We start from the raw sequence: 115,343 nt of genomic DNA on the forward strand, positions 1-115,343 counted from the left end.
ATGGATCAAGCCATGGCGCGGTGTGCCCGTTTCGCGGCCCCTGCGAGCCTGCGGGATCCCGTACCGCGGCATGAATGTGTTCTGGCTGTGGATGGTCGCCGACATGTGCGGCTATGCCTCGCCGTTCTGGATGACCTACAACCAGGCCAAATCGCTGGGCGCCCAGGTCCGCAAGGGCGAAAAGTCGACCATAGCGATCTTCTACAAGAGCTACACCAAGGAGGTGGAAGCTCCCGATACCGGCGAAAAGACCGACGAAGCCCGCCGGGTGCTGAAAGCCTATCCGGTCTTCAATGCTGATCAGGTCGAAGGCCTGCCCGAGCGCTTCCATCCGGCTGCTACGCTGGAACTGGTCGAGCCTGAAGGGCGTGAGGCCGAACTCGACGCCTTCTTCGCTGCCATCCCTGTCAATCTGCGCCATCAGGGCTGCGAGGCGTACTATGAGCCGACGGCTGACCGCGTCACCATGCCGCCGACGAGCCTGTTCGACGGCTTCGATCATTACTACGCCACGCTCGCCCACGAGCTGTCGCACTGGACCGGACATGCCAGCCGTTTGGGCCGTGATCTCAAGAACCGCTTCGGCACAGCGGCCTATGCTGCAGAGGAACTGGTCGCCGAGCTCTCAAGCGCCATGCTGGGCGCAGAGCTAGGGCTGCCGGTCACGCATCTCGACAACCATGCGAGCTACATCGAGCACTGGCTACGGCTCCTGAAGGTTGACGACCGCGCCATTCTGACCGCTGCCGCCAAGGCCGAAGAAGCCTCGAGCCTGCTGCTGAAGCTCGGCGGAAGGGTCACGCCCGAACAGTCTGACGATGCGTCGGACGACGCTGCGCTCGCGGCCTGAGGGAGGATGCCATGGGCCGATCAGTCAGCTATCCCAGCGGCGCAATCGTCGCCTTTACGGTGCTCGAGGTCGAAACCGAGGGCGACTGTGAGTTCGAATACGAGTGGCTGCGCGAAGACCTGTGCGAGCGGGCCAGCCGAGCCTTCCCGTCGCTGATCCCGCATGACGGGTGGCGTGGCAGAGAGGACCGGATCCTCATGCGCAATGCCTATGCGGATTTCGGTATATCGGTCTACGGCGCCCTGGTGGCCGTCTGGATCGTCGAGCGTGATGACGGCGCCTATTGGGACGCCGATTGGCGCACGGCCCGTTCACCGCGGGCACGGCGCTGGCTGTCCCAGATCGCATCCCGCTTCGATGCCATGTTCGGCGACTACGATTGCCTCGGGCACATGTCGAACGGGGAGGGCGTTTACACCAAGCGCGCGGCTTGAGCCGAGCTGGGGCGTAGTACTGTATGAGGCATCGGCCTTGCCCCTGCCAGTGGTCAGTTCCGACCGCTCATGAACTGTCGCCATGCGAGAGAGGCCCTGGGCCAGCCGCCAGTCTTGCGCAACCCGGCTTGGTCGGGCCCGTGTTGGCCTTCGCCCTTTTGGGCTCAAGGCCTGCCCGCGCCAGCCCGCCAAGCCGGGTTCCCCCTGACCGGTGCGCAATCCTGCCTGAATGCTGGCCCTGACGGGCTCTCGCTGGCGCAGCCATGAGCGGATGCGTCGGCCTCACGTCAGTCAGGAGGATAATTCCATGCATACGTCATTCGCCGATCAACTCGCCGGGCTCGATCTTGCCGGCTTTTCCATCGGTCCTGCGCCCGTATCTACCAGCGATTTCCCGGTCCGCGATGCGGTCGTCCAAACCCTCGAAGCGGTGTGGTCCGATCTTTTCGCCATGGTCTCCGGCACCGCGCTCGAAGCCGATGCCGAAGATCTCGGCTGGGCCTTCGTCAACATCTTCCACCGCTCTGCGACCCGCAAGTCCACCGCGCTCGACCGGGCGACCGACGAGGTCCGCGCGCTGGTTGCGACCGCAGATGGATCCGAAGTCCATACCCATGACCTCGAGACCCAGGTCGAGCGGGCACAATGCGCCGAGGGCGCAATGCTGGCGCTCGAAGAGATGCGTGAAATTGCCGCAGCCCTGTACCTCAACGAGTTCGGTTCCTCCTGGAAACCGGTCTCGAGCTCGCGCTTCAACCACAGCGCCATGCTGACGTCCGCGCTCGTCGAAGGTCGCGATTTCCTGCGTGCCCGAGCAGAGGCCAAGCGCCGTGCCGCCATGCCTGAAGGAACGCCTGTGGTGTTCGCTGGCGGCCGCACCCGCCATGCGACCGAAGCCGATGCACTGACCTTCGGCAACAATGTCTGGGCCACCCTCGACAAGGTCCGCAACCGCGTGCCGGACATGGTGCTCATCCACGGCGGCGACACCAAGGGCGTCGACCGTCTGGCATCGAGCTGGGCTGAACGTCGCGGGATCCCGCAGGTCACGTTCTCGCTTGATATGCGCCTCGGCGCCCGTGCCGGTTTCAAGCGCAATGAGCGGATGCTCTCCCTCGACCCGCGCTACGTCATCGCTTTTCCCGGCAATGGTGTCCTTGAACGTTTGGTGATCGAAGCCAAGGCGCGGCGGATCACTGTCGTCGATCGCCGCGGACCGCTCGGCACATCCCCGAAAGCTCAGCCCGGGTGAGGGGGGTGGAATCCAGCTGGCCTGCAACTCCTCCGCAAGACCACAGCGGCTGCGATATGTTGCGTTTATTTCGAATAACCCCTAGCTGGCATATCGGCAAGCCGGAGAGACCCATGACATTGCCAGCAAGCGCCTTGCCGTTCGGCAACTGGCTGCCATCTGCCGATGATCGGCAGATCGCCAACCAGCTTCGCCAGATTCTGGCGGCGCACAAGGCTGGCGAAGCGCATCTGCAGGTGTCCGATCCTGCGACCAAGACATCAGTCGATATCACCCTGACGCCGGCTATTTCGGACCTGTTTCTTGAACTGCTGCGCTACATCGGCAGCGGCGACGCCGTCACCCTGCTGCCGATCCAGCAGATGCTCACGACGCAGCAGGCGGCAGATCTGCTCAATTTCTCGCGCCCATTTCTCATCAAGCTGATCGAGAAGGGCGATATTCCTCACGCGATGGTGGGACGACATCGTCGGCTCAAGGCCGAGGACGTGTTTGCCTACAAGTCCGCGCGGGACATAGCCCGGGCAGAAGCGCTGGATGAGCTCATCGCAGATAGCGCAGACCTTTATTGATCGACTTTTCGCTGAATTTGCAACAGCCCGATACTGCGTTGCGCCTCCCCGAAGGCGCGGGAGACCTGCCGCTTGCCGGTGACCATGCTGAAACTCGGCGATCACGCAGGCTCGATGTGATCCGCCGCATGCGATGGCGGCGCGTGGGGCAAGTCTAAGTAAGGCGATCAATAGGCTCAGCCGCGCTTGGATTGCAGTCGGGTCCCGATGATCGTGTCGTTACTCCGGTCCATCATTTTCACCAAGTGACAGCTCTGGCTCGGGCGCACGGCCCATAAAGTCTCAGGATGAGCATAGCACCAGACGTGCTACCATCAGCCTCGAAGACGCCTTTCCAGGCAGGCCGGATACAAGAACAGCCAAGAAAAGTCGTCCACGCCGGGAGGTGGGTGGGGCACATCGGCCAACGGGAACGGACTGGATGGCAAGCCTGCTCAAGGCATCCTGATCCACCCGGCTTCAATGCAAACCTGTCCCTGAATCACCCCACGTCGAGACGCGCAACCCCGATCCGGTCCAGCCGAGTTGCCGGTCACGTCATACTGCGTGCCCGGCTGCCCGCACCACCCGAACCGGATCGGGGTTTCCCTACGGTGCGCTTCGCCGCGGGGCGCTTCTGCTCGGGTTTTGCAGCCGGGATGGACCCGGAATGCTCGATCAGGAGAATACCCATGACCAATCTCGTTATCCTCGTTGGCCGCATCGCTCGCGACCCCGAAACCCGCACCACCCAGGGTGGAACCAGCATCACCTCGGTCTCGGTCGTGACCGACCGTCCCGCCCGCAAGGAAGGCAAGACCTACAAGGACGAGAACGGCTACACCGCCAAGGACAGCGAATTCCACCGCATCACCTGCTTCAACGGTCTCGGCGAGAACGTCGCCAAGTACTGCACCAAGGGCCAGATGGTCTCGGTCGAAGGGCGCATCCACTACACCCAGTGGGAAGACGAAAGCGGCACCAAGCGCTACGGCTGCGAGATCATCGCCGACAAGGTCGACTTCCTCACCAAGGGCCGCTCGGGCAACAACGAAGACGCGCCCGACATCGACGAGGACTGAAGGGCCGACCTTCGCGAAAAGGCCCCGGTGGCAGATGCCATCGGGGCCTTCACTTTTGCTCTGCGGCTATGCGGCGGCGCGGGGCATCGAACCCCTTGCTGCGCTTACGTGGGAGCAATGCGCTTCAGCGTTTCCTCGATGCCGAGCGTCATTGCGGCGCGGACGACCTGCCGCAATTGCGCTGGTTCGATTCTCTCGGCGCCGCACTCGATCAGCAACTTGCCGAGCTCGGTTGCAGCCTCTTGTCGAAGCCGTGCTTCCTCGATGTCGAGCTTCGCACGCTGTTCGCGCAGTTTCCTCAACGCGTCGAGCGCCGAGGGTTTGGACCTGGCCATAGGGACTTCCTTTGTGTTGGCCGTTGGTCCCCTCCGCCCATAGTCATACGACCCGGCAAGCGTTTAGGAAAATGGTTTCTGTGGTGCGGGCGGTGCGCTTTTCGCCAAGCGTTGGAGGGGTCTCTCTCGCAGGACAATCAAGTCTGATGCGGGCTTTGGGTCTGCGTCAAGGACGACAGGGCCCCACCATTTTCGTCGGGCAAGCCCGACAAAAATCGTTGCCCCCATCGCCGCTTCGCGGCCGCTGCCGCGGTCCCTGACCCAGCCCGTCACCCACATCCTCGCAGCTCCTGATGCGACGCATCAAACATCAGGAGGAACGATCATGTACGCTTCACACAATACCGCCGATACCGGTTACCAGGCAGATCAGGCAGCCTTCGTTGCCGCACTCGATCAGGCCCATGCCCGATCCTATCACAGCTACTTCACGCAGTACGTCCTGACCGATGATGAGGCAGGGTACATCGCGGTCGATGAAGGCGATTACGGGGCATTGCCGAAGGCCTTGCAGGACCGTGTCATCGACACGGTGCCGGGCAAGCTCAGCGATGAATTCTGACCCGGAGGTTCAAGGGAGGAAGTCCCTCGGGGCTTCCTCCCTTGGATTTTTGCTCGGATCCCGCAGATTCGCGTCAAGGTAGAATCCGCCACTGATTGAAGGCTGAGCCGGCGTGCCCGACATTGGGTTGCACGATCTGCGGTATGGCCTTGCCGCCCGATCGGAAACTCTGCCCGTGATCGGCAAGCTTTAGGGCCATGCCAAGCTGCAATCGACTTCGCGCTCCGCCAACCTCGATGACGCCCCGCTGCTCGATGCTCCCGATTGGATCCGCAAGCTTATTGATGAGGCTATGGGCGATAAAAGCGTTGGATGGTAGAATGGAGTATGGTTCAGATTATCCGCTCTGCAGCTGTCCTGCACTGCCCAATGGCACGCTTCACAAGCAAGTTTTCGGAACGGCCAGAAACCAAAAAAGGCCGCCCCGCAGGACGACCCTTATCTGGTGCAGTCTGACTACTTGCTAGCGATCAGGCCGCGATCTCATGAATGAAGGTTGGTTAGTCCAAAACCCTTTTCCGTGCAAGCACGGTCTCGAAACCGCTGAAATTCAGAGCTAGCGGCTTGAGGCTTGAGGCTTGAGGCTTGTTCTAGAGCCCCATATCGCCAAGGGAAGACGGCATGGCCTACAGACTCGGGATTGACCTCGGGACCAACTCGCTAGGGTGGTGCGCGTTAGATTTGGGGGCGGACGGCGCGCCTGAAGGACTGCGCGATGGCGGGGTTCGGATCTATTCCGACGGACGCGAGGCCAAGACCGGAGCCTCGCTTGCGGTGGATCGTCGCAATGCTCGTGCAATGCGCCGCCGCCGCGATCGCTATCTGAGACGCCGGGCGGTGCTGCTGGCGGAACTCATCCGCTTCGGCTTGATGCCTGCGGACGAAGCCCACCGTAAGGCGCTCGAAAGGCTTGACCCATACCACATTCGCGCGGTGGCGCTCGACCAGGCGGTGCCGGTGCATTTCTTGGGTCGCGCGGTCTTTCATCTCAATCAGCGGCGTGGTTTCAAATCCAACCGCAAGGCAAATCCCGCCGCCGATGATGCCGAGCTTGGTGTGGTAGCCACCGGTAGCGAAAACCTAGATGCCGCAATGCAGGCTGCAGGCGCGCGCACCTATGGCGAGTACCTCATGCGTCGCCATGCTCTGGACCCAGGCGATTACTCGGCCAGCGCCCGCCGTACCCGGATCCGCCGCCGCGATGGGGACGAGGATTACGCCTTCTTCCCCGCGCGTCGCCATCTGGAGGAGGAATTCGCCGCGCTCTGGCAGGCACAGGAGCCGCACCACCCGGATATCCTGACACCGGAAGCTCGTGCCCGGCTGCATGCCATCATCTTCTACCAGCGTCCGCTCAAAAGCCCCCCGGTAGGCCGCTGCGCCTACACCGATGAGCCGCGCATGGCAAAGGCGCACCCGCTGTTCCAGCGCCTGCGATTGGTCAAGGCGATCAACGAGCTTACGATCGAAGAAGTGGGCGAGGCTCCGCGACCGCTGACACATGCGCAGCGCGAACAGATTCTCCGCGCTTGGCGCTCACCCACCGAGACCAAGCGCAGCATGACTTGGGGGGCACTGCGCAAAGCGGCAGGGTTGCCGCGCAGCAGCCGGTTCAGGGGTGAGGATCGGCGTGGCAAGGGGCTGTCAGGCGACGAGGTCGAGGCCGAGCTGGTCAGGCTCTATGGCCCTGGATGGCGCGATCTTTCGCCGGACGAACAATGGCGCATCATTGAGCGGCTGAACGAAGAAGAGGATGAAGCCGCGCTAATCGATTTCCTGCAAGCTGAGATCGGCCTCGATGAAACCAGCGCCCACGCCGTCACCCGCGCGCGCCTGCCTGAGGGCCATGCTCGCATCGGGCGCAACGCCGCTGCTCGCATCCTGACTGAGCTGGAAGCCGATGTAATTCCCGAAACCGAAGCCGTCGCTCGCTGCGGTTGGCGCCACAGCGATGACCGTACCGGGGAAGTATGGGCCTCACTGCCCTACTATGGTCAGATCCTCGATCGTCAGATCCCGCCGGGGTCTCAAGATCCGGAAGACAGGCCGGAGGAATGCTATGGCCGAATCGCCAATCCCACCGTCCACATCGGTTTCGGCCAGCTGCGCCGGGTCATCAATGCGGTCATTGCCCGTCATGGCCTACCGCACGACATCGTCATAAGACTCTCTCGTGATTTGAAGCTGTCAGAAGACCAGCAAGCCGAGATCAAGCGCGCGACACGACGGAACACCGATGCAGCAATCCGGCGCGGCGCGATGCTTGAGCAGCTCGGCATCGCCAACACAGGCCGCAACCGGGTGATCCTGCAATTATGGGAGGAGCTGCACCCCGATCCCCAGGCGCGGGTATGCATCTACACCGGGCAACCGATCAGTATCGAGATGCTGTTTTCGGGCGATACCTGCATCGATCACATCCTGCCCATCCGGGTTACGCTCGACGACAGCAATGGCAATAAGCTGGTGTGTATGGCTGCCGCCAATCGCTGCAAGGGCAATCGAGCGCCTTTTGAGGCGTTCGGCACCAGTGCGGATTGGGATGCGATCCTTGCCCGCGCGCAGAACCTGCCCCCGAACAAGCGCTGGCGCTTCGCCCCTGACGCGCTGACCCGCTTTGGTGAAGAGAGCGACTTCATTGCCCGCCAGCTCACAGACACGCAGTATCTCTCACGCTTGGCAAAGGAATATCTTTGCGCGCTCTACCCCGCCGACCGCGGCGAAGGCAGCCAGAAGGTACGCGTGATCCCGGGGCGACATTCCGAAATGCTGCGCCGCACCTGGGGGCTCAATTCCCTGCTTCACGATCACAATTACGCCCAGACCGCCAAGCCCAAGAACCGGCTGGATCACCGCCACCACCTAATCGACGCCTTAGTCACCGCGCTCACCGATCAGCGGCTGATGCAGAAGATTGCCACCGTCGCTGGGCGGAATGATGAGCTGGGCATGGCGCATATCTTCAAGGATATGCCCGAACCTTGGCCAGGCTTTCGCGAGGAGCTGAAGGCACTGCTCGATCGCACCGTGGTAAGCCACAAGCCCGATCACGGGAGCATCGCCAGCCCAGCCGACCGCGCCAAGGGTCAGGATCGTACCGCCGGGCGGCTGCACAACGATACCGCCTATGGCCTGACCGGCGAGACCGACGACAAGGGCAATGACATCGTGGTGCACCGCGTGCCTTTGCTCTCGCTCGACAATGATCAGAAGATCGCCGCTGTGCGCGACGATCATCTGCGCGGAGAACTGCTGCAGGCGCTTGCCAGGAAGAGCGGCAAAGACCGTGAGGCGGCTCTCCGCCGGTTCGCGACGGAACACCCGGTTTATCGTGACATCCACCATGTGCGTGTGACCGAGCCGCTTAACGCGTTGAAAATTCACGACAAGCAGGGACGAGTCTACAAAGGCTACAAGGGCGACGCTAACTATCGGTACGATGTCTGGCGGATGCCGAATGGCAAGTGGACCGGCAACGTCGTGACCATGTTCGAGGCGCATCAAGCAGCGGCGGGCGAGGGGCAGGAATGGCGTCCACACCCGGCTGCAAAGCGGGTCATCCGCCTGCACCGGAACGATATGGTGGCTCTCGAGCATCCTGATGACGGGTATGGAATTTACCGTGTCGTCAAGATGCGGGTGGACGGTCAGCTTACACTCGCGAAGCATAATGAGGCAGGCGATCTGAAAAGGCGACATGGTGCCAGTAACGATGAAGACCCCTTCAAATACCTCGCGAAGGCAGCGGGCACCCTTCAAAAAATGAAGATGCGCCAGATCCGCATCGACGAGACAGGCCGCGTTTGGGACCCCGGCCCACGCCAATAACACCCTATTGATCATAGCGAGTTAAACCAGCGCGCTCAGATGCTGACCCATCAAGCTCTGGAAATGCTCAAGCACCGCACGGGCTTAGCCAATGCCCGATAAGTCGGGCTCATGGGGCATTGGTATTACACTGCATTCCCGACCCAGACCCTGCTGGAGGGGGGCGCAAAAGACACGCGAGGGCATCGTCGATATCACAAGCGAGGGCAGGCACCGCTCTTTCGTCCGATGATATCTCGTCGTCTCGTGTGGTCACGAGGAACTGGGCCGCGTCCGGCCAGAAGATATCGACGCGGTGATGGTCAAGGGTCTTGGCACGACGCTCAACGCTCATCCGCTTGCCGCGCTGGCGCCGCCGCGCTCGAACTCCCGACGCCGCAACTTCCGGTGCAGCTTGCGAGCCGTTACCGTGCCTTAGGTTGATTGCGGCAGCGCGCACCCCTTTCGCCTTTCGGGATATCGGTTGATGTGGACTGTCTGAGTGTTTGACCCGCCGGTTCATACCAAACCTGACCGGGAAGCCGTGACAGCCTTTCCCGAGGACCTTTTCGACTAAGTTTTCGGGATGAGCGAGTTCTCGGCTTATGGCCGGTCATATGCTGGCAAGGGCTCTGATAAGGCCGCTTACCATAGCATTCATGAGATCGCAGCCCAACCGCAGCGCGAACTGCCCTTCTGCGAAAAGCGCTGCACTCATAGCACGCATGATCCCCTGCGCCAAGCGGGGCTGCAGTCAGCCGTCAGCGCAGGCTAGAGCAGTCATCGCACTCATGAGATCGCTGCCCAACCGCAGCTGTCGGCCCTGCGACTCTCTAACGCGACAAGCATAGCACGCTTGCAATCGCGGCCCAACCCCAGCCAGGCCGCCAACACGCGATAGAGCGAAACCGCCAGGGTCATCCAGTCGCATTGCGAGCGCGCCAGTCAACCGACACCGCCGGATGAGCCATGGCTCACTCTGCCATACGAAAATGGCTATCTGCTGCCAGCGCAACACAGCTCGATACATATACCTGCTCATTGCGGTAAAGGACGACGGGAGTGGTGAAAAGCCAGACCAACCAACCGGGCTCAGATGATGGCAAGTCGAGCGGGTATCGCTCGATCCTGATTTTCCGCTTGGGCGAGCGGGCCATGTTCATGTTTGCTTTCACCAAGAGCAAGAAGGGGAACCGGAATGCGACAGAATTGAAAGTCTATCGGAAGGCGGCCAGCATCATGCTGGAACTGGGCGATGGTGAGATTCAAACGGAAGTTAAAGCAGGCCAATTGGTCGAGGTGAAAGACGATGAGCAAGGCTCAGGCAAAGACCTACAAGAGCGAGGCGATGGCTGCCGTCCATGAGATGATGGAAGGCCTCCACGACGCGCGCAGTATCGACAAGTGCACCATCCGCATGTTCCATGAAGCGTGCCTTGCGCCTGCGTCCGTTCTGTCGCCGCACGCGATAAGGCCATCCGCGCCCCGTTCTGCAGGCTGACGGCTCCCGCAGGCTGTGGAAAGCGTATAATCAACACATAGAGAGGTGCTGCTGACTGGAAAATCCAATCCACCCCTTAGGATGGGCAAGTGCGGTGCAAAAATGGCGATTGCAGCGTCCATAAGGGCTCTGACCACGCCTGTCCTTCAAGCGCCGGATAGGCTTTCAAATCCTTGTGAAACCAGGGCCTTTGCCATCAGAAATCAGGCGGGAAAGTGGTCGATCACAGCGGTCGAAATAGGGGACAACTTCGCGCACACCCTACGCGACGGGTCGCAGCACCTATTGGTTTAAAAAGTCAATACAAAACAGAGGTGTAATGAGCGCGCGCTGAGAATGGCAGCTTCCCAATCAGATTTGGACAGGCCTGAAACTGCCAATCAATTCTGATTGAACGCGGGGCGGAATGGCGGAATTCCGCCGTTCTCGATGTTCTTGACATGTTCTCATTTCTGAATTAGACCTCCGTCTGCCTTTCGCAGTGCGTTCCGGGCTCCTCATCACAAGGAGTCCGTGCATGACACGGCCAAAATCTCTCCAAGTCCATGTCTCGTTTGCGCTTGCCGAGCGGGTTCGCAGTGCGGCCGAGCGCCGCGATATCAGCGTGAGCGAATGGATCCGCTCGTTGTTGCAGCAAGCCTGCGACGAGGACGATCTGAACGTCGGCCTCAGCACCTGGTTGAAGCGTCTGAACCACCATGCGGTCTTCACGATGGTGGGCGTGGACGCCCTGCTTTCCGGTCACGTCGATCACGGTCTGCGTGGCCGCGTACATGAGGCCTATGTCCGCAGATGCAAGCAACTTGGTCTCGCGCAAAGCACCGACGCGGGAGGTTTCGATGAAGCGTAACCTCGCCAATTTCACGCGCGGAAGCCAGCTCCTCGGGCATTTCGGTTTCATGTTCGCAGCAGGCCTCAAGGGCCCGCTGACCATATCCGCCGTGGTGATCTCCTGGACCTCATGGTGGACGCTTTCATCGGCGCTCACCGACTATGAAATCTACCTCATCTGGATGCGCCTCTATGCTGCGGCCTACGGCTTCATGGAGTTCAATCCCGACAAGCTGGTGACCGTCAAAACAGTCTTTGGCGGCACGATGGAATTGCCGATCGGCATGCTCGGTTCCTTCCCGCCGGTTGTCCGGGCGTGGGACCACATGACCGACCTCGTCGCCAGCGCCGCGTGGCGTTCGGCCCTGTTTCTCGTCCCCGCGTTCTTGCTGTTCTACGGCTTCGCCGCCCGCTTTGGCGGCAAGGCCAAGGCACGCATATTCGTTCGCGGCGCGCAGCTTGTTGAGCTTCGTGAACTGAGCCGGCGCCTTCGCAGGCATAACCGCAAAAAGCGCAATTGCGAACGCATGGCCGCGATGGGTTGGAAGTGGCGGCTATGCTTCCCCTGGGAGCTCGCCAAGGCCTTTCCCTATCGCCCCTCCCACATCGCCGGGGTGGTCTATCCATGGCGGCTTGAACAGAGCCACACCATGCTGGTCGGCACCACCGGTACCGGCAAGTCGGTCGCCATTTCGGCCATGATCGAAGAGGCCCGCGCCAAGGGCCAGAACTGCGTCGTGTTCGATCTGACCGGGGCCTTCATCGAGCAGTTCTACGATCCCAAGCGGGACATCATTCTGAACCCGCTCGATGCCCGCTGCCCGCAGTGGAGCCTGTTCGACGAGTGCCGCACCGAAGCTGATTTCTGGACCGCCGCCGATGCGCTTGTCCCGCATGACGGGGGCGGGGACGCGCAGTTCTGGGTGCTCGGTGCGCGCGCGCTGTTCGTGAAGTTCTGCGTCGAACTCGTGGCCCAGGGCAGGGGATCGAATGCCGCGCTCGCGCAGGAACTGATGTCTGCAGACCTCTCCAATGTCCACGAACTGGTCAAGGATACGATGGCCGGTCCGCTCACCGCACCCGAAGCTGCGCGAATGGCAGAATCGGTGCGCGCGGTGTTCAATGTCAACGCCAAGGCGCTTGAACTCCTGCCGACCGAAGGTCCGCGGTTCTCGGTGCGCGAATGGATCGAGGAGTCAGCCGCGCACCCTGCGGGACGAGGCTCGATCCTGTTCATCTCCTCCCGCTATGTCGACATGAGCGTGACCTCGCAGCTCCTCACCTTGTGGCTCGATACGGCCATGAACACGCTCATGACTTCCGCGCGCACCAACGAGGTCACGTGCTGGTTCTTCATCGACGAGCTTGGCGCGCTGCATCGTCTTCCCGCGCTCGAAAACGGACTGCAGACCGCCCGCAATTTCGGCGGGGCGATCGTTCTGGGCCTCCATGCCTTTGCCAAGCTCAAGGAGGTCTATGGCGAGAACATGGCCGCGACCCTCGCGTCGCTTGCCCGCACCAAGCTCATCCTCTCGGTTGCCGACCGCGAGACCGCAACCTGGTGCAGCGACGTCATCGGTCACGAGGAGGTCATCGATACTGATGAGGGATACTCGATGGGCTACAACAATGCCCGCGACGCGGTCAGCCTAACCCGCCGCACGACGATCAAGCCGCTGCGAATGCCCGATGAGCTGATGAACATGAAGAGCCTTGAGGGCTATATCAAGTTCCCGGAAGGCTTCCCCGCAGCGCCCATCAGGCTTCGTCCGGTGAACCGCCCGAAGGTGGCCGATGCCTTTATCGTGCGGGGGCCCAATCGGCTTCCTCCGCCTGCGCAGCTCGACGCTTCCGAGCCCCCGGGGCCGAAGCCGGGAGGGCAATCCGGGGAGAGGGCCAGCACGCAGGCTTCGACCGGCGATGATGGTGGCGGGAAGTCGACCTTGCGCCATCATTCGGCTCCCAGGCAGGGCGAACTGGCCCTCGATCAGGCACCTGGCGAGGCGGCAAAGTCCGATCGTGCAAAGGCGCCGGAGACAGCGCGTCTGCTGGGTTCAGATGCGGCGGGCAGACTTGATGCTGGCGGCTCCGGGCCCGTCGGCGCGGAAGGCGCCAGGGGTGACCATGGACCTTTAGCGACGGATCGGCATGGGCATCCTGCTGCCCCATCCGAGGGCCTGGGCAACCTTCGCGGCAGTGACCACCCGGCGCGCAGATCGGGGTCGAAGTCGGGCGCCAGGTCGAGCGATCCTGCGGGCAGGCAGAACCCGTCAGCAGGTCGGCAGAAGACGATGGACAGTGCCGAGAAAGGCGGCGAGTCCAAAGCCAACTCTGGCGGCGCAAAGGTCACTGAGCCACCCTCCCGGAAAGGCGGTGCGCCGGCGAGCCCGCCGGGATCTTCGGATGCCCGGAGGCTGCTGAACGAGGGCGGGGTCCCTGAGCGAAACGAGCCTCCGAGGGACGAGCGCGACCTCGGCGATCTGGAGATCTGACGATGGCAGTTCGTGACGCCACCCGAAGGGCAGATGCGTGCTGTCGGTAGCCAATGTCCGAACCGCGGGCGGTGCTGCCAGCTACTTTGCCGCCGACAATTACTACACCCGGACCGATGCCGATCGGTCCGGAGCGTGGTTCGGCAAGGGCGCCGAAGAATTGGGCCTCACGGGCGCGGTCGATGCCAAGACCTTCGAAGCTGTCCTCAAGGGGTTTTTGCCAGACGGAAGCCGCGTTGGCAGCGACCACCGGGCCCATCGCGCAGGCACCGATCTCACCTTCTCCATGCCCAAGAGCTGGTCGGTGCTTGCGCTCGTCGGCGGCGACAAGCGGATCCTCGATGCCTATGGCGCAGCGGTCCGCGAGACGCTGACCTGGGCCGAGAAGAACCTTGCCGAAACCCGCATGGAGGTGCGCGGGAGTGAGCGGGTGGTTCGGACCGGGAACCTCGTAGCCGCGGTCTTCCAGCACGACACCAACCGCAACCAGGAGCCCAATGCGCATTTCCATGCCGTCATCGCCAACGTCACCCAGGGGCCGGATGGCAAGTGGCGGGCGCTGCGCAACGACAATCTCTGGAAGCACAATACGCTCCTCAACGCCATGACCATGGCGAACTTCCGGCTCAGTGTGGAGAAGCTCGGCTACGAGGTCGGCGAGTTCGGCAAGCACGGCAATTTCGAGGCGGTGGGCGTTCCCAAGGAGGTGCGCGATGCGTTCAGCTCGCGGCGCGCCGAGGTTCTCGCAGCCGCCGCACAGATGAACTCCCAGGGACCGAAGGCACTCGACGCCGCGACGCTGATGACCCGGGCGAAAAAGGAAGCCATCGAGGACCGCGCTGCGCTGGCCCAGCAGTGGAAGGACACCGCAGAAAAGCTCGGGTTCGATCCGGCGATGGTCATCGCGCGGGCGAACGCACGCAGCGCCAAGGACCTCGGCAAGGTTCCCGGCTTGGGATCATCGGTCCGCAAGGTCGCCCTGCAAGGAAAACAGATCGTCCACGATTTCGCCGAGCGTCTTGGCATCGCGAAAGGCGACCCCCTCATTCCCTCGCGGCTCGGCAATCGCAGCCCGGAGGAAGTTGCAGCGATCCATGGTGTCGCTTCGGCCATCCGCCATCTTGGCGAGCGCGAGGCGGCCTTCACCAAAACCGACATCTATGGCACCGCGCTCGGCTTCGGCCTGCCAACAGCATTTGCCGATATCGAGCGCCGGGTCGACCAGCTCATCCGTCAGGGTTACCTTCAGGCAGGGAAGGGCGCCGACCGCGACATGCTCACCACCCGTGATGCGATCAGCCTCGAACAGCGGATCCTTGCAGGCGTCGAGGCTGGGCGCGGCGCTGCGCCCGCCATCGTTCCTGCCTTCGATGCCGGAAGGCGGCTGCAAGCCGTCTCGCAGAACAGATATGGCTTCCGCCTGAACAAGGGGCAGGAGGGGGCGGGCCGCCTGCTCTTGAGCTCGCACAATCGCATTGTCGCGATCCAGGGTGTGGCTGGCGCAGGCAAAAGCACGGTTCTGAAGCCCGTCGCCGACATCCTGCGCAAGGAAGGCAAGACCGTGCTGGGTCTCGCGGTGCAGAATACGCTGGTGCAGATGCTGGAGCGCGACACGGGCATCCCGTCGATGACCGTGGCCCGCTTCCTGGGGCAGCATCAGGACATTCTTATGGGCGAGGGCGGTGCGCGCCTCGAGGCCGCGCGCACGGCGATGAGTGGGACAGTCGTGGTGCTCGATGAGGCATCCATGGTCGGCAATGCCGACATGGAAAAGCTGGTGCGTCTCGCCAATCTCCTGCAGCTCGATCGCTTCGCCAGCATCGGTGACACCAAGCAGCTCGGTGCCGTCGATGCCGGCAAGCCCTTCGATGTCATGCAGCAGGCCGGTATCGAAGCCGCGCTGATGGACACCAATCTTCGCGCCCGCGATGAAGCGCTGCGCAGCGCGCAGCACGCGGCCCAAGGCGGCCACATCGGCGAAGCGCTGACCCATCTTGGTGAGAATGTCATTGCCGCGGGCGAGAACGCCGCCGTCGATGCCGCCGCCGCCTGGCTTTCGCTCGCCCCCGCTGAGCGCGAGGTGACCGCAATCTATGCGTCGGGCCGGGCCTTGCGCGGTGAAGTCAACGAGGCGGTCCAGACAGGTCTTAAGGCCAATGGCGAGCTGGGCCCGGGCGCGATGAAGATCGAAGTGCTTTCGCGCATCAATCTGACGCGCGAGGAACTGCGCTATGCGCGCAGCTATACTCCCGGCACCGTGCTCGAGGTTGACCGCCGGCAAAGGGGGCAGGGGCTCCAGAAGGGGAGCTATACGGTGGTGGCAACCGATCTCTCCCGCGAGCGTGTGACCCTGCAGAACGAGCGCGGGCGGCAATTCGAGTTTCGTCCCGGCCAGCTCCGTCCGCAGGGCGAGCAGGATCCGTTAAAGCTCTACGAACGCCGCGAGATCGAGATCCATGATGGCGACCGGGTCCGCTGGACCGCCACCGATCACAGGCGCGGCCTGCTCAATGCCGACCAGGCGCGGATCACTGCGATCGACGCCAAGGGTGTGGCGCTGGTAACCTCAGTCGGTGTGCCGCACCGCCTTGCGCCCGACGATCCGATGCTGAAGCGCCTCGATTTGGCCTATGCGCTCAATGCGCACATGGCGCAGGGTCTGACGTCCGATCGCGGCATCGCTGTCATGGACAGCCGCGAGAAGAACCTTGCCAACCAGCAGACCTTCCTCGTGACCATCACCCGGCTGCGCGACGGCCTTAAGCTCCTTGTCGACAGCCCCGGCAAGCTCGAGGCTGCGGTCGAGAACAATCCCGGCATGAAGCGCTCTGCGCTTGAGACCGTGAACCTCTTGCGCGAGGCGGCTGCTATCGGTGAGGCGAAGGGCAGGGCGCCCGCGCCCGAGATCAAGCCGCCCGAACTCGAGCGTTCGGTGAGCAAGCGGCTCGATTTTGGTCTGTAGGGTTCGCCTGCATTGTCCCACCCGGATTCAGCGGCAGGCCGGACCCTTCCAGTAGCGGTCCCAGCGCAGCACCGTGCGGGTGCGGATCATTGCGCAGGAGAGGTCCGCACCGCTTGGCAGGCGGCACCAGGCCGCCGTGCGATTGCCTCCCGCCGACCCTTCAGAGCGACATGAGAGCTTCGGGCCATTCACCAGAACATGGCCTGTGGGCGCTGTTCCGCGTGCGCCGCCAAGAAGCTGTACCAAGGCATCACGTGCTTCGATAGCAGAGCTGCGTGGGCAGGGCTGATTGGTTCGGCAAGTGCCATCAATCTCGCGCGCGGCAATACCTGCGATCCTAAGGCGAGGACCTTCTTCGCACCAAACAGGTCCATCGCCGTCCCAGACATGGGTCGGCGTGCAAGTGAACGGTTGCCCGGCAGCAACCACTGAGGCGGCAAAAAGAGTAAGCATTTCAATCCAGTCTTAGTGCACTACGCGGCAAAATCAAAGCATGAGGGCGACAATTCTGAGCGCTCGCCTATCGAAACAGGGGAAACTTGAAGACAGGACTGTCACTGATCCCTCATGCGCGTTTCCACTGCGGCTCGGTCGCGCCCTGTTTGACGCTCACCATGTTATCCATTTTCAGGGCAGAGATGATTTGGCGTAACTCTGCAGAGCAAGGATTGGTGGCAATTTCAGTTGTGGCAAGACCATGTGGCCGACGGTCGATCAGGGCCTGCTTCGCCCTTACGAGCGCGGCAGGCTAAGATCGACGATCGCGACCGAAAACAAGTGCGCGCTGCTCAATGCCCGTCCCTGTCCGAAGCGCTCAGTCCTCGGGACGGTTAACCTTCTCCGCCAGACAGCCGCCAAAGGTTCGGGGAGTCGCAGGGCATAAGCTGCTGAAGGCAAGGCACCCGAACCTGAGGACGCGATGTCAGACGGTTCGACATGGGTCTGTGATCATGATCGCTCAAGCATTGCAGGGCGCCATTGAGGCCACAGCAATGAGGACAACACTACAATCAAGAGCGGCAGATCAGTCAAATAAAATTGACATGCAAGGACTTCCTTTCGGTTCTCCTCGTAGATGTCAAATTGTCGTACCCGACGAAAGCGTGAGCGCTTCAATCACGGTAGTCTGGACTGATACCGAGGGTAACGCATCATGTTCAGCGATCACCAGGCTCAATGACCAATAGTCCAAAGCCCTCATAGATCACTGGGTTGCGCGACGCGAGCGTCATTCCATGACCCGACGCAATTGCCGCAAGGTATGCATCTGTCACTGGCGGTGCTTTGCCCTTGCGTTTTGCTGCAATTGCGATTTCCGCATAGGCAAAAGCAGCGACTGTATCGAAGGTCAGCATGCGGCCCGAAAACGCGTCAAGTATCCGCTCCAACGCTTTGGCGAGCTGGTCTTTTGCCTTGCCGTCGGGAAGCGATCCAATTCCATAAAGGATCTCTCCCACAGTGACGCTGGCAATATACAGGCTCTCAGCCCGCTGCGAATCAAGCCAGTTGAGCACGCGAGCATCAGGTGCCGGCTTCATCGCCTCTGCAACGATGCTCGTGTCGAGCAGGATCATCCGAACCACACCGGCGGCGCAGGATCTGCCAATCGCGCCGCTTCGAGCGCATCAACATCCGCATTTGAAAGACCACTCTGCCGACTGAGCTCGGAAAGAGCACTCCCCACAAGCAGGCGCCCTGGCGGGCACAAGATCTCTTCGAGAATAGCGCACGCCTCTTCATTCGGCTTTCGGCCGTTTGACAGTGCGCGGTGCGCGAGCGCCCGGCGCGCTGCAGGAGACAGCTGGCTTATCGTGATTGAGTTCATCGGCACCTTCACAAAGGGATCCCTGCTTTGCGCTGCTAGCCTGATGACCCGGCCCTCGCAACCCGCTTCCTGTCAGTCTGTTTGTCCGTACGAGTCAGTGCCCTCGATCACGGCAAAAATATTCGGTTCACCGCACTGCCTATGTCCCCGCGCGGTATATGCTGTTGCCTATTGCATCGCTCATCTTCAGGCTGCTCATCGCGGCAGACAAGGCCGCATTCGCACGCCACTCCTTCTGTTCACGCAATGTTGCCGTCTTATGCCATTTGATCTTGGATACCCGCCGGCTCCCTCACATTTCCCGCGACCGGGCTGGGACGGGACCAGTCTTCAAGACGTGGCACGGCGCTTCCCCACGGACGATGCCTGTTTTGATCATGTCTTGAAAGCGCGGTTCGGGCACGAGTTCGTGTGCGACAAATGCGGCAGGATAAGCGCCTGGCATCGTCGCACTGGCGCGAAATATGTCCAGCATTCGTGCGGAGCTGCCATTTCTCCGCTTTCAGGTACCTTGTTTCATGGCACGAAATTGCCCCTACGTCTGTGGTTTTATGCCATGCTGCATTTTGCGAACTCTCAGGAGGGGGTGAATGCCGGGTTTCTCGGGCGCCATCTCGGTATCAGCTATCTTGCTGCCTTCCGCATGACCCAGCGGATCCGCTGGCATATGGCCGAGCTGGAGCGCATGGCGCCGTTGGCCTCGCCGCGACAGAAAATCGAGGTAAGAATCGAGAACCTTCGGCGTGTTCGCTCCGGCACGACCGGTCTCAATCGTGTCAATGTTCTATTCGCGGCACGCGATAGGAAAGTGGATTGCGAGGTGATCGGTGCCGGACTGCGGCATATCGTGCGCCAAGCCACCGCAAGAATGGTGCCCGGCCATGGCGAGTTGTGGACGACATGTTACCGCACCGACCGAGTGTTTTCAGCATATGGATGTCGGTTATCGCGTGCGGTCTATTTGCCTTGCTACTACATGGACCATCCCGATGAAGTCGATGCGATCAAGGGCTTCCTGTCCTACTTTCTCTGGCCGTTCCAGACCCACTACAAACATGCCTCGCGGCAACATCTGTGGCTTTATCTCAAGGAATTCCAGTTCCGTTATAATCGTCGTTACAAGTCGGCGCAGACCTACTGGGACATGGTTGGCGCGTTTCCGTCGCTAGATGCCCGGCAAAACGCTTTGGCCAGCCCCGATCCTTACGAGGAGGACTGAGGTCTTGGCGTCGTCCAAGGGGTCCGGGGTGATGCAGTTCTTCGAACGATTTCCCGACGAAGACGCGTGCCTTCAGCATATCTTCGAAACCAAGTGGGGGACGCATTCTCCCTGCCCGAGCTGCGGCCAAGTGGGGGGCTGGACGAAGATCAAGGGGACCAAGAAATGGCGCCATAGGTGCAGAAAGCACCTCTCACCGCTCAAAGATACAGTGCTGTATCGCTCCAATCTCTCCCTCACGGCATGGTTTTACGCGCTCCTGCTTTTCGCCAACACGTCTATTGGGGTGCGGTCTGGCTTCATTCGCAGGCAACTGGGGATCGGGCACATGGGCGCTTACCGGATGTGCCGAATGATCAGGGTTCATATGGCCTCCATGGCGCGACCCGAGATGCTGGGGGGCGAGGGTAAGACGGTCCACATCGACGAGGTACACCTTCGACACATTATGCATCCTAAGAGAGGCAAATGCGAAAGTGCCATTGTGCTAGGGATGTCTTGCGATGGGCAGGTCCTGTCAGGCGTTGTGCCTGACCGAACAACAGCGACATTGATTCCTTTGATTCTCGAGCGGGTCAGACCAGGCTCAAAAATCATAACCGACATGCTGCCAGGCTACCAAAAACTTACAGACTATGGCTTCGAGCATGTCCGGATAAATCATTCTGCCGCATTTCACGACTTTGCCGGTCATACCAACAACGAGATTGAAGCCTATTGGTCAACACTTCGTCGGATGTTCCGTGCGTCTAGGCAGGTTCAGCGCCAAAATCTTTGGACATTTCTTGCCGAGGTCGAATTCAAATACAATCGGCGTCACGCGAAGCATCTGATTTTTGACGAATTGATCTCGAACTTTCCACCCCATAATACATCAGACACCCGGGCACTGCGAGAGCGGTTCGAATGGTCCACGCATCCGTCCATGCCTTGCCCACGCGACTGACCTCGGCAACGACCGGTCGCCCGTTAGCCTTACCAGACCTCTGCGGCGCTGCTGCCTCGGCTGGAAGTGCAAAGTGCAGGTCAAGACACGGCAGGCTCTCCGATCGCTCACCCAACCTTGCCGATGATCGCTGCTATGCGTGAGCTTGCCCTGCCATCGCCATAGGGATTATGCGCTTGGGCCATCTTGGCATGGGCTCTCTCATCATCGAGAAGCCGCATTGCCTCGGACACAATGCGCGGCCCATCTGCACCGACAAGGCGAGCCGTTCCGGCCGCGACGCCCTCGGGTCGCTCGGTCGTGTCACGCATCACCAGCACCGGCTTGCCGAGACTGGGAGCCTCTTCCTGGATGCCACCTGAATCGGTCAGCATGAAATCGCACGCTTCCATCATCGCCACGAAATCCAGATAATCCAGAGGGTTGATCAGTGCGATGTTATCATGCCCCGCCAGCGCCGGACGCATCACTTCAGCAACATTCGGATTGGGGTGGAGAGGGTAGATGATGGCGACATCGTCCCGGCGCGCGAGCTGCTTAAGCGCCAAAGCGATCTGTTTCATTCCGTCTCCGAAGTTTTCACGCCGGTGGGCGGTGACGGCGATGATCCGTTTGCCGGCAAACCTTTCCCGCAAGGGCGCGATGGCTGGCGCGAGGCCGGGATCGGCAGCGATTTTTCCTTGCGCGAAAAGTAGGGCATCAATCACCGTGTTGCCTGTCACGTGTATGGAGCTTTCATCCACGTTTTCAGCGCGCAAGGCGTCCGCAGCGGTCACTGTGGGGGCGAAATGCAGGTCAGCGACCACCCCTGTGACCTTGCGGTTCACCTCCTCCGGCCAGGGCGAATAGATGTCCCCGCTGCGCAGCCCCGCCTCGACGTGACCCACGGGTATCCTTCGGAAATAGCACGCCAGCGACGCCATCATCGTGGTCAGCGTATCGCCATGCACCAGCACCCGGTCAGGACGCAGGGTATCCAAAGCCTCACCAAAGCGGGTCAAAATCCGGCTCGCAAGACCATCCAGGGACTGGTCGGGTTGCATGAGATCGAGATCGATATCGGGCACAAGCCCGGCGAGTACGAGAACGGAATCGAGCAATTCGCGGTGTTGCGCCGTAACCACCACTTTCACGTCGAACAGCCCGGTTTCGCGCAGCGCGAAGACCACCGGGAACATCTTTATCGCTTCGGGGCGGGTGCCGAAGGTGACCAGAATGCGCGGTTTTGCGCCGCCTTGGGTCATCGCCGCAACATACCCCGCGTGTCGAACACGAGCTTGCCCGCGAGATCGGCGGGGGAGAGATGCTTGAACGCGGTGTGATCGACCAGCACCACCACAATCTCCGCTTCGCGCAGGGCTACGTCAAGCGTCACCAGCGTGGCCCCCGTCCCGGCGAAGGCTTTGGGCAGTTCATCGGTGAAGGGCTCGACCACCACTACCCGGTCGCCATGTGTGTGGGAAAGGCCTTCCGCGATCTCGAGCGCGGGGCTTTCGCGGAAGTCGTCGATATCGGGCTTGAAGGCGAGGCCCAGCAGCGCGACCTTGCCGCCGGGCGCAGCCTCCAGCAGCGCGCGGATCTTGCCTTCGGTGTGGACCGCCTTGTGATCATTGACCTCGCGCGCCGTGCGCACCAACCGCGCGGCAGAGGGCGCGCCTGCGACCAGAAACCAGGGATCGACCGCGATGCAATGCCCGCCCACGCCTGGGCCGGGCTGGAGGATGTTGACGCGCGGGTGGCGGTTGGCCAGCCGGATCACTTCCCACACATCCACCCCGATCACATCGGCGATCATCGAGAGTTCGTTGGCAAAGGCGATGTTGACGTCGCGAAACGAATTCTCGACCAGCTTCACCGTTTCTGCGACGCGGGCGGTTGTGAACAGGCAATCACCTTTGACGAAGCTGCCATAGATTACCGCTGCGCGCTCGGCACAGGCCGGCGTCATCCCGCCGATCACGCGGTCGTTCTGAACCAGTTCCTTGACGATCCGGCCCGGCAGCACGCGTTCGGGGCAATAGGCGAGCGCAATGTCGGCATCGACATCGCAGCCGTCCTTCGGCACGACGATATCGGGGCGCAGTTCGGCGATGATTTCGGCGACGCGTTCAGTTGTGCCAACCGGCGAGGTGCTCTCGACGATCACACAGGCCCCCGGCAGGATCTTGGGCGCGATCGCGCGCGCGGCGGCTTCGACATAGGCGATGTCGGGCATCTTGCCTTCGCCCAGCGGGGTCGGCACGGCGATCATGTAGAAGCTGGCGGTCGGCACTTCGGTTGAAGCGACCAGCGTCTGCGCGGTGATCGCATCATGTACCAATTTGTCGAGATCGCGTTCCTCGATGTGAACGCCGCCCGCGTTCACGGTTTCGACCACCTTGCGCGAGACATCGACGCCGCACACGCGCCATCCATAAGAAGCGAGCAGGGCGGCGGTAGGCAGGCCGATATAGCCAAGGCCGATCACTGCTACCTGATGATCGGGAGCAGGATGGGCAAGCGCCTTGCGAGCGAGAGCCGCGGCGGCATCAAATGGAGCGTTCATGCGATCAAAGTCCCGGTTTTCAGGGACTGTCTTGGTCGCAAAGCCCTTAAAATCGCGTTAGGCTTGCTCCGATTTTTACCAAGGCATGTCCTGCTCTGCCAGCCAACAACGCGTTGTGGCGATGCGGACGATCATGGCGCGAAGGCCCGCGCCTTGGCTTTCTCATCGCTCCGGGCGATTGCCAGAATCTCAAAGCAGCAAGACCGGCCATCCTCACGCAATACCCCGCGCGAACCACACTGGCCCGCGGCCATCCCAGACATGGCTCGGATGACGGGCAGGCAATCATCCGCAAGTCATCACAGGAACAGTCGGAACTATGCGCACCCCTCGAGCGGCTTGCGATCTGGCTGCGCCACATCAACCGTTACAGTTTATTGTTTTATAACAGGTTTCAAATCGTCAGGTGATCCCGCCTCGCTGGGAAGCGGTCTGAGCTGACTAGCGCAGCGCACGACCAAACCAAAGTACGCGGCCGACAATATTAAGGGCCCGCTTCTCGAGACCATTCCAACTCGGGTAAGTGGGATTGTCGCTGACAACTGACACGCGCTTGCCTTGCGGTTCGATCGCAATGCGCTTGACGCTCAGCATGTCGTCCATCCGCAGCACATAAATGCCGTCGCGCAGCCGCGCCTGACCATCTGCGAGATCGACCATCACCTCATCGCCATCATGCAAGGTGGGCTCCATCGAGTCTCCGTAGACCCCGATGATGGACAAGTTCGAAGACTTGCTCGAGGTCAGCCGGCGCAACCATCGTTCATCGAACCCGAACTGGGCAGACTTGGATTCCATCGCGGCAAGCGCGCCATGCCCCGCAGAGGCTTCCACGTCGAGGATCGGCACCAGAGCCAGTTCGACAACCGGGCCAGTCCTATGGATTGGGGCACCGAGCATCTTTTCATCGACGCCGAAAAAGCGGGCAAGAACAGAGCGGTCCTGCTCATCCAGATGCCTTGGGCTGCCACGGCGAATAAATTGCTGGATATAGGCTGCATTGCGCCCGAGCAGACGCGAGATCTCAGAATAGCTGCAACCGCGCTGCTGGATCAACTCATCAAGGGCTCTGCGTGCATCATCCATGCTGCCAATCCTAATGCATCGATCTAGGAAATTTGATCCTAGACTCTAGGATTCCCTCCTAGTAAGAACATATGAGGAACGCAAGCGAAATGGGAGTCGCAGGCAATGGAGCTTCTCGAGCAAATTGAGGCCTACCTCGCTCGGAGCGGTGTGGCGCCAAGCACCTTCGGCCGACAAGCTGCCGGAGATCCGCGGCTTGTTGCTGATCTCAAGGCAGGCCGTCGCCCTCGGCACAGGACACAGGATCGGGTGATGAGCTTCCTTGCCACCGCCGAAAGCACGAGGGAGGCTGACTGTTGGGCGACGCATTCCCACGATTGATCATCCTTCACCAACCCTGATCGTCCCGATCCCGAAATGCGCCGGAATCGCGAGGATCGGGCGGTCACCGCAAGTGCTGCTCAAGCAGCCGTCCGAGGCGCGTTATCCAGCAAGAGTTTAATCTCCCGCGTCAAGGCGGCCTGGGCCAAAGCCACTGGCAGCGTGGCTGTGTCTTCGCTGCTTCTTTGGGCAACAGCACCGATGGCATCATCGCGCTTCATGGCGATCGTCGCACCCCTGCCGACCGGTTGGGACCTGGCGCCGTTGTGCTGGCGATGGCCGGATCGTTGCCCAGCCTTCGATCAATCGATGATATAGCGCGCCCTGAGTTCAACTGACCGTCCTGCTTCCAGTGCGCCGCCGGGCTGCAATCTGAAGTCGGTAATGGCCCCGTCGCAACCGTCAGCGTCGGCATTGGGTGTGTAATTCCAGCTTGCACCCCCGTCATTTGAGAACTCTAGATCATCCGACCCGGATCCGATCCCGGTAAAGGCGTAGGTCAGACCCGATGACCCGCCTGGATCGGCCCAATTCACGGGCCCTCCAGGCTGTGACACGCGGCACAGTCGGGCGTCAGCAGGTCCCTGATCCCAGATCACGACGCTATTCGTATCGGTCGCAGATGTGCCGGCGTTCGAAATAGTGATGATGTATTCGATCAGTGCGCCGGGAATGGCCTTCGGGCTGTTGGTCCCGTTGACGGGGTCAGAGATCAGTGTGCTCACCTTCGTGACAGACAGGCTGGCGAAGGGATTGCAGGCAATAATGTCATGTATGGCAATGGCCTGTTGTCCCGGGTCTGTTGGTGCGGTGGAATCGTTACCATAGCGGATCACGATTTGCTCGACAGGCGCGGTAAAGGTCACGACCACGTTACCGAACGGTTCTGTATCTGCCGAGAGTCCATCCCCCACCACGACGTTTCCCGTCACCATGTTCACGTTGCCATTGGTCAGCACAGGCATCACGGTTGTGCCGCCATTAATGCCGATGACCTCGACCCGGTCAGCAAATTGACCGGAGAAGAAATCGACATCGAAGATGGAGAACTGCACGCCGGTCAAGACCCGTGGCAAGGTGATGACAAGCTCAACCTCGCCGTTACGATCGGCTTGATCGCTCAGCATGGTCAAGCTGTTCTGAGGCTGGATCAGGCCGCCAGTCAGTGTGGGGACGACGGTTGGTGACTGCCCCCCGAAAGTGGCGTTGTTGAGAAAGGCACCATCATTTGTCAGTTGGAAGCGCATTCCGCCAAAGGTCGCAAAGGCATATGTATTGTCGGTCGAGCCTGCGGCCCAGCCAGGGATTGTGTCCCAGTCGAAGATCGCAGTGCCTGCAGGACAGATAAGGTTGGGAACGATGCCAGGGGGGCGGCCGCTCTGCACCGTGAACGTCGATATGGCATAGTCGTCTTCACTGGTGATGCCGTTGGCCGGTGTGGAGTCGAGATCAGCTGCGCTGCTCGAGATGATTTCGGCAACGTTGGAGATGACGCTTCCTGCAGGTGCAGAAACAGAGCCTGTCAGGTTGATTGCAGCGCTTTGGCCCGGCGCGAGATTGCCGACGGTCCAAATGCCTGTCGCCGGATCAAAAGTGCCGGTGCCATTGGCAGATGCAAAAGTGAAACCCGCAGGGAGGGTATCCTGCACAAGGATCCCACTGGCCGTGGTGTTCGAGGCAGTGGCATTGATGACAGTGAGGCGCCAGGTCGCTGTCCCGCCGGAAACCGGCGGTGCCCCCACAAGCTGCTTGGTAAGCGAAAGATCGGCAAAGTTGGTCGGTTGCGCTGTCAGATAGAGCTCGGCATGACGAAAATTGCCGTTGTCGGCTGACGGAAACAGGTCGCACATTTCAAGCTGCCAGACGCCCTGTGCGCTCTGGCCGTTGAAGGCCGAAAGCGCATTGTTCGGACGAAAACGGTTTTGGAACGGCGGTGCTGTCGTCAGATGATTGCCGGTTGGGTTATCCGTATTGACGAGCTGACTTGCGCTATCGTCGAGACGCACATTGAAATTGTCCCCGCTGGTAAACTGGGTGTCGCCATTGACGAGCTGAACTCTGGTGCCATTAGGCGATACCAGCGTGATCTGCAGGTCACCTCGCCACGTATGGGTTATGAGGACACCAAGATCGACATCGGCGACAGTGAAACTGTCGGTGACGTTGAAGGTGCGGATCAGAGGGCTTGTGCAGATGCGAGAACTGTTGATCGCCCCATCGTTTGTGACCACGTAGGTACTGACCGCCTGCGCGAGGAGTGGCTGGCTAAAGGCAAGGCCAAGCGACACGCAAAAGAAGCGCAGCACGAGGGTTACAACATCGGAGTGGATTGGAAACATGCGAGCGACCATGCTGCGGGCATAGGAAATCGTGGTAAACAGGCGGTTAGCAAACCGGCTGGCGGAGGCGTTGCGCATCGCTTACCTCCCCAGTCCGAGGAAGCTGAAGCTGTCCGCATCAAACGCCATCCGCACCGCCGCGAACACCCCCTTGTCGCTGTTGCGCGCCGCGCCGAAATCGCCATCACGGAAGCCTTCGATATTGTAGCCCACCGTTACCAGCATCCCCTTGACCGGGGTCACGCCGATGGTCGGGCCATAGGCAAAGCTGGTGGCCTTGTCGGTGACGTTGGAACGAACCGTGGCGCTCGCGCCGAGTTCGAATTTCTCGCCGATCCCGATGCGCGCGTCAGCCCCGACCAGCACCGACGTGCCGGAAAACTCGGTGCCTTCGAAGCGGTCGAGATTGTGCCGCGCGCCGAGGAAGAGGCCGAATTCGTGACGGCGGACTTCGGCACCTTCGACCTGGCCGCGCGGTGAGAAATTGGCTGACAGGCTGGCCACCAGACGGCGGGCGGTGGCATCGCCGTCGACCACCAGGGCGGTGCGCCCAGCGCCTCCAGCTCCGCCGATTTCGCCTGCGACGCCGCCGGTTATCCGGTCTGACCGAAACTCCACCCGGCCCAGCATGGCGAGCGGGGAAGCGTCGGGGCGGTGGGCAAAGGCGATGCTGGCATCAAGGATTTCGGCCTTGGCGCCGCCTGCGGCTTCCGACAATGTCCAGGTGATCCCGGAACCGACCAAGCTGCCTTCGCCAAGCTGACGGATTGCGCCAAACTGGGCGCCCTTGCGGTCGGCCATCTCGCCATCGCGCACTTCGCCGCGCGCCGTGATGCTCCAGCGATCCTTGCGCCACGCCGCGCCGAAGGTCACAGCGGTGAAATCCTCGAACAACAACCCACCGGTCAGCTGGCCGCCGCTGGCAGGCGGCTGGGCCGGGTTGATGACGCCTGCTGTTCCCGGATTGCCGCCAATGGTGCGGTTGCTATCCACTGTGGCATCGACCGTCAGCGTCTGGCTGATCTGAAGGGTCTGCGACAGGCCGAAGGCGGCAAAGCTGCGGTTGCCGTTCTCGCCAATGGTCTCCTGCCCGAGGGTCGTGACGATCTGCCCGCCCTGCCAGGGGGCAACCTCGATCCCGCCGCGCAGCTGCCGCGCCTTCAGATTTTCGCCATCGGCCAGCTCGTAGGTGCCGACAAGGCGCACGTCCTGCGTGATCGCATAGCGCAGTCCCAGACGGTGGCGTGCGGGAAGATCCAGGCTTTCGCTCTTGCCCAGCGCGATCGCGGTGCCAGCCGACAGTTCCAGCTTGTTGCCCATCAGCCGCTGGGTCGCGCCTGCTTCCAGCACGGTCGAGGTTGCGTTGCTGCCATCGGCGAGGCGATCGTTGAAATGGGTGAGGCCCAGCCTGAGATCGGTGTTCTGGCGGGTCAGCACGAACTGGCCTTGGGCGGCGCGGCGGCGGGTCTGGTCGACAAGGCCCTCATCCTGCCACAGGCTGCCAGTGAAATTGAGCTGCTGGCTGAGCAGCACCCTGCCATCGACCCCGATCTTGCGACGGCCACGTTCTGCCGCGTTCTGCTGACCGATTCCATAATCACCGTCGATCTGACGGGCATAGGCGAGCAGGTCGAGGATGGCGGTCTGGTGCTGGGCTTCGACCAGCCAGCCAGTCGCAGCCTCGCCCTCGCGGCGGCTGACACCCAGTTCGGCGCGAATCTCGGTGCTGTCACCGATACGGGCGAGCAGATCGACGGCTCCGATATCGGTGCGCTGCGTCTGGCCGCTTGCCCCTTCGATTCCGGCATCGGTGATTGCGCTGGCACCGATGCGAAGCTTGCCATTCGCACTGGTCCAGTCGGCGCGCACCCCGGCGTTGAGCTCCGCCTCGCCCGCGCCGTCAGTTTCGAACTCGATGACGATGAATTGCGGGTTGAGGTTTTCATCCCGGCTCAGCACGGGCGCAGCGAAGCGGATCGTGCCTGACAGCAGATCAATGTCGTAATCGGCAAAGCGGGTCAGCGCGCGGGTCGAGATGATCAGCTCGGGGCGGAACCGGTCGCGCACTTCGATCGTCACACGTTCCGAATTGGGCAGGATGCGGCGGCTGGCGAGGCTGTAGGGGCCGGAGATGCCCTGACCCTGGATTTCCTGACGCTGGAACCGGCTGGCAATCTCTGCGGCAAAGCCCTGCGCCTTGATCTGTCCGACGCGTGCCTCGGCCTTCACACCGGTTGCGGTGCGGTTGTAATTGGCAAGCCGCGTCTGGTTGAAGGCGGTCTGGAAATCTCCATAGAGCGCGTAGAAGGTCGAGGTTTCGATGCGGACATACAGCTTTTCGCGAGTGGCGGCGTCGAACTGGCGGGCGGAAGCATCGCCGAACACGGTGTAATAGGCGGTCGGATCAAGCGCGCCGAGCACGCGCTGGTCTTCGCGCTGGCGGGCGCTGTCATAGGCGAGTGTGAGCAGATATTTGCCCAGCACCCGGCCCTTGGCATAAAGCGCAACGCGCGCATCATCGCCCAGATCGCTGTCGAACTGCCCGGCGCGCTCCATATTGTCCGCCACCGAACGCGCGCCCAGCGTGCCTTCGACAAGGCCGATGATCGTCCATTCGATATCACCCGGCTCGATCCACGCCTCAAGCTCTTGACGGCGGGTGATCTCGCCATCGTTGAACGCGAAATCGAGCCGCAGCGAGCCACTGACCATGGTGGGGGCGAGTTCGATCCGGGCGATGCCGTCCTCGCCCTCGACCACCCAGCGCGCGGCCATCGGGGTCATTCCGGTAAGCTGGTTGAGCTGCTGGCGGTCGATCTGCTCGGCGCTCTGATAGGGAGCGTTGAGAGTGAAATTGCCCGATATACCTTCGCGCAGGGGACGGCCGTTGCGGTCGAGTACGCGGATCGTCACCACCGGGCGCGTGCGGCCATCGGCGACAAGGTTCGATTGCGCAGGCAGGAATTCGACCTTGGCCGGTGTGCGGGTGAAGAACACCTCACGCGTGAAGGTCTTCGAGACTTCGCCATAGCTGTTGATGATACGCGCTTCGAGCATGGTGCGTTCGTTGATCAGCGGCACGCCGCGCCACTGGCTGATTGCGTATTTGCCTTTTTCCGGGGTCTGTGTGCCATCGAAGGCGAGCGGATCGACCGGCTTGCCATCAACCAGCAGCTCAACGCTCTGGCCGCGGCGGTGGCGGATCACCACGCGGACCGCAGGCGCGCGCGGGTTGGCATCGGGGGCGGGGGCAAGGAAGCCGTCCTCGCCATCGCCCAGCATCAGAAAATCGGTCGGCGCCGCGGCGGGTTCGACGGGAGTGGCCGGGGCTTTCTCTGTGGGACTGGCAGGTGCCACAGGCGCGGGCGCAGCCGTCGTACCGGCGGGCAGCACAGCGTGGAAATCGGCGACCACCAGGCTTCCGCCCTGACCGATCGCGAGCCGCGAGAAGGCGCTTCCGGCATTGCGGGTCGAGCGCGAGCAATCGATCATCCGCGCCCCATCGGGCAGGGTCATGCGCGAAACCTGCACGACGTGGGTGCCGGGGACGACGCCTTCGAAGTGATAACGCCCGTCGGCATCGGTGACGGCGAAGCTGCCGTCTTCCAGCATGATCCGCACGCCCGCGATCCCGCTGCGTTCGCGTTCGGGCAGGGTGCAGTCGCCGGCCGTGATGCGCCCGATGATGGTCATGCGGTCGGCGATGCCATCGCGCCGCAGATCCACTGCGGCGCTGGCGCGTGACAGGCGACCGAGCGAATCGGTCACCTGCGCATCGTTGAGCACCCGGCCCGGAGGCGCATCGGGGCGTACGGTCATGGCATAGGTCACGCGGGCCGAGGCGCCGGCGGCAAGATCGCCCAGTGCGATGGTCAGCACCCGGCCATCGGGCGAGATCGTGACAGCCTGCGGAGCAGGTGCGCCGTTGATGCGGATCGTGTCGCGCCGCAGCCGCAGCCAGCGCGAAGGCGTGTCGGTCAGCGTCACGGCGCGCTTGACCCGTGCCGGATCGGGATTGCGGACAGTAACGGCATAGAACACCACGTCGCCGGGAGCGGCGGTGGTGCGCGAAGCGGTCTTGGCGAGGCCGAGATCAAGGCTCGGCCGGTCGACCGGGATATCGACTTCGAAAGGCGCGGGATCGTCGAGCACGAAGATATCGCCGAAAGATCCGTCGCGAATGACATAGGGTCGGCCATCGGGCCGAGTGATGCGGGCGAGCACGTCGCGCGGGGCGGCAGATGGCGCGGTGTAGGGATCGGGCGGTGTCACGACGAGCCGGAAGCGACCCTGTGTGGTGAGCGGGAACCAGAACTCGCCCGGCCCCATCATGACGCTGCGTCCGCTACCGTCGGTCACGGCCTGACCGGAAATCATGCTGGAAGGCCATGCGGTGACGCCATCCTCGGCAAAGACGGTTGCAGGGGCGCCGGTGTCGGCATTGACGAGTGCCACGCGCGCACCATCGACCGGCTCGCCGGTTTCGCTGTCGAACACGACGCCGAAAGGATCGACCAGCACGGCGACTTCGGTCTGGACGAGTATACCGCTTTCGTCGGGGCGCATGGCGGCGATGGTGATGCGCGTTTCGCTGCCCACGCTGATGCGGCAATCTTCCTGCACCAACGGCGGGGGGATGCGCATTGTGTCGATCGATCCGGCAAATACGCCGCTATTGGCCGCGGTTTCGAAAACGGTGATCGTCTCGTGGTCGCCTTCGAGCGTGGTCAGCACTACGGTCATGCTGTCAACTGCGCCTGGATCACGGTTGGCACCGGCGGCGGTGATTTCGAAGAACATCGGCTCGCCCCCGCGCAGCTGGCTGGTCGGGACGACGCGGGCCGTAGCGGTGGTGGAAATCGGGCCACCCGCCGGCGCTAGGCTGGCGGTGACAAGGTCGCTGCGCAGCTGCGCCTGATTGGGCACAGTGCTGCAGCGCGGTTCGATATAGACCAGCTCCGCGCCGGTGCCGGGCGAACGGCGGAATACCTGGATCACTGGCGGGGCTGCAGGGAGGGTGCTGACGTCGAACCGCACCGGATTGCTCGAAATCCGGCGGCGCGAGCCGTCAGCATCCCATGTGGCTTCGGCGATGTTGGTGATGCTGCGCACCGCCGCGCCGTCATTGTTCGTCTGTGCGGATGCCCCCTCCTGCGGCACGCCGAGAGGCAGCAGCACCGCAAGGAGTGCTGCCGCGACGCGCCGCAAGGAGGGGGAAACACGCAAGACCTGGATCCGGATCGGGTTAGTCGATCACGACCCGGAAATAGAGCGAGCGGGTCTCGCCGCCAGCAACGTCGCTGAGGTCGCCCGTCACCCGGTCAGCGCCGCCAGCGCCCGCGCCCGCGACAAAGTTGCCGCCCGCCGTGCCGTTGGCACAGTTGGCATCGCCATCGACGAAGATGCCGAATGCGCTGTCATAGATCACCTCGAAGGGCAGATCGTCGGTCACGTTGACATCGGTCGCGGTTGAAGCACTGGCAGCGTTGGCCACGGTGATGCAATATTCGATCGTCGCGCCCGGAATTGCCTTGGGGTTGTTCGTCCCGTTGACCGGGTCGCTCACCACGCGGCTCGACTTGGCGACATCCACGACCGCACCGGCCACGGTGTAGGTGCCGATGGCCGAGAAGGCACCGTCGCGCACGCTGTCGGTGGCACCCTGACCATCAAACAGCACGGTGTCGATACCGCTGGTGTTGGTGGCGGATTCGACCAGCTCGGCACCCAGCGAGCCCGCGCCGCCAGCGGCATGGGCATTGGCAGTCAGTGCAATGTCGAACTGATCGTCGTTGATTGCATTGAGGCCAAAGTCGGCGATGACGATCACGGCGGTGGTGACGCCGGTTGCAGACGAGCCGACTTCATCAAGGAAGGTGATCGGCCCTGCGGCCAGTTCTGCCGCATCCAGCACCCGGTCGCCATTGGTGTCGAGGAAGATGCGGATATTGCTGATGTTTGCAGCTGTCCCTGCATTTAGAGCGGTCGTCAGTTCAAGATCGACGCTGCTGTTTGACAGGTTCGTGACGTCAAACGCGATCGCCTGTTCGGTCGAACCCGGCGTGACACTGGTGGCCGCGCCGACATTGGTAACGGTCACGTTGACGCGCTGGTCAACGGTGAATTCGTCGGTCGCGGTCTCGGCGTTCTGAGTGATGCCGTTGACGTTGTAGGTGACGTTCACGGTGTTGCTGATGGTGGTGCCTGCGGTGGTCCCTTGGGCCAGGGCAGGGGCGCTCGTCATCGCGATGAGCGCGCACGCGCTCACCGCACCGAGCAACTGCTTGGTGGTCTTCATTGGTCTGGTCCTGTGCGTGTGTCCCGCGTGATCAAATCCGCCCGCAGGACGTGGCGGTTATCTCCCGCTGGTCAGCGGATGATGGCTGGATAGGTGAGCCGCCCCGATGCGCCGGGGGCTATGCTCGCCAGCACCCAGCGGACATGAGTCACGTCCGCATGGGCGGCGGGACGTGTGGTCCCGTCGGAATTGGTGAAGGTCAGCGCGGCCAGCGCGCCCCAGGTCTTGCCTCCGTCGACCGACACATCGAGCGCCGGATCGGCATCGGGCGCAAGGCGAACGGCAGCGGGCAGGGGATTGGTGACGACAAAGTTGGTCACCGCATCCGCGCCGTTATTGGCATAGTCGGTACCGAACACCAGGCGGTCGCCCGGCACGATCGAGGTCGGCTCGACCAGTTCGATGCGTTCCGCGCCATCGGCGTCGGTGACGATCTTTTCGGCCTTGACGTCGCCCTTAAGCGCAACCGGGTTGGCATTGTCCTGCGCTGCGAGCCCAAATGCGGGCATGGTCAGTGCTGCGACTGCGATCATGAGTTTTGCGATAATGTTCATTGTCCTTACCCCGATCTGAATTGTGATGGCGTAAACAGTTGATTATTCGTCATCTCTACTGATCGACGACGACGTTGAAGGTGATCGCGTGACGCGCGCCTGCGGCCACATTCCCGAGATTGACACTGATGCCGTCCGGATTTGAAGCAACGCCTGCGTCGCTATCGGCGACATCGGTGAGAGGGGTCGCATCCAGGGTAAGCGAACCTGGCACGTAGGTTGTCCCGTCCGGGATCGCGTCGGTAACCACAAGATTGGCAACCGAACCGGAGCCGCTGACATTTGCTTCGATGGTGAAGGTGGCGATCGTGCCGGGCACAGCGCTGGTGCCGCCGAACGGATCGCGCAGCACCACCGACTTGACCAGCGCGACGCTGGCGACGGTGTTGATCAGCGAACCTCTCGCCACCGCCTGTGCGCCTGTGGCACCGACGATCGCATCGCCGCCATCAACGCCGGCGCCTGCGAAAACAGTGCCTGGCGTGCCGATGCCGGTCACCGCTTCGGCCGTAAGGTCTACAGTGCTGGTCTGGCCATCGCTTACACCTTCGGGAACGGTTACAAGCACAAACAAGGTGAGCGCAGCATCAGGCACCAGAATGGCGGTGGTCTGCGGCTCGGCGAGGATCTCGTCGATCCCCTCGTCATAGATCCCATTGCCGTTGCTATCGATTGCGATCGCACGAAATGACGTATCGAAATCATTGCCCGCGACGGCAGTGTTGGCGAACAGGCGGAAAGCCTCCGGCCCGTTGCCCTGATTGGTGAGTTCGAAGGTCAGTACCGCTTCGCCGGGACGCCCTGCGACCGGGCCGGGATCGAGCGAGGTCAGCGTCACGTCGAGCAGCTCGTCCACGCGAACGGTGACGGTGTTCGAATTGACGCTGCGCGCGACCCCGCCTTCGTCATAGCTGGCGACGGCAGTGTTGCGGATCAGGGTTCCGGCTGAAACTCCTTCTGCTTGGGCAGCATGAAGGGACCCAAGCGACAGCATCGCAAATGCTGCGGCGTATAGCGCAGGCCGGCGATCTAAGATGAATTGCGTATCCATAGACCAATCAAATACCCCAGTGTGGTTAACAAAAATTATCCATCCTAGGGATTTTCCTGATCCGGCTGTTCAGAGATGTCGTCGCCAGAGGTCCTGCAATGGGAGCGAGGCTGAACAGGGCGGATTTGGCTTCGGTCCCGAAAGGAGGGGCCTTGCCGCATTACCGAAAATGCCAGAGGCGCCGGGCACACAAGCCATGGGCGTCATCTCTGGTTGATGCGATCAATCGGTCGGCAAGGTCAGCCTTCGGTCGGCAAGGTCAGCCCTTTTGAACGCCTCGCCCATAGGCTGTCCGCAGACTTGTCCACATGCACGGTTACATGCCAGGCCGAGATCGCTTTCGTGATGGCTGGCCTGCGGTATCGAAGATGGCGCGAATGAAGCTCAGTACCAGCGCGCCAAGATTCTGACGTATCACGCCCTCGAAATGCGCGAACGCCGCACGGGCTTCACCAATGCGCGATGAGTCGTGCTCATCGCGCATTGAGATGAGGCAACTTGCCGTGGTTTCCATGTCGATCTGCCCGTCATAGGCCCACCACATCAATCATAGCCTGCCGGGAAAGCTTTTGCTGCCGGTTAACCTACCTTACGCTTATGTGCTTGAACATGCTTGATGTGGCATGTGCCATAGATGCGTATTCATACGAGGTTCGCGTGCTGGGGGACCTGCTTCAAGCGGACCTCGCTGGCATGCCTCGACCCCATGTGATCCTGCCGCGTGCAGGGCTGCTCATCGTCGCGCCGGCAAAGATCTTTTTGAGCGCCCTATCGGTCGCAGGAGGCGAGCCACAGGTCATCAACCAAACAGCAGTCATCCGACTTTGAAGGCGCCAGACGACAATCTGTCTGAACTGGTCGTGCTTGTCGCAACCCGCAGCGACCGCGTCTAAAGCGTTAGCTTACGGAAAATTGATATCTCGGTGTTCTGCGGGCAAATGGCCGAGGGGGCATGCGCCCAAGGGCCCAATCCCCGTGTTAGTCAGCGCACCACGCGGTTACCCAATTTTAAGCCTCTTTTCCATTGATCCGTTAATCAGATCATGACGGTTTTTGGCTACCGCTTCGCTTCATATGTGGCTCATGCGCTTTCTGACCTTTACCGGATCTCACGCTGCACAGCGTGCAGTCATTTTGCAGACCCTCAAAGGTCTTCGCCTTGGCGTGCCGCTCCTTTACGCAAGCGTCCTCATCAATATCGTCGGCCTCGGCCTCGCCGTGGCGCCCGACGCGATCACGGCTCTCTGGCCGATGGGTTGGCTCTGTTCAGCCGCAGCCCTGCGCACAATCTACCTATTGTGGGTTCAGGAGCCTCAGCAAGATGTGCCGCATCCAGAGCGCGAATTGCTGCTGGTCACAGCCTTCACGTTGTGCGCCTCGATCGGGTTGTCGGTTCTCGCGCTCTCCACAATCGAGCAGTACCCGGAGCATTTGTCTCTGATCGCTTTCCTTGCAACCCTTACGGCCCTGGGTGCAGCCTACGCACTCAGCGCCTTTCCGCATGGGGCGCTTATCCCGATCGCGATCATCGGGTTTCCTCTTGCCGGGTGCCTTGCCTTGTCCGCTGACAATTTGTCAAAGGTCATGGGCATCAGCATGGTGCCATGCCTTGGTCTGATCATGCGTTCGATGCATGCGCATGGGCGCGCAGTGTCGGGCATGATCAGCAGTCAGATTGACCTTGCAACAGAACGGGACAGAGCAAAGGCGGCAGAAGCTGTCGCACAGAAGCGAGCGGATAATGATCCATTGACCGGCCTTGCCTCTCGCGGTCGCTTGCTTCGTGTCTTGGATACTGAGACCGAGTTTCGCACCCTGGTGGGTCCCGGCAGCGTCCTGGCAATCTGCGATCTCGACAATTTCAAGCCGGCCAATGATGTCTTTGGCCACGCGGCGGGTGACGCGATCCTGCAAGCCTTTGGCCAGCGTCTCCTTTACGCTTTTGGCGATAGCGCGCTTGTCGCCAGAATGGGAGGAGATGAGTTCGCCATCTTTTGGCGCGGCGGCCTGTCGAAAGAGGCAATGACAAGAGCTGGCCGGGAAATCTGCGATTTGGCCTGTGAACCGATCTTGTGGGAAAACAAGAAGCTGATTGTCGGCGCGTCATGCGGCCTGTCCGAGGCCGGCGTCTATTCCCATTCGATAGCCGAATTCATGAGGGAGGCTGATTCCGCGCTTTATCGTGCCAAGGCGAAGGGGAAGGGGCAGTTTTACGCCTATGATGAGTTAACCTTTGCCGAAGATCTGCGTCGGCATGAGCTTGAACGCCTGCTCTCGAGGCAAGAGACCTTCAGCGAGCTTTCCTTGCAGTATCAGCCGATCTTCTCACTGTCGGACGGATCGGTCGCTTTCGTCGAGGCCTTTGCCCGTTGGCAAAGCTCGGTTGCGGGGAATGTCGCTGCCCATGACTTTGTTCGCATTGCCGAGCAAATCGGCATGAGCGAGGCGATAACGGACCACCTTCTCGCGCAGGCCATCGCCAGCGCGAGGCACTGGCCGCTCAGCGTGCGCCTCTCGTTCAATCTCGGCGCTTCGCTGGTCAGCCGCAGGGGGACGGCAGAGCGCATGCTCAGCTTGCTTGAAAGGCAAGAGTTTGCCCCAGCGCGGATGATCTTCGAAATTTCCGAAACGGCTGTCCTTGCCGATTTCGACATTGCAAGGCAGGAAATTGAAGCCTTGCGCAAAGCGGGCTGCCTTGTTGCCGTCGACGACTTTGGCATTGGAAAAGCTTCCATCACCTATCTGCGCGACCTGACCTTCGACATCGTCAAGCTCGATGGAAGCCTGACGCGCAACATCCAGGATTGTGTCCGTGCGAGGCAAATCCTGTTGGGGCTGTTGAACCTCTGTCAAGCGGCAGGTGCGGCCTGTGTTGCCGAGCACGTCGAGAGTAAGGGCCAGCTGGACTTGATCAGAGCCATGGGGAGCGAATACGCCCAAGGCTATCTGCTGGGCGCTCCGCTTAATGCTGCGCCTTTGCGGGAATTCCTCGCAAACGGGCGTTTGCAAAACACGGTGTGAATGGCGAAAGGCGGATCAGTTTGCGCTCTGCTGCGCCCCTGAACCAATCAGGCCGATATGGTCTCAAGGTAACGCAGCATACCCTCGTATCCAGCAGGCGTGAGCCTGATCAGATAACGCTTGCTATCCGACGGATCGGCTTCACAGCGCACAAGATCATTCATTTCCAGTACGTTAAGCCAGCGCAAGACTGTCGATGATTTTGCGCCGGGGCTCATGCAAGCAGCCTTTATGCTCACATTTTCATCTTGCGCCTGACGAATGAACAGATCGAGCATGATATCCCATGCCGGCTCACCGAACATTTCGGCATTCCCGACAAAATCGGTTCGGACCTGCCGGTCCCGCAGAGCCTTCTGGGCTGCTTCCACAGCGCGTTCAACGCGCGCTGCATTCATCGGAAGCGGCGGGCCAAATGCTTCACATCCGCTTGTGATCCGGATCTCATCAAGAATCTTTTGCGCAGCATCAAGCTGATCTGCAAGCTTCCTGACGTCGATATCGGCCATGGGAGGACCTCCGTGAAAGTTTCTAGCCTGATCGCAGTGACATGTTAACAAATGTAAATGGGCTGAGATGAAGATTCCGTCAATAGCACGGAAACGCGCTCAGGTGTCGGATTTTCAGTAAAGTCCTGAAAAAATTTTTGCTGAAAAATAAAAAGCAATAATAATGAAAATTTGTTTGAATGAAAACTGCCGGTTAATTTAAAAAATTTAGGGAATAATGGTTGAAAAATCCTTTGGATAAAATATTTTTCCTCCATTTTTCATTGCAAAGGATTTTTCATAAATCAAAGTGTTCTTTATGGGTCTGCTGTTCATGAGGGGCGGGTGTCATTCTGGTAAAGATAGAAAGCGAATGTCCCGCTTGCTGGCTCACGTGGTATTTGCGTTAGCTTTCGCGCGCTTTCCGCGTGTTGATGCTCTGCGAAATGTGCTGCACCAAGTCAGCGCCTGCTCGACCAACGCCCTGCCAAGCTTCCTGTGCGGCGATTCACCCGGTTTTTCAGCGTGCTCGACCGCGCGTTCCGAACAGCTGGCGTAATCGAAGCGCTCTCTACGAGCATCTCGATCGGCCAGAGCAAGCCATTGATGCGTTCTCATATCTCGTTGCTTGGGTTAGCTTCGGATGCCTTGTCTTTTGGGTTGTGCGGCAATGAGAAAGTGGTTAGGAAAATCTTCGACAGGGGGTGACGCGCCTTCCATTTGCTAACGTGCGACCTCATTTTAGCAATTATACCCCCAAGGTTGGAAAAGCTTCCTCGCTCCCTGTCACCTCTTGCTTCTCCCGCTTGGAGAATGCCTGGCGCTCACCGAGCGATTAGCCGTCCTTAGCGTTTTGACATGCCGGCTTGCGACGGCTGCATTGGCGGCCTTTTGCGCGGGTCGGGACACATGGCGGTTTGAAGTCTTGGCGAGGCCGATTTTGCCCTTAGAGCGTTTTTCGATCAGTCTGGATCATATCCGCAAGAGCTGAAGTAATTGGCGCACTCGTCGGGCTGGAAGATGTCGACAAGCCTTCCGATCAGGTCCCAGAGGCCGCGAACGGTGCGCTCTCCCGCCTTCCGCAGCATGGCCTTGAGCCGGGAGAAGGCCTTCTCGATCGGGTTGAAGTCCGGGCTGTAGGGCGGAAGGAAGCGCAGGGTTGCGCCGACCGCTTCGATCCTCTCCTTCACCGCGGCCCGTTTGTGGCTCGACAGGTTGTCCATGATGACCACGTCGCCGGGACGCAGCTCGGGCACCAGGACCTGCGCAACATAGGCTTCGAACCAGTCACCGTTGATCGGGCCGTCGAGCACCATCGGCGCAACCATGCCGGTCATGCGCAGACCGGCGACCAGCGTCGTGGTTTTGCGGTGCCCGTGCGGGAAGCCCATGCGCAGCCGCTCGCCCTTCGGGCAGCGGCCGTGGCTGCGGGTCATGTTGGTAGCGGTCCACGTCTCGTCGATGAACACGAGGCGCTCGGGATCGAGATCGAGCTGGCCCTCGAACCAGCGCTGGCGCTGCCTCAGGATGTCGGGCCGGTCCTGCTCGATAGCATGGCCAGTCTTTTTTTGCGCGTCATGCCCCGGCGCGCAAAGAAGCGGTGAAGCCCGGCGACGGAGACGGCCAGGCCTATTTCAGCCAGCGCCGACCGCAGCTCTGCAAGCGTGATGTCCTTTTGCGCTTCCCAAACGGCCAGGATGTCCGACGCCCGCTCCTCAACCCGATGCGACCGCATATCGCCACCCTGGGGCTTGGCAGCAAAGTCACCCGCATCACGCCGCAGGGCGTGCCAACGGATCGCCGTCGAAGGTGCAACGCCAAAACGGGCTGCCGCAGCTCGGCAACTCATCCCACCATCAACCGCTGCCAGCAGACGGACACGCAAATCCAAAGAGAGAGGCTGACCCATCCATGCTGGCCTCCTTCACCAGCACAGATCGTGAATCAGAATTCACGACAAAGCGGAATCCCTCGTCGATTCAAAACGGTCGAAAACCGCTCTAGTGCAGCAGAACCCTCTTCCCCAAGTTGACCCCCGTTTTTCGGTCCGGGCGCTCACGGCGCCGCGGCGAACACGCAGTGCTTGAAGGGCTGGGATCATTTGGGCAGCCATCATCTTGGTCGTCAGGTAGGTGCACTGGTGTCCCTTGCCCGACCCACAGGCATCGGCTTTGACTGCTGCGCGCCGATGCGAGGCCTAGAGTTCATCCTCGAGCGCCTTCAGTTCATCCTCGAATGCCTCATCAAATGAGGGCCTTTTCGCAGTCGAACTTGGCGCCTCGACATCTTCAGTCGAAGACAATGCCTGATCGAAAGCGTCTGAGATCGCGATCTTGCGCCCACGCACAAGAACCGCTTGCGTTGGATATCGCGCGTGCAAGCCTTGTTGGTAAGGGATTGCAAGCCCGACAGCTTCGCTCAGATATGCCGTCAACTCTGCCCCCCGCTCAAGCTCGCCGTCGTCACCGCTGATGAACGGAGCAAATGGACCGGCAGCAGCAATGCTTCCAATCGTTTTGAGCTCGCCTCTGCCTTCTGCCCGGTGCAGGCCCTTGAGGCCGATCCTGCGCCCCCCCAAGACCAGATAATCAACCTCGAGTTCAATCTTCCCCGACTTGCCAAAGGCACCCGGACCGCTTGCCAAAGTCAGGTGACCGAATGCCGGCGTGCCTTTCTGGATCGCGATATAGTTCCCGATCATGACCGGCTCGGCAACCGTCAGCCTGACCGGATCACCCTTCCTTGCATCATTGCTCCGGGTCGTGACTGTTTCAGCCAGCTCGAGCTCAATCGCGGTGCCTCGGGCAAGCGGTACCCTGACAAGGATCTCAGCATCAGGCGATTGTGAGCTTGCCTGGTTCCTTGGATCCGCCAGGGCCGGCGAGATTGCGGAGATCACAAGGCAAAACGCCAGAGGCAGTTTCATGGTGAGGTCCTCACGAAATCCCTGGAATGCGCCTATACGCGGGTTAGCAAGTCCGCCTATACGTAAGTTAACAGAATAGTGTCAGATGGGCCAAGATTTTCCTACAGGCTTACGCAGCCTGTCCCCAGATTTGCGCAGCCCGCAGGAGGTGAGGGCGCCTTTTCGTGCAGTAGGGCCTTGGCAGGAACCATGAAAGGTTGGCGACAGGTGCATTCGACAGCCATTCCTGCCCTGCTGAATGGCGCTATTCCAACGATCGATTGTTCACCTCAACTGGAAAAATAGGCCAATTAAAGCAGAGGCATGCGAGTGATTTTCTGGTTTGCGTATGGAGATTTGTCATTGTGAAAAATCAAGTCGACTTCGAACTGATAAAAAGCCGAACGAGCCTGCGGCAAATCGAAGTATTATACATGGTATATGAAACAAAATCCATATCCGAGGCGGCTGCAAAATTGAACATGACGACTGCTAATGTAAGCAGAATGTGTACCCGCTTTGAAGAAAATTGCAATTTTGCTGTTTTCATCAGCAGAAGGAAGGGGGTCCGGTTCACTGAGATGGGAATGGATGTTATTTCAAAGATCGCTCCTTTGGCAAACTGTATTGGTAATCTCGGGAAAAATGAGGGGGTGTAACGGTCGAGCCCACAGGTGTCCGCAGGCATTTTGCAATACCGCAATAGTGGCGAGGGCGCCCATGGGATCGTGAGTGCTGCATCGGCGCCAACAGGCAGCTGGGTGCAACAGGCTGCCAGCAAGCATGAATGCGGCAGGCAGTCTTCGGTCCTGAAGAGTCCTCGCCCCTGAGCCTGCGGTCTCAAGGCCAGCAAGGTACACGGGTGGAGACCATATTGGGCTCCGTGCGGCAATAGTCGCGGCGGCGCCTAAGCCGCGAAGCTCTTGGTGGTGCTCGCAGGCAAACCGCAGGTGCTTACCCTCAGCGGGCATTCATCCTCATCCACTGCCCATCATTTTTGAGCATGCATTCGCGCAACCGACAAGCAGCTTACCTGAGCCCGGCTTCCTCATGCAGCATCTGACGAAGGGCCTCGCGCCAGTGAATTGGCTCCTCGCCGAGCAAAGCGCGCGTGGCGTGACAATCAAGGGGCGGCTGGACCCGCGGCAAAGCAAGGGCGGGGGGCTCATGATCCGGGCGCATACGGATCGCAGGGATCCTCCTGATAAGGCCAAGCGCATGGGCATCTTCTGCAATCGCCGCAGCGATTTGCTCCCAGCTGGCGACCCCCTCATCACAATGGTGATAAATGCCGTTCGCGCCCTGTGCGATCAGGCTCCAAACGGTGCGCGCCAGCCCGCTCGCCGAGGTCAACGCGCCAATCGTACCTGCAGGCACGTCGATTTCTTCGCGTTCATTCATCAGCGTGATCATGCTCCGAACGAAGTTATGGTGGCCCGTGCTGTAAATCAGCCCGGTCCGGATCAGCAGGTCTTGCTTGCGAAGGTGATCTTCGCTTTCCGTCTTTGACTGCCCGAATGCACAAATGGGAACGCGTACATCATAGGGCCGATAGGGCCGCGAAGATGAGCCATCGAAAACCAGATTGGTCGAAATCTGCACGAGCTTCCCGCCCGTCTGGTCAACGGCCTCGACCATCGCTGCAACCGCGTCCGCATTGACAGCACGAAGATAGCCCATGTCCGTCTCGGCTGGATCATCTGCGCGACAGGCGGCGGTGTTGATGATCACGTCCGGTGCCTCAACCACCAGTCTGGCCCGCAGCATAGGGATGTCAGCAAGATCGCAATCCTCCACGTCGATCGCGTTCACCTCTGCCCATGAGGGGGCATGCTGTTGGAGCGCCTGGCCCAGTTGGCCGTTGCCACCTGTGATAATGATCATGGGAATATGAGAACCTTTCCTGAAGCGGGTCGGGATTGCGACGCGGCGCGGCGTTCCTGGCCGCGATTTTCACTATCCTAAGGCCCACCTGGCCTATCCCAAAGTGCTATGTAGGCGCCCCGAGCATCAGTAGCAGGCTCGCCGCACCCTTGTGTACAATTTGGAGCTGTTTGCATCGCTCAGGACATGCGCACGGACTTGCCGGGGTCGGAACCGGCAGGGCAGGGCATTCGGCGCCCGCGCCGCGACCCACTCCCGGGCCGCGATCCGATCACGCTGAGCCTTGCCATTGGCCTGCTTGAGAGGGGTGTGCCTTGGCCCCTCGCAAGGTTGACCATCGGTATGAGCCAAAGCCAATGGCACCGTCCTTGAGCGGGCCTGTGTGGCGCGCACAAGGGCTGTGCCTGGCTCTCACGGTCAGGGTTCTCAGTCTTGCGCCCGAGCGCTCGCGCTCCACTTGCCGGCAAGACAGCATTGGCGCGGCGCCCATCAGTGGCACTTCGTACCGTTTGGGCCGGTGCGACCGCCCATCGCAGCCATCAATTGCGCAGGCGAGCAGCGCGCAGCCCGGTGCTGCTGAAAGTCCCCCGTACCGCAGGTGCATGCTGCCGTGCCCCTCGAAATCCTCCGGAAGGATGTGCCTCTGCCGAAATTTCAGATGCCGAGATGGTTTCTTCACAACCGCCGAGGGCGGCGAGCCTCACCGGGCATGATCCAAGCCCGTTCTGGAATCCTATGGGAATGGAGGCAGGAGCCGCAACGCGCGCCCGGCGGTACCGCCGGGCCAATTCTCAAGCCATCCGGGTGCGGCCTTGTTACCAGGCATCAAAGAACGGATCGAAATACCGCGTCGGTGATGCCGGACTTTGGGCAGTGCGCAGGTAAGCATCCTTGTCGTCGGCCTCAGGGGTTTGACTGAAAAGGCCAGCCAGATCCTCCAAACCCAGATCAAACCGCCGAACAAGGACCGCGATCTTCTTCAGCGCCTCCTCACGGGCGATCTCTTCTGCTTCCAAGATTTCCTTATACCCAATCCTGCTCTTCACCACTTTCCCCCGATGAACATCAAGAGCGGAGATAAATATCCGCAAAAACAAAAGGTTTGATGATTTATTGTCTGCCCAAACGGTGCCGTCAGGCAGCGATTGCACTCCTTACTGACTTCTTTCCCGGCCCCAGGCTCCTCATGTGAGGAGCGCCTCACCGGAACGCAAAAAGTGATGACATCCCTTTGCGCTGGATTGAAGCGGAATGCGCCACAATCGCATTTGCATGCCCTCGTGCGATTATCCGATAGTTTCAGGCCGAAGACCGTGACCTTCAGTCAGGATCGAATATCCTTCTCTCCATAACCCCATTCAAGGACCAAAGCGCGACAGCCTCGCTGCGTCACGAACCTTTAGTGTATCACCACTTCGGAGGTTTCCGCGCAGTCGCCTGCGATCAGCGCGCCGTGCTCTTGCGCAAAATGGTCGATCAGCGCCTGCAGATGTCCGACGGCGACCCAGTCTCGCTTGATGGCGAGATCGCCCTGTAGCGCATTGAGCAACAGCAGCTCGCGTTTGATTGTCATTGCGGCACCCTCCAACCAGCGTAAATATTGCTCCATAATGGGGATTTTGTCGAATCCTATTTGCGATCGACAAGGACAGGTCTGAAAGATCCCTACGGCTGGGATCGTCGATCGGATGCGCCCGAGGAGCTGTCGTTGGTCCCAAATTCGCAGCCTTGCCAGGCGCTCGCAGGGGATTGGCACCTAAGGATTTCTACGGATTCGTAAATTCGGCATTTACCATCTTTTTTTCCGCAGATTCATGAGCATCAAAGGGGAACCGTGATGCAACATGAAACTGAAATCGCCGCAAAACCGGTGCTGCACTTTATCGAAAGGGATACCCAGGCCCGTGTCGCATGCGTACAGGCGGGGCTTGCGATCGGATGCCACAGCGAGCTCTATTCAGACCTTTCGGAGCTTATGGCTTATCCACCCCGCGACGGCCTAATCATTGCGCGTGATGACGCGATGCATGGCGGCATTTCGCTGATCCTGGATCGGCTGGTCGAGGTCGGAATCTGGCTGCCGGTCCTTGCGATGGACGTCAATCCGCGCCCCGCGCAAATTGTCTCTGCGATCAAGCTGGGCGCGCTTGACTTCCTTGTGATGCCGTTGAAGCCGGAGCGCCTTGAAGCATCGATTTCGCGTCTTGCCGATGAAGTGCAGGAAGCATCGGCCTCGCGTCGCAGGCTCGTTGAGGCACGTGAACGCCTGTCACGCCTCTCCGCGCGCGAAAAGGAAGTGCTCGAGCAGCTGTCTGACGGCCTGTCGAACAAGGAAATGGCACGGGTCCTCGACATCAGCCCCAGGACAGTCGAAATCCACCGTTCCAACATGATGTTGAAGATCGGCGCCCGCCATCCTGCCGAAGCAGTCCGCCTGAAGCTCGAGGCGCGTATTTGATGGCGGGCCGGGAGACGGCCTGAATTGCTGCCGCGGTTGGCTCTGGGGTTACGTATTCCCCCGGTTGCAATTTCTTAACAAGTGCCGTAGAGAAAGAGCTCAACGCGTGGTGGAGAACTTTGATGGTCATGAAAAAAGTTGTGCTTGGGCTCGGAGCACTTGCTCTGATTGCGGCGCCAGCGGTTGCGCAGGTCGCTGCGGGGCCTGCTGTCGCTCCGCTTAGCGGGGATGAAAGCGAGCTTTCGAAGTCTTCGTCGATCATTCTCGGTGTTCTCGGAACCATTGCTGTTGTCGGTGCCGTGATCGCACTCACCGACGACGACGATCCGCAGGTACCCGTCAGCGGTTGACTTTCTAGCTGGCCGATCTCCTGGTCTGGCTCGGTCTTGCTGTCCCGAAAGAAGTCCCTGGAGCGATCCAGGGGCTTCTTTTTTCGTTGGTCGGTTGCCGGAGATCTTTTGTGAGTTGGCTCGGAATTGTGTGGCTGGAGGATTGCCGGAGGTCCGCACACATGAGCTCCGGGGGTTGCGATGAGCAAGGCGGCAAACATGCTCTATGCTGAGGTGTGAAAACCTCCGGTGCCCAAGGGGCTGTCCCTTAAACCCTGTTAGTCGGAGCTCGGTGAAGGGACTTTTGTCCCAACGTTATCAGGGCGAACAAAGGGTTTGGGCGTCGGAACCCGAATGTGGCCTGAAGACTTCATCGTCGGCTAACGGACGCCTAGGATGAGGTTCCCGACGTTCGAGCGCTCGACGGTCTTTGTCGTCCGTGATCCCTGACGTCGCCGATCGGTGGCCTCGTGCCGAGGTTGGGGGGCAGCGTCCGTCCTTAGGCGGTCCGACACAACCATTTGGCCCATCATGCTTATAAAGCCGCCAAGCCTTACGTTGCTGCGCTGACTTCCGGTATCAGAAGGCAGAAAGGCAAGCGTGTGCCTTGCTACCTCTCCGGCGGCTCCGTCCATGCCACCTGGGCGACGCATGGGAGGGATATCTCGCTGGCAAAAGATACGAAGAGTGTGTAGTTATGGAACGAATCGATGATTTTGATCGGAGTGCCTCCCATGAAGAAAACCATTTTGTTTGCGTCCGCCGCTCTTCTTGCTGCCGCTCCTGTAATGGCGCAGTCGGTTCCGATCATCGCCCCTGCCGAGGGTGAGGGCCTGTCGGATACTGGCGCGGGCATCGTTGCTGCTGCCTTTATTGCCGGCATCGTCGCAATCGCGGTTGTTGGGGCTTCGTCGGACGACAATCTCCCTGTCAGCGCCTGATTTCCAGATCGAATGACCTGACGCCTAGGGGGCCTGATTAAGGCTCAGCCTCATTCTCGCTTGTCGTTCCTGGGTTTCGGCAAGTCATCGAGCAGCGGCACCGCAAGGTGCCGCTGCTTTTCCTTTGTTGTAGTCTGAGAAACGGCGGGCGATCTGAAAAGATTGGTACCGGCGAACCATTGGCGACGCCGGATAGGTTCTCTCCATGACGTGCCGAAAGAAAATTCTCCGGCTTCCTATGAGCGCCGCTCCTGTCCGGCGTTAACCTTGGAGCGAATGGAAAGCGCCCCGAACGGATCGCCCCAGTCTCTTCCAGATGTTTGGGGACGTGGCTGGTGATCAGACTTGAGGCGCCTGACCATGTCGATGGCTTGAAACGGCCAGGACCGTTGGTGCCGGCGGTTGCGCGGGAGGCACTTCTTGATTGAAAGACTGTGCGCGAGCACCTTCCTGCGATTTGAAGGCGCCGAACCACAAGCCCTGGCCAGTCCGTCCGCGCAAGCAGCACCTCGGCGAACCATGCCTTCGTGATCGCATCGCGCCAAGCCCAGTGTGTCTAGCGAGCGCCTTTTCCGCAAGACCGCTGCAATGGGGACAAAGGCGACTATACGACTGTCACGGGCTTCCTGTGCCAGTGCTGGTTCAGGTGAGTGTTCTGGTCTGAGTGGCGCTCCTTGACACCAGCAGGGCGGCGGGCGCGGATAGATACCGCTCAGTTCCAAGTCGCGTTCAGCGAGAGGTCGCCTGAAGCCATGACTCGGAGGTGATCTGGTTGTTCTGGATGGAGCTCGGCCATAGCCCTGGTTGTGGAGCAAGGTTTGTTCGGCGAACGCTTCATCAAGGCCATGGCGGCGTAATGTTCAACCGCCCGCCCACACACGAAAATCCTTACAGTCCAGACCGTAAGGTACTGCCACATCGATTTCTTCGGTGCGATTGGCTGTGCTCCGTCCGATGGTGTTTGCCACCCCATGAAATCAGGGCATTCATGAAAGTGTCGAGGGGGCAACTTCGACAATCGGTCACTGGTCCGCCTTGCAGGGCTATGTCGGCGCTTCGCCACGTGTTTCCAGGCCCTTTGCAAGCGAAGACCAAGGGCACTATCGAACGGCTCTATGGCAATATGAGGTAAGGACCCCTTGCTCGGCTGCAGGTTCCGCAAGGCTTACAAACAGAACGGGACGTTGCGCGAATCGAAGGGCGCGCTGGTGAATCTTCGTGTGCATGCCACGATCCGCCGGCACCTGAGCGAGCATTGTGCCGGGACGGATCCGCGCTGATGGTCTTGCCTGTGGCCATGTGCAGTGCGCTGCTCGCAATCGAGCTGAATTGCCCAGCGCGGCTGCAGCCATAAGAATTCTGGCGCTTGCTATCGTGCGCCGTGGAATACCAGGCCATTCACGGAATTTTAGGGTTGCAATGTCTAAGGCTGGCCAGTATCCGGATCCAAAGGTTTCTGCGGAGAATAATCATGATTAAGAAGATTTCCTTCGGTATTGCAGCCCTCGGCCTCGCTGCCGCGCCGGCGCTCGCGCAGGTCGCGATGGGCCCGTCTGGCGCTCCGCTGAGCGGCGATGAGAGCGAGCTTTCGGAAGGTGGTACGATCATCCTCGGCGTATTGGGCGCGGCTGTCATCATCGGCGGCATCATGGTCGCCAGCGACGACAACAATCCGCAAATTCCGGTCAGCGGCTGATTTCAACAAACGCGGTACTCGTCCTTTTCGAGTGGCCCTCAAGAGGTTCCCGGGCACCCGGGAGCCTCTTTTTTTGACCTCCTCGGCCAAGGCAACCTTGCCGCATAAGCGACTGTCACCGGATCGTCAGGGCTGAAGCATGGCTTGAAAAGCCGCCTGTAGCGCGGTTTGTATGCGCTTCTTCAAGGTGTGAAGGATCCACGATGCTCGAGCGCCGACTGCCTCTTCTTGTGGCTGCGGGTGCGATCGCCATCATAGCCAATCTTGCGCCAGGAACCCTGCAGCTGGGCACTCCCAGCGACAAGCTTAACCATATGCTTGCCTTTGCGGCGCTGGTGCCCCTTGCGCTCTTTGCCTTCCCACGGGCAGGTGTGGCTGCGATCTTCCTCGGCCTTGCGTTCTTCAACGCCGGAATCGAGCTCAGTCAGGCTGCCCTTTCCCTCGGACGCAAGCCCGACCCACTCGACTGGGCTGCAGGCGTAATCGCCACCATCCCCTTCCTTGCCGCAGTCGGGCTTTACCGGCTCTATCGGGTAACCTGATCCAGGGCAGGGTGCACCCGATGATTTCTTCGCCGTAAGGACACATTATCCTTGGCTGAGGGGCTTTTGCCCAAGCCAACAGGGGGCGATTAATGTCCAGAGCCGGCTTGAGTTTTCACCCGATGCCTGAGCAAGCGCGATCCGGCGCTCCGCCTTACCCTTGCAGAAGTGTTGATATCAGAGGAGAGATATCTTTGGCGGTTTTGGCAGCATTATCTCGACGTGGAGGCTGGTCACTTCGCGCCGATGCCGCCTGCAATCACCCGAAGAGTTTTGAGCGCGATCAGCACATCGAGCCATAGCGAGATGTTCTTGATGTAGTAGAAATCGTAGCGCAGCTTGCCAAACGCGTCACTGACATCGGTGACATGACCCTGATTCACCTGTGCCCATCCCGTGATGCCGGGGCGCACAATGTGGCGATAGGAATAGAAAGGTAGCTCGGCTTCATACCATTGCGATAGCGACTTTACCTCCGGCCGCGGGCCAATGAAGCTCATCTCACCGCGCAGGACATTGAAGATCTGCGGTAGTTCGTCGATCCGGGTCTTGCGCAGGAACCGGCCAATCCTCGTGATACGATCATCGTCGCTGCGGGTCATCGCATCCTTGCGCATGGCGTCAATGTGGCCAGAGCGGTGGCGCTCGCGCATCGTGCGAAATTTGATCATCCGGAAGGTTTTGCCGCGAAAGCCCATGCGTTCCTGAATGAAAATCGGATTGCCCGCCGAATCCATCCTGATCAGCAGCGCGAGGACCGCGAAGAGTGGAATGCAAAGCGGGATCAGGATCAGGGCACCAAGAATATCGATCAGCCGCTTTGCCGTGGTGTAAGGTGCATTGGGGATCAGCGACCCCAGATCGTTCTCACTGAGATGAGTGATCTTGACCTGCCCGGACTGCATCTCGGCAATCTGCCGGAAATGATGAACCGGCACGCCCGAAAGCGCAGCCTTTGCGAACAGACGCTCGGCCCGCTCGGAATGCGGATAATGGAGATCAGCCACGATCGCCCAGTCCCTGCGCCCTGAGGACAGAAGTCCCTCCAGGTCGGCGAAAGATGGCGCGGGGAGAAACTGCCCGCAAAGAGCGATCTCGCTGGCACGCCCGCCTGCGACGACGACATGAGGCTTTACGATCCGTCTGCCGTAGACTGCAAAAACAAAGCTGGTCGCCACCGCAGCGGCGGCCCCGCTGGCAAACAGCGAGCCTGAGTAGGGAATGCGCAGCAAGGCGATGACCGCAAGCGCCCCTGTGAATACTAGGGCATTGATTGGCAGGACGTAGGAAAGATGCCGGGCATTGGCGTGGTCCTTCAATCGCGAAAGGATGTACCACGTCAAGGTGACCGATGCTGCAAGCCCGATCATTGTTTCATAGAAGGGTCCCGTGAACAGGGCGTGGTCGAAGACCGCCCAAACCGCTACGCCGGTGCCGAGGCCACCTGCAAGCAGCAGTGGAAGCTCGAATCGAGGGATCAGCCGCGTCCGACCAAACTCGGGTACCGCGACGCGCTCGGCCAGGCTGCTATGGTCGGCGGTACGGCGATCCTGGTGGATGATTTCGAGGCTAGGCTCAGTTTCAGCATCGCTGACATTGGTCAACTCGAACACGCCAGCATCGCACACACTATCGATTGCGGCGTCATCAGGCATGCGGATGGCCGCAGCTGACTTGATCATGTTCATCATCAATAAGACCTCGATAGCTTCGTACGACCCGAAGCAACGCGAAGTTGTGTCAAGGGCAGGGTGACCTTGGTATGTTTACCAATGATGTCGAGCAAGACCATTGCCCGCTGCTCTGGTGTGAGCCGTTCTACATAGCCCACCAAATTTGTAAACGCTCCGCTGGTGACCTCGACCAAAGCGCCGACAGAAACCTGTGGTGCTGTCGCAATGATGCCGGCATCGTCACAGGCAGCTCGAAGCTCGTTGATGACCGAATCGGGAACCGGGGCAGGGCGGTCGCCAAACTTCACCAGTCGCGATACACCATAGGTGGAGTTCACCAATGACCAGGGCGCGACTTGCGCAGGATGGCTCACGAACATGTAGCCGGAAAAGAACGGGCGAAGCTGGTCGGCGAAGCGACCACGGCGAACGATGGTGCGCTTCTCGAGCGGCTGGAACGTCTGGAAGCCCTGGCGTTCCAGATTGCGCCTTGCAATATGATCGGCGCTCGGCTTCACCTGCGCGAGAAACCAGTCGGTCATGTCTGCCCCCCTTCGATGCGATTCCACCTCGGTTTCGGCTACGAACTTCACTGGTCGTTTACCATTACTAGTTGGCCCACATTCGCTGAGTCGAGCCAGTTGTGCGATGCAGCGAATTTCACGTTTCACTATGGGGCAGGCGCTCGCTGATCGGGCAAGGGTCCGCTGAAGGGGCAAGAGAAGCTTGCTCAGGCCGTTTGCCAAATCAGGTTGCCAAAATCATCGCCCACGTTATGTGTTCATTCGTGAACGCCATGCTGCGATCATGCGAATCCACTGCCACGAGCCAATTTCGGTACCCCTGCTGGGTGATGCCGTGCGGTAGCCGTGGGGGTGCTCTCGCTCCGTGAGCAGACTGGCTGAGCAGCTTCGTGAAGAGGCAAGGTTCAAGGCACTGCGGCTCATCGACGCCAATCCGAGAATCACGCAGCGTGAGCTTGCTGACAATCTCGGCATCAGCCTTGGGGCGACCCATTACATGCTTCGCGCGCTAGCCGAGCGTGGCCTTTTGAAACTCGGCCGTTTTTCGTCATCCGAGGACAAGCGTGGCTATGCCTATGCTTTGACGCCGAAAGGATTGTCGGAAAAGGCAGCAATCACTGTTCGTTTTCTGGCGCGCAAACGCGCGGAGTATGATGTACTTAAGGCTGAAATCGAGGAGCTCAGCGCGGAGCTCGCGCCCGAAGATGGCGGGCATCATGAGCAACGGCGCAATCGTGGGGCGATGTGATTGCAGCTGATCGGCTGTTGGAAACATGCTGCAAAACAGACGGGGCGGCGGATGATCCAAATGGGTTGCAAGCTCGAATGGATAAGGTGTTTGTGAACATCACAATCTGGAATATCAGAAAACTGTTAACGATATGAACGATAAGGAAATTATGGAAGCAGAGGCAATTCATAAGGAGGATGCACTTCGACGAATTGCTGCGATGGTAAACCGCTACCAGATCACCAAAGCTGATCTCGCTGCGATTTTGCCAGATGTCATGACCTGCGCACCAGGTGATAATCAGGCGCCAAAGTCGAAGCTGTTTGTTCCGTTCTTTGATGTCCGCTGAGCTGCTTCCTCAGGGGTAAGTTTGTTATGTGCGGAATAATCGGGATCGTAGGCACGGCCAGCGTTGCCGAGCGGTTGGTGGATGGTCTGCGGCGCATGGAGTATCGCGGCTATGACAGCGCCGGGATCTGCACCTTGCATGATGGCGCGCTGGTGCGGCGCCGGGCGGAAGGCCGACTGGCTAATCTTGTCACGGTGCTAGCTGGCGATCCTGCGCCGGGCGATGTCGGCATCGCTCATACGCGCTGGGCGACCCATGGCGCACCGACAGCGGCCAATGCCCACCCCCATGCGACCGGGGAAGTCGCGATTGTCCACAATGGCATTATCGAGAATTTCAAGGAGCTGCGCGCAGAGCTCGCGCGCAAGGGCCGGGTGTTCGAGAGCGAAACCGACAGCGAGGTGGTGGCGCACCTGATTTCCGCCGAGGTCGAGACCGGCACCGATCCGGTTGAAGCCGTGCGCAGCGTATTGCCGCGTCTGCGCGGTGCCTTTGCCCTCGCGATTGCGTTCCGCCAGTATCCCGACATGCTGATTGGTGCGCGTCTGGGATCGCCGCTGGTGCTGGGTTACGGTCCCGACGGCGAGGAGGCCGAGATGTATCTTGGCTCTGACGCATTGGCTCTGGCCCCGCTGACCCAGCGTATCACCTACCTCGAAGAGGGTGACTGGGTGGTGCTGCGGCGGGATTCGGCGCAGATTTTCGATGTCGACGGCCAAGCGGTAACCCGTGAAATCCGCGCTTCGGGCGCTTCGGCGGCAGCGGTGGAGAAGGGCAATTATCGCCACTTCATGCAAAAGGAGATCTACGAGCAGCCCACCGTGGTGGCCCAGACGCTCGCCTCCTATCTGCGCCGCTCGGACAATTCCGTGGCCTTGCCGCAGATCGATTTCGATCTTTCGCAGGTGCGGCGTCTCACCATCGTCGCCTGCGGCACCAGCTTCTATGCAGGGATGGTGGCGAAATACTGGTTCGAACAATTCGCCCGCGTGCCGGTGGACATCGATGTGGCCAGCGAGTTCCGCTACCGCAATCCGGTGCTGGAAGAGGGCGGACTTGCACTGTTCATCTCGCAGAGTGGCGAGACCGCTGACACGCTGGCGGCGCTCAGGCATTGCAAGGCCAACGGGCAGACCATCGGCGTCGTGGTCAATGTGCCGACCAGCACAATGGCCCGCGAGGCCGATCTGCTGCTGCCGACCCATGCCGGGCCGGAAATCGGCGTCGCTTCGACCAAGGCCTTTACCTGCCAGCTTGCCGTTCTTGCCGCGCTCGCCGCGCACATGGCGGTGAAGAAGGGGCGCCTTACCCGCGATCAGGAGGCCGAGATCGTGCGTCATCTGCTCGAAGCCCCGGCGGCTCTCAACGCCGCGCTCGCCTATGATGACGAGATCGCCGCGATGGCCCATCTCATCGCGCCAGCGCGCGATGTGCTCTATCTTGGGCGGGGGCAGGATTATCCGCTGGCGCTGGAAGGGGCACTCAAACTCAAGGAAATCAGCTATATTCATGCCGAGGGTTATGCCGCCGGCGAGATGAAGCATGGGCCGATCGCCCTGATCGACGAGGCGGTGCCAGTGGTCGTGATTGCACCGTCAGGCCCACTGTTCGAGAAGACCGTCTCCAACATGGAGGAAGTGCGCGCGCGCGGCGGACAGGTGGTGCTGATTTCGGATGCCGAAGGGATCGCCGCAGCGGGCGAGGGTTGCATCGCCACAATCGAGATGCCTGTAGTCCACCCGCTGATCGCGCCGCTGGTCTATGCCGTTCCGGTGCAATTGCTGGCCTATCATGTGGCGGTGGTGAAAGGCACCGACGTCGATCAACCGCGCAATCTCGCCAAGTCCGTCACGGTCGAGTAACGTGTAGCTCGTCTCCGGCCAATAAAAATAACTCAAAAGACAAAAAATATGACAGCCAAGAATGCGATATCTCAAAAAAGCGACAAATTTCGATCAATAATAGTGTCGACCTTTGTGATGGTGTTCACAAGGGGAGGGATATTCTCGTGCATACTCATCACAAGCCACATCGCAAATGCATCGGACTTTGCAGTCTTTTCGTCAATATATTGGTTTTCAACTTCACTAGGCCAAGTTATTGGATATTATCTTATTACGGCCAGTATTGCAATGCAAGCATCCGGCCGCCCTGGTGGTACCTATAATTATACCTACCTTAAACAAATTATATCGCATATCCAGAAATCAATTTGCGCATTTATTTTTATATTCCTTACTTTATATTACATGAATCCAATCATATTACTACAAAATGAATATAATGAATTCCAAGCGTCATTAATAATATTCTGGTCTATATCAATCTCATTGGAACTTCTTGCGATTTATCTAGCTAATTCTTTAAATCTATTAAAGACTATATTATATACATCACTTGCCCAGTCATTAATGCTTTCGGCATCGCCATTTTTCTATCTTATATCCAGTGACTACTGGATGGCTGCGGTGGTGGCCCTTTCCTTTGTTTCAGGTCTTGCGTTTTTCATCGCCGCGCTCAGGCGCGCGCCGAAGGTAGAGTGCCTGACAGGAATGCCTCCAGAATCCTCTCGTAGCCCAACCTATGGAGCGATGAATATTCTCACCGTGCTAATGGGGAGCTGCCTCACCATAATTTTTACCCAGCGCCTCGTTGCTGATGGGACGGAGGGACTTTTGTCGGTTGCCGAGTTTACTGTGGCCCTGCAAATTGTATCTGCCCTCAGTTTCTTACCACAAATTCTCAATAATGAAATGGTGCGACGTATCTATCTATCAAATAAAGATACAGAAAAATTTAAAATTCTGATATATAGCTGCATTGCTGCCGCAATCTTTGTTTCATTCATCAGCATTCCGTTTATCAATTTTTCGAAATACATTTTCAATGTTTACGGAGTTGAAGTTAAAAATAGTAACTATCTTGCAATTCTTGTAATCTTCACAATCCTTTTTCAAGCACTTTCTCTTACGGTATCAACTTATCTACAAATAAATATGAATGCATTTGCAATTTTCTTATCAACAGCATTTGCGTTTTTTTGTAGCATTGCATTCTTTTTTTTCGAGTTTCGTACATCGGCTTCGCATATATTGATCAGTTTGGTTTTGTTTCATTGCATTCGGTCTGCAGGATTGGCGGCGCACCTGATTCATAAATCCGTCAAGACCTTTGAATTTTCTTCCAAGGAACGCTGAAATGTCGGTTTACAACGATGGATTTTATCAATCTCAATTTGAGAGATCTTATTTGAGCGCGCGACGGGTTGTATCGATTCTTCATGAGGTGTATTCTCCCAACTCGGTTGTTGACTTCGGCTGTGGTCGTGGTGCCTGGCTAGAGGCGTTCTACCAGAGTGGTTCGGTCACCCTATTAGGGTATGATGGAGACTGGAATGCAAATGAACTTGCTTCACAGAACACCTTTCAGTTTATCCCTCGTAACCTTGAAGAGCGCATTCTTCCGCCGATCGAAAAGTTTGATATCGCAATCTCGGTTGAGGTGGCTGAGCATCTGCCTGAGTCGGCCGCTGATATATTCGTGGAAAATTTGATTGGTCACTCTGATGTGATTCTATTCGGTGCATCGGTGGAACACCAGGGTGGTACTCATCATGTGAACGAACAGCGCCAGTCTTATTGGGGTGAAAAGTTCAGATCGCGAAATTTCCTTATATTTGATTTTTTCCGACCCCGAATTTGGGGGCTCGGTGAAGTTGATTTTTGGTATAGGCAGAACATGTTTTTATACGTGCGCGAAGGTTCATCATTGCACCAAAGATTAGATCAGCTCGGTGTTGAGCAAGTAAGTAACCTAACTTGGATGGATGTCGTTCACCCGGACCTCCTTGAAATTTGGGTAAAAAGGGCGAACAGTCCGCTGCGACATTCTTTGCGCCGTGTTTATCACCGAACGCGAGATCGGAGTTGAGACTGGACGATGAAGGATAGGTATGTTCACTCGCACCCTAGGCCCGATAATTGCAAGGCCCTTGACCTGTCCCTTTCTGAGAGTCTGATTCGAAACTATCGCGATAGATTTCATGCTCTTGCGATGCGGCGGGCGAAGAGCTGGATCGAGGCAATGAACAGCCACGCGGTTGCCGACGCGATGGTCTGCTCGAAGTCCTTGGCCAGGCGGCGGTTGCGGCCGAGCCATGCAAAGGTCCGTTCGACCACCCATCGTCTGGGCAAGACCTCGAAGCCCTTGGCGTGGTCGGACCGCTTGATGATTTCGACCGTCCATTTCCCGATCTTGCGCAGCGCCTGGCGCAGCTTGTCGCCGGCGTAGCCACCATCGGCGAAGACGTGCCGCAGCCAAGGGTGACGGCGGATGATCTCAGCCAACACGAGCGGAGCACCATCGCGGTCCTGCACGTCAGCAGGGTGAACCACGGCATGGACCAGATTGCCCTCGGTGTCGGTCACGATGTGACGCTTTCTGCCCTTGATCTTCTTGCCGGCATCGTAGCCCCGCGGTCCGCCGCTCTCAGTGGTCTTGACGCTCTGGCTGTCGATGACCCCAGCGCTCGGTGAGGCTTCGCGCCCGATGGCTTCCCGACCGATCAGCAGAAGGGCGTGATTGAGCGAGAGCCACAGACCATTGTCGCGCCACAGGTAGAACCAGCGTCTCACCGTCGAGACTGGAGGAAAGCACGGCGGCAACATCCGCCAGGGCAGCCCGCCCCTCAGCAGATACAGGATCGCCTCGACAATCCGGCGCAGCGACCATTTGCGCGGCCGTCCCACACGGCAAGGCAATGGAAAGAATGGCTCGAGCAGCGCCCATTCGGCGTCGGTCAAATCGCTTGGCAAAGCCAGGTCGGCACGGGCATACTGCGCTCGGGTGGTGTCAGTCCACATCGCTGATCTCCGGAAGTTTGTTGCAAAACCTCAGAATCAGCGACTTGGGCTGGCGTCAAGCTAACCCGCTGGCACCACTCAACTTAATTTCGGATCAGGCTCTGAGTGACCGATGTTCTATATTAGGATTGGTCATGAAGGAGGAATGGAATGGCGACGAAGCACAAGCCTGAAGAGATTGTCGGCAGGTTGCGTGGAGCGGAGATCGCGCTGGCGCAGGGCGGAACGGTGGCGGATGCGTGGCGCCGGATCGACGTCACCGAACAGATCTACTACCGCTGGCGCAAGGAACATGGCGGTCTAAAGATGGATCAGGCCCTGCGGATGAAAGGGCTTGAGAAGGAGAACCCCCGGTTACGCAGGGCGGTATCGGACCTGACGCTCGACAAACTAATCCTGCAGGAAGCTGCTCGTGGGAGCCGCAAGGCGTGCAAAGCACAAACTTCTGAGCCCCGCGCATCGCAGGCGATGCATCGATCATATCCGGGGCGTGATGCCGGTGTCCGAGCGGCGAGTCTTCCGCGTGCTGGGGCAACATCGATCGACACAGCGAAAGATGCCGCGCGGGGCAGATGACTAACCCGCACTCACTGTAGACATTATCGCCCTAGCCCGACAATATGGTCACTAGGGCTATCGCCGGGTGACGGCCTTACTGGAGGATGCCGTCTGGCATGTGAACCGCAAACGGGTGGAACGCATCTGGCGCTGTGAGGGGCTCAAGGTGCCGCAGAAGCAATCGAAGCGGGGAAGGCTCTGGCTCAACGACGGATCATGTATCCGCCTGCGGCCAGAGTATCCGGGGCACGTGTGGTCCTACGACTTCGTCGAGGGACGCACGCACGAGGGCCTCAAGTTCCGCATCCTGACGATCATCGACGGGCCAACCGGGAGTGCCTAGCCCTGCAGGTAGCGCGACGGTTACGTAGCGAGGACGTTCTGGCAACACTGGCTGAGTTGTTCATCACGCACGGCCCGCCGGCACATATACGCTCAGGCAACGGCCCAGAGTTTATCGCAAACGCCGTGCAGCAATGGCTGTCGAGTATCGGTGGGACGACGCCCATCATCACACCTGGTAGTTCTTGGGAGAACGGCTACTGCGAGAGCTTCAACGGCTCGATGCGTGACGAACTCTTGACCGGAGAAATCTTCTACACTCTAGCGGAGGCTCGGATCCTGATCGAAGCTTGGCGGCGGCATTACAACAACATCAGGCCGCATGGGGTGCTTGGCTATCGACTTCCGGCTCCGGAAACGGCCACGTCGGCATGGCCTCCCTCCTGTTCCGCTTGACTCCACCTTCGGACAGCCATGGTGCCAGAGGCGGTTCTGCACAAGCAGTTAACATAGCCAACTCAGTGCGAGCTGATCAACGATCTAAAATCGACGCTCAACCACCAAATAGAAAACTAACAATTCGAAAGAGATTACGATGCCGAAAATTTCTGTGACGATAGCAACGTTCAATAGGCAAAATCTTCTTCAGAAAGTATTAGACGCCCTTTCTTTCCAATCAGTTCCCGCGAATACGTTTGACGTAATCGTCTGTGATAGCGAAAGTACCGACGGCACGGCTGAAATGATGAAAAATTATAAAAGCCTTATGCCCTATAGACTCGAATATCACCACACTAGCAACATCTTAGCAGCGAAACGGAACCTTGGGATATCAAAGTCGACCTCAGACTTCGTAGTGTTCCTAGATGACGATTGTATTCCAAGTCATAATTTTGTCGAGACTCATTTAGATTCATGCCTGCGGACGATGGGCGAACGAGTTATATATTGTGGTGAAGTCCGGTATCCAGCTGAATGGATAAATAAAAGCAATTACTATCGATTTCGAGACTCGCGGCATTTTGGCTTCAAGGCCGGAGTCAAGCGCCTAGAATATCTCGACTATCGAACCATCGTCGTTATGAACATGTGTTTTGAGAGGGGTTTGTTTCTAAAACATATTGGGTCCGTAAACGAGTCATTTATTGGTTATGGCGCGGAAGACCAGGACTTAGGTTGGCGTCTTCAAGAAGCAGGATATCGCCTCAGGCCGAATAGTGCGAAAATCATCCACTTCGAAACAACATCATCAATAAGACAGTATGGCGAGAAGATCAAACGTTCATCAAGGGACGGAATGACTACACTCTTGCGGGTGAATCGACCGGCCGCCCTTGGCATTATGGCACTGAAAAAATTGGATGCGGAGTTCCCAAACCGCTCCGTTTTGGACCGAATGACACGCATATTGATTCTAATTGGCCTTCGGTTCAGACTTAATCGCCCACTGGAGCTATTGCTAGAGCAGACCGATGGTTGTCCTTTGCTTTACAGCTCAAAACTTTATCGAATTTTAATGGGTATTTATTATGTTCAAGGATCAATCGATCGCGATAATAGGCTCACAGTTGAAGAATCTACGGCTGGATGGTATCGATGATTGAGCATCATGCGAATAAAGGTAAGCTCAAAAAAGCAAACTATTTTATTCTTGCACTCTTCATTCTTGCGATGCTCCACATGCTTCGCAATCTCACGCCTGTTTATCTAGTCCTTTATGCAATTACTTCTGCTGCTGTTGTGTTCGATCTAATAGTGCGGAGTGGCCTCTTTGTCAGATCGCTCTCCAATTTTGCTTGGCCAGCCTTTCTTTCGGGATATGTTGTTTCGGTATCTCTGCTGCAGGCCCCGAACTATGGGGATCCAACAATTGGTCTAGCGCGCTTCTTTTTTATCGCACCCCTGGTTTTTGCAATCATAGCATCAATTGAACACCGATCCGCGGCTCTTTTTTTTAGCGCTTGGCTGGCATTTGTCGTAATATCGGCTTTAAGCCTGCCGTTCCAATTCGTTTTTGGACCGATTGGCTGGTTCTCGGAATCATTTGAACGAGCGGGGCTCGAGCGCTTCGGTTCATTGGCGGGAAGTTTAACAACCTTCGGTAACATTGCAGGTGCTGGTGCGTTTTTGTCCCTTGTTATTCCGAGGCGGACATCTGTTTCGGCGTTGTTGCTCGTCATCATCATTGCAGGCGCTGTTGCTTCGCTTCAAAAGGCGGCAATTTTATCTTTGGCTATCGGATTTATCACGGGTATCTGGGTCCGAGGTGTGATGCGATCCACAGCACTCGTTGTTGTGATCATGGTCGTCGTTTCTATGATGATCACATTCATTTTTCTCGATCGATACCTTCAAAATATTTTGATAACTCTATTTGAGACATTTATTGGTACTGCGGACGCTAGAATCGCGAGCGACGTCTCATTTTTACAAAGCATGGTTGATCGCATGACGGAGCTTCCGAGTATTGCGCTCACCTTTCACGGGAGTGATCGCCTTCTCTTTGGTGTAGGCGTTTTTGGAGGAAGTGGCGGTCTTGGTTACAGCGACATACCACACCCTCACAACCTCGTCGTGGAAAACTTCATTGTTTTTGGATTATTTGGCGGTTCAATATGTTTGATTTTTCTTATGCGGTTGTATTTTAAATCCTTGAAAGTCCTACTTCAGACATCCTTTGAGACACGTGGAACGGTGAGGATCGCCGCTGGGTCTCTTGTTAATTTGATAATCCCCTCATTATTCGCTGGTGGGCTATTTTTTCACCCCGCTTCCGCGAGTTTATTTTGGCTTTCCGCTTTGATATTATTATCCCCGAATGGAGATAGGGCATGAAGAGTGTGCTGTTTTGAGGTCTTTCGTCGGAGTTTTGGTTTCGGCTCGTAAGTCGGTTAGGTTTGGAGGTTGGCCGGTCCAGTTCTATTGTGCTGCTGATTGATCGGCTTCTACGATCGATCCGTACCCAACAGGCGGGCCAGTTTTTTTCATGAGCGATCGGCGCCTTGTCTCAAGGAAAGGGCGGCATGAATTGTAACGGGTTTACTGATCAGCAGAGCAAATTGTGCAGAGCTAGCCAGCATTGTCTTTTGGCATGGCGTGGCGAAATTGACGTCGAGCGGGATTGCATCGCGGCAGGCAAGCAAATGCCGAACTCTTTGAGTCTGATCCGAAATTAAGTTGAGTGGTGTCAGTGGATTAGCTTGACGCGAGCCCAAGTCGCTGTTTCACGTGGTTTTGCAACAAACTTCCGGAGTTCAACGATGTGGACTGACACCACCCGGGCGTAGTATGCCCGCATTGACCCTGCTTTGCTTAGCGATTTGACCGATGCCGAATGGGCATTGCTTGAGCCATTGCTTCCGGTGCCTTGCCGCGTGGAGCGATTGCTCAAATGGCCGTTGCTCCGGATCTTCGAGGCAATCCTGTATCTATTGCGCGGAGGGTTGCCTTGGCGGATGCTGCTGCCCTGTTTTCCTCCGGCTTCAACGGTGCGGCGTTGGTTCTACCTGTGGCGCGATAATGGGCTGTGGCTCTCGCTCATTCACGCCCTGATACTGATCGGCCGGGAATTCGTGGGGCGCGAAGCTTCTCCAAGTGCCGGGGTGATCGACAGCGAGAGCGTCAAGACGACCGATAGCGGCGGGCGGCGGGGCTTCGATGCAGGCAAGAAGATCAAGGGGCGCAAGCGGCACATCGTGACCGACATTGATGGCAATCTTGCTCATGCAGTGATCCATCCCGCCGACATGCAGGACCGCGATGGCGCGCCGCTTGTTCTGGCCGAGATCATCCGCCGCCACCCCTGGCTCCGGCACGTCTTCGCCGATGGCGGCTATGCCGGGGACAAGCTTCGCCAAGCCCTGCGCAAAATCGAAAATTGGAAAGTCGAAATCATCAAGCGGTCAGACTACACCAAAGGCTTCAAGGTCTTGCCCAGACGCTGGGTGGTCGAGCGCGCCTTCGCGTGGCTCGGTCGCAACCGACGCCTCGCCAAGGGCTTCGAGCAGACCATCGCCTCGGCAACTGCTTGGCTGTTCATCGCCTCGATCCAGCTCTTCGCACGTCGTATCGCAAGAGTATGAAATCTATCATGATAGTTTTCAATCAGAATCTAACAGGATAGGCAATGGCCTGTTTCTCTCGATAGGCTTCGTTACGTAGACCATTGGCTCAACTGTGTTGAACCACAAAATGACTGCCCAGATGCAATGCTATTTGGATGAAAGCCGAGAATCGGATCACCTTGTCAAAAGCAAGCTTTCGTTTCAGTCAATGTCTTCACTTTCGGCTCGCCCCTGATCGCCATGTCCCATTTGCGAGTCTTTCGCTTTCGTTGTTGACAAAGTGAATGCAGCGATTTGTTGAAAAAGTCACTCATAATGACACTTTTAATTTGATTTTTGGTCAGAGAGTTTTGAAAAAATCGACTTTCTATTGTATCGAGAAGGCGTGAATCATGGAAGTTGTAAACGAACCTGTCCTAATAACGGGCGGCACCGGATCTTTCGGCAAGACGATGCTTTTGGATCTCCTGGAGAAGGGTTATCAGGAGGTCCGCATCCTCAGTCGAGACGAAGAAAAGCAGGATATGCTGCGTAATACGCTCCGAAACCCAAACGTACGCTTTTTCATCGGAGATATCCGCAACGAGGATAGTGTGATGCGTGCCATGGCGGGCGTCCAATCCGTCTTTCATGCTGCGGCACTCAAGCAAGTTCCGTCCTGTGAGTTCTTTCCAATCGAGGCGGTGCGCACAAACATACTCGGATCCGAAAACGTGATCCGCGCTGCTCTTGCTAACAACGTCAAATCTTTGGTTCTCCTTTCGACCGACAAGGCGGTACAGCCAGTTAACGCCATGGGCGTATCTAAGGCGATGATGGAAAAGCTTGGGCAAGCTGCCGCTCGCTCACTTGGTGCTCGTGCAACGACCACGATTTCAATGGTCCGATACGGCAACGTGATGTGTTCGCGCGGTTCCGTCATCCCGCTTTTCATCCAACAGATCAAATCTGGACAGCCGATTAGCATTACTGAGCCGTCCATGACGCGCTTCCTGATGCCTCTGCGGGATTCAGTGGCCTTGGTGCATCATGCCTTCAACCACGCGCGCCAGGGCGATCTGTTTATCCGAAAGGCAGCCGCTTCGAACATTGCTGACCTTGTAAAGGCTCTTGTGGACTTGTTTGGCGTGCCGGAGCATCCGATCAAGGTGATCGGCTGGCGACATGCCGAAAAACTTTATGAAACGCTCGCAACCGCTCAGGAACTCGCCGAGTCGGAGGATATGGGCGATTATTACCGGATTTATATGGATGGCCGAGATCTTAATTACCAAGCATATTTCAGCAAAGGGAATCATCAAACCGCGCAAAGCCAAGATTACCACTCACACAACACCGAGCAACTTGACGTGGAGAAGGTGAAGGCCCTTCTACTTTCTTTACCCGAAGTTTGCAGCGAGTTGGAAGCATGGAAAAACGCCAAATGAAAATCGTCATCACGGGCGCGGGTGGCCTGCTCGGTTGGCATACCGCTGCGGCTGTTCATGCGAGAAACTGCGCTGCGCGCTTCAGGGGAGAAGAGGCACCGTGGGAACTCGTTCAAATTAATCACGCAGACTTCGATAATGATGAAACCCTTGGTGGTGCTATTACTGACGCGGACGTGGTTTTGCATTTCGCGGGCGTCAATCGGGCGCGTCAGGATATCGTCGAAACTGCGAACCCCGCAATCGCTGACCGGTTGGTGAAGATCTGCGCGGAGGTCGATTCCCGGCCGCATGTCGTCTATGCAAATACCATCCACGCGAATGCAGACACCCCTTATGGCCGATCAAAGCGCCGTGCAGGGGAAATTCTGAGGGGTGCGATGGACCGGTACACCAACCTAATCCTGCCTCATATCTTTGGCGAAGGCGCGCGCCCTAATTACAATAATGTGACCGCCACATTTGTCAACGCAGTCATAAAAGGCGAAAAACCGAACATCAATTCAGATGGACGTGTATCGCTTCTTCACGCTGGGGTTGTAGCCAATGTCGCGCTAGAAGCAGTTGAAAATCGCATAATGTTTGATGTGCGTCCGCAATCGTATGACATAGCTGTCAGTGAATTATATCAAATCCTGAAATGTTTTCACTCCGATTACATGGCTAACATTTTTCCCGACCTTAGCAGTGACTTCACCCTTGCATTATTCAACACATATCGCGCAGCGCTCTACCCTACCGGTTTTCCGCGCCCTCTCAAGTTGATATCTGATGCCCGCGGGACGCTCTTTGAGGCGATCAAGGGCGGTGGCGGTGGGCAGGTGTTCCTGTCAACCACCAGGCCGGGTGTAACTCGTGGCGACCATTTCCACATGAGCAAAGTTGAGCGCTTCCTTGTCGTACAAGGAGAGGCCATCATTCGTATCCGTAAGGTTCTGTCAGACGAAGTTTGGGAGTACCGCGTATCTGGAGCTGCTCCCGCCCCTGTCGATATGCCTACTCTGCATACCCATTCAATTGAGAATGTCGGCGAGGGGCCACTTTTGACTCTTTTTTGGACTCATGATTTGTTCGATTCCTTAAATCCTGACACTTATGCTGACAAGGTCCTGCGATGAACCGCTTGAAAGTAATGACCATCCTCGGCACCCGCCCGGAGATCATCCGTCTGTCGCGGACGATGGCGCGGCTGGACCGGTTCACCGACCATGTACTCGTCCACACCGGGCAGAATTATGATTCGGCCTTAAACCAGGTGTTTTTTGATGATCTCGGTATCAGGGCCCCCGATCATTATCTGGGTTGCGGCGGTGGGACGCTGGGGGAAACGCTCGGTAAGATCCTAATCGAGAGCGAGCGGGTTATTGCGTCCGAACGACCCGATGCTGTGCTGGTGCTCGGGGACACCAACAGCGCGATTGCCGCCATCATCGCGCGCCGGATGAAGATCCCGGTCTATCATATGGAGGCGGGTAACCGTTCTTTTGACCGCAACGTGCCGGAGGAGACCAACCGGAAGTTGGTCGATCATATCGCTGACTTCAGCCTCGTTTATACCGAGCATGCTCGCCGGCATCTGTTGGCCGAAGGTTTGCCACATCGTCGGATTTATCTGACTGGCTCACCGATGCGCGAAGTGTTGGATCATTATCGCGCTCAGATCGATGCTTCGGATATTCTGGCGCGCCTCGATTTGGCTGCGCGCGGCTATTTCATTGTTTCGCTGCACCGCGAGGAGAATGTCGATAACTCAGCGCGCCTGACGTCTTTGGTGGAAACGCTGAACACACTCGCGGAGCATTATGACAAGCCGGTCATCGTATCGACTCACCCTCGCACCCGGCTGCGTCTGGAACGGCTGGACCGCGTGACTATGGATGCGCGCGTACGCTATTTGCCGCCATTTGGCTTCCATGATTATAATCATCTGCAAATGCACGCATATTGTGCGATTTCGGACAGCGGAACCATCGCGGAGGAATCGTCGATGCTGGGGTTCCCCGCAATCACGCCGCGTGATGCCGTTGAGCGGCCCGAGGCCATGGATGTCGGCTGCATCATTGTGACAGGCCTGATCCCCGCCGCCATCCTCGATGGCGTGGCTGCCGCAACCGCGGGCTTTGCTGAACGTGCTGCCGCCGGCCTGCCGCAGCCGGTGCCGTTGGACTATACCATCACAAATACGTCGGAACGCGTCGTCAACCTGATGCTCGGAACGGCGCGGCTTTCGAATGGCTGGGATGGAATCAGGGAGAATGATCTGACATGACCATGGCCGCTGCTGCCGCCGACGGCTGGCGTCAGGCCCCCCGGCTTATCCTCCTGACGCAATGGTTCGATCCTGAGCCGACTTTCAAGGGTCTGGTGTTTGCTCGAGCGCTTTTGGCGCGCGGCTATGACGTCGAAGTCGTGACAGGCTTTCCCAATTATCCGGGCGGCAAGGTCTTTCCCGGTTACAAGATCCGCCCGATGCAGCGCACGACTGTCGGTGGCATCGCCGTAACTAGGTTAGCGCTCTATCCAAGTCATGACGCAGGCGCGGTTGGCCGTGTGCTCAACTATGTCACCTTTTTTCTGACCGCCTGGCTGTATCTCACTTTCGTTGCGCGGCGGGCGGATATTGTATATGTCTATCACCCGCCGCTCACAGTGGGTCTCGCGGCTGTGGGAGCAAAATTCTTCCGCCGGACGCCGACCGTTATCGATATCCAGGATATGTGGCCCGACACGCTTGCGGCGACCGGCATGATCGCCAACGCCCGGGCTTTGCGTGTGATTGGTGCGCTATGCCGCTGGCTTTATCGGCGCGTCAACCACATTGTCGTGCTATCTCCGGGTTTCCGGCGTCTGCTGATTGAGCGCGGCGTCCCGAAAGCCAAGATCAGCGTCATCCCCAACTGGGCGGACGAGGCGGCCATCGGCAGCGCCGCCGCAAGTGGCCCGGTGCCTGATTTGCCGGGGCGGTTCCGCCTGTTGTTTGCTGGCAATATGGGGCGTGCGCAAAAGCTGGATACCGTGCTCGATGCGGCGACGCTGTTGCGGAACGTCAGGCCTGATATCGCGGTCATCTTGCTCGGCGGCGGGCTGGAAGTGCCACGATTGCAGGCCCGAACGAGCGCTGAGGGGCTCAGCAACGTTCATTTTCTGCCAGCCGTGCCTATGGCCGAAGTCGGCGCCTATCTCGCGGCGGCTGACGCTTTGCTCGTGCATTTGCGGGATGATCCATTATTCGCCATCACTATCCCGTCCAAAATGCAGGCTTATCTGGCGGCCGGCCGGCCCATGATCATGGGTGTCGCTGGCGACGCGGCTGAAATCACGACGGCTGCGGCGGCCGGATTGGTTGTCCCGTCCGAAGCTGCCGAAGCATTGGCGAGCGCGATCGAGACGCTCGCGGATATGCCAGCAGAACGGAGGGCTGCGATGGGAGAGGCGGGCCGGCGATATTATGATACCCATCTGAGCCTCGATCACGGGGTGGCAGCCTTTGATAACGTGTTCAGGTCAGTAATGCGCGTTCCCCGAACCAGTGCTACATGAAACGGCTGATCGACATCGTCGGTGCTCTGATCGGGCTCATACTGCTGTCACCCGTGATGCTGGTAGCAGCGGTGCTGATTGCCCGCAACATGGGCCGCCCGGTGCTGTTCCGGCAGGTACGTCCGGGGTTAAGCGGACGCCCTTTCACGATGGTGAAATTCCGAACCATGCGCGATGCGCACGACGCAAACGGCACACCGCTCGCCGATGCGGACCGGCTCACGCGTCTGGGCGTCACGCTGCGGGCGACCAGCATTGATGAGCTGCCCGCGCTGTGGAACGTCCTGCGCGGGGACATGAGTTTGGTCGGACCGCGCCCGCTATTGATGGATTACCTTCCGCTTTACACACCCGAGCAGGCGCGGCGGAATGACGTTCGGCCAGGGATTACAGGCTGGGCGCAGGTCAATGGCCGCAACGCGATCAGCTGGCCCGAGAGGTTCGCGCTGGACACATGGTATGTCGACAACAGAAGCCTTTGGCTCGACATCCGCATCCTCGTGCTGACGGTGCTGAAAGTCGTCCGGCGCGATGGCATCAGCGCCGCCGGAGAAGCAACCATGCCGCGATTTACAGGGGGAGAGACATGACAAAGCTGATCGGGATCTATGGCGCAAGCGGCTTTGGCCGCGAAGTCATGGCGGTTGCCCGCCTTCAATGCGCGGAGCAAGGCGCAGAATTAGTGTTTATCGACGACAGTCTGGCTGCTGCCATGTCGAACGGTCATCAGGTAGTCACCTTTACCGACTTTTGCAGCCTGCCCGCCGATGAACGCTTGGTGACGATTGCCATTGCGGACGCCAAGGTGCGTGAAAAGCTGGCAGGGCGTTGCCGTGAAGCGGGTGTTTCGCAATTTGATATCTGCGCGGCAAATGTGTTTGTCGGTGACGAGGTGAAGGCGGGCGAAGGCGCCATATTGCAGCCTTTTGTCTGCTTGACCGGCAACATCAGCATTGGCCGTTGTTTTCATGCCAACATTTATAGCTATGTCGCGCATGATTGCGAGATCGGTGATTTCGTGACTTTTGCGCCTGGTGTGAAATGCAACGGCAATGTCCACATTCACGATCATGCCTATATCGGTACCGGCGCGATCTTGCGGCAGGGCACGCCCGAGAAGCCGCTGACAATTGGTGCGGGTGCGGTTATCGGCATGGGCGCAGTCGTGACGAAGGATGTGGCGCCGGGCGTAACCGTCGTTGGCAATCCTGCCCGCCCGCTGGTAAAGGAATGACATGCTCAATACCGCACTACCCGTCTGGCCAAGTTTTACCGAGGAAGAGGTGGCCGCCGTTACCGCAGTGCTGCGTTCCAATCGGGTTAATTACTGGACCGGTCAGGAATGCCGTGCTTTCGAGCGCGAATTTGCCGCCTGGGCTGGAACAGAGCACGCCATCGCGCTGGCCAACGGAACAGTCGCGCTCGATCTCGCCTTGCAGGGGCTCGGCATCGGCGCCGCATATGGCGGGAGCGCTGAGGACGAAGTGATCGTGACACCGCGCACGTTCTTGGCGTCAGTCAGCTGCGTGGTGAATGCCGGCGCCATACCGGTGTTCTCGGATGTCGATGCCGACAGTGGCAATATTTCGGCTGCGACCATCGCGCCGGTCCTGACGGCACGGACTAAGGCGATTATTCCGGTGCATCTTGCAGGATGGCCGGTCGACATGGATCCGATCATGGATCTCGCCCGTCCATTGGGCATTAAGGTCATCGAAGATTGTGCGCAGGCTCACGGCGCCCGATACAAGGGGCGTAGCGTTGGCAGTATCGGTGACGTTGGCGCCTGGTCCTTTTGTCAGGACAAGATCATGACCACCGGTGGGGAAGGTGGGATGGTTACGCTTAATGACCGAGATCTCTGGTCGCGTATGTGGTCGTTTAAGGACCACGGCAAGAGCTGGGACGCCGTGTATGAACGCGCGCATCCGCCGGGGTTTCGTTGGGTGCATGAAAGCATCGGCACCAATTGGCGAATGATGGAAATGCAGGCGGCGATTGGCCGCATCCAATTGAGAAGGATGGCGGAATGGACGGCGGCGCGGGAAGCGAATGCGGCGATGCTTACCGCCGGTTTGGCGCCATTTGCTGGCCCGAACGGATTTTTGCGGTTGCCGACGCTTCGGTGCAGCGGCTGTCCGAGATGCGATGCGGCTAAGGGGTGTCGCCACGCAAATTACAAGTTATATGCCTATCTTCGGCCCGAGCGGCTACCCGCAGGATGGGATCGCGATGCCATTGTCAGGGCGATTGAGGCGGCAGGGTTTCCTGCCTATCAGGGTAGCTGCTCCGAAGTCTATCTTGAGAAAGCCTTTGATGGGTCCGGCTGGCGTCCCGCTGAGCGACTGCCGGTCGCAAGGCTGCTCGGGAAAACCAGCATCATGTTCCTGATCCATCCGACCATAGATGCAGGGACAATGGCACGCTATACTGCAGCAGTGGCGGGTGTGATGGCACAGGTGCTGGCCAACGCTCCATTTGCCGCAACGGCCCATGAAGGCCGCGGTCTGATCCCGACCGGAGCGTAGGCCGGGTTTATGCTGCGAGCGCTGCGGCGTCCGGCCCCCAGTTCCACGGCAGGAGCTGGTCGAGCTGGCTTGCCGGGTGATCGGCAATGCGGGCAAGGATATCGACGAGCTCCTGCCGCACGTGCACTGTGACCTGCCCCCCGCTGATCCCGCGGTCATAACGAGAGTCTGCCGGTTTGATATTCGTGCACGCCCGCCGGCACAAGCGCGCCGGGTGGGACGCTTCCATCTTGCAGGAACGCCCGGCGCGCTTGTGCCGGCGTTCGGTTCCCCAGAGATGAGTGCGGTCTGACGTTGTTGTAGTCGTAGCGCCAGACCGCCAGCTTGGCCTCTGCTTCTTCAGCCTTCTGGAGCGCGGAAACTAGCAGCGCCTTGAGCGCTTCAACGTCGTTCGGAAGGGGCGAGATGACGGCTTCCATAGGAGGGATGGAATCATGTTCCACCCTCTGCCGCAAGGGCAAAATGCGCCTCTTCGACGATTATCCGGCGCTCTGCGGCCGCCACGTATACTGCGGGTTGCGCCAATCGATCCCCTCCAGCAGGCAGGCCAGCTGCGAGGGGGTCAGCGATACCGTTCCCTCAGTCGCCGAGGGCCACACGAACCGGCCCTTCTCGAGCCGCTTGGCGTAGAGCGACATGCCGATCCCGTCGTGCCAGATGATCTTGATCAGCGATCCTGCGCGGCCGCGGAAAACGAACAGATCGCCGCCATGGGGATTACGCTTCAAGCCCTGCTGCACCAGCAGCGCCAGGCCCTGCATGCCCTTCCTCATATCCGTGTGGCCCAGCGCGATCCACACCCGCGCGCCGGGAGGGATCATCGCAGAGCCTTCAGCGCCGCCGCCACCAGCGCCGGCGACGCCGCAGCAAAAACGCTCAGCCGCTTGCCGCGCGGCAGGTCGATGATCATCGCGGGGTGCTCGGTGCAGCTCGCGGCCGCCGCGGGATCCTCGCCCACCACTGCTTCGGCGAACACCGCCGCCGGCAGCGCCTCGGGCAGCTCTGCTTCCTGCGCTACCCCTGTATCCAGCAGCTTGCGCCGCCAAGTGTAGATCAACCCGGACGAGACGTCATGGCGGCGGCAGACATCGGCAACCCTCGCACCCGGCGCGAACGCCTCAGCCACGATCTGCAGCCGTTCCTCAGTAAGCGGTGTTCTCAGGCCACTTGGGCGTGGGGCAGGAGCTCGTCGATCCGCGATGCGGGGTGACCGTTTGCGAGGCTGGAGAGGGTCGCGGTCAGCCAAGTATGCGGGTTGATGCCGGTGAGTTTGCAGTTTTCGATGAGCGTGGCGATCACCGCCCAGTTGTCGCCGCCCTCGTCGGAGCCTGCGAACAGGGCATTCTTACGGTTGAGAGCCAGCGGGCGGATGGCGCGCTCGACGGCATTGTTGTCGAGGTCGATGCGGCCATCGTCGAGGAAGCGGATGAGACCGTCCCAGCGGGGCAGCGTATAGCGGATCGCCTCGCCGAGACGGCTCTTGGCGCTGACCTGCCGACCGCGTGCTTCGAGGAACCTGTAGAGGTCGTCGACGATCGGACGGCTGCGCTAGGCGCGGGCGTCGCAACGCGCGTCAGCAGATAGGCCGCGGATCTCGTCTTCGATGGCGTAGAGCGACGCAATGCGGCGCAGAACTTCGGCTGCCACGGGAGAGTTCTCGGCCAGCTCGTAGAACTTGCGGCGCACGTGCGCCCAGCAGAACGCGAGCCGGATCTGCTGATGACGGCGGGCAAGAGCGGTGTAAGCGCCATAGCCATCGACCTGCAGGATGCCCGCAAAGCCTTGAAGATGCATCTCGGGCCGCGCGGCCTTGCGATCGGCGGCATAGACATAGGCGACCAGCGGCGGGTCGCTGCCACCCCATGGTCGGTCATCGCAGGCATAGGCCCAGATCTGGCCGGTCTTCGTTCGCTTGCGCCCCGGCTCGAGCACGGGCGCGGTGGTCTCGTCAGCGAACAATCGCTCTGATCGTCGCAATCGCTCGAGGATGTGGTCGCGCAAGGGGCGCAGATACCATGCTGCCCTGCCGACCCAGTCTGCAAGGGTGGAGCGATCCAGCTGGATGCCCTGCCGGGCATAGATCTGCGCTTGCCGGTAGAGCGGCAGGTGATCGGCATACTTGGCGACCAGCACCTGCGCGATCAGCGCTTCGGTGGGGATGCCGCCTTCGACGATCCGTGCCGGCGCCGGAGCCTGCACGACCGCGTTCTCGCACGAGCGGCAGCCATAGCGCGGGCGGCGGGTGACCAGCACGCGGAAGGTGGTGGGGACGACATCGAGGCGTTCGGCGATATCCTCGCCGATCTGGTGGAGCGCGCCGCCTCAGCACGAACAGGCCTTATCCTCAACGTCGACGACCTGCTCGATCCGCTCGAGATGGGCGGGCAGCGATCCGCGGTTGGTCTTGCGCGGGCGTTCGCCCCTGGCCTTGGGCACCGCGGCATCACGTGCAGCCTGCGCGCTGCCCAGCGCCGTCTCGATATCCTCCAGGGCTAGCTCGAACTGATCGGGGTCCAGTTGCTCGGACTTCCGGCCAAAACGGTGCCGCTGGAACGCTTCGATGATCGCCTGCAGCCGCTCGATCCGAGCATCGGCCTTGCCCTTGGCATCTGTCGATGCCGGATGTATTCTCCCCAAAAGTGCCGAACGAAAATTCCCCAGTTTGAGGTGAGCGCCAATTCGCTCCGGGGCTAGCCCCGGAGCGAATTGGCAACGACCCACACGGATCACCCCTATGCTTCCCGGATCGACGGGAGGCGTGGCTGGTGATCAGACTTGAGGAAATTGTCATGATCCATGACTTGAAGCGGCAGGGACTGTCGGTGTCCGCGATTGCGCGGCAGACGGGCCTTGACCGCAAGACGGTACGCAAACACCTGGCCTGCGGCGTGAAGGCGCCGGTCTACAAGCCCCGGCCACCGCGTCCGCGTGAGCTGGAACCCTATGAGCCGTACCTTCGCGATCGCGTCGCGCTGTATCCCGGGTTGTCTGGCAAGCGCTTGTTCCGCGAAATCGCTGCGATGGGGTTCAAGGGCGGCTACACGACTGTCACGGACTTCCTGCGCCAGTGCCGCCCGCCGCGAGTGGTCCAGTTCGAACGGCGCTTCGAGACACCGGCGGGACGGCAGGCCCAGGTCGACTTCGCCCAGTTCAAGGTGGCGTTCAGCGATGAGCCGGGTGTGACCCGGATCTTCTGGCTGTTCTCGATGGTGCTGGGTCATAGCCGCTGGCTGTGGGGCCGGTTCTGTCCGACCCAGGATCTGCAGACGGTGATGCGCTGCCACATCGACGCCTTCGATGCGATGGGCGGTGCCCCGTCAGAGGTGCTCTACGACCGCATGAAAACCGCGGTGATCGATGAGGATGCCGAGGGTATCGTGATCTACAATCGGTCGCTGGTTGCCTTGCTGGACCATTACGGCGCTTTGCCGCGTGCATGCCGGCCCTATCGGGCCAAAACCAAGGGCAAGATCGAACGGCCTTACCGCTATATCCGTCAGGACTTCTTCCTTGGCCGCACGTTCCGCAACGCTGATGACCTGAACCGGCAGTTCCGCGAATGGCTGGACACGGTCGCCAATGTTCGGCTGCATGCCACGACCCGGCGGATCGTGAGCGAGCACTTTGCTGAGGAGCAACCCGCACTGACGGCCTTGCCTGCAGCGCCTTACAATGCGGTGCTCACGATCGAGCGGCGGGTCAGCCATGAAGGCATGGTCTCGGTTGGCGGCAATCTGTACTCGGTGCCCGACGCCACGCGCAAACGGGTCGTGGAAGTGCAGAATCATCCCCGTGAGATCAGGATCTTCGAGGATCGCAAGCTGATCGCGGTGCATCCGGTTCTTGATGGTCGCAATCAGCGCCGGGTTGATCCGTCCCATCGGCGGCTTGCTCAACCCCGCGCGGCAACAGTGCCGCCGCCTGCAGGGCTTGAGATTACGAGGCGCTCGCTGGGCTTCTACGAGGCGGTGGGACGGCGACTGGCTGGCAGCGAGGTGCGGCCATGACGGAGATCATCGACCGTATCCGCACGAGCCTGGTTGGACTGAGAATGCCCCGTGCGCTCGAGGTGCTTGATCATACCATGCGGTGTCTGGAGCGCGGCGAAATGACCGCGCTTGAAGCCATCGATATCCTGCTCTCGCATGAGCATGGCAATCGGGAAAGCAGGCGCTTCACTGTCGGGCTCAAGACCTCACGGCTCATGCCCATGAAAACCCTTGAAGGCTTCGACTTCTCGTTCCAGCCTTCGCTGGATCGCGGCCGCATCCTCGCACTGGCGCAGCTCGACTTCATCGAGCGCGGCGAGGTGGTCCATCTGCTGGGACCGCCGGGCACGGGCAAGAGCCATCTGGCGACAGCTTTGGGCGCGGAGGCTGTCCGGGCTGGCAAGCGGGTTTACCGCGCCAGTCTGGCTGAGGTGATCGACATGCTGGTGCGCGCCGAGCGCGATGGGCGGCTTCCTGAACGGCTCCGGTTCTTCAACCGGAACACCCTTCTGATCGTCGACGAGATCGGCTACCTCCCGGTGACGCCGGGCGGTGCCAACCTCTTCTTCCAGCTGGTCAACTCCCGTTACGAGAAGGGGGCGATGATCCTCACATCCAACCGCGGCTTTGCTGAATGGGGTGAGGTGTTCGGGGATCCGGTGGTTGCAACGGCCCTGCTGGATCGCCTGCTGCACCATGCCATCGTCATCCAGATCGAGGGCGCAAGTTACCGCTTGCGCGCCCACTCCGACCTCGTGCCCGAGCACACCAGAGCGATCTCCGCCATCACCCCGCCGCCACCGCCAAAGAGACGCGGAAGGCCACCGAAGGAGCGCACACACGATCACTGGAACGGCTGATCACCGAAAACACAAACTGGGGAATTTCAACCCGGCACTTCTGGGGAAATTTTAGTCAGCGTTGACAGCATCGCTGAGATCGGCCAATGCGCGGGCCTGTTCGAGGACGAGCGCGCGCAGCGCATCGACGTCATCGGGAAGGTCCGCTTCGAGGAGCATGACCCAGTTGAATCAGTCCGCACGCACCCCGTCAAGCAGCAATCTGGGGCGGGATCGGACGGCGTCCACCATGCACGCGGCGCCAGTCCAGACCCTCGAGCAAAGCACCCAGTTGGGCGGCGGTCAGCCGCATCACGCCCTCCTGGATCCGGGGCCATCGGAAGGTGCCTTGCTCCAGTCTCTTGGCCTTCAGGCACAGGCCCGTTCCGTCCCACCAGATGAGCTTGATGCGGTCGGCGCGCTTGGCGCGGAACACGTAAATCACGCCCGAATAGGGCCTGCCGCCATACTCGGCCGCTACCAGCGCCGCGAGCGAGTCCGCTCCCTTCCTGAAATCCACGGGCTTCGTCGCCACCATCACCTTCGTGCCGGGCGCTGGGCCGATCATCGTTGCACCTGCAATGCCTGCAACACGGCAGTTGCGAGGTCGGGCTTTGCTGCGCGTCCGATCCGAACCACTGCGCCCGCTACCTCAACTTCGATCGCGACATCATCCGATAGGGGCTTGGGGCAGTCCGCAACCACCGGGATGAAGGCTGGGCCGGTCTCGTGCTCGGGCGGCCGGCTCGCCTCGAGTGCATACCGCAGCTCGCGCCGCCAGGTGTAAAGCAGTGACGATCGGACATCGTGCTCGCGGGCAAAGGCCGCGACGTTGCCGCAGCGCTCCATCTGCGCGACCATCGCCAGCTTCTGCTCCAGCGTCCACGTCCGCCGGCGGCCTGCCATCGCACGCAGAACCTCGGCACGCCCCATAGGCTCCAGACCCACTCCAGACCTGGTGTCCAGTCCGCTCGTAACGATGCCATGATCCATGACCCCAAGCGTCTGAACCAATCAGCCGTCAGCGCAAGGTGGGGCCCAGACAGCGCTTACGTTCCTCATCGCTCCACCGGCGGCGCCGCTCCGGCCCCGAAAATACCCGTCACCTGACCCACTGACCCGCTCCAAAGCACACTCTTAAGAGCACGCTTAAGAGCGCTCGCTACCTACCCACGCAAGGCGGCCCCCGCCGGATGGATACGATCGACGAGCTCCTGCCACACGCTCACGTGGCCTGAAAACACCGCTTACCCTTCGCTCAGGGAAGACTCTACATCAAATCGAGGGAGCCAGCGGGGGGCAGGTCACGGCAGACCTCCGCGACGGGCGTGCCTTCCTCGCCCTGCTTGATGACGAACGCCTTCTGCGCGTCCGTGAACTTCGATGCCTTCATGCCGTAACTCCTCGCCCAGCCAAGGATGTCTACAGCGGAAAACTCTAGCAACGAATGGTCCAGCTTTCAGGTGGCAGAGCAATCCAAAGCGCTCGTTAGTATCAGAACCTACTTGCCAAACAGCACGCGATTAGACGACCCCATCATATCGCCGTTTTTGCGCCTGTGGAGGCCAAGCACTCTAGGGTCAGTGCAGCATCAGAGGTTGCCCAAGTCAGATCGCCGATTTTGTCATCCGCAGGCATGTAGTGAAGCGGCATTTTTTCCAAAATTGCCCTAACTTCCGAAAGGTCGAATTTACTACATGCATTCTGCAGCAGTTCGAGCTTTTCCATAAGATCGCTCAGGGGCAGAGACACCTCAGATGCAGTGAAGATGCGGGGGTGTTCTGTTGACTCGGGATCATTTCCTAGCAGCAACTCTTCGTAAAGCTTTTCGCCCTTCCGGAGGCCGGTGAAGTTGATGGCAATATCAGCATCTTCAGGATTCCCCTCACTGGCATGATTGACGAAATAAGGCTTGAGGCCATGAAGCTTTACCATGGTAACCGCAAGATCCGCAATCTTCACCGGATTTCCCATGTCCAAGATAAAAACGTCGCCGCCTTGAGCCATGGCGCCCGCCTGGATTACAAGCTGCGAGGCTTCGGGAATCGTCATAAAATATCTCGTGATCTCTGGGTGCGTGACCGTCACTGGCCCACCGCTTTCAATCTGCGCCGCGAAGCGCGGAATCACGGAGCCCGACGAGCCAAGCACATTGCCAAACCGAACCATGGAGTAGATCGTCCCGGTATCTTGCTGGGCCAGGCCCTGACAAATCAATTCGGCAATACGCTTTGTGGCGCCCATTACATTTGTAGGCCGCACCGCTTTATCGGTGGAGATAAGAATGAAGCGCTCGACACGATTTTCGTGCGCCGACCTTGCAGCGGCCAGTGTGCCAAAAACGTTGTTGCGGATCCCCTCAACAACATTCTCCTCGACGATCGGGACGTGTTTGTACGCGGCCGCATGGTAGATGGTCTCGACCTTAAAGGCCTTCATCACGGAGCCGAGGCGCGCTTCGTCCTGAACTGATCCCAAAATCGGGATGATCTTGGTACTTGTCCCAAGCCGCTTTCCTGCTTCCGAAAGTTCTCCTTCGATGGAGTAGAGCGCTAGCTCGGATATCTCGTAAAGTACGAGCGCCAGAGGGTCCTGATCCAAAATCTGCCGGCACAGTTCGCTTCCGATCGAGCCACCTGCTCCGGTGACCATCACGACTTTGCGTGTTATGCTCTGCCCGAGCAGTTGCTCGTCGGGCGGAACTGGGTCTCTGCCAAGAAGCTCCTCAGGCGTGACATGGCGAAGCTGAGATATCTTGGCCTTGCCGGCGATGATGTCTGACAGGCTCGGGATAGTTTTCACCTCGAGGTCGAGCATTTCCAAGTGTGACAAGATCTCTCGGCGTCTTGCGGGACCGATGTTGGGCACTGCCAAAAGGATAGCATCGAGCGGCATGCTGATCTTCAATTGCGTCAGCTCATTTGGCGCATAAACGCGGCAGCCGCCAATGATCAGGCCTTGCAATCGAGGATCGTCGTCGATGAAGGCAATCGGGGAATAATCCCGACCGTGGAATAGCGAGTTAAGGAGCTCAAGACCTGCCTCGCCCGCGCCATAGATTGCCACGGGCCGCTTTGATAGCTGCAAGGGGCCGCGAAAAATCTGTCGAACAAGGAACCGGAAGCCGCCGATGGACAGAAGCGCAAAGGTGGCCGTCATGATCGGTACCGACCTAGGTATTCCTCGGTCTCCAAACGCATTGAGCAGCAGCATCGCGAACGCCAACACCGCAACACCGCGCCCGATTGCGACAATAATCCGTCCGGTCAGAAAGCGGACCAGGGTCCTATAAAGGCCGGAGAGCCCGAATGTTGCAAGCGCTGCTGCTGCGGAGAGGGCAAATACCAGCCAGACCTTGAGATTATTGGCAAAGGCCACGCTTTCCAGACGGATGGCCATGGCAAAAGTGAAGCAGCCCAAAAGGACCACGCTGTCTGCAGCAACCTGAATGGCGATCTTTGCTGGCCGGTTGGTGCCCGCCAAAAGCTTGACAAGGCGGTTCATCAAATGCCCCAGTCTGGCGATTGCGACTATTTCCATGGCGAGCTCTCTAGAGGACGCTGTTTCAGCGGGCAACTCTAACAAACGCCTGCTATATGAGCGTCGCAGCACCCGAGCTTAGGCCAAAACATTTTGCCGCGCCTGCTCCAGGTACTGGGCGAGTACGGTGACCGACTTCCGCCCCCCGCGCGCATGATGGCCGCGATATCGAATCCGCGCTTCAAGAGATCCCGCGCAGCCCCGACCCGCATAGAGTGTCCACTGAATGCTGCGATCTCGGCAGCTGTTAGACCGGCTTTGGCAGCGGCTTCATAGATGATCCGGCGGACGGTGGTTTTCTCGCGGCAGCGGTCGATAATCTTTCCTCTGTAGATCGGGCAGAACAACCATTGCGTGCCCGGGCCTCTCATGGCCACCCAGCCGCGTAGCAGGTCGGCGGTGCGCCGTGAGGTGTAGGCAATTTGACCGTTGCGGAACGGGTCTGACTTGCTACGACGGATAAACACCCGAAGCGTACCGGTCCCGTCGTCGGTTACATCGCTATCGCGCAGCCCCACAAGTTCGGATTGCCGGGCCAAGAGCCCATATCCAAGCGCCAGCATCGCGCGATTTTGGTCGTGTCCCCGGCCGTGGTGTAGGTTCTGAGGGTTAGCGCTGCTGGCTGGCTGCGCGCTTTCGATATAGCGCTGTAGCAGCCAGCCAGCAGCGCGGGTGGTCACCGCAGTTTTCGGATAGGTTTGGGTTGCGAAGCTCGAACCTGGAGAACCACGATGACCGATTCCTTGATGCACTTGCGCGCGCTGGTCGAGAAGGCCCCCGACGCGGATATTTTGCGCGACATGATCTCGTTTGCCGCCGGGCGGTTGATGGAGATGGAGGTTGGCGGGCTGACAGGCGCTGGCCACGGTGAGAAGTCCGCTGATCGGCTTGTCCAGCGCAACGGCTATCGCGAACGCGACTGGCAGACGCGCGCTGGCACGGTAGAGCTGCGCATCCCCAAGCTTCGCAAAGGCAGTTACTTCCCCGGCTTCCTCGAGCCACGCCGGATGGCCGAACGGGCGCTGACGGCGGTGATCCAGGAAGCCTATGTGCACGGTATCTCGACCCGCTCGGTCGATGATCTGGTCAAGGCGCTGGGCATGGATGGCATTTCGAAGAGCCAGGTCAGCCGCCTGTGCGAAGAGCTCGACGAGAAGGTGAACGCCTTCCTTGATCGCCCGATCGAGGGCGACTGGCCCTACCTTTGGATCGACGCCACCTATGTCAAAGTCCGTCAGAATGGCCGGATCGTATCGGTTGCGGTTATCATCGCGGTCGGCGTCAACAGCGATGGACGCCGCGAGGTGCTGGGCATGGATATCGGGCCGTCGGAGGCCGAACCCTTCTGGACTGCGTTCCTGCGCAAACTGACGCGCCGAGGGCTGCGCGGGGTGAAGCTGGTAATCTCCGATGCGCACGAAGGCATCAAGGCGGCTGTCTCCAAGCTGCTGTGTGCTACATGGCAACGCTGCCGTGTCCACTTCATGCGCAATGCGCTGGCCCATGCCGGAAAGAGCGGTCGGCGCGTCGTGTCCGCGTTCATCGGCACCGCCTTCGCACAGGAAACGCCCGAGGCGGCCAGTCAGCAATGGCGCTCCGTTGCCGACCAGATGCGCCCAAAACTGCCAAAGCTCGCCGCTTTGATGGACGATGCCGAGCCTGACGTGCTGGCCTACATGACGTTCCCAAAGGAGCATCGGGCCAAGTTACACAGCACGAATCCCATCGAACGTTTAAACGGCGAAATCAAACGCCGCACCGAAGTCGTCGGGATCTTCCCCAACGAGGGCGCGATCAACCGCCTGATCGGCGCGATCCTCATGGAACAATCCGACGAATGGGCTGTCCAGCGGGCACGCTACATGACACTTGAAACCATGGCGCCAGTCAGCGACAATCCCATCGTCATGCTGTCAGCTGTGCCTGGCGCATGACCGGCTCAAACCGATGCCGAAATCGGCGGTAGCCCAGATAAGCTACACCACGCCGTGGGACACGATCTGTGAATTCGTTTGATCCTCCGGAGCGCCAGACTGAGCCATAAGTTGGGTAAGGCAGCTTCAGTAGCCGGTGGGCCTTGCGGATCGCGTACAGCCGGCGCAGAGCATTGGACGGTGCCTTGTCCTCGGTCTGGTCCTTGAGGAACTCGAATACCCGCTCGAGCAGCGTGGGGAATGGATCGGAAATCCCGCGGGCAAGACACCAGTTCTCGAACGCTTCGGCATCGGGCTGATAGCTGCGCATCGTCGTCGTCGGGTCGGCGCCCTCGATGTGCGCGAACTGGCCGTGCCAATCAGACAGAACCTTGGTGCCTTTTGTCACTCATGCGGCGGATGAAGCAGCAAACAGCTCATCGCCGAGCTTGGTGATTTTCTCCCGTCAGGCAAGCCGCGCGAGCCAATGCTCCGGGATGCCCTGCACACCCCAGGTTGCGCCCGCTAGCTGGCCCGCAATTGCTGCGATCGTGTCGACCTATTGAGCCGGAGCAAATGCTCGATAATGCGCAATGGCCCTTTTTTTGCCAGTCCGTGCTTTTTCGCGTTTCGGGAAAGCGCTCGCGAAGCCTTTCTCATTACCGTGAAGCTCGCTACGGAGAGGCAACATGGCGGAAAAGGGCACTTGAAGTTGACAAATGGGCGGAAGATTATCCGGCGGCTCTCGGTATCGGCCATTTCGGACACATGGGCATCGAAGCGAGAGTCGCACTGGGTATGGGTAGGGGCATTCATTGTAGCTCTTGCCCTTCTTGGCGGCAGCTCGCGGCCAGACCCTGTTCAGAACGCACTTCTGCAGCCGATCGCGGCTCTCTTGCTGATCCCAGCAATCGTTAAGCTTCGTGGGCGAGATCTGGAGCGGGGGAGGGCGCTCTGCATCTTTCTCGCGTCTTTGCTGGTTTGGATGACAATTCAGCTCCTGCCTTTGCCATCTGGCTTTTGGGTAGAACTTCCCTCCATGCCTGTGATTGATGAAATCGATCAGCTTGCTGGAATTGAGGACGCCTGGCGTCCGATGTCTGTGGCTCCTTTTCGCGGGCTGAACTCGCTTTTTGGCCTCATCATTCCCCTGAGCGCCCTATTGCTCGCTCTGACCATGAGGTGGCCGTCGCGACTTTTGCTGTTTGCTATTGTCGCCATTGGCCTGATCGATGCCTTGTTTGGCATGCTTCAGGTCGTCGGTGGTGCCGGAAGCGTGTTCTATCAGTATGCGTTCTCCGGAAGTGGTGTCCCCGTCGGCATCTTTGCCAACGAGAACCATTCTGCCGTCTTCTCGGCTATAGTCTTGCTGATTTTGACGAGGCTCGCGCTTGAAGCGCCCGCGCAGAAAGATCCGCCTTGGGTAAGGCTGTCGTTTGCTCCAGCATTCATCCTGATCCTACTGTCGGTTCTGATTACCGGTTCGCGGGCCGGCTTTATTGCAGCGCTCGCTGCGCTTGTTGCATCGTCATGCATGATATGGCCGGCCATGCGCCGGTCTCTGATGGCTGAGGGACAGAAGCAGCACAGACCAATCTGGCGAAGCCCGGCTGGTCTAGCCCTTGGTGGATGTGCAATGGCGATTTTGCTGGTTGTTTTGGCATTCATCTGGTTCGAGCGAACGCCGGCGATGGACGATATTCTCGAGCATAGTTCCTTTGAGGATTTGCGTTGGTCGCTGTTGCCGATCCTTACCAGCATGGCTTCCGAACACTGGCTCGTGGGAACTGGTTTCGGATCATTTGATGCTGTTTATCGCTCGTATGAGCCAACCGCGCTTCTCTTACCCGCCTACGTCAATCATGCGCATAACGATTGGCTGCAATTGATCATCGAGGGTGGGTTGCCATCGATGATCATTTTTTCCGGATTGCTGGTATGGATCATGTGGGCTGTCGCTTTGGCGGGCAGGGGAACTCCGCTGAGACGCGAGAGATTGATATTCTGGTTGGCCGCCTTAGCCATTATCGCGGCGGCTTCTTTTGTGGACTACCCGCTTCGTACCCCGTTGTTTCAGGCAGTAGGGGTTTGGTTGCTGATTTGCCTCTCGTCGGACCGCGTGAACTTGGCTTCCAATTGACACGCCCGAGGAATCCTGACTCTTTGATAGGGGGTTGGCGTGCTGCAGCGATCCGCTAAGGGTGCTTTCGAGAATCAAAGGGGCACCATGAGCAAGCTTCCGAAATACCTTCTTATTGCTGCCATCGCTGGCTTGGTTGCAGGCTGCGCGGTCAATCGTAGTGTTGGCCTCGCGCCCGAAGTGACACTGACTACGCTTGAGGATCTGCCCCCTCCGCGTGGCGATATCTCCTACCTCATCGGTCCTCAGGAAAAGCTTGAGATCGAGGTCGTAGGCGCGAAGACATTGAGCGGAACCTTCCTCACCGACGTCGATGGACAACTGGCCTTTCCGTTCATCGGAACGGTTGTCCTTGACGGTAAGTCTCCGGCTGAGGCGTCAAACCTGATCGCGGAGCGCCTTCGCGGGCGCTATCTCCGCGACCCCCAAGTTCGTGTAATCCCTGAGGACTTTCCGGTTCCCTCTGTTTCCGTTGGTGGCGAGGTCAGGAAGCCCGGGAGTTATCCGGCGATCGGCAAGCAGACACTGCTGCGGGTGGTCAACCAGGCCGAGGGTCTGACGCAATATGCGAAAGCCGATGATGTTCTCGTTCTGCGGACCGTTGCGAATGAGCGTTACATCGGCGTTTACAACCTCAGGGCCATTGAACGCGGCAATTATCCTGACCCGCAAATCTTTCCCAATGATGTCGTGATAGTTGGAAACTCTCCTGAGCGTCGCAGGCTTGAAGAGCTCCTGCAAATCTTCCCGCCCCTTATCACAAGCGCAACTATTCTGATTGCGCAGCAGTAGAAAACCCATGAATGAACAGAATGTGATGACGGTTGATCGCGCAGCAGCATTTGAGCGCTATTCAGCTGATGTTGGCGGATTCCATCTCGACCTTGAGCGCTACTGGATCGAAGCTCGAGCGCTTCGTCTTTGGCTCGGCGGGATCGTTGTTGTTGCCCTCCTCGTCGCGCTGATCGCCACGCTACTTGCGACAGAGCTTTTCCGCGCGACTGCCCGAATTGAAGTCTCGCAGATTACCGCCAACGTTACCGACATTGATCCTGTCGAGAACGAATCCCGCGTGTCCGAAATGCAGTATCTGAACACGCAATATCAGCTGTTGGAATCCCGGTTCATGGCCGGGCGCGTGCTCAAGGCGGGGAACCTGCTCCGGGACGAGGAATTCATCGAGGCCTTCGGTCTCGACCAGAAGGATGATCTTTCCGAACGAGACGTTGAGAAGGTTCTGCTCGACAACATCTCGGTGAGTCCCCTTAGGCAGTCCAGTCTTGTCGATGTCTCCTTTTCAAGCCCTGAGCCTTTGGTCTCCGCCAAGATCACGAACCTTTGGGCAGATGAGTTCATCGCGGCCAACTACGAAAAGCGCTTTGGATCAAACATTGACGCCCGAGAGTTTTTGACCAGGCAAATCGCAGAGCTGCGCGAGAAACTTTCTGTCTCGGAAAAGCAGTTGGTTGACTATGCAAATGCCAATGAGATCCTGGTGCTTTCGGCATCAAGCGATAAGCAAGGAGCCGAAACGGCTGCTCAGACCCTGATCGCGACTGACCTTGCAGCTTTGAACGAAGCGCTTGCAAAGGCGGTGACTGATCGCATTGCTGCACAGGCCGCGCTCGCTTCAGGCGACTTCCCCAGCCAAGATCCCAGGAATGCGCTGCGTGCTGACCTTGCCAAGGCCGAGGCCGAGCTCGCCAGCCTGCGTTCCAATTTTGGCCCGGGGTTCCCTCCTCTCATTGAAAAAGAAGCTGAGGTAAACTCGCTCAAGTCCTCGCTGGCGGCAGAGTCGCGGGCGGCATTGCGGGCCGCAAGCAGCCGCGAACGCGAACTTCGCGCAAAACTCGAGGAAGCCAAAGGACTCTTCCTTGGCCAGCAAGATCTCGGTATTCAATATGGTATTCTCAAGCGCGAGGTTGATACCAACCGAGAACTCTATGATGCGCTCCTTCAGCGCTTTAAGGGGCTTGAGGCTTCAGGCGCCGGTCAGAACAATATCAAGCTTATCGATAAGGCAGATGTTCCGCTCGAGCCGTATTCGCCGTCGCTGGTGATCAATCTTGCCATTGGGCTCCTTGCCGGGCTCGGTTTGGCTGTGGCACTTGTCTATCTGCGCGTGATGCTGAGCCAGACTGTCAAGGATCCTCAGGATGTGACGCGCAGGCTTGGCCTGCCCATTCTCGGGATGATCCCTAAGAGCGATTCCACAGACATCCGGCAGGAGGTACTGATCCGCTCCTCCGAGCTCAGCGAGGCGTACAAGTCTGCGCGGACGAATCTGACGTTCCTTACACCTATGGGTGCGCCGAAGGCCCTTATGCTCACATCGTCGGTTCCGTCCGAGGGCAAGAGCCTTTCCTGTCTCGCTTTGGCGACGAGTTTTGTTCAGCTGGGCAAGCGCACGCTCCTCATCGATGCCGACCTTCGCAACTCTCGTATGCAAGGTATTCTGGGCGAAAGTTTCGACAAGAAGGGCGGCCTGGCTGCGCTTCTGTCCGGCAATGCATCAGACCTTAAAGATCAGGTGGCAAGCATCGAGGACTTCGGTTTCGACTATCTGCCGCATGGCTACACACCGCCAAACCCTGTCGAACTGCTTGCCAGCGCCCGCTTCAGGGAACTGCTGGAAGAGGCAAAGGCCGCTTACGATCAGATTATCGTCGACAGTGCTCCGATGTTAAGCCTTGCGGACGCCATTGAGCTTTCCCGCGCTGTCGACGGGGTGGTCTATGTCATCGAATCCGACCGCATCAAGATCAGGGTGATCGAGAACGCGATCGAAAGGCTGACACGTACAGGCGCCCAGGTCTATGGCGCAATCGTGACCAAGCTCGATGCCAATGCAGCCGGATACGGCTATGGTTACGGATACGGCTATGGCTACGGCTATGGGGCTACGTCGGAACTCGAGAAGTCCGCGCAGGATTGATCAGCTTGGAGGGGTAGGCATTGTCTTTGCAGCTTCATACGGTGAAAGGGATTGTGGCCAGTGCGGTCGCGATTCCGCTCGCCGTTGTTGCAGGCGCCCATGCCCTCAGTAGTGCCAGCGTCAGGAACGCGCCTGAGCTTGCCGTGGCCATCTGGCCGGCAAACGGTGCGGCGCTCGAGAAGCTCGCCTACCGGTCCTTCGTCGAGGATGTCCGCAGCACTCTGAACACGCCAGGCGGCCAAGAGGGTGCAGACGATCTGTCTGGCGACGAGCTCAACAAGCAGATATCGGTGGGGCAGGGCGACCTGCAGAGATTTGCCTCCGATGCCGCCTCGGCGGCGAGGGAGGCGCTGAGATATGAGCCACTCTCGTCAAAGGCCCACGCAGTCCTTGCGCTTTCCGAGCCTGATCCGTCCCGGCAACGCCGCATCATTGAACTGGCATCAAGCCTCAATCGGCGTGAACTGGCCCTTCAGGGGCTGGTGCTTCAGTCGAAGATCGATGCGCAGGATTATGCGGGTACGATGGAAACGCTCGACCAGATCCTGCGCGTCTATCCTCAGCGCAGAGCGGAGTTTTACCCTTATCTCACTGCAGCGCTGAGCGAAGAGGCGACCATACCCGCTTTCCGCAAGCTGCTGGCAGATCCCCTGCCGTGGCGCGACAGCTTCCTTATGCATGCCCTGAGGGACCCGGCCGCCACCAGAAACCTTGGGGTCATCCGCCAGTCCATTGCACTCGACAACGCGGAATTTGATCGCGCGCTCATCGCGACACTGGTTCGCAATGGCGAGCTCGGCGCAGCTGCAACACTCTATGGCAAGTTTGCAAGCGCTCGCGGCCGAACAGCGCGATCGGGTTGGGCAGCGGACTTTCCGCCCTTCGACTGGGCTTTCGCCGATGAGCCCGGGCTGAGAGCCCAGCTCGCCAAAGGTGGTGACACGCTGGAATTCACCATTGATTCTGGCAATGGCGGCGCCCTCGCATCGCGCCTGCTGGCGCTGCCTGATGCGCCTTTTACCATTGTCGTCAAACACGAGGTTGGCCCGAACTCGTCTGTGAAGGACCTCAAGCTGCTTCTGGCATGCCCGGGGCAAGCCAGCCCATTCTTCGAGGCTTCCTTTGCTGACAGCAATGGGACCTTTGTTGTCAGCCAGCGGCCGCGCTGCACCTATGTCAATCTCGTGCTCTCAGGGCGCGCCTGGACAGACGGCGATGCGCTTGAAGGTACGATCACGAGCGTCACTGTTAAGCCCGGTTGAGGCAGCACGGGATTTGCATTGTCGCGCGTAGCGGCGCCTCTAGCAAAGGCTGGGCCCTGCCTGTAAAGGATACTCGAAAGGACTCGATGCCTCCCTGAAGTTCGCCTACCATGGCGTCTATGCATGCGCTTCTGCCGCTCGATTGGCCGCGCTGCTGCTGCACCAGCCTTTTTTCAATGGAGCAACCGGATTTGCGATCTGTGAGGTCATGGCTTGCCGAGCGTCTTGGGCTCCGCGCCGAGGCCGCCCAAAATGGCGACTGGTGGGAGATTGACCTTATCCTCGTGCTCTTTTTCGGATCTGTGGCCGCCGGTCTTATTGCGCTACTGTCCTGATGATCGCCTGTGGCCAATGCGCGCAGCGCTTCAATTCTGTTCATTGTGCCTTGGGCCGGGTGTCATTCATATAGCGCAAGGATCGTTCTGACGATCGCCTGACCCTTTTCGCTCAGCAAGAAGCTCATGGGCTTCGGGGCTTGATCGTCGATCTCTCTCACGACCAGACCCGCCTCAATCAAGGCAGCCATCTGGCGCGCGGCGGTGCCCTCCGAAATGCCCCAGGATGCGATCCGATCCTCGAGCGTTACACTCCACCCCTGCAGGCGAAAGACAAACAGGTCGAGAAGGATCACCCAGGCCCTGTCCGAGATGATCTGAGCAGGCATATATCGCCGGCGAACAGCATAACGATCAAGCTCGCGGGCGGCACCGAGAAGCAGTTCTCGGTCACTCGGCAAGAGTGCTTCATCAATTCGGGGTACAGACCAAGCAGCACCTAGGCCCTGAGCAACCCTTGCTTCCGCTGCGCTATACAGCGCTTCCAGCGAGGGCGATGGCCCGCGAGGCGCTCCTTTACTCAAAACAGTCCCCTATCCTTCATGCTTGTGACCTCACGCGCACCCACCACAAAATGGTCGTCGATCGTCAGGCCAAGATCACTTGCCTGACGGCTCAAAAGTCGCGTGTGTTCAATGTCTAAAAGGCTGGGGTGAGCGCAGCCGGAAGGATGGTTGTGAGCAAGCAGAATTCGACGAGCGTCGAGATTCAAGGCACGACTGAAGACGCGCCGGGGCGTGAGAACAACATGAGCCTCCTGCCCCTCAGCAATAACCTCCTCGCTGATCACATATCCTTCAGCGTCGGCGAAAAATGCGATCATGCGCTCCTCGCTCAGGTTTCGCATCATCATGAGCAGGTAGGAGCACAGCGAACTACGATCCTCACCCAACCTCGTGCGAACCAGCCTTTCCCGCATGCCATCATTAATCTGTCCGTCGTCAGAACATTTGGCGCAACTCGCGGCGTAGATTAGCGGAGAGCGGGCCTCGTCTGGGGGTTGATGTTAGGCGGCGAGCTTGCGGTGCTGCAAGCGCCGATGTTCGATGGTCTGTCGCTTGATCCTTTCACGCTGTTTGATGATCGCCGGAGCCCTACCGAAGTAGGCGTCGGCGGGCGTCACGTTGGCCAGGCTTTCGTGGTAACGCTGGTGGTTGTAGTGCTCGACGAAGGCCTCGATCTGGGCCTCGAGGTCGCCGGGCAAGAAGTAGTTTTCCAAGAGGATGCGGTTTTTCAGGGTCTGGTGCCAGCGCTCGATCTTGCCCTGGGTCTGAGGGTGGCACGGTGCTCCGCGCACGTGGCTCATCTCGTTGGCCTCGATGTATTCCGCCAGTTCACCCGCGATGTAGCTGGGACCATTGTCGCTGAGCAGCCTGGGTTTGTGCAGCACCGTGGCGCTGTCGCAGCCGGAAGCTGCCAGGGCGAGGTCCAGCGTCTCGGTCACGTCTTCGGCCCGCATGTTGGTGCAAAGCTTCCAGGCGATGATGTAGCGCGAGAAGTCGTCGAGCACGGTGGAGAGATACATCCAGCCCCACCCTATGATCTTGAAGTAGGTAAAATCGGTCTGCCACATCTCGTTCGGCCGGGTGGTCTTGGTGTGGAACTGATCGGCGGCCTTGATCACCACATAGGCCGGGCTGGTGATCAGGTCGTGGGCCTTCAGCAGACGGTAAACCGTGGATTCCGACACAAAGTAGCGCTTCTCGTCGGTAAACCGCACCGCCAGCTCGCGCGGTGACAGCTCGGACTGTTCCAGCGCCATCTCGACGATCTGGTCCTGCACCTCGGGTGCAATGCGGTTCCACACCCGGCCCGGCGCCGATGGCCGGTCTTCCAGCGCCTCCGGCCCGCCCTCAAGGTAGCGGTCATACCAGCGGTAGAACGTCCGGCGGGCGATGCCGAGCTGGTCCAGCGTGCGCTTGGCAGGCAGATGCGATTGCTCGACGATCCTGATGATCTCGAGCTTCTCGGATGCGGGATACCTCATTCGTCGCCCTCCCCATCCGCAATCATGCTTTTTTTCAGCAGCCGGTTCTCGAGCGTCAGATCGGCGACGCATTCCTTCAAAGCGCGGGCTTCGCGTCGCAGATCCTGCACTTCGCCAGTGGTCGCGGCACGGGCAGTGTCACCGGCCAGGCGGCGCTTGCCCGCTTCCATGAACTCCTTCGACCAGGTGTAATACAGGCTCTGAGCGATGCCTTCCTTGCGGCACAGCTCGGCAATGCTGTCCTCGCCACGTAGCCCGTCGAGCACGATGCGGATCTTGTCTTCGGCCGAGAAATGGCGACGGGTTGCACGCCGGATGTCCTTCACGACCTTCTCAGCAGGGGCCTTTGTGGGAGGGGATTTTTTCAAGGAGGGTTGGGTCTTCATCTTCGTTCCTTCGTCACTACGACGAAGCCCCAACCCTCCTTAAATCACAACCTCAAATCTGTGCCATTGGTGCTGACGGGGGACAGCATGCTGCTTTTCTGTCAGCGAATCGAAGAGAGGAAAGGCGTCTTCGGGCGACATGGCCGTGAGTTTACGGCCAACTAACGCAGTGAGCAATGCGCCTCAGGAGGAATCTTTGTCCCTCAAGGCCCTCAGCTTATCGATAGCCGAGGACAGATCGATAGCCGCAAAGATGTACCCCTCTTCGTCACAGATGCGCATCGCGTCCATCGCAAGAGCAATGGCGCGGTCAACTTGCTTCTGTTCGGGCGACGGCGAAGGTTCACTCATAAACGTTAATATATCCCGGGCACTCAATAGCCTGCAAAAGCATCACCAATCAAGGCGAGAAAAATACCCACAACGGTGTGGGATCGGGGATTTCTATCCGGACCGATTGGAAACTCGGCCCTTGTCCCTAATTGCAACAAAATGATTGCCCGCCCTCTGGGCAAGTCGAAGACCGGTCCAAGCCTCATCGCCAGATCCACCGCCTCTTGATTGATGACAACTCCTCTCCGGGATCAACGCAAGACGGCAAGACCTTTCCGCACTGTCAAATTTGCGCATGCGCCATGCGGATCGAATGGTTAACGTGCGTGAGATTAATGGTTAACGTGTGGGAGATGAAGCTCACATGAAGAGGCTCCAGGCCATGTCGTTTGAGGATGACACGCCGCTTTCCCTCTCTTCGCTCGCGCGGCGGCATTGACATGATTAAGTGTTCATACGGATACGATGCTCATGGCGCATATGGCTAATCAGGTTAGGAACCAAAACGGATCAAGTTCGTAGAAAGTTTTACAAGAGTTAACCACGTTTCGAAGGAGGAGGAAATGCGCGCTGACCTTGTCCCAAACACTGATACGAACGTCTCAGACGAAAAGGTGATCAGTCATTTCGAAGTGCATCAGGGTATCGCTGATCAGATGGAAGCTCTTGCGATTGAATTGAGGAGCATCCCCGGTAGCTCGGTTGATACCGTACCGTCGCCAGCGACGCTTCAGGCGGTCCTGCGCAAGGTCTATTCTGCCCGCCGGAAGGTCGATGAGATCTTCGGCATGCAAGGGTTTGCGGTCAGTCCGGCATGGGACATCATGATGGACCTCTATCAGGCGCTTGACCGAGGAAAGGCTGTGTCAATCACCAGCGCTTGCATCGGGTCCGCCTGCCCGCCCACGACGGCGCTGCGCTGGCTTCAGGCCCTCGAAAACATGCAACTGATCGAACGCAGCCAGGATGCGTTCGACAAGCGCCGAAGCGTTGTCACTTTGACAGAAGGCGCCAAGGTCAAGATCGCAAGCGCGCTCGCCGTGTACCTCTGATGATTTAGAGGACTCCGCTGGACATTGCCAGGACCGCGGGGGCCGCTGATCGCGGAACATGCAGGTGCATCAGACCATTGTTTTGTCGCGAGAGAGGCCTCCCGACATAAGCAATCTCCGGACGCCTGCAGTTCTTTCGAAAATGGTTTATCGAGCCGCCTCGATGCAACGAGCGGCGAGGATCTTTGCCTCAGGGCCGGTGCGACCAGAAGAAAAGGCGTCTGGTCATTCGTCCCCCTGGCATTTCCCCGTGAGGCCCGCGCAGGCTGGATCGTCCTGCGCCAGGCAGCCCTCACCATTGCTTCACATCATCTGCAGCCTCCGGGCTTGCCCCTGTGGCTTTCTGCGTAACGCGTTCGAGGTCTCTGCGTGAAGCCTTGATCCGCGCGCCGCCACTGGCATGAGCCCCCTGAACCGCATCTGCGATTTCCTGGGCAGCAGCGTCTTGCCTATGCGACATGATGCCAGAGCCCCGGCCTGCGGTGTGATCTTGCACATCCCGGGCTTGCGAAACGCTGGTCCGCTCGACGGCCGGTCCGGGGGGCAGGGTCAGCCGATCCTCAATTTCTTCTCGAACCTGGTCAGCGAAGCTGGCGATGAATTTGGCCTGCAGCGCCCGACCCGGCTCGCTGAGCTGAAACGCAGCGTCATCGAAGCGTGCCTGGCCGTAAAAGTCACGGTTTGTCTCGATTTCGGCCAGGCCCCATCCGCGGTAAGCCTGCGACAGGTTCAGGCTGCCCGCTGCGCTGCTGCCTTCGAAAAAGGACGCCTGATGCTCAAGGCGATTGGCAAGCTCCTCGGCTCTGCGGGCCTCGAGAGTGTAGCTCTGAGCCTCGGTCAGCGAGGCATTCAGTCCGCTGGCGGTGGTCGAGACCGAAGAGCTTGACGCGGTGCTGACTGATCGCACGAAGCCCTCCCGGGTGTTCGACCAATTGCGACTATCCGATATCTGCGACAGGCTGCCAAATATCCGGGTGCGGTCCTCGGAAGCGATCCCGATGTCACTGTCGGTCCATGATTGGTTGCGCCCACCTTTTGCGCCGATATTCGCCGATGCAACGCCGTTTGTCAGACCTGCACTCGCGCCAGCCTCGCCATTCAGGAACCAGGACACGGTAATATCGTCCGCCGCTCGGCGCGAAAGCCCGAACTGCCGCTGCAGATTGGTCGAGGCCTGATCAACCTCGCTGAAAGCAGTCTGGATGCTGTCGGCATTCGAGGTCCCGCTGGCGCTCTCGAATGAGGAGCTCTTGCTGAACTGGTCCCTGAGTTCACGGAACTTGCTGACAGCACTGGACGTCGATTCCGCAGCAACGTTGACATAGCTTTCGCTATTGGCGCGGGCCTGCGACGCCATGCTCGACAGCCGCGACGTGAATTCCTGTCCCAGGGTCGGGGTGAAGGGATAGCTCGAATTCGGCAGCTGATCGTAGCTCGCCTGCCCGAAGCTCGCGGTCACCGTGCCGCTGTCGCTGACTGTGCGGATCTGCTGCGCGCCATAGGTAAAGCTTGGCGCGATCGTGCCCTGTGAGAACTGGCGGGTCATGACACTGGCGTTCTCGAGGCTGGTATTGCCGAGCGCAAGATTGCCGGTGCTCGCCTCGCGGGCCGCTTCCTCTGCCGCATTCTGGCTGGGGTTGAGGTAACTCGTCGCATGATGGGAAATCGCCATCGCACCTCTGGCAACGCCGCCGGCAAGGAAGGGCACGGAGGCGACAAGGTACCCCGCCAGAAGCCCGATATCGCTGTTCACATCGGCCATGCCGGTGAAGCTCGCAAGGCTGAGGCCATTGGCGCCCGTTGCCGCGGCCATGTCGGCTGCGCCCTTGTACATCAGCATCATGTGGAGGATGACGAAGAGAGGGCCCCAGGCGGCAAGGTAGAAGAAGCCCGTCACATAGCCCTTCAATGCGATTGGCCCGGTCTTCGGCATGAGGAACAGCGGGAAGAGCACTGGAAACAGCGCGTAGAACAACACGGTCAGCACGATATTGAGGAGCGGCACCCATTTCATCGCATTGCTGGCAATCGAGCCATAGGTCCGCTCGGTCTGAATATCGGCGCGGGTCTGCGCATAGACATCGACATTCCCGGCACCGGACGCTGCCGACATCGAATGCATCGCCTGGCCCATCGCGTTGATGGTGAGCGTCTGCTTGAAAATATCCGTGGCACTGGCCGATACGCCGGTGAGATACTGGTAGGCCACGGGCAGGTCAGCAAAGAGCTTGGCCTTGGCAAGTGCTGCGGTCTGGTTGGGATAGAGCTGGCGGCCGAAGACCGTGCCCATGCTGTCGACGAGGCTCGTCCATTGGCCATTGAGCGCGCCATAGGCCTCGCGGCAGGTGACGATGCTTGAAGAAACCTCGCCCGAGCCCGCGTCGCGCGTCAGGAAACGCTGCGCCCGCGCCTGGCTGCCGGGCGCAATGGTTGTCCAGATATCCCCGCTTTCGGCGAGTTCCTTCATCGAATAGCGGCCAAGCAGCACGTCGTAGAAGACGCATTGCCGGAAATGCTCATCGAGATTGGCGGCGAACTCGGGATCGGAGATGCGCAGCGAGCGCGTCGCATCGTAGAGACGCGCGCCGTAGATCATGCCGTTGTTCGAATAGTTGAGATCGCCCGGCAGGCCGAACACCACCTCGGCCGACCCGGTGAGATAATCGCCCACCTGGCTCGTGAAGCTCGCCATCAGCGCAAGGCCGAGCGGCACATTGCTGACAGCGGCCGGGGCGAGGGTGGGATTGAGGCGGTCGGTGACCCGCACATCGAGCCGCGGCACCATCAGGCAGGAGTAGATGAGGGTGGCGCCCAGGAACCAGTTGATCCACGCGCGCCAGTCCTGATTGAAAGCAAGGGTAATGGCCGACAGCGCAAGGCCCATGACCATCACAACCTGCAGCAGGCTCTTGTAGCCGCCGTTGCCGGTCCAGGCGGCAACCGCCTGAAAAACATTGACGAGATAGTCCCCGCCGCCGACCGTGAAGATCTCAACCATGGTACCGCGCCTTCGGCTTGTCTGGGCAATCAGTGGGTGAGGGCGCGGGTCTGGACGCCGCGCGACCAGTCAAGCGAGGCCGCCATGCCCGGCGACATCGAGGCCGCCAGCACATTCTCGATAAAGGCGGTCTTCTCGATGATCTGCATGATCGCGCCGACCTTGAGGTGCGTATTCGCCTGCCGGTCCGCCAACGCCTGGCGCACCACATTCACCTGCCCCTGCCACATCGCGATCTTGGCCTCGTCAGCGCCAATGAAGCTCGACATCGACCGGCCAGCCTCACTGACAATCCGGTCAAGCACCGCAAACAGCAAGTCGACACTCGCGATCTCGGCAAGGGTCTCCCGGTCATCGGTGGGCATGCCCCGGCCATAGGCGGCCTGCACGGTCAGGATCTTGTAAAGCGGGATCGAGGAGACCTGCAGCAACTCCTTTTGCGCATCGGTGATCGGCCTATCCTCGCGGATCGCGTCGACCATGCCGGCGATCAGTGCCGATACCCGCGGCCGCAGCGCCTTGGATGCCGCAAGGCTCAGCGGCTTGAAGCCCGGGTTGAGGCATTTGTCCGGCTCATCGCAGTCATAAATCATGACATTGCTGCCATTCGTGCCATCAAGCAGCGAGGTGACCAGGGTCGACGAGGCATCGCCCGCGACGGGCACGAACTTGCCCGGCTCATTGTCGGTTGGTGGCACACAGATGATTGTGCCGAGCAAGGTCATCGCATATTCAGCAAGTTCTCGGTCAAAGTTGCCATTCGGTGAGAAGAATGCCGACTTCCTGAGGATGGTCCAGGTGTAGTTGCGCGCCACCCCCGGATTGACGTCGTCGTACGTGCCGGACCCTTGGGCCGTGGTGCTCGCGCGCTGACCTCTGGTGCCGCAGCCATGCTTGGCTGCCGCATAGTCTGTAAAGATCCCTTCCGCATTGCCGATCGCCTCGCACACGGCTTTGTCGGCGAGGTCGCCCTTGGGCCAGATGCCGCCCACCAACCCCTGCGCCATCTCGCAGGAGTTGATGTTGAGATTGTTCATGAGCTGCGCCTTTTGGGCAAACTCCTGCATGATCTTCGAGCATTCCGGGCAGACCGTGTCGATCGCGAGGCTGAAGGCAAAGCCGACCGCGTTGTTGGCTACCGCCTTCATCATGGCGACGATCTCGCTCGCATTGATGAAGCTGAAGGAGCCTGCAAAGATGTCGATGCCGCCGCAGCCCGCCCGCGCACGCGGCAGCTGCAGATTGGCGATGTTGGTCGTCTTCTGCGGGAAGCGCGTCCAGACATTGCCGAGGCTGTAGTAGCCTGCCGACTGCCCCTCGAACGCCGTTGGCCCCGTGACATTGGCGGCGCCGCCAACATCATTGAGAAAGGAATCCATCGAGCTTCCCACATCCGCTGACACGCTGGACAGCGGAAGCGTCACGGCAAGAAGGGCGGCGATGATGCGTTTTGCGGTGAGGGCAGTGCGCTGGTTTGAGGCGGGGTGGGGCCTGCGCTTCAGGCGCGATGGATCAATAGTCACGTCCGGCTTCCTTCGATGTGAGGAGGAAAATGCGATCCTGCAGTTCGTCAGCGCTCATCACGCCGTAGCCGATCGGGATGGGCTGGTTCTTGAGAGCGTCCCACAGGACCACGGCAGGCGTGATTTTGGGTTCAAGCCCCATGCGCCTGCGCTGATTGGTCTCGACCGTATAGCCCGGGAAATGCCGCGAAGGCCCGCCGTCGGTCGAGATCGCGCGGACCGTGATTGTCCAGCGCGAGGCGACACCCTGCACAATCGGCGACATCACCTCGCAGGCCGCGCAGCTCTGGGCAAAGAAGTAGAACAGCCCGTAGCGCTGCGAGAGCTGCGCCATCACCGCATCGCGTTCGGCGCTGCGGCTGTCCAGCCACTGGCGCTTGCCGAGCGTCGAGACCGGCCGCTGCAGCGTATAGTCGAGGTCCGGATCCTGCCAGATCGCCCGCTGCCAGACATCGCTGAACAGCGAGGCACGATCGAGCTGCTCACGCTGAAAGCGGATATAGGCCGTCACATTGGCCGGGGTCGGCTCGAGAATGGCCTTGGCCTTGAGCTCGCGCAAGGTCGCGGTGATCGCATCAAGCTGGCGCGTCGCATTCTGTGCCGCCGCTGGCGCCGTCTGCTGAGCCGGCTTTGGGCGGGTGCAATAGAACCAGTAACCGAGCTTGCGCTCCTGGCAGTAGAAACTGTCCTGCCTCTCGATACTCTCGGTTGGGAGCTGCTCCTGTGCTCGCACCGGAGCAGCATGGGCACCGAGGCAGGCGAGGGTGCCAAGGCACAAGGCAAGGGCGCGCGCGGCGGCGCTATCTGGTGGCATTGGTATAAAAGTCCTCGATTTTCTGCTGGAGATCGTCCGCGACCGCGAGTTCGTCGGGCAGCCGCGCCGCCTCGGTGAACTCGGCATAGACCTCGCTGAAATCCATCTGGCTGAGGTCGAGCCGGGCAAACTCATCGAGCGTGAAGCCGCGGCATTGCTCGTCTCTTGGCTTAGCCCAGGGCTTGTTCAGCTGTTTGCGACCCTGCTCCTGCAGGATCCGCGAAAGCTTCGATTCAAAGCAGCAATAGGCCTTCTTCTTGGTCAGGCAGACGCCAAGAAAGCTGTCCGAGCAATAGGTCCCGACATAGGCGCACAGGCCCTGCGCATCGCGCTCGTGGAGCAGCATTTCCTCGCGGCTGCAGCCCAGGCTGACCAGCAGCTGGATGCCCGGCACCAGCGCAAAACCCTTGCCCTTGCAGCAATTGAGGACGCCGAAGACTTTCGAGGAACAGGTGGCGCGCGTGCCCTTGAACAGGGTGAGGCTGTCAGGATCGAACTCGCGGCGGGCCTGATCCATCGCATTCAATGCGACCACGGCGTCCTTGAACTCGTCATTGGCTTCGCGCGTGATCGTCTCGCACGAGCCGTCGATGCAATAGACATCGGCATCACAGATGAACTGGTTGGGGCTGCCCGGTTGATCAGGCAACGGGCAATCATAGACCCGTTCCCAGGTGCGGCAGGGCTCGCCCGAGAGGCACTCCTCGCCTACCAGATTGCATCCGGGTGTCGCCCCGAGCGTCTGACAGTCCTGGGCTTCGGCATATTGTGCGCAAGCATACTGCCGCTCCCATGCCCAGCAGGGCCGCGTCACGGCCACACCGTCGATGATCCGCGTGAGCGGATCGCTGTCAGTGCAGGCCTCGGAAGTCTGACTACAGCCGGGGTCCGATGCGAAGGCCTCACATTCGCTTTCATCGCGACTAGACGTGGTAGCAAGAGTGGCAATTATCTCCTTGAGATCGCTGCCAGTTACCGGGGCAGAGCAGGACATCACGCTAACAGGTTCGCCAGGCTCCTCGCAAAAGCGGGGGCCCCCAGCATCTGGCCATGTCTGGCATGGGATTTCGGTCTGTATCGTTCGTTCACAGCCCGCCGCCTCGAAGCGGGCGCAGCTTTCCTGTCCGCCCATTCCGTATTCGCTGCACCAGTAGATATAGCGCGGCTGTGTCTCGACCGCGACGCGGAGCGGGATGGCGCAGCTGCGCCTTTCCTCGCTGACAGCATATCCGACATTGCAGGTGGCCATGTAGCGCGCGCTGCTGGCGCTGCCAGGCGGTAGCGGGACACAACGCCCGTGCGAGCCGCTGACGCTCATGCCGCTGGTAAAGGCGAGGGGATCGGTGTTGATGTGTTTGCTGCGCGCAATCACGGCATCGAGATCCTGGGGCGCGAAGCGGGCGCGGCGATCCATGGAATCGCGCATTGTGCGATAGCCGCTATGGCTGGCTGCCTGGGCCGCAGCCTCGCGCTCCATCCCCGCCGGATCATCGAAATGGCGCGCTTCGGCAGGGTTGCTGCCGAAGCCCGGAATGCGGTTCGCATCAGGACGCGCGGTTGCCGCGCCTTGCGCCGCCGCTGCCTGTTCGCGTCCAAATGCCTTCCCGTCAGCCTTGGCCGCCGCTGTCGCGCTGGACGGCTGAGGCGCATTCTGGGCCTTGGCCGCCGGCGCCATCCCAATGCCGAAGGCAGCAAAGCCGGCGATGAGCGCACGCTTCATTGATCTGCCCCCCTGAGCCTGGCGAGGTGGTGTGAGGCCATTCGCGCAGCCGGACCGCCGCGGCTCGCAATGGTCTCGAGCGCGAAGTCGGCTGTCACATTGCCGCTGATGCGGTCATGCGGCGGGACCTGTGTCTGGCAGTCGAATCCGTCACACAGGTCGAAGTCCGTGCTCGCAACGACATAGGTCGGCACAGCCGTGACATTGAACGCGCGGAACAGCCGGGGGTCGATCCCGACGCTTCCCATCTCATCCTGATCCAGCGCGACCTTGCCGAGCGCTTCGCTCAGGACCTTGGCGCTGCCCGCCGGAAAGCCGCGCAGCGCGACAACGCCGCCAGCAGCATTCACGCGCGTGATCATGTCGCGCAAGGCTGGCGCCGGCATCGAAAGCGAGGCAAAGGCTATGAAGCGCGGTGCCTCGCCAAGATTCCCTTTGGCGGCTGAGCCGGCAGTCGCGACCATCTGATCGAAGTCGAAGGTCTCATCAGGCCTCGGCCGGGCTTCAGTCACGGTCGCCTGAACGTAACCTTGAACATGTCCCTGCGCATCGAGAGCACTTGCATCTGCCTCTACCATGACAGCCTGCGCCCGCGTCCGAGCCATAGCCGCCAGCGCTTCGGCCGCGTCTCTATCACTCTGCGCTCTTGCCCGAATGGCAGCCAGATCAAGCGCGGGTTCGCTGGTCTGTGCCGCAGCGCCCCCGAGAGCGGCAAGGCTTACGAAAAACGTAAGTACAGGAAAGGTATAGGGCTTTCTCATAGCGCGCAGCAGTTCCGTTTGCGCCAGACCAGGTAGCCCATGTCCTCGCCAATCGCGGGGTAGACCTGTCCTGCCGACATGAAGGTGGTGGAGGCGCCAATGGGCGCGCAGGCATAGCGGCCCCTGGTCTGCGGATTGGGATTGGTGGCCTGGAAGCGGTACTGCTGCTTCCTCATCACCGGCATGAGATACTTGCCGCACAGGCCCTTGCTGCCCATCGTTCCCCAGGCGACAAGCTGGCGGTGCAGCTTGTAGGAGAAGCGCGACAGCGCGAGCCGCGAGGCCTGCACATGGCCTATGGTCGCCGAGACATTGCCGTTCAGGGGATACATCGTGCCCTGGCATCCGGCGCACCAGAACAGGTCATCGATCGGAAGCCTTGTGGTGGCCGCTGCGCAATCGGCAGCACAGGCCGCGAGCGCCAGCGGATTGGCGAAGAGCACGCTTTCGGGATTGATGATCGCCGTAAGCTCGCTGTCCTGCCACAGCGGATCGATCTCGCTCACATAAAGGATGTCGACCGAGCCTGCCTCAAGGCACAGGAAATCGGCAACCAGCTCCATCCAGTATATGAGCGGGTAGGCATACCAGTGGACGTGCCACTGCGAATGGTACTGCGTGGCGCCGCCCACCGCCGACGGCCCGGCCATGGTCTTGAACCCGATATCGAAGCCGGGATCGATCTTCATCCCGCCGAGATTGACGAAGCACCAGGGCTTCATGCTGACATCAGCAAGCCGCACCGGCTCCCAGAAGCCCATTGCCATGCCGGGCCTGATGCCGCACAGACAAACCGGCAGGTCCGGGTTTGCGGGGTCAGGTCGGTTGGATGGCCAGACCTTGAGGGCACCGACGGAAATCGGAAAGAGGCACGACCAGCATACGTCGGTGATCGGGTTGACGAACTTTCCCGTGCACTTGCCTGGACCTGCATCAGCGCTCGCGGGCGAGCTGATAGCAAGCATGAAAAGTGCAGCGTAAATCCATCGAAATAGAGTGTTTCTTGGTTTCATGATGAGGCGCGACCTCCGGTCCTGACCGGTGTTTCGGTGACGCGGAGCACACGGCCCTGCTGCTCGACCACAGCGGGCACCGCGCGGATGCCGAAATGCTTTACGAGCGCGCCGCCCTGATCGAAGTAGAACCGGCGCTGGCGCGCCTTCATGAGAGCGAGCGGCGCGCCGCGCACCAGGATCAGTTTGGCATTTGTCTTGCCGTAATGTGCGTTCGCCCAGGCAAGCTGCGCGTTATCGTCGCCATCAAGGAACACCAGCGGTGCGCGCAGGGGCACGGTGTCGAGCGGATTGACCCGCGTGCCGCGCGCAATGATGATCCGGCCAGTGTCATCAGCAATATCGCGTTCGGCGCTGATGGTCGGATCGAACGGCCAGCTGCGATAGCTTGCGGCATGGGCAACACCGGCGACCGGCTCGGGCCGGTTGACCCTGGCGATCGTGCGCTGCCTCATTCGTTCATTGATCCGCGCGGTCTCGCCGGTCGCCTCGAGGTGGGTAAGGCGCGCCTTGATCTGTTCGAGCAGATCAGGCTCGATCACCGGCCAGAGCGTGCCGTGCTGGCCATAATCCTTTGCCGCCGCAGGCGCGCTGCAGGCGAGCATGATCAGGGCGGGGATGAGGAGCGGCTTCACAGGATCGGCCTCCCGATCCCGAGCATGCGATCACGGCAAATCCATCCGATCGCGGCGTAGCGGCTGTCGAACCCGTCCTTGTGCGGCGTCGTGACGAAATAGCAGTTTTCGGGAACCCGTCCGGTCGGCCCAAGCGCGAGCGGTTCGCCGAGGCGGCTTGTCAGCTTTGCCGTTGCCACCGGGCGGCCATTCACATGGAAGGTGCGCCCCTCGCGGGACACGAGATCGCCGGGCATGCCGCTGACGATCTTGCCGAAAGGCCGAGGGCGGGTCCCGAAATGCCTTTTGAGGAGCGGTGAGGCGGGCGGGGTGAAGACAATAATATCGCCGCGCTGCGGGACCCCGGTGCGGCTCGTCCAGATCGCCCAGTAGGGCAGGCTCGGGCTGGCATTGATCATCAGCGCATGGCTGGTGGCAAAGCTGCTGAGCGCGGTCAGGCCGAGCACGCCTGCGCCAAGCCCCGCCAGCAGAGCGAGGCGACGGGCCGTTGCCGAGTGCGCAAGGATGTCAGCGGCGCGCATCGGGACCACCGCCAATCCGGCGCGCGACATCGGCGCGCACGCTTTCGGTCAGATCGGGCGCGCTACCCGAGACCACCGCTTCGGCGACCAGCACTGTACGGCCCTCTCGGCCGAGCGCCGCAACCGAGGCTTCGACCGCCTTCAGGTAGAGATCGACCCGCATGCGGATTTCTTCAGGGGGGCGGCCCGCGCGCCTCAGCCTCGACGAACTCGCGCATGATGCGGCTCAGCTGGACATCGACCCGCATGCGGATTTCTTCAGGGGGGGGCGGCCCGCGCGCGCCTCAGCCTCGACGAACTCGCGCATGATGCGGCTCAGCTGGACCGTGACAACCTCGCGCTTCTCGAGGCTGAGCATCCGGTCGGTCACCCAGACACCCCACAGCGTGGCACCAATCATGCTCGCTGCCACAACCATCGCGGTCGGGCTCAAAGCGGGACCGCGCCGGCCCTTTGTTGCCAATATGTTCTTCACTTCTTTCCTCCCTGAAGGTCGCGCTCGAGGTCCCTGAGAAAGCGGGGCAGGCGCCATGCTGCGATCAGCGTGGCGGCGGCGATGAGGACAAGCTTGATCTCGTCCAGAAACTGGTTCTGGCGGGCATCGTCTGCCGCCAGAAAACGCTCAGCAAGGTTCGCGAGATGCGCAAAAAGGCTCTGACCATCCCCGCCCGATAGGGCGAGGAAGAACACCAGCGGGGCGCCGAGTGCCATGAGATAGCTCGAGCCGATGAAGCTACTCGCTCTCATGGTGATGAAGCACAGGTCGGATCCGCGCGCGCGCCAGCCCTTGCGCCCGCCCGGTGGGGATTGAAGCGGGTTGTCCTGCGCGGGTTTTCGCTCCGCTGTAGCGACCAGATGAAGAGGCGGGGATGTGGTCATTGCTGGTGATCCTTGGTGTTCTGGATCCTCAGGACGAAGGGCCAAAGGCGATCCGCTCGATCGCATCAGCCAGCTGGTGTCCGCGTGCGACTTCGGCATCGATCGCGGCAAAGGTGCCGGGCGAGCTCGAGAACAGGGTCGACGAATATTCGTCGAGCACGAGCCGGCCGATGGCCTCGACCTCCGGGCCCTTGATGAAGACCTCCGAATAGTCATTGCCCGAGCGCTTCAGGCTGCGGATCAGCGTCTCGGTGCGATCATCCATGTCGAGGCGTTTGGAGGCCTTGAAGTCGGCGATGGTCTCGGGCTTCTGCTGCAGGATCAGCATCCAGTCGCTGTTCTCGAGCGCCGCGGTCGCCCCGTCGGACTTGTAGTAGTCGTTCAGGGACTGCGTCGCGGTCGCCAGCGCCCCGCCATATTTGCGGCAGGTGCGCGCATAGGTCTCGACGAACTCGCCCATCGAGCCGCCCTTCAGCATCGACCAGGCTTCATCGATCAAGAGGAGCTTGCGCACCTGCCGCGGGGTGCGGGTCATCGCCTGGCTGGTCATGAACATGATCGCCGAGAGCACAACGCTGCGCAGTTCCTCGCGCGCGCCGAGATCCGACATCTCGAAGACCGTGAAATCGGTGTCGAGCGCGAGGCTCGCCGCGCCCTCGAAGAAAGCGCCATAGGTCCCGCCCGCCATGTAGGGCGCGAGCGAGGTCGCCAAATCATCGGCCATCTCGTGGCCGGTGCGGCTGAGGGCTTCGCCGACACTCGTGACCGTCGCTGCGGTGCCCGCCTCGTTCCAGACGGTGTTGACCGCCCGGTCGATGAGCCCGCGCTCGATATCGGACAGCGGCGCGGAATGCCGCGCCATCTGGCCGATGATCGCTTTCACCATCCCGAAGCAGTCGAGCCGGTAGTCCTCGTCCTCGGCCGCGCGCGCGGCGTCGATCATCGAGAAGGGATTGAGGCAGAACCCCGCCGCAAGCGTGAACTCGACGAACCGGCCGCCCTGGAGCTTCACCGAATGCTCGAAGCTGCGCCCGTCATCGATCACCACCACCTGCGCGCCCGCACCGCGCAGCGCCGCGCACATTTCCTGCAGCAAGACCGACTTGCCCGAACCCGACTTGCCGCAGATTGCGACATTGTGATTGCCCGCCTCGTTCTCGAAGGGCGACCAGAAGAAGGGCTGGCCGCGCCGCCCGACAAACAGCAGGTGCGGGTGGGCACCGCCGAGATACTCGCCCTGCATCGGGGCGATGTTGGCAGCGGTTGTCGAAAGCAGGGTGCGCAAGCGCTTCAGGCGCTCCATGTCGGCACCGAGGCCGTCGGCAAGGGTCATCGGCATGGCAGCAAGCAGGCCCTGAATCTGGAGGAAACGTTCATCGGCAAGATCCCAGCCTGCCGCCTTGTAGATCGACTTGATCGCGCGCTCGTCGCTGTCACCGCGCCCGAGCGGCGAATAGGTGAGGAGGCCATAGAAGACCCGCACCAGCCGCCGGCCTTCCTGCAGCTCGGCCTGGACATGCTGCCACTCGGCCGCCTGTTCGCCGATGCGCGGCAGGAAGCGCGCGCTGCGCGTGCCCGAGAGGCTCGTGGTGCGCATGAACTTGAACCCGGCCCTGGCTTCGGCGGCCTCGCGGTCGGGATAGACAAGGCACAGCATTGTTGCTGCAGGGCAGGGGAAGCGCAGCTTGTCGGTGAACAGGTCGCCGATCAGCCGCGCGCATTCCCACGGGGCCCAGCGCGCGGGCGTATTGCGCACCGCAAAATGCCGGACATCGAAGGCATCGGGATAGATCGCACCGATCTCGGGCACGCCGTCATGGCTCTTGCCGGTCGGACGGAACCGCTCGGTTGCAAGCCGCATGCGGTCTTCCTGCACAACGAGCTCGATATCGTGGCGGATCGCCTGCGCCGCGATCGCATCATTGGGGTTGTAGGCGGTAAGGTCTTCCTGCGGGGCTGTGGTGGGCGAGGTCAGGTCATCGATCAGCGCGATGAGGCTTTCAGGGCCAACCTCGACCACGCCCAGACTGAGCGAGCGCAGCATGGCAATCAGCCCGTCGCGGGTCTGCTTCAGCTCCTCATGGGAGACATGCTTCGATGCAGGGACGCTGACCGAGACGATCACCTGGTGGTGGCGCGCATGAAACGGCGCGTCGCCCGAGCCCGATTTCCAGACCAGGCCATAGAGATGCTTCGCCCGGTGGCGCGCGATTGCCTCATAGACCCCGCCCTGAAGGTAGCGGGGGCCAAACCAGGGCGCGATGATCCGGCTGATGCGCGGGCTCGCCCAGTGCAGCACCTGCAGGCACGCGCCTGGCGGCAGACCCTCGGAGAAGAACTGGCCGAGGATCTCGCCGGTGCGCTCGTCAGCGCCGATCAGCGGCGTGACTGAAAGGACGAAGCCCTTCGAGCGGGCATTGAGATAGAGCCGGCTACCCGGATCATAGACCCGGTAAGGCAGCCAGTCGGAGAGCTGATCGAGCATCAGCGACGGGCGCCCCGCCTCGGCCTGCTCGGCATCGCCGAGCAGGCCGGTGAGCAGCGAATGGGTGAATGTGCTGAGCTTCAATGCCATCACTTGGGCTCCCCGGGCGTGCTGGCACCGCTCCTGGCAGCCTCGATGGCCTCGAGGCTCGGATAGGTCAGCGGGGAGGGGGAGCCAGATGGCCGAGGGGCTCGATCATGCGGGGACGCAGGCATGTCGAACCCCTCGGCCGCCGGTGCGCTGGCACCGGCATCGGCCTCGCGCGCCGTGGAGGGGGGGACCAGCGGCGAGGCCAAGGGGGAAAGGTGATTGCTGGGCGAAGACGAAAACAGGGGCGAGGGATCGTCATCGCTGTCCGGTGCGGCATCGCGATCGGTGGTGGATGCCCGCACTTCCAGGGCAGTCTTCAACTGACGGCGCAGCTGCCGCATCAGCGGCGTTGCGGCTTCGCTGCCTGGGCGGCGGCGCAGCTCGGCCGCCCAGCGCGGGTTTTCGATGACGGCCCATGCCACCGCCTCATCATGCAGGGTTCCGGTCTCATCGACGCGCGCCGGAAAGACGATCTTCAAGGTGCGCTCGGCGGTGCGCGCCTGATCGCCCGGGTCGACCATGCGCGGCGGGCGGAGGGTGCTTCTGGGCGTTTCAGCCTGCCTGATCTCGCCCGCCGCGCGCGCGTCGATGATATGCGAGGGCGCGCAGTCTCCCTGCGGAGCACGGCACTGGAACGAGCCTTCGACATTGGTGCCGAAGGTGGCGCAGCCAGAGAGCAGGACGGCGAGGGTGGCGCATAGCGGAAGTCGGATATTGTGACGCATGGCGATCATCCTTTCTTGGTCAGGGTCTGCGCCGGCATGGGCTTGCCAGCGAGGAAGGCGCGCAGCACATGCGCCGGGCGGTAGCCCTCAAGCACCGCGCCATCGGACGGGCGCACGATCACCGGCGTGCCATTGAAACCATTGGCCCTGGCAAAGGCCTCGTTGGCATCGAGACCGCTGGTGTCGCAGGGCCTGGGATTGGCGAGCGCAGTGCCGGCATAGGCCAGCCGCAGCGCCAGATCGGGGCGCGGCGCACACAGCACCCGTTCGGCCTCGCGGCGGCTTTCGGCCCCGAAGATCGCAATCGGGCGCTCCTCGACCCGCGCGCCAATCGCCTTCAGCTCATCCTCGAGCTTCTTGCAGTAAGCGCAGTTGAAGTCGGAAAAGACCACCGCCTTGAGGCCGTTGGCCGGTCCCCACATGATCGCGCCCTTGGCCGGAAGCCCTGCGAGCGAGACCTTGGTGGCGCTCCCGCGCGGGGCTTGCTGCGATGCCTCTTTTGCCTGCGCATTGCGCGGCGCGCCGGCGGTGAGGAGGTCAGGGTTGAGCTCGAGCAACCGCGCCGCGGTCAGATCCTGGCGCGTCTCCATGTCGTAGACCCGGCCGATCACGAGATAGCGGGCCGCCCGGTCGATGTAGAACAGCGTCGATTTGGACGCGACCTCGCACAGGCCCCCAAGCCCCTTGCAGTCTATCTGGGTAATCGGCGTCTTGGGCAGGCGCAGTTCGAGCGCTGTCCTGACCGTCGCCGTATCTGGCGTCTTCGCCGTGCTGGCAAGGCTGGCTGCAGCCCATCCGGTGGCTCCCGACAGCGCGATCAGCGATGCGATCGCGGCGGCGGGGCGGATCCAGCGCGCAGATGTGCGCGCCGGGGAATGGTTGTCTTGTCCGCTCATTGGGAATTCCTCACATAGACGCCGTCGAGAAAGACGATCTCGACTGCGATGCCGGTCGGCATCTCGACGACGGGTTGGTATTGTTCAGCGCGTTCGATGAGGTACCTGCTGACCGTGTCAGCCGCCTCGCCCGCGCCCTGGCCGAGACCGCCCGCGACAATGTCGGTCGCGGACAGGGAAGGGCGCTGCTGGCCAGCGCCCAGCTGCCCGGCAAAGATCCCATTGGCATTGGCCGAAAAGCCGCGCCCGAACCCGCCGACGATGCCGGCAAGCAGCGCCTGACTGACGAGATTGCCTTCGCGGCTGACCACGCGGCCGCGCACCCCGGACTTGCCGGCAAAGCTGATGAAGCCCTTGACCTCGCTCACCGCGACCCGGCCGCCGGGCTGGTCGCAGGTCATGCGGGCAAGCTTCACATAGACCTTCTCGGACGAGAGATCGCCGCGCGCCGCGCCGTTGACAATGCAACCCTCGATCCGCGTGGTCAGCACCTTGCCGTTCTGCATGACCGAGCGCGCAGGCCCCGTGATCCGCAGCACCACGGGCAGCGGATCGGTCTGGCTGCTGACCCCGGCCGAAGCATCGACGCCCACGATCACCCGCGCCGAAGCATAGGAATTTGGCGGGAGGTAGTCGGGCGAATCCTCGACCACCACCGGCGGCGCTTCAGGCCGGATCGCGCGGGCGCCGCCGCCTGCTGCCTTGTCGCCGCCAAAGCTCATCAGCGTGACTTCGCCGGGCGCAGCAAAGGTCGGTTCGCCTGCGCCTTGCGGTCCGCCCAGTGTCGATATCGGCGTGGGCGCGCGCCCACGGCCATCATAACCGCCCGCCTGCGGGCCATAGGCCGGCACCGGCGCGTTGGGCGGGGGCGGGGCGCTCTGGCTCGCAAGCCGCGAGCGCAGTTCGGCGTTCTCCGCCGAGATGGCGTCGATCGCGGCCTGACCGTCGGTGCGCATCGCCTGGTTTTCCGACTTCAGCGCCGCAAGCTGCGCTTCGATCTCCGAGCGCGGAACGCTCGTGTCCTTCAGCGCCTTCTGCTCGCGCGACACCGCCTCGAGCCGGTTGCCATAGGTCGCCACAAACTCGCGCTGGGAGAGGTCCCGGTTCACAAGGCCAGCCGTATCGATGGTCTGGGCCGCATGAGGGTCATTGCCCTTGGCGCGGTCATCGCCGCCAAGGATGAGCCAGCTGCCGCCCGCCAGGACCACCGCACCGATCGCGATGAGCAGCAGCTTCTGGCGGCGCGCGGTGGCGGCGTTGAGGTTGGCGACCGGAGCGATGCTGACTGTCTCGGTCTGGGCTGTAGCGGCCGGAGTGGGCGTGTCGCTCATTGGCCCTGCTCCCCGTTCGCACCGACCACGAAGGCGGTTGTGCTCATGCCGGGCGCGAGCACAGGTCTGACGATCGCAACCGCGAGCGCGCCAGCGGGCGCAAGGTCGCGCTCAGCGAGCGTGACATTTGCCTTGCCGCGATTGGCGATGCGGATGACCTTGCCGGCAAGGCTGCTGCCCTCGTAATCGGCGATCAGCTGCACCTCGAGATCGCCGACGCGGGCAGGGCTCGCTGCCACCTGCCGGACCTCGAAGCCCTGGACCGAACGGTCATCCGCCATCGCCTGGATGAGGCGCACCGCGCTCGCGGTAAGCGGGGTCTCCTTCTCCCAGTCTGCCGCCATGTTCCGCGCAATCGCCGGGTTGGTGATGAAGACTTGGACGGCGGGGATGGGCTCGATCCGGCAGGCAATCTTGTAGACGAAGCCCTTGCGGGTCGTGGCAAAGAAGCTTATCGCGCGGGCTGCAAAGGTCTCGGGCACCGAGACATAGATATCGCCGCGCAGCGGCTCGTTGGTCACCGCGAAATCATTGTAGGGCGTGCCGCTCGAAATCTTCGAGACGCTCGCGAACTGGTCGTCGGCGAGCGCAAAGCGGGTGAGCTCGCGCGCCGAAACGGCGCATTCGATGCTCGACCCATCGGCGGCCTGCCGGAACTGATCCGCGGCAAGCGTCGGGCTTGCGCCAACGAGGGTCAGGGCGAGCGCGGCGGCGCTGGCAAGCCACTTCGCGGGCCTTAAGGCGTGAGCGTAAGCCATCAACGGGCCTCCTTGGATGTGTCTTTGATGGGAAGCTGGGCGAACCCGGCGAGCGCGAGCCGCAGCCCGCGATAGGTCCAGGTGAACCGGAAGCGCCGGTCATCACTGGCGATCACCTGTGCGCCCACGAAGGTCTTGAGCGTTCCCGTGACCTCCGAGGTGAGGCCCTTGGGATCGACGGTCATCGAGCGGATGACGAAGGCTTGGGTGACGTCCGAGCCGCGCTGTTCGGCGACGATCTTCACCAGATCGGCCTTGAGCTGGCCGTGGCTGACAGGGTCTGCGAGCTTCAGAATCTCGCCCATCCAGTAGTCGAGGCCCTCGGGGCTGCGATTGAGCAGCACCAGCGCGGTATCGCGGGTCACAAGCTCGAGATAATCCGCATCGACCCCGGCGCTGCTCACCGTGAGTTCGCGCGGCACGGTCGGCAGCAGCACGACCTCGCGGTCTCGCGTTGCGGCAAGGCTGGTCGCCACGACCAGCGCAATCCCGAGCCCGGCACTGGTGAGCGCGAACAGATTGCGCTGGCGCAGCAGGGTCTGCTGGCGCTCATGGGAAATGTCGGCAAACATGATTGTCTCCCCTCAACCGGCAAGCAGGCGGCAGTGGGAAGGCGGCGTGGATTTGAGACCCAGTAATCCGGCCGGCAGATACCAATAGGCGGCATGGGCTACCCAGGAGCTGGCGCGTCCTGCTTTTGCCTTTCGCAGCGCGAACCAGGCGCCGAACGCAACAATGATGCCGATAAAGATATGCTGGCTGAGGATCCCCCAGGTGAAGGGGACAATCATTCCGGCAAACTCGTCGATGGTCCAGAAGCCGATAAGCTCCGGATCGTCAAGCCGCCGGGGAATAATGTAAGGGTCTGCCATCTGAGCGCCGCCTTCCCGTGGCCGCTACGTCAGATGACCGCGGTCACAACCGAGGTGACGATCGGCACGCCGGTGCCAACCCCGATGCCGACACCCACCGGCACAGCGACCTGGCCAAGCGAGAAGCGGCCCGAGGCAAGGCCGATGAGGCCGCCCGCAAGGCTGAGCACCGTGATGATCTTGCCGCCCGAGCCCTCAAGGAAGTTCGTGAACTGTGCGAGAGCCGGGTCGAAAGTCGTGTCGGCACCGGCATAGGCGGTACCTGCAGCGAGGCTGGCAATGAGCGCGGGGATGACAAAGGTCATCGCCCGCTTGGCTTTGGTAGCGCGCTGGCAGGACACGCCGGCACGTTGGAGGAGGGTGGGGGACTGCATTCGAGAACTCCATGCGGGAGGGTAGGGCAGCGTCCTTGCGTTCGCTGTGGGTTCTCTATGCGTCTAGGAAGTTGATGTAGGAAAGTTGGAAGGCGCCTGACGGCCCACAGGCGGACGCATAGGGACGCTGACAAGCGGCTACGTTGCCAAATCTATAACAAAACAGCAACTTTATAGCACTTTACTGTCGGTCCTTCGCAACATGACGGTCAGCAATTGACAACGAATCAAGCTCTGAGATCGATTCGCCTAGAACCGAGATGTTCGATATATGTTCTAAATTGTTTCCTACATGGACGGCGCGCGATAAGCCTGCGACTCACTTGCTCATCGACAGGAGTCGTCACCATGCATCAATCCGGCATCCCGACGAATGCGAGCCTCGCACGCGTTCTGACCCACGCCATCGAAACGGCCGACAAGCCGAAGCATCAGATCGCCAGTGAAGCAGGGATCCATCGTGTAACCCTCTTCAAGATCATGCGCGGCGAGCATGTCATCAGCATCGACAGGGCAGTGCGGATCTTCGAGATCTGCGGCGCCTGTCCTCACGTCGCCATCGTGTTGACGCTCGCCGGTGAAGAGGTGCTGGCCTGCGATTGGATGCGCCGTGACATGGGCGCATTCCTCGATGCATTCATAACCAGCCTGCCCGGGCAGCTCGATCGCACCCTCGGTCGCCGGATCGCCGACCTCAGACCACGATGGGCAGCCGGCACGTCGCAGCTCGTCGCCAAGCTGCTCGCCAAACACATCGATGATCTCGCCAATCGCGAGATCGGCATGACCCTCATCCGCTAAAGCCGTGGAGGCTTGGGACGGGCCTCACGCATTACTCAAAAGGACCGACAATGACTGCCAAGCCTCACAGCACTGCCGAAAGCACCGCCTGCACTGACACAAGGGAGCCTTCGATCACTATGCCATCCCGCCTGCTTCGTCTGCCTGAGGTCGTTGCAAGAGTGGGTCTGCGCCGCTCGACAATATACAAGCGCATGAGTGACGGGCGCTTCCCCAAGTGCCGCTCGCTGGGCGCCAAGTGCTCAGTCTGGGTCGAAGCGGAAATCGACGCCTGGATCGAAAATGTCGTGCGATCCGGAAACCAGGCCGACCATTAATGGATCGCGTGCCTCAATCTGCAGAGCAGTGCGTCAATTCAGACGCGCATCAAACAGGATTGCGAAACTGGCACCACCACCAAGGTTGGCGACCGTGCCCGTCAGCGTTGAGCCGCTGAATGCACTCCCGTATGGATCGCTCTCGTCCGGGCCAAGCGCGTCGTCATCTTCGCTGATCGTTGCGCTCATGCAGCTGGAACCGGTTCGAACGCTTCCCGCCACAAAGGTGAGTGAAACCGGCAGATTATCGATGACACTGACTTGCTCGACCGGCAATGTGCCCGGGTTGCTCACCTCGATGCAGTAGCGGATCGTGGCTCCGGGAATTGCCTTGGGATTGGTGCTGCCCGCCCCGTCGGCGAGCACGGTGGAGGTTTTGCTGACGACAAGGGGAACCAACCGCGCGTTGGTGTAAGTGCATTCCACCGCGACCTCGCCCGGCCCGACCGTCAGCCCATCCGACAAATTGGTATCAGCCGTGCCGGTGCAGGCCAGCGAAGCCTGGTAATTGCCTGCATTGCCTGGGGCCATGGCCTCAGCAAGCATCAGCGTGTCGCCAATGTTGACGGGCGTAGACGTGGGGTCGATATCAAGATCGCCCGCTGACCCCGCATCAGAGACAAGCGTGTCAAGGACCGCCGCATTGCGCGTCACCGTCACGATCGCACGATCGCCTGTCACCGCGTTTACCCACTGCTTGCGCAGGGTTAGCCGCGCATCATTGTCGGTGATGGTATGGGTGCTGGTCGTCTGGACGGCGGCGCCGCAGTCGGTGGTATGCGCAAGCGTATAGCCTGTGCCTGATGAGAGCGCATAGGTGATCGTTTCGCTGCCCTCGACATCTGCATCGTCGATAACCGCAATGCCAAGCGGGATCGGGCTGTTGAAATAGGTGCCCGCCGGGATGGTAACGGTAAAGGCCGCACCGCCGCTCGGGGTGGTATAATCTCTGCCGCGAACCGCGGTCCCGCCGGTGATCACGACATTGACATTGATCGGGTTCGGCGTGCTCCCGGTAATCAGCAAGGTCGCGCCAGGCAGGGCCGGGTTGGCCTCGAGGCCTGTCGTCGAAGACGCCGCAAGCTGGACAAAGGGCCGCAGGTTCAGCCGGATCGCATCGAGAAAATTGCCCAACGATCCCGGATCACTGGTGGTGAACTGCACGCGCTGAAGGCCAGAGGGCCCGCTGTAGGTTGTCGACCCATTGTTCACGTTCCAGACGGGATTGCTCGTCCGTGAGGCCTGGGTTGCAAGGGACTGCAGCACAGCGCCCGCGCTGTTTGCGACCTGAAATCGCACCGTCTGCGTCGAAGGACCGCCCGACCTTGCGCGGTGTGCAAAGGTCCAGCTGATGGGCTCCCCGGTGATGAGGCAGATATTCTGGAAAAAGGTGCCGTTCCGATTGGCGTTCATCTCGGCAAAAACATTGCCTTCAAAAGCCGGCACGCCGTTGAAGCGGGAATCCCATAACTCGATTTCAGCGGTTGTCGTCTCCCAGCCGGGGACCTGATCGCTGGGAAGGATCTGAAAAGATGGCGCGCCCGGGCCAGCCGGATCATTGGCTTCGAACGAGGGGTTCTCAAGTGAGCGAAGCTGAGCAAGGGCAGGATTATGCGCCAACAGCACCAGAACCGCGGCGCACAGCCTGCCGGCATTCCCCGGCACAGGATAATGTCTCAATCGTCCAGCAAGCGTCAACTTCGGCTCCGTCTCCCGCGGGCCGGCAAGCGGCGAGCCTTTGCGCGCAGAGCGAGCAGCTGATTAAGGGATTTTAGCTAACGCACCGTTAACCTAACTTTCCCTTGAGCAATCTTTCGCCCATGCACCTTGAGCAGCTCCTTCCGCCGCAAAAGATCATGATGCATCCGCATGACCTTGAGGCGAGGCAGAATCACAGGAGGGATTGGTGGACATCGCTGGGCTGCTGCCGGCAGAGCGGACCTCTTCCAGCGCTTGGGGCTGTGCCCGGGACTTGCCGTCCTGATCGCCGCTTCAGGGGGGATTTGAAGGGGCTAGGCCGCACCTATAAATTTGCCAAGGTCGTACGCCCATTCGCCTCCAAAGCGAAGGGCCGCATAGATTCCGATGAGCAAAAAGCCGGCATAAACCAGCCCTTTGAGGCGATCGGCTTTGGCTTTCCGTTCCATCTCCAAACCACGCTCCTTGTGCTACCAGCTCGTATGGCTATCATCGCGCGATAACGACAACAACCGCATCCTATCAGGAAGTGCCGTCGTTCGCAGAAACCTCGCGAAAAACTGCCATCCGGCTGTTGGGGAAGCCTTGCTGTCAGTCGCCGGCTAGACCTGCTCAATACGCCCTCTGGCCGTGGCAAGCGCGCCCTTGGCCTCGATCAGCGTCGCGCAATCGCCCAGCAGGGTCGGTGGCATGTTCACAAAGACATTTTCATAATCCCCGGGCCTGATGCGGTAGGTTTCGTGATAGACACCGACTGTCCCGTCATTGCCGACCTTGCGATTGAAATCGGCCCAAGCCGGAAGGTGCTGAAGATCCCTCGCCTTGGAATAGGCATCGAGATCCTCGAAAGAGCGCCAATACTGGATCAGAACGATGGTGCGTCCGAACCAGGTCTTGCCGCCAAGAAAGCCCCGTTCAGGCTGGAGCGATAGCTCGCGGATCATCCGTGCCATCGCCAGGATCAGTGGCAGCCAGCGGTGCACCATCCACCAGCGGTTGATCCGCATCCCGATGATGAACACCACGAAGCCTTCCTCGGCTTGGGCCGTCCAGCGGCCCTGCATTACACCCGTCATTGCGATCCCTCCTGCGCTTATGTGCCCGACATGTCCCTGCCCACTGCCGCTCGGACCCTCTGCAAGGCGAACGCGACACAGGCCATGCCCATTGCGAGATTATCTGAGGCCAGGTCGTCGTTGTCGGCGGGCTGGGCAGCGCCGCAGCGCGATCGGTGCAGGTCCGCCGGACGATTTCGGCAAGCACGTGATCGCCGCTGGCAAAGCAGCGCCAGGCGGCATCATGCAAGACCCGGATCGGGCGGCCTGCTTCACGCAGCGACAGCCTTTGAACCCGGGTTGAGCTGACGTTCGCCAGCGCCTCACTCAGGCATCCCTTGCGAAGATCCGCACCGGTCATGGCGTGGTCGCAAATCATCACTTTGCGAGCGCGATCGTAAGGGACAGGCTCTTGCCCCCTTCGAGCGTAAAGGCAGCTTCGTGAAAGCGCGGCGGCCGCATCACGTGGCGGATGTTGTTCGAGACGCCCCAAGGCTGGCGCGGGCGCCCGAGAAAGTCGCGGGTGATGTCGGCCTGACCTTCAGGCAACAGGGCCACCACCAGCGCGTAATTGCCTGGCGCAAGTCCGCGAAACACACAGGCGGCAGCGCCTGCTGCGCGCTTGGTCCGATCCTCTCCTGCCGTGCCCCTACCAAACGGGAAGTTGCGCGGGCTGTTGTAGAGACGGCACGCGACATCGCCCTTTTGTCCTTCAACGCCCGATACCATCACGATCACATCTTCGCTCGCAGCCTGTGTGGCCAACAGGGCGGTGCTCAGGGCAGCAGCGGCATTCAGGAACGAGCGCAGCATAGTCGGTTCTCGCGTGTTGACACTGTCAATTGGTGGGTTAAAATGTTGACAGTGTCAACCTTCTTTTCCGGCGTCCATGTCCATGAACCACGGGAATAAAACCTCAGAAGTCACCCGCGCGGACATTACCTGCCGTGTGGCCTCAGCGCATGACAGGCAGGCCGTTATTGCCACGCTGGCTGAAGCCTTCGCGCATGAGCCTGCCTTTTCCTTCATCCTCCCCAATCACGCGGCACGAAGCCGCGCACTGATGCGCGCCTTCGGTATCGCCTTCGACCAAGACACAAGAGCCGGCGCGGTATTCCTGACCGATCAGGCCGAAGCAGTAACGCTATGGCGCAGCCCGGAGCAAATGCGCGAAGGTCGCTGGGAAGCCTTGCGCACGCGGCTGCCTTACCTCCTGGCCTTCGGTACCGCGATCGGACGCGCGGCCACCGTCGCTGATCTGATCAAAGCGAACCTGCCCCCTCAGGGTTGCTGGTATCTGCGTTATGCAGGGTCGCTATCACAGCACCGCGGCAAGGGGTTCGGCGGCGCGGCAATCCGCGCCGGACTGGCACGCGCCGACGCGGATCGGGCCAGAGCATGGCTCGAAACAGCCGATGTGAACAATCTCGCGCTCTACCGATCGCTGGGGTTCGAAGTTGTAAAGACCTGGCAGGTGCCCGAAGGCCCGCGCTTCTGGGGGATGATGCGCGCAGCACGATGAGTGGGCTTCAGCCCGTGGCGGTGCGGGCACTCTCATCGCCGGGTGCAGGCGCTTCCAGCTTGGCCCCCTGACCAGCAACCACCCGGTTGCGGCCGCCCTGCTTGGCTCGGTACATGGCCTGGTCGGCCTCGTTAATGCAGTGGTGCAAGGTGACTTCGGGGCGCCAGCACGCAACCCCGAAAGATCCCGAAACCTTCAAGTGGGGCGGCCAGGAAGGATCGGTCAGCCTGGCCAGTCGCTGGCGCAGGCGCTCGGCCACCAGGACGGCCATTGGCAAGGAACACTCAGGCAGCAATAGCAGGAATTCTTCCCCGCCCCAGCGGGCGACCGCACTGTCCCCGCGGCCCAGAACGTCCACCGGCCGTACGGTTTCTAGGATAAGCTCTGCAGCCTTCTGAAGCACGCAATCGCCGCAAGCATGGCCATGCTGGTCATTGATTGCCTTGAAATGATCGAGATCGATCAGGATCAGGCTGATCGGCCCGCTATCCGATGCCGCCCGCAGGCTCTGCGCCACCTGTTCGAACGCACGCCGGTTGTACAGCCCGGTCAGGCTGTCGCGCGTGGCGAGATATTCCGCCCGCTCCAATGCGCGCGTCAGCTCTGCTGCCAGGTCTTCCTTTTCCAGCTGGGTCCGGATCAGCGAACGGTCCTGCGTGTAAACCGCTTTGGCAAGGCTCCACAAAGCAGGAATAAAGAAGACCGTTGCGATCAGCGGGATCGGCCCGATGACGTCGATAAACCATAGTGTCTGCGGCAGCAGAACCGCAAAGAATCCGGCCCCGAAGGCGATGAACCCGTTCCTCCGGGTGGCGATCACCATGCTGGTCACCGATACAGTGGCGATGATGATGACGCACACGAAAGTGGACGCAATATCCTTGCCCAGCGTCGTGGCAACCGGCAACATCAGACTGGCCCACAACGCTCCCGACACGAACGCCATCCCCTGATAGAGATGCCAGAGTCGGTGCTGAGCGGGAGGATCATCATGCGTGCGCAGGCGCGCGCAAACACCCCCCATTGCGGCCATGCAAGCCGCGTTGGCGGCGACAATCCACAAGGTCAGACCAAAGCCGGGCCGGCCAAGATTGCATAGAGCAATGAGCGCCAGCGGAAGCAGGTTGGCCAATTGCCAGCGGGCGATGTTCTCAAGAAAGTAGCGCTGAGAAAGCAGTTCGACCCGGCGCTCCCCACCGT

At 60.2% G+C, this 115,343-nt stretch carries 101 protein-coding genes and 5 pseudogenes (2 of these 106 only partly in view); 47 read left to right on the forward strand and 59 right to left on the reverse strand.

What is annotated here, in order from left to right; all coding sequences use genetic code 11:
* From CHX26_RS08810 to CHX26_RS08830, 5 genes are all read left to right on the forward strand, one after another.
* A protein-coding gene (locus CHX26_RS08810; protein WP_104942046.1) for an ArdC family protein crosses the window boundary here: on the forward strand, positions 1–850 show its 3' portion. Its footprint begins 92 nt before the window's first position; only the last 850 of its 942 coding nucleotides appear in the window; the start codon falls outside the window, past its left edge; it ends in the stop codon at positions 848–850.
* An 11-nt stretch (positions 851–861) separates the two neighbouring features.
* A complete protein-coding gene (locus CHX26_RS08815; RefSeq protein ID WP_104942047.1) occupies positions 862–1,284 on the forward strand; it encodes a hypothetical protein in 423 nt (140 codons plus the stop codon).
* Between the two features lie 307 nt (positions 1,285–1,591).
* Positions 1,592–2,536: a DUF2493 domain-containing protein gene (locus CHX26_RS08820; RefSeq protein ID WP_104942048.1), complete on the forward strand. Its 945-nt coding sequence runs from the start codon at positions 1,592–1,594 to the stop codon at positions 2,534–2,536.
* Positions 2,537–2,670: 134 nt separating this feature from the next.
* Complete coding sequence (locus CHX26_RS08825) at positions 2,671–3,108, forward strand: helix-turn-helix domain-containing protein (protein WP_233997083.1); 438 nt, start codon at positions 2,671–2,673, stop codon at positions 3,106–3,108.
* A 671-nt stretch (positions 3,109–3,779) separates the two neighbouring features.
* Complete coding sequence (locus tag CHX26_RS08830; protein ID WP_104942050.1) at positions 3,780–4,169, forward strand: single-stranded DNA-binding protein; 390 nt, start codon at positions 3,780–3,782, stop codon at positions 4,167–4,169.
* Positions 4,170–4,273: 104 nt separating this feature from the next.
* On the opposite strand, the gene CHX26_RS08835 is transcribed toward CHX26_RS08830, so the two are convergent.
* Positions 4,274–4,504, reverse strand: a complete 231-nt coding sequence (locus CHX26_RS08835; protein ID WP_104942051.1) for a DUF6437 family protein — start codon at positions 4,502–4,504, stop codon at positions 4,274–4,276.
* A 325-nt stretch (positions 4,505–4,829) separates the two neighbouring features.
* Here CHX26_RS08835 and CHX26_RS08840 point away from each other — a divergent pair, with 325 nt between their 5' ends.
* The 6 genes from CHX26_RS08840 to mobF all read left to right on the forward strand — a co-directional run bounded on the left by CHX26_RS08840 (position 4,830) and on the right by mobF (position 16,659).
* On the forward strand, positions 4,830–5,066 hold the full coding sequence (locus CHX26_RS08840) for a hypothetical protein (RefSeq protein ID WP_104942052.1): 237 nt from the start codon (positions 4,830–4,832) through the stop codon (positions 5,064–5,066).
* Positions 5,067–5,687: 621 nt separating this feature from the next.
* Positions 5,688–8,894 (forward strand): type II CRISPR RNA-guided endonuclease Cas9, encoded by a 3,207-nt coding sequence (gene cas9, locus CHX26_RS08845; RefSeq protein WP_104942053.1) that lies wholly within the window; start codon positions 5,688–5,690, stop codon positions 8,892–8,894.
* A gap of 1,044 nt (positions 8,895–9,938) precedes the next feature.
* Positions 9,939–10,238 carry a type II toxin-antitoxin system RelE/ParE family toxin gene (locus CHX26_RS08855; protein ID WP_233997084.1) on the forward strand — a complete coding sequence of 100 codons (300 nt, stop codon included), beginning with the start codon at positions 9,939–9,941 and terminating at the stop codon, positions 10,236–10,238.
* Between the two features lie 653 nt (positions 10,239–10,891).
* Positions 10,892–11,224 (forward strand): hypothetical protein, encoded by a 333-nt coding sequence (locus CHX26_RS08865; RefSeq protein ID WP_104942057.1) that lies wholly within the window; start codon positions 10,892–10,894, stop codon positions 11,222–11,224.
* Positions 11,214–13,697: a type IV secretion system DNA-binding domain-containing protein gene (locus CHX26_RS08870; RefSeq protein ID WP_104942058.1), complete on the forward strand. Its 2,484-nt coding sequence runs from the start codon at positions 11,214–11,216 to the stop codon at positions 13,695–13,697. Before CHX26_RS08865 ends, CHX26_RS08870 begins: the two co-directional genes overlap by 11 nt.
* A gap of 37 nt (positions 13,698–13,734) precedes the next feature.
* Positions 13,735–16,659 (forward strand): MobF family relaxase, encoded by a 2,925-nt coding sequence (gene mobF, locus CHX26_RS08875; protein ID WP_104942059.1) that lies wholly within the window; start codon positions 13,735–13,737, stop codon positions 16,657–16,659.
* A gap of 27 nt (positions 16,660–16,686) precedes the next feature.
* Here the strand turns inward: mobF and CHX26_RS16080 are convergent, their stop codons facing one another.
* Positions 16,687–17,112, reverse strand: coding sequence for a thermonuclease family protein (locus tag CHX26_RS16080; protein WP_104942060.1), 426 nt, complete (start codon positions 17,110–17,112; stop codon positions 16,687–16,689).
* 704 nt (positions 17,113–17,816) lie between these two features.
* Entirely contained in the window at positions 17,817–18,233 is a 417-nt protein-coding gene (locus CHX26_RS08885; protein WP_104942061.1) for a type II toxin-antitoxin system VapC family toxin, read from the reverse strand.
* A 588-nt stretch (positions 18,234–18,821) separates the two neighbouring features.
* Here CHX26_RS08885 and CHX26_RS08895 point away from each other — a divergent pair.
* Positions 18,822–19,703, forward strand: coding sequence for an IS1595 family transposase (locus tag CHX26_RS08895; RefSeq protein ID WP_146107691.1), 882 nt, complete (start codon positions 18,822–18,824; stop codon positions 19,701–19,703).
* Between the two features lie 31 nt (positions 19,704–19,734).
* On the forward strand, positions 19,735–20,649 hold the full coding sequence (locus CHX26_RS08900) for an IS1595 family transposase (RefSeq protein ID WP_172449757.1): 915 nt from the start codon (positions 19,735–19,737) through the stop codon (positions 20,647–20,649).
* 107 nt (positions 20,650–20,756) lie between these two features.
* Here the strand turns inward: CHX26_RS08900 and wecB (CHX26_RS08905) are convergent, their stop codons facing one another.
* From wecB (CHX26_RS08905) to CHX26_RS08950, 9 genes are all read right to left on the reverse strand, one after another.
* Positions 20,757–21,893: a non-hydrolyzing UDP-N-acetylglucosamine 2-epimerase gene (gene wecB, locus CHX26_RS08905; protein ID WP_104942065.1), complete on the reverse strand. Its 1,137-nt coding sequence runs from the start codon at positions 21,891–21,893 to the stop codon at positions 20,757–20,759.
* Positions 21,890–23,194 carry a UDP-N-acetyl-D-mannosamine dehydrogenase gene (gene wecC / locus CHX26_RS08910; protein ID WP_104942066.1) on the reverse strand — a complete coding sequence of 435 codons (1,305 nt, stop codon included), beginning with the start codon at positions 23,192–23,194 and terminating at the stop codon, positions 21,890–21,892. The genes wecB (CHX26_RS08905) and wecC overlap by 4 nt, the downstream gene beginning before the upstream one ends.
* Before the next feature lie 441 nt (positions 23,195–23,635).
* Positions 23,636–24,280 (reverse strand): S24 family peptidase, encoded by a 645-nt coding sequence (locus CHX26_RS08915; RefSeq protein WP_104942067.1) that lies wholly within the window; start codon positions 24,278–24,280, stop codon positions 23,636–23,638.
* A gap of 623 nt (positions 24,281–24,903) precedes the next feature.
* Complete coding sequence (locus tag CHX26_RS08925; protein WP_233997086.1) at positions 24,904–27,018, reverse strand: proprotein convertase P-domain-containing protein; 2,115 nt, start codon at positions 27,016–27,018, stop codon at positions 24,904–24,906.
* A 3-nt stretch (positions 27,019–27,021) separates the two neighbouring features.
* The gene (locus tag CHX26_RS08930) at positions 27,022–32,118 is read right to left on the reverse strand and encodes a DUF11 domain-containing protein (protein WP_104943352.1); all 5,097 of its coding nucleotides are present in this window, start codon (positions 32,116–32,118) and stop codon (positions 27,022–27,024) included.
* Between the two features lie 67 nt (positions 32,119–32,185).
* On the reverse strand, positions 32,186–33,238 hold the full coding sequence (locus CHX26_RS08935; protein WP_104940614.1) for a DUF11 domain-containing protein: 1,053 nt from the start codon (positions 33,236–33,238) through the stop codon (positions 32,186–32,188).
* Between the two features lie 71 nt (positions 33,239–33,309).
* The gene (locus CHX26_RS08940) at positions 33,310–33,792 is read right to left on the reverse strand and encodes a hypothetical protein (RefSeq protein ID WP_104942069.1); all 483 of its coding nucleotides are present in this window, start codon (positions 33,790–33,792) and stop codon (positions 33,310–33,312) included.
* Between the two features lie 55 nt (positions 33,793–33,847).
* Complete coding sequence (locus CHX26_RS08945; protein WP_233997088.1) at positions 33,848–34,786, reverse strand: hypothetical protein; 939 nt, start codon at positions 34,784–34,786, stop codon at positions 33,848–33,850.
* 373 nt (positions 34,787–35,159) lie between these two features.
* On the reverse strand, positions 35,160–35,387 hold the full coding sequence (locus CHX26_RS08950; RefSeq protein ID WP_104942071.1) for a hypothetical protein: 228 nt from the start codon (positions 35,385–35,387) through the stop codon (positions 35,160–35,162).
* Positions 35,388–35,926: 539 nt separating this feature from the next.
* Here CHX26_RS08950 and CHX26_RS08960 point away from each other — a divergent pair.
* Positions 35,927–37,864, forward strand: a complete 1,938-nt coding sequence (locus CHX26_RS08960; RefSeq protein ID WP_172449759.1) for a putative bifunctional diguanylate cyclase/phosphodiesterase — start codon at positions 35,927–35,929, stop codon at positions 37,862–37,864.
* A gap of 47 nt (positions 37,865–37,911) precedes the next feature.
* On the opposite strand, the gene CHX26_RS08965 is transcribed toward CHX26_RS08960, so the two are convergent.
* The 3 genes from CHX26_RS08965 to CHX26_RS08975 form a co-directional block, all read right to left on the reverse strand.
* The gene (locus tag CHX26_RS08965) at positions 37,912–38,373 is read right to left on the reverse strand and encodes a hypothetical protein (protein WP_104942074.1); all 462 of its coding nucleotides are present in this window, start codon (positions 38,371–38,373) and stop codon (positions 37,912–37,914) included.
* A gap of 941 nt (positions 38,374–39,314) precedes the next feature.
* Positions 39,315–40,261, reverse strand: a protein-coding gene (locus tag CHX26_RS08970) for an IS630 family transposase (RefSeq protein WP_104942075.1) whose coding sequence is annotated in 2 segments (ribosomal slippage) — positions 39,315–39,925 and positions 39,925–40,261 — 948 coding nt in all. Because the reading frame shifts where the segments join, the coding sequence is not laid out codon by codon here.
* A gap of 288 nt (positions 40,262–40,549) precedes the next feature.
* A complete protein-coding gene (locus tag CHX26_RS08975) occupies positions 40,550–41,278 on the reverse strand; it encodes a hypothetical protein (protein ID WP_104942076.1) in 729 nt (242 codons plus the stop codon).
* A 197-nt stretch (positions 41,279–41,475) separates the two neighbouring features.
* Between CHX26_RS08975 and CHX26_RS08980 the strand changes: the two genes are divergently transcribed.
* Positions 41,476–41,916, forward strand: coding sequence for a helix-turn-helix domain-containing protein (locus CHX26_RS08980; protein ID WP_146107692.1), 441 nt, complete (start codon positions 41,476–41,478; stop codon positions 41,914–41,916).
* A gap of 370 nt (positions 41,917–42,286) precedes the next feature.
* Here the strand turns inward: CHX26_RS08980 and CHX26_RS08985 are convergent, their stop codons facing one another.
* From CHX26_RS08985 to CHX26_RS15885, 3 genes are all read right to left on the reverse strand, one after another.
* Positions 42,287–43,141, reverse strand: coding sequence for an SDR family oxidoreductase (locus CHX26_RS08985; protein WP_104942078.1), 855 nt, complete (start codon positions 43,139–43,141; stop codon positions 42,287–42,289).
* A gap of 815 nt (positions 43,142–43,956) precedes the next feature.
* On the reverse strand, positions 43,957–44,292 hold the full coding sequence (locus CHX26_RS08990; protein WP_146107693.1) for a hypothetical protein: 336 nt from the start codon (positions 44,290–44,292) through the stop codon (positions 43,957–43,959).
* A gap of 248 nt (positions 44,293–44,540) precedes the next feature.
* Positions 44,541–44,714, reverse strand: a complete 174-nt coding sequence (locus tag CHX26_RS15885; RefSeq protein WP_172449761.1) for a hypothetical protein — start codon at positions 44,712–44,714, stop codon at positions 44,541–44,543.
* A 264-nt stretch (positions 44,715–44,978) separates the two neighbouring features.
* Here CHX26_RS15885 and CHX26_RS08995 point away from each other — a divergent pair, with 264 nt between their 5' ends.
* The 5 genes from CHX26_RS08995 to CHX26_RS09010 all read left to right on the forward strand — a co-directional run bounded on the left by CHX26_RS08995 (position 44,979) and on the right by CHX26_RS09010 (position 49,107).
* Positions 44,979–45,599, forward strand: a complete 621-nt coding sequence (locus tag CHX26_RS08995) for a response regulator transcription factor (RefSeq protein ID WP_104942080.1) — start codon at positions 44,979–44,981, stop codon at positions 45,597–45,599.
* Positions 45,600–45,727: 128 nt separating this feature from the next.
* Entirely contained in the window at positions 45,728–45,949 is a 222-nt protein-coding gene (locus CHX26_RS09000; RefSeq protein ID WP_104942081.1) for a hypothetical protein, read from the forward strand.
* Positions 45,950–46,638: 689 nt separating this feature from the next.
* Entirely contained in the window at positions 46,639–46,869 is a 231-nt protein-coding gene (locus CHX26_RS15655) for a hypothetical protein (protein WP_172449763.1), read from the forward strand.
* A gap of 1,471 nt (positions 46,870–48,340) precedes the next feature.
* Positions 48,341–48,565 (forward strand): hypothetical protein, encoded by a 225-nt coding sequence (locus CHX26_RS09005; protein WP_104942082.1) that lies wholly within the window; start codon positions 48,341–48,343, stop codon positions 48,563–48,565.
* A gap of 203 nt (positions 48,566–48,768) precedes the next feature.
* Entirely contained in the window at positions 48,769–49,107 is a 339-nt protein-coding gene (locus CHX26_RS09010; protein ID WP_104942083.1) for a hypothetical protein, read from the forward strand.
* A gap of 233 nt (positions 49,108–49,340) precedes the next feature.
* Here the strand turns inward: CHX26_RS09010 and CHX26_RS09015 are convergent, their stop codons facing one another.
* Positions 49,341–50,798, reverse strand: a complete 1,458-nt coding sequence (locus tag CHX26_RS09015; protein ID WP_233997090.1) for a sugar transferase — start codon at positions 50,796–50,798, stop codon at positions 49,341–49,343.
* Positions 50,798–51,322, reverse strand: coding sequence for a transcription termination/antitermination protein NusG (gene nusG / locus CHX26_RS09020; RefSeq protein WP_104942084.1), 525 nt, complete (start codon positions 51,320–51,322; stop codon positions 50,798–50,800). The genes CHX26_RS09015 and nusG overlap by 1 nt, the downstream gene beginning before the upstream one ends.
* 346 nt (positions 51,323–51,668) lie before the next feature.
* On the opposite strand from nusG, the gene CHX26_RS09025 reads away from it, so the two are divergent.
* From CHX26_RS09025 to CHX26_RS09035, 5 genes are all read left to right on the forward strand, one after another.
* The gene (locus CHX26_RS09025) at positions 51,669–52,052 is read left to right on the forward strand and encodes a MarR family EPS-associated transcriptional regulator (protein ID WP_104942085.1); all 384 of its coding nucleotides are present in this window, start codon (positions 51,669–51,671) and stop codon (positions 52,050–52,052) included.
* Positions 52,053–52,185: 133 nt separating this feature from the next.
* On the forward strand, positions 52,186–52,383 hold the full coding sequence (locus CHX26_RS15660) for a hypothetical protein (RefSeq protein WP_146107695.1): 198 nt from the start codon (positions 52,186–52,188) through the stop codon (positions 52,381–52,383).
* A 26-nt stretch (positions 52,384–52,409) separates the two neighbouring features.
* The gene (glmS, locus tag CHX26_RS09030) at positions 52,410–54,245 is read left to right on the forward strand and encodes a glutamine--fructose-6-phosphate transaminase (isomerizing) (protein ID WP_104942086.1); all 1,836 of its coding nucleotides are present in this window, start codon (positions 52,410–52,412) and stop codon (positions 54,243–54,245) included.
* Positions 54,246–54,632: 387 nt separating this feature from the next.
* Complete coding sequence (locus tag CHX26_RS15665; protein WP_146107696.1) at positions 54,633–55,580, forward strand: hypothetical protein; 948 nt, start codon at positions 54,633–54,635, stop codon at positions 55,578–55,580.
* 1 nt (position 55,581) lies between these two features.
* Positions 55,582–56,313: a class I SAM-dependent methyltransferase gene (locus tag CHX26_RS09035; RefSeq protein ID WP_104942087.1), complete on the forward strand. Its 732-nt coding sequence runs from the start codon at positions 55,582–55,584 to the stop codon at positions 56,311–56,313.
* A 110-nt stretch (positions 56,314–56,423) separates the two neighbouring features.
* Here CHX26_RS09035 and CHX26_RS09040 read toward each other — a convergent pair whose 3' ends face one another.
* On the reverse strand, positions 56,424–57,245 hold the full coding sequence (locus CHX26_RS09040) for an IS5 family transposase (RefSeq protein WP_104942088.1): 822 nt from the start codon (positions 57,243–57,245) through the stop codon (positions 56,424–56,426).
* A 150-nt stretch (positions 57,246–57,395) separates the two neighbouring features.
* On the opposite strand from CHX26_RS09040, the pseudogene CHX26_RS09045 reads away from it, so the two are divergent.
* From CHX26_RS09045 to CHX26_RS09090, 11 genes and pseudogenes are all read left to right on the forward strand, one after another.
* A pseudogene (locus tag CHX26_RS09045) lies at positions 57,396–58,541 on the forward strand (IS3 family transposase).
* A 139-nt stretch (positions 58,542–58,680) separates the two neighbouring features.
* Complete coding sequence (locus CHX26_RS09050) at positions 58,681–59,685, forward strand: glycosyltransferase (RefSeq protein ID WP_104942089.1); 1,005 nt, start codon at positions 58,681–58,683, stop codon at positions 59,683–59,685.
* Positions 59,673–60,920 (forward strand): hypothetical protein, encoded by a 1,248-nt coding sequence (locus CHX26_RS15670; RefSeq protein WP_146107697.1) that lies wholly within the window; start codon positions 59,673–59,675, stop codon positions 60,918–60,920. The genes CHX26_RS09050 and CHX26_RS15670 overlap by 13 nt, the downstream gene beginning before the upstream one ends.
* Before the next feature lie 461 nt (positions 60,921–61,381).
* Positions 61,382–62,167, forward strand: coding sequence for an IS5 family transposase (locus tag CHX26_RS09055; RefSeq protein ID WP_104942090.1), 786 nt, complete (start codon positions 61,382–61,384; stop codon positions 62,165–62,167).
* Positions 62,168–62,541: 374 nt separating this feature from the next.
* A complete protein-coding gene (locus CHX26_RS09060; RefSeq protein WP_104942091.1) occupies positions 62,542–63,576 on the forward strand; it encodes a polysaccharide biosynthesis protein in 1,035 nt (344 codons plus the stop codon).
* Positions 63,573–64,694 (forward strand): polysaccharide biosynthesis C-terminal domain-containing protein, encoded by a 1,122-nt coding sequence (locus CHX26_RS09065; RefSeq protein ID WP_104942092.1) that lies wholly within the window; start codon positions 63,573–63,575, stop codon positions 64,692–64,694. Before CHX26_RS09060 ends, CHX26_RS09065 begins: the two co-directional genes overlap by 4 nt.
* A complete protein-coding gene (wecB, locus tag CHX26_RS09070) occupies positions 64,691–65,845 on the forward strand; it encodes a non-hydrolyzing UDP-N-acetylglucosamine 2-epimerase (RefSeq protein ID WP_104942093.1) in 1,155 nt (384 codons plus the stop codon). The genes CHX26_RS09065 and wecB (CHX26_RS09070) overlap by 4 nt, the downstream gene beginning before the upstream one ends.
* On the forward strand, positions 65,842–67,116 hold the full coding sequence (locus tag CHX26_RS09075) for a glycosyltransferase family 4 protein (protein WP_104942094.1): 1,275 nt from the start codon (positions 65,842–65,844) through the stop codon (positions 67,114–67,116). The genes wecB (CHX26_RS09070) and CHX26_RS09075 overlap by 4 nt, the downstream gene beginning before the upstream one ends.
* The gene (locus tag CHX26_RS09080) at positions 67,113–67,706 is read left to right on the forward strand and encodes a sugar transferase (protein WP_104942095.1); all 594 of its coding nucleotides are present in this window, start codon (positions 67,113–67,115) and stop codon (positions 67,704–67,706) included. The genes CHX26_RS09075 and CHX26_RS09080 overlap by 4 nt, the downstream gene beginning before the upstream one ends.
* Positions 67,703–68,350 (forward strand): NeuD/PglB/VioB family sugar acetyltransferase, encoded by a 648-nt coding sequence (locus tag CHX26_RS09085; protein WP_104942096.1) that lies wholly within the window; start codon positions 67,703–67,705, stop codon positions 68,348–68,350. Before CHX26_RS09080 ends, CHX26_RS09085 begins: the two co-directional genes overlap by 4 nt.
* Before the next feature lies 1 nt (position 68,351).
* Complete coding sequence (locus CHX26_RS09090; protein ID WP_104942097.1) at positions 68,352–69,644, forward strand: DegT/DnrJ/EryC1/StrS family aminotransferase; 1,293 nt, start codon at positions 68,352–68,354, stop codon at positions 69,642–69,644.
* Positions 69,645–69,799: 155 nt separating this feature from the next.
* On the opposite strand, the pseudogene CHX26_RS16285 reads toward CHX26_RS09090, so the two are convergent.
* From CHX26_RS16285 to tnpC, 4 genes and pseudogenes are all read right to left on the reverse strand, one after another.
* Positions 69,800–69,985, reverse strand: a pseudogene (locus CHX26_RS16285) (integrase core domain-containing protein); the annotation flags it as partial.
* 138 nt (positions 69,986–70,123) lie between these two features.
* A complete protein-coding gene (gene tnpB / locus CHX26_RS09100; protein ID WP_066772473.1) occupies positions 70,124–70,465 on the reverse strand; it encodes an IS66 family insertion sequence element accessory protein TnpB in 342 nt (113 codons plus the stop codon).
* Positions 70,462–70,845 carry an IS66-like element accessory protein TnpA gene (gene tnpA, locus CHX26_RS09105; RefSeq protein ID WP_335682325.1) on the reverse strand — a complete coding sequence of 128 codons (384 nt, stop codon included), beginning with the start codon at positions 70,843–70,845 and terminating at the stop codon, positions 70,462–70,464. Before tnpA ends, tnpB (CHX26_RS09100) begins: the two co-directional genes overlap by 4 nt.
* Positions 70,803–72,281: pseudogene (gene tnpC / locus CHX26_RS09110) on the reverse strand (IS66 family transposase). Before tnpC ends, tnpA begins: the two are co-directional and overlap by 43 nt.
* A 128-nt stretch (positions 72,282–72,409) precedes the next feature.
* On the opposite strand from tnpC, the gene istA reads away from it, so the two are divergent.
* Positions 72,410–73,651, forward strand: coding sequence for an IS21 family transposase (gene istA / locus CHX26_RS09115; RefSeq protein ID WP_104941289.1), 1,242 nt, complete (start codon positions 72,410–72,412; stop codon positions 73,649–73,651).
* Positions 73,648–74,493, forward strand: coding sequence for an IS21-like element helper ATPase IstB (istB, locus tag CHX26_RS09120; RefSeq protein WP_104941290.1), 846 nt, complete (start codon positions 73,648–73,650; stop codon positions 74,491–74,493). The genes istA and istB overlap by 4 nt, the downstream gene beginning before the upstream one ends.
* Before the next feature lie 190 nt (positions 74,494–74,683).
* Here istB and tnpB (CHX26_RS09125) read toward each other — a convergent pair whose 3' ends face one another.
* The 5 genes and pseudogenes from tnpB (CHX26_RS09125) to CHX26_RS16290 all read right to left on the reverse strand — a co-directional run bounded on the left by tnpB (CHX26_RS09125) (position 74,684) and on the right by CHX26_RS16290 (position 78,575).
* Positions 74,684–75,040: an IS66 family insertion sequence element accessory protein TnpB gene (gene tnpB / locus CHX26_RS09125; RefSeq protein WP_104942098.1), complete on the reverse strand. Its 357-nt coding sequence runs from the start codon at positions 75,038–75,040 to the stop codon at positions 74,684–74,686.
* Positions 75,037–75,465: a transposase gene (locus tag CHX26_RS09130; RefSeq protein ID WP_104942099.1), complete on the reverse strand. Its 429-nt coding sequence runs from the start codon at positions 75,463–75,465 to the stop codon at positions 75,037–75,039. Before CHX26_RS09130 ends, tnpB (CHX26_RS09125) begins: the two co-directional genes overlap by 4 nt.
* A 313-nt stretch (positions 75,466–75,778) precedes the next feature.
* A pseudogene (locus CHX26_RS15680) lies at positions 75,779–75,865 on the reverse strand (transposase); the annotation flags it as partial.
* A gap of 143 nt (positions 75,866–76,008) precedes the next feature.
* Complete coding sequence (locus tag CHX26_RS09135) at positions 76,009–78,012, reverse strand: polysaccharide biosynthesis protein (RefSeq protein ID WP_199797823.1); 2,004 nt, start codon at positions 78,010–78,012, stop codon at positions 76,009–76,011.
* A 38-nt stretch (positions 78,013–78,050) separates the two neighbouring features.
* Positions 78,051–78,575, reverse strand: coding sequence for a tyrosine-type recombinase/integrase (locus CHX26_RS16290; protein WP_104942100.1), 525 nt, complete (start codon positions 78,573–78,575; stop codon positions 78,051–78,053).
* A 168-nt stretch (positions 78,576–78,743) separates the two neighbouring features.
* Here CHX26_RS16290 and CHX26_RS09145 point away from each other — a divergent pair, with 168 nt between their 5' ends.
* On the forward strand, positions 78,744–79,946 hold the full coding sequence (locus tag CHX26_RS09145) for an IS256 family transposase (RefSeq protein ID WP_104941947.1): 1,203 nt from the start codon (positions 78,744–78,746) through the stop codon (positions 79,944–79,946).
* On the opposite strand, the gene CHX26_RS09150 is transcribed toward CHX26_RS09145, so the two are convergent.
* Together CHX26_RS09150 and CHX26_RS16295 are read right to left on the reverse strand one after the other, a co-directional pair.
* Positions 79,918–80,334, reverse strand: a complete 417-nt coding sequence (locus tag CHX26_RS09150) for a hypothetical protein (protein WP_104942101.1) — start codon at positions 80,332–80,334, stop codon at positions 79,918–79,920. The two genes, CHX26_RS09145 and CHX26_RS09150, sit on opposite strands and share 29 nt — an antisense overlap.
* Before the next feature lie 57 nt (positions 80,335–80,391).
* Positions 80,392–80,475, reverse strand: a complete 84-nt coding sequence (locus CHX26_RS16295) for a hypothetical protein (protein WP_442956928.1) — start codon at positions 80,473–80,475, stop codon at positions 80,392–80,394.
* Positions 80,476–80,511: 36 nt separating this feature from the next.
* Between CHX26_RS16295 and CHX26_RS09155 the strand changes: the two genes are divergently transcribed.
* The 4 genes from CHX26_RS09155 to CHX26_RS09170 all read left to right on the forward strand — a co-directional run bounded on the left by CHX26_RS09155 (position 80,512) and on the right by CHX26_RS09170 (position 86,262).
* A complete protein-coding gene (locus tag CHX26_RS09155) occupies positions 80,512–82,065 on the forward strand; it encodes an O-antigen ligase family protein (protein WP_104942102.1) in 1,554 nt (517 codons plus the stop codon).
* Between the two features lie 87 nt (positions 82,066–82,152).
* Positions 82,153–82,857, forward strand: coding sequence for a polysaccharide biosynthesis/export family protein (locus CHX26_RS09160; RefSeq protein ID WP_104942103.1), 705 nt, complete (start codon positions 82,153–82,155; stop codon positions 82,855–82,857).
* A gap of 7 nt (positions 82,858–82,864) precedes the next feature.
* Positions 82,865–85,000, forward strand: a complete 2,136-nt coding sequence (locus CHX26_RS09165) for a GumC family protein (RefSeq protein WP_104942104.1) — start codon at positions 82,865–82,867, stop codon at positions 84,998–85,000.
* Positions 85,001–85,041: 41 nt separating this feature from the next.
* Positions 85,042–86,262: a hypothetical protein gene (locus CHX26_RS09170; RefSeq protein ID WP_104942105.1), complete on the forward strand. Its 1,221-nt coding sequence runs from the start codon at positions 85,042–85,044 to the stop codon at positions 86,260–86,262.
* 397 nt (positions 86,263–86,659) lie between these two features.
* Here CHX26_RS09170 and CHX26_RS09175 read toward each other — a convergent pair whose 3' ends face one another.
* The 4 genes from CHX26_RS09175 to CHX26_RS15890 all read right to left on the reverse strand — a co-directional run bounded on the left by CHX26_RS09175 (position 86,660) and on the right by CHX26_RS15890 (position 89,321).
* Positions 86,660–86,926, reverse strand: coding sequence for a MarR family transcriptional regulator (locus tag CHX26_RS09175; RefSeq protein WP_104942106.1), 267 nt, complete (start codon positions 86,924–86,926; stop codon positions 86,660–86,662).
* 191 nt (positions 86,927–87,117) lie between these two features.
* Positions 87,118–87,516 carry a JAB domain-containing protein gene (locus tag CHX26_RS09180; protein ID WP_104942107.1) on the reverse strand — a complete coding sequence of 133 codons (399 nt, stop codon included), beginning with the start codon at positions 87,514–87,516 and terminating at the stop codon, positions 87,118–87,120.
* Between the two features lie 87 nt (positions 87,517–87,603).
* A protein-coding gene (locus CHX26_RS09185; RefSeq protein WP_104941652.1) for an IS3 family transposase occupies positions 87,604–88,970 on the reverse strand; the annotation gives its coding sequence in 2 pieces (ribosomal slippage) (positions 87,604–88,619 and positions 88,619–88,970; 1,368 coding nt in all).
* A 183-nt stretch (positions 88,971–89,153) separates the two neighbouring features.
* Positions 89,154–89,321 (reverse strand): hypothetical protein, encoded by a 168-nt coding sequence (locus CHX26_RS15890; protein ID WP_172449767.1) that lies wholly within the window; start codon positions 89,319–89,321, stop codon positions 89,154–89,156.
* A gap of 545 nt (positions 89,322–89,866) precedes the next feature.
* Here CHX26_RS15890 and CHX26_RS09195 point away from each other — a divergent pair.
* The gene (locus tag CHX26_RS09195) at positions 89,867–90,355 is read left to right on the forward strand and encodes a MarR family winged helix-turn-helix transcriptional regulator (protein WP_104942109.1); all 489 of its coding nucleotides are present in this window, start codon (positions 89,867–89,869) and stop codon (positions 90,353–90,355) included.
* 292 nt (positions 90,356–90,647) lie between these two features.
* Here the strand turns inward: CHX26_RS09195 and CHX26_RS09200 are convergent, their stop codons facing one another.
* The 18 genes and pseudogenes from CHX26_RS09200 to CHX26_RS09285 all read right to left on the reverse strand — a co-directional run bounded on the left by CHX26_RS09200 (position 90,648) and on the right by CHX26_RS09285 (position 108,681).
* Entirely contained in the window at positions 90,648–93,353 is a 2,706-nt protein-coding gene (locus CHX26_RS09200) for a conjugal transfer protein TraG N-terminal domain-containing protein (RefSeq protein ID WP_104942110.1), read from the reverse strand.
* 29 nt (positions 93,354–93,382) lie between these two features.
* A complete protein-coding gene (locus CHX26_RS09205; RefSeq protein WP_233997344.1) occupies positions 93,383–94,732 on the reverse strand; it encodes a conjugal transfer protein TraH in 1,350 nt (449 codons plus the stop codon).
* A 133-nt stretch (positions 94,733–94,865) separates the two neighbouring features.
* Complete coding sequence (locus CHX26_RS09210; protein WP_104942111.1) at positions 94,866–95,690, reverse strand: conjugal transfer protein TraF; 825 nt, start codon at positions 95,688–95,690, stop codon at positions 94,866–94,868.
* On the reverse strand, positions 95,677–97,365 hold the full coding sequence (locus CHX26_RS09215) for a conjugal transfer protein TraN (protein ID WP_104943357.1): 1,689 nt from the start codon (positions 97,363–97,365) through the stop codon (positions 95,677–95,679). The genes CHX26_RS09210 and CHX26_RS09215 overlap by 14 nt, the downstream gene beginning before the upstream one ends.
* Before the next feature lie 41 nt (positions 97,366–97,406).
* Positions 97,407–97,988 (reverse strand): type-F conjugative transfer system pilin assembly protein TrbC, encoded by a 582-nt coding sequence (gene trbC, locus CHX26_RS09220; RefSeq protein WP_233997095.1) that lies wholly within the window; start codon positions 97,986–97,988, stop codon positions 97,407–97,409.
* A 179-nt stretch (positions 97,989–98,167) separates the two neighbouring features.
* Positions 98,168–99,136: a conjugal transfer pilus assembly protein TraU gene (gene traU / locus CHX26_RS09225; RefSeq protein ID WP_104942113.1), complete on the reverse strand. Its 969-nt coding sequence runs from the start codon at positions 99,134–99,136 to the stop codon at positions 98,168–98,170.
* A 44-nt stretch (positions 99,137–99,180) separates the two neighbouring features.
* Positions 99,181–99,819 carry a type-F conjugative transfer system protein TraW gene (traW, locus tag CHX26_RS09230; protein WP_233997096.1) on the reverse strand — a complete coding sequence of 213 codons (639 nt, stop codon included), beginning with the start codon at positions 99,817–99,819 and terminating at the stop codon, positions 99,181–99,183.
* Positions 99,816–100,340 (reverse strand): S26 family signal peptidase, encoded by a 525-nt coding sequence (locus CHX26_RS09235; RefSeq protein WP_104942114.1) that lies wholly within the window; start codon positions 100,338–100,340, stop codon positions 99,816–99,818. The genes traW and CHX26_RS09235 overlap by 4 nt, the downstream gene beginning before the upstream one ends.
* Positions 100,327–100,872, reverse strand: a pseudogene (locus CHX26_RS16300) (TrbI F-type domain-containing protein). The gene CHX26_RS09235 and the pseudogene CHX26_RS16300 overlap by 14 nt, the downstream one beginning before the upstream one ends.
* On the reverse strand, positions 100,812–101,087 hold the full coding sequence (locus tag CHX26_RS09245; protein WP_233997100.1) for a hypothetical protein: 276 nt from the start codon (positions 101,085–101,087) through the stop codon (positions 100,812–100,814). The pseudogene CHX26_RS16300 and the gene CHX26_RS09245 overlap by 61 nt, the downstream one beginning before the upstream one ends.
* Before the next feature lie 160 nt (positions 101,088–101,247).
* Entirely contained in the window at positions 101,248–103,794 is a 2,547-nt protein-coding gene (traC, locus tag CHX26_RS09250) for a type IV secretion system protein TraC (RefSeq protein WP_104942116.1), read from the reverse strand.
* Positions 103,794–104,519, reverse strand: coding sequence for a conjugal transfer protein TraV (locus tag CHX26_RS09255; protein WP_104943359.1), 726 nt, complete (start codon positions 104,517–104,519; stop codon positions 103,794–103,796). The genes traC and CHX26_RS09255 overlap by 1 nt, the downstream gene beginning before the upstream one ends.
* A gap of 5 nt (positions 104,520–104,524) precedes the next feature.
* A complete protein-coding gene (locus CHX26_RS09260; protein WP_104942117.1) occupies positions 104,525–105,415 on the reverse strand; it encodes a DsbC family protein in 891 nt (296 codons plus the stop codon).
* On the reverse strand, positions 105,412–106,746 hold the full coding sequence (locus tag CHX26_RS09265) for a TrbI/VirB10 family protein (protein ID WP_104942118.1): 1,335 nt from the start codon (positions 106,744–106,746) through the stop codon (positions 105,412–105,414). The genes CHX26_RS09260 and CHX26_RS09265 overlap by 4 nt, the downstream gene beginning before the upstream one ends.
* Positions 106,743–107,504: a type-F conjugative transfer system secretin TraK gene (locus CHX26_RS09270; RefSeq protein WP_104942119.1), complete on the reverse strand. Its 762-nt coding sequence runs from the start codon at positions 107,502–107,504 to the stop codon at positions 106,743–106,745. Before CHX26_RS09270 ends, CHX26_RS09265 begins: the two co-directional genes overlap by 4 nt.
* Entirely contained in the window at positions 107,504–108,076 is a 573-nt protein-coding gene (locus tag CHX26_RS09275) for a type IV conjugative transfer system protein TraE (protein WP_104942120.1), read from the reverse strand. Before CHX26_RS09275 ends, CHX26_RS09270 begins: the two co-directional genes overlap by 1 nt.
* A 12-nt stretch (positions 108,077–108,088) precedes the next feature.
* Positions 108,089–108,376 (reverse strand): type IV conjugative transfer system protein TraL, encoded by a 288-nt coding sequence (traL, locus tag CHX26_RS09280; protein WP_066112198.1) that lies wholly within the window; start codon positions 108,374–108,376, stop codon positions 108,089–108,091.
* A 29-nt stretch (positions 108,377–108,405) separates the two neighbouring features.
* Positions 108,406–108,681, reverse strand: a complete 276-nt coding sequence (locus CHX26_RS09285) for a hypothetical protein (RefSeq protein ID WP_442956929.1) — start codon at positions 108,679–108,681, stop codon at positions 108,406–108,408.
* A 417-nt stretch (positions 108,682–109,098) separates the two neighbouring features.
* Here CHX26_RS09285 and CHX26_RS09290 point away from each other — a divergent pair, with 417 nt between their 5' ends.
* Both CHX26_RS09290 and CHX26_RS09295 read left to right on the forward strand, forming a co-directional pair.
* Positions 109,099–109,551, forward strand: coding sequence for a helix-turn-helix domain-containing protein (locus CHX26_RS09290; protein WP_104942122.1), 453 nt, complete (start codon positions 109,099–109,101; stop codon positions 109,549–109,551).
* Between the two features lie 119 nt (positions 109,552–109,670).
* The gene (locus tag CHX26_RS09295; protein ID WP_233997101.1) at positions 109,671–109,868 is read left to right on the forward strand and encodes a helix-turn-helix transcriptional regulator; all 198 of its coding nucleotides are present in this window, start codon (positions 109,671–109,673) and stop codon (positions 109,866–109,868) included.
* A gap of 33 nt (positions 109,869–109,901) precedes the next feature.
* On the opposite strand, the gene CHX26_RS09300 is transcribed toward CHX26_RS09295, so the two are convergent.
* The 4 genes from CHX26_RS09300 to CHX26_RS09315 all read right to left on the reverse strand — a co-directional run bounded on the left by CHX26_RS09300 (position 109,902) and on the right by CHX26_RS09315 (position 113,434).
* The gene (locus CHX26_RS09300; protein ID WP_146107700.1) at positions 109,902–111,548 is read right to left on the reverse strand and encodes a DUF11 domain-containing protein; all 1,647 of its coding nucleotides are present in this window, start codon (positions 111,546–111,548) and stop codon (positions 109,902–109,904) included.
* 332 nt (positions 111,549–111,880) lie between these two features.
* Complete coding sequence (locus tag CHX26_RS16160) at positions 111,881–112,015, reverse strand: hypothetical protein (protein WP_257790840.1); 135 nt, start codon at positions 112,013–112,015, stop codon at positions 111,881–111,883.
* Positions 112,016–112,168: 153 nt separating this feature from the next.
* A complete protein-coding gene (locus CHX26_RS09310; protein WP_104942126.1) occupies positions 112,169–112,642 on the reverse strand; it encodes a DUF4188 domain-containing protein in 474 nt (157 codons plus the stop codon).
* Positions 112,643–112,999: 357 nt separating this feature from the next.
* Entirely contained in the window at positions 113,000–113,434 is a 435-nt protein-coding gene (locus CHX26_RS09315; RefSeq protein WP_104942127.1) for a DUF2141 domain-containing protein, read from the reverse strand.
* Between the two features lie 82 nt (positions 113,435–113,516).
* Here CHX26_RS09315 and CHX26_RS09320 point away from each other — a divergent pair, with 82 nt between their 5' ends.
* A complete protein-coding gene (locus CHX26_RS09320) occupies positions 113,517–114,143 on the forward strand; it encodes a GNAT family N-acetyltransferase (RefSeq protein WP_104942128.1) in 627 nt (208 codons plus the stop codon).
* Between the two features lie 7 nt (positions 114,144–114,150).
* Here CHX26_RS09320 and CHX26_RS09325 read toward each other — a convergent pair whose 3' ends face one another.
* A protein-coding gene (locus CHX26_RS09325; protein ID WP_104942129.1) for a GGDEF domain-containing protein crosses the window boundary here: on the reverse strand, positions 114,151–115,343 show its 3' portion. 58 nt of this gene lie beyond the right edge of the window; the window shows 1,193 of its 1,251 coding nt (coding positions 59–1,251); the start codon falls outside the window, past its right edge — the gene reads right to left on this strand; it ends in the stop codon at positions 114,151–114,153.

This window comes from Porphyrobacter sp. HT-58-2 (assembly GCF_002952215.1).
GTDB lineage: Bacteria > Pseudomonadota > Alphaproteobacteria > Sphingomonadales > Sphingomonadaceae > Erythrobacter.

Bases quoted from the DNA above. Each gene is read 5' to 3' on its own strand.
- CHX26_RS08815 (WP_104942047.1), top strand. From the start codon at position 862: ATGGGCCGATCAGTCAGCTATCCCAGCGGCGCAATCGTCGCCTTTACG.
- CHX26_RS08820 (WP_104942048.1), top strand. From the start codon at position 1,592: ATGCATACGTCATTCGCCGATCAACTCGCCGGGCTCGATCTTGCCGGC.
- CHX26_RS08830 (WP_104942050.1), top strand. From the start codon at position 3,780: ATGACCAATCTCGTTATCCTCGTTGGCCGCATCGCTCGCGACCCCGAA.
- CHX26_RS08835 (WP_104942051.1), bottom strand. From the start codon at position 4,504: ATGGCCAGGTCCAAACCCTCGGCGCTCGACGCGTTGAGGAAACTGCGC.
- CHX26_RS08840 (WP_104942052.1), top strand. From the start codon at position 4,830: ATGTACGCTTCACACAATACCGCCGATACCGGTTACCAGGCAGATCAG.
- cas9 (WP_104942053.1), top strand. From the start codon at position 5,688: ATGGCCTACAGACTCGGGATTGACCTCGGGACCAACTCGCTAGGGTGG.
- CHX26_RS08865 (WP_104942057.1), top strand. From the start codon at position 10,892: ATGACACGGCCAAAATCTCTCCAAGTCCATGTCTCGTTTGCGCTTGCC.
- CHX26_RS08870 (WP_104942058.1), top strand. From the start codon at position 11,214: ATGAAGCGTAACCTCGCCAATTTCACGCGCGGAAGCCAGCTCCTCGGG.
- CHX26_RS16080 (WP_104942060.1), bottom strand. From the start codon at position 17,112: ATGCTTACTCTTTTTGCCGCCTCAGTGGTTGCTGCCGGGCAACCGTTC.
- CHX26_RS08885 (WP_104942061.1), bottom strand. From the start codon at position 18,233: ATGATCCTGCTCGACACGAGCATCGTTGCAGAGGCGATGAAGCCGGCA.
- CHX26_RS08900 (WP_172449757.1), top strand. From the start codon at position 19,735: ATGCAGTTCTTCGAACGATTTCCCGACGAAGACGCGTGCCTTCAGCAT.
- wecB (WP_104942065.1), bottom strand. From the start codon at position 21,893: ATGACCCAAGGCGGCGCAAAACCGCGCATTCTGGTCACCTTCGGCACC.
- wecC (WP_104942066.1), bottom strand. From the start codon at position 23,194: ATGAACGCTCCATTTGATGCCGCCGCGGCTCTCGCTCGCAAGGCGCTT.
- CHX26_RS08915 (WP_104942067.1), bottom strand. From the start codon at position 24,280: ATGGATGATGCACGCAGAGCCCTTGATGAGTTGATCCAGCAGCGCGGT.
- CHX26_RS08925 (WP_233997086.1), bottom strand. From the start codon at position 27,018: ATGCGCAACGCCTCCGCCAGCCGGTTTGCTAACCGCCTGTTTACCACG.
- CHX26_RS08935 (WP_104940614.1), bottom strand. From the start codon at position 33,238: ATGAAGACCACCAAGCAGTTGCTCGGTGCGGTGAGCGCGTGCGCGCTC.
- CHX26_RS08940 (WP_104942069.1), bottom strand. From the start codon at position 33,792: ATGAACATTATCGCAAAACTCATGATCGCAGTCGCAGCACTGACCATG.
- CHX26_RS08945 (WP_233997088.1), bottom strand. From the start codon at position 34,786: ATGCTGTCGCTTGGGTCCCTTCATGCTGCCCAAGCAGAAGGAGTTTCA.
- CHX26_RS08950 (WP_104942071.1), bottom strand. From the start codon at position 35,387: ATGTGGTGGGCCTATGACGGGCAGATCGACATGGAAACCACGGCAAGT.
- CHX26_RS08960 (WP_172449759.1), top strand. From the start codon at position 35,927: ATGCGCTTTCTGACCTTTACCGGATCTCACGCTGCACAGCGTGCAGTC.
- CHX26_RS08965 (WP_104942074.1), bottom strand. From the start codon at position 38,373: ATGGCCGATATCGACGTCAGGAAGCTTGCAGATCAGCTTGATGCTGCG.
- CHX26_RS08975 (WP_104942076.1), bottom strand. From the start codon at position 41,278: ATGAAACTGCCTCTGGCGTTTTGCCTTGTGATCTCCGCAATCTCGCCG.
- CHX26_RS08985 (WP_104942078.1), bottom strand. From the start codon at position 43,141: ATGATCATTATCACAGGTGGCAACGGCCAACTGGGCCAGGCGCTCCAA.
- CHX26_RS15885 (WP_172449761.1), bottom strand. From the start codon at position 44,714: ATGACAATCAAACGCGAGCTGCTGTTGCTCAATGCGCTACAGGGCGAT.
- CHX26_RS08995 (WP_104942080.1), top strand. From the start codon at position 44,979: ATGCAACATGAAACTGAAATCGCCGCAAAACCGGTGCTGCACTTTATC.
- CHX26_RS09000 (WP_104942081.1), top strand. From the start codon at position 45,728: ATGAAAAAAGTTGTGCTTGGGCTCGGAGCACTTGCTCTGATTGCGGCG.
- CHX26_RS15655 (WP_172449763.1), top strand. From the start codon at position 46,639: ATGATTTTGATCGGAGTGCCTCCCATGAAGAAAACCATTTTGTTTGCG.
- CHX26_RS09005 (WP_104942082.1), top strand. From the start codon at position 48,341: ATGATTAAGAAGATTTCCTTCGGTATTGCAGCCCTCGGCCTCGCTGCC.
- CHX26_RS09010 (WP_104942083.1), top strand. From the start codon at position 48,769: ATGCTCGAGCGCCGACTGCCTCTTCTTGTGGCTGCGGGTGCGATCGCC.
- CHX26_RS09015 (WP_233997090.1), bottom strand. From the start codon at position 50,798: ATGATGAACATGATCAAGTCAGCTGCGGCCATCCGCATGCCTGATGAC.
- nusG (WP_104942084.1), bottom strand. From the start codon at position 51,322: ATGACCGACTGGTTTCTCGCGCAGGTGAAGCCGAGCGCCGATCATATT.
- CHX26_RS15660 (WP_146107695.1), top strand. From the start codon at position 52,186: ATGAACGATAAGGAAATTATGGAAGCAGAGGCAATTCATAAGGAGGAT.
- glmS (WP_104942086.1), top strand. From the start codon at position 52,410: ATGTGCGGAATAATCGGGATCGTAGGCACGGCCAGCGTTGCCGAGCGG.
- CHX26_RS15665 (WP_146107696.1), top strand. From the start codon at position 54,633: ATGAATCCAATCATATTACTACAAAATGAATATAATGAATTCCAAGCG.
- CHX26_RS09035 (WP_104942087.1), top strand. From the start codon at position 55,582: ATGTCGGTTTACAACGATGGATTTTATCAATCTCAATTTGAGAGATCT.
- CHX26_RS09040 (WP_104942088.1), bottom strand. From the start codon at position 57,245: ATGTGGACTGACACCACCCGAGCGCAGTATGCCCGTGCCGACCTGGCT.
- CHX26_RS09050 (WP_104942089.1), top strand. From the start codon at position 58,681: ATGCCGAAAATTTCTGTGACGATAGCAACGTTCAATAGGCAAAATCTT.
- CHX26_RS15670 (WP_146107697.1), top strand. From the start codon at position 59,673: ATGGTATCGATGATTGAGCATCATGCGAATAAAGGTAAGCTCAAAAAA.
- CHX26_RS09060 (WP_104942091.1), top strand. From the start codon at position 62,542: ATGGAAGTTGTAAACGAACCTGTCCTAATAACGGGCGGCACCGGATCT.
- CHX26_RS09065 (WP_104942092.1), top strand. From the start codon at position 63,573: ATGAAAATCGTCATCACGGGCGCGGGTGGCCTGCTCGGTTGGCATACC.
- wecB (WP_104942093.1), top strand. From the start codon at position 64,691: ATGAACCGCTTGAAAGTAATGACCATCCTCGGCACCCGCCCGGAGATC.
- CHX26_RS09075 (WP_104942094.1), top strand. From the start codon at position 65,842: ATGACCATGGCCGCTGCTGCCGCCGACGGCTGGCGTCAGGCCCCCCGG.
- CHX26_RS09080 (WP_104942095.1), top strand. From the start codon at position 67,113: ATGAAACGGCTGATCGACATCGTCGGTGCTCTGATCGGGCTCATACTG.
- CHX26_RS09085 (WP_104942096.1), top strand. From the start codon at position 67,703: ATGACAAAGCTGATCGGGATCTATGGCGCAAGCGGCTTTGGCCGCGAA.
- CHX26_RS09090 (WP_104942097.1), top strand. From the start codon at position 68,352: ATGCTCAATACCGCACTACCCGTCTGGCCAAGTTTTACCGAGGAAGAG.
- tnpB (WP_066772473.1), bottom strand. From the start codon at position 70,465: ATGATCCCTCCCGGCGCGCGGGTGTGGATCGCGCTGGGCCACACGGAT.
- istB (WP_104941290.1), top strand. From the start codon at position 73,648: ATGACGGAGATCATCGACCGTATCCGCACGAGCCTGGTTGGACTGAGA.
- tnpB (WP_104942098.1), bottom strand. From the start codon at position 75,040: ATGATCGGCCCAGCGCCCGGCACGAAGGTGATGGTGGCGACGAAGCCC.
- CHX26_RS09130 (WP_104942099.1), bottom strand. From the start codon at position 75,465: ATGGATCATGGCATCGTTACGAGCGGACTGGACACCAGGTCTGGAGTG.
- CHX26_RS09135 (WP_199797823.1), bottom strand. From the start codon at position 78,012: ATGGAAATAGTCGCAATCGCCAGACTGGGGCATTTGATGAACCGCCTT.
- CHX26_RS16290 (WP_104942100.1), bottom strand. From the start codon at position 78,575: ATGCTGGCGCTTGGATATGGGCTCTTGGCCCGGCAATCCGAACTTGTG.
- CHX26_RS09145 (WP_104941947.1), top strand. From the start codon at position 78,744: ATGACCGATTCCTTGATGCACTTGCGCGCGCTGGTCGAGAAGGCCCCC.
- CHX26_RS09155 (WP_104942102.1), top strand. From the start codon at position 80,512: ATGCGCAATGGCCCTTTTTTTGCCAGTCCGTGCTTTTTCGCGTTTCGG.
- CHX26_RS09160 (WP_104942103.1), top strand. From the start codon at position 82,153: ATGAGCAAGCTTCCGAAATACCTTCTTATTGCTGCCATCGCTGGCTTG.
- CHX26_RS09165 (WP_104942104.1), top strand. From the start codon at position 82,865: ATGAATGAACAGAATGTGATGACGGTTGATCGCGCAGCAGCATTTGAG.
- CHX26_RS09175 (WP_104942106.1), bottom strand. From the start codon at position 86,926: ATGCCTGCTCAGATCATCTCGGACAGGGCCTGGGTGATCCTTCTCGAC.
- CHX26_RS09180 (WP_104942107.1), bottom strand. From the start codon at position 87,516: ATGCGGGAAAGGCTGGTTCGCACGAGGTTGGGTGAGGATCGTAGTTCG.
- CHX26_RS15890 (WP_172449767.1), bottom strand. From the start codon at position 89,321: ATGAGTGAACCTTCGCCGTCGCCCGAACAGAAGCAAGTTGACCGCGCC.
- CHX26_RS09195 (WP_104942109.1), top strand. From the start codon at position 89,867: ATGCGCGCTGACCTTGTCCCAAACACTGATACGAACGTCTCAGACGAA.
- CHX26_RS09200 (WP_104942110.1), bottom strand. From the start codon at position 93,353: ATGGTTGAGATCTTCACGGTCGGCGGCGGGGACTATCTCGTCAATGTT.
- CHX26_RS09205 (WP_233997344.1), bottom strand. From the start codon at position 94,732: ATGGATTCCTTTCTCAATGATGTTGGCGGCGCCGCCAATGTCACGGGG.
- CHX26_RS09210 (WP_104942111.1), bottom strand. From the start codon at position 95,690: ATGCCACCAGATAGCGCCGCCGCGCGCGCCCTTGCCTTGTGCCTTGGC.
- CHX26_RS09215 (WP_104943357.1), bottom strand. From the start codon at position 97,365: ATGGCGCCGGCGGCCAAGGCCCAGAATGCGCCTCAGCCGTCCAGCGCG.
- trbC (WP_233997095.1), bottom strand. From the start codon at position 97,988: ATGGTAGAGGCAGATGCAAGTGCTCTCGATGCGCAGGGACATGTTCAA.
- traU (WP_104942113.1), bottom strand. From the start codon at position 99,136: ATGCTTGCTATCAGCTCGCCCGCGAGCGCTGATGCAGGTCCAGGCAAG.
- CHX26_RS09235 (WP_104942114.1), bottom strand. From the start codon at position 100,340: ATGCGCGCCGCTGACATCCTTGCGCACTCGGCAACGGCCCGTCGCCTC.
- CHX26_RS09245 (WP_233997100.1), bottom strand. From the start codon at position 101,087: ATGAGAGCGAGTAGCTTCATCGGCTCGAGCTATCTCATGGCACTCGGC.
- traC (WP_104942116.1), bottom strand. From the start codon at position 103,794: ATGGCATTGAAGCTCAGCACATTCACCCATTCGCTGCTCACCGGCCTG.
- CHX26_RS09255 (WP_104943359.1), bottom strand. From the start codon at position 104,519: ATGCGTCACAATATCCGACTTCCGCTATGCGCCACCCTCGCCGTCCTG.
- CHX26_RS09260 (WP_104942117.1), bottom strand. From the start codon at position 105,415: ATGAGCGGACAAGACAACCATTCCCCGGCGCGCACATCTGCGCGCTGG.
- CHX26_RS09265 (WP_104942118.1), bottom strand. From the start codon at position 106,746: ATGAGCGACACGCCCACTCCGGCCGCTACAGCCCAGACCGAGACAGTC.
- CHX26_RS09270 (WP_104942119.1), bottom strand. From the start codon at position 107,504: ATGGCTTACGCTCACGCCTTAAGGCCCGCGAAGTGGCTTGCCAGCGCC.
- CHX26_RS09275 (WP_104942120.1), bottom strand. From the start codon at position 108,076: ATGTTTGCCGACATTTCCCATGAGCGCCAGCAGACCCTGCTGCGCCAG.
- traL (WP_066112198.1), bottom strand. From the start codon at position 108,376: ATGGCAGACCCTTACATTATTCCCCGGCGGCTTGACGATCCGGAGCTT.
- CHX26_RS09285 (WP_442956929.1), bottom strand. From the start codon at position 108,681: ATGACCTTTGTCATCCCCGCGCTCATTGCCAGCCTCGCTGCAGGTACC.
- CHX26_RS09290 (WP_104942122.1), top strand. From the start codon at position 109,099: ATGCATCAATCCGGCATCCCGACGAATGCGAGCCTCGCACGCGTTCTG.
- CHX26_RS09295 (WP_233997101.1), top strand. From the start codon at position 109,671: ATGCCATCCCGCCTGCTTCGTCTGCCTGAGGTCGTTGCAAGAGTGGGT.
- CHX26_RS16160 (WP_257790840.1), bottom strand. From the start codon at position 112,015: ATGGAACGGAAAGCCAAAGCCGATCGCCTCAAAGGGCTGGTTTATGCC.
- CHX26_RS09310 (WP_104942126.1), bottom strand. From the start codon at position 112,642: ATGACGGGTGTAATGCAGGGCCGCTGGACGGCCCAAGCCGAGGAAGGC.
- CHX26_RS09315 (WP_104942127.1), bottom strand. From the start codon at position 113,434: ATGCTGCGCTCGTTCCTGAATGCCGCTGCTGCCCTGAGCACCGCCCTG.
- CHX26_RS09320 (WP_104942128.1), top strand. From the start codon at position 113,517: ATGAACCACGGGAATAAAACCTCAGAAGTCACCCGCGCGGACATTACC.